Annotated in this window: 87 protein-coding genes, 1 tRNA gene and 1 pseudogene; 56 read left to right on the top strand and 33 right to left on the bottom strand. The window is 62.6% G+C overall.

The genetic code is table 11. The annotated features are described in order from the left end of the window. Positions 1-438, bottom strand: a pseudogene (locus tag ATC00_RS30720) (hypothetical protein); the annotation flags it as partial. Between the two features lie 306 nt (positions 439-744). Here ATC00_RS30720 and ATC00_RS03200 point away from each other — a divergent pair. Beyond that, entirely contained in the window at positions 745-1,311 is a 567-nt protein-coding gene (locus ATC00_RS03200) for a transglutaminase-like cysteine peptidase (RefSeq protein WP_037386679.1), read from the top strand. A 30-nt stretch (positions 1,312-1,341) separates the two neighbouring features. On the opposite strand, the gene ATC00_RS03195 is transcribed toward ATC00_RS03200, so the two are convergent. Beyond that, positions 1,342-3,285, bottom strand: coding sequence for a MacB family efflux pump subunit (locus ATC00_RS03195; protein WP_064251956.1), 1,944 nt, complete (start codon positions 3,283-3,285; stop codon positions 1,342-1,344). 9 nt (positions 3,286-3,294) lie between these two features. Then, the gene (gene macA / locus ATC00_RS03190; protein WP_064251955.1) at positions 3,295-4,548 is read right to left on the bottom strand and encodes a macrolide transporter subunit MacA; all 1,254 of its coding nucleotides are present in this window, start codon (positions 4,546-4,548) and stop codon (positions 3,295-3,297) included. Between the two features lie 246 nt (positions 4,549-4,794). Between macA and ATC00_RS03185 the strand changes: the two genes are divergently transcribed. Both ATC00_RS03185 and ilvC read left to right on the top strand, forming a co-directional pair. Further along, a complete protein-coding gene (locus tag ATC00_RS03185; RefSeq protein WP_037386671.1) occupies positions 4,795-5,442 on the top strand; it encodes a TetR/AcrR family transcriptional regulator C-terminal domain-containing protein in 648 nt (215 codons plus the stop codon). 59 nt (positions 5,443-5,501) lie between these two features. After that, positions 5,502-6,521: a ketol-acid reductoisomerase gene (gene ilvC / locus ATC00_RS03180; RefSeq protein WP_037386668.1), complete on the top strand. Its 1,020-nt coding sequence runs from the start codon at positions 5,502-5,504 to the stop codon at positions 6,519-6,521. 188 nt (positions 6,522-6,709) lie between these two features. Here ilvC and ATC00_RS03175 read toward each other — a convergent pair whose 3' ends face one another. The 3 genes from ATC00_RS03175 to ATC00_RS03165 form a co-directional block, all read right to left on the bottom strand. After that, a complete protein-coding gene (locus ATC00_RS03175) occupies positions 6,710-6,964 on the bottom strand; it encodes a hypothetical protein (RefSeq protein ID WP_064251954.1) in 255 nt (84 codons plus the stop codon). A gap of 80 nt (positions 6,965-7,044) precedes the next feature. After that, entirely contained in the window at positions 7,045-8,016 is a 972-nt protein-coding gene (locus tag ATC00_RS03170; protein ID WP_064251953.1) for an aldo/keto reductase, read from the bottom strand. A 69-nt stretch (positions 8,017-8,085) separates the two neighbouring features. Beyond that, positions 8,086-8,688, bottom strand: coding sequence for a class I SAM-dependent methyltransferase (locus ATC00_RS03165; RefSeq protein WP_064251952.1), 603 nt, complete (start codon positions 8,686-8,688; stop codon positions 8,086-8,088). A 237-nt stretch (positions 8,689-8,925) separates the two neighbouring features. On the opposite strand from ATC00_RS03165, the gene ATC00_RS03160 reads away from it, so the two are divergent. From ATC00_RS03160 to ATC00_RS03140, 5 genes are all read left to right on the top strand, one after another. Next, a complete protein-coding gene (locus tag ATC00_RS03160) occupies positions 8,926-9,849 on the top strand; it encodes an adenylate/guanylate cyclase domain-containing protein (RefSeq protein ID WP_064251951.1) in 924 nt (307 codons plus the stop codon). 149 nt (positions 9,850-9,998) lie between these two features. Next, complete coding sequence (locus ATC00_RS03155; protein WP_064251950.1) at positions 9,999-11,756, top strand: adenylate/guanylate cyclase domain-containing protein; 1,758 nt, start codon at positions 9,999-10,001, stop codon at positions 11,754-11,756. Positions 11,757-11,844: 88 nt separating this feature from the next. Continuing rightward, positions 11,845-13,035, top strand: a complete 1,191-nt coding sequence (locus ATC00_RS03150; protein WP_072642821.1) for an ABC transporter substrate-binding protein — start codon at positions 11,845-11,847, stop codon at positions 13,033-13,035. 125 nt (positions 13,036-13,160) lie between these two features. After that, positions 13,161-14,387, top strand: a complete 1,227-nt coding sequence (locus tag ATC00_RS03145) for an aminotransferase-like domain-containing protein (protein WP_064251948.1) — start codon at positions 13,161-13,163, stop codon at positions 14,385-14,387. Between the two features lie 435 nt (positions 14,388-14,822). Beyond that, entirely contained in the window at positions 14,823-16,790 is a 1,968-nt protein-coding gene (locus ATC00_RS03140; RefSeq protein ID WP_064251947.1) for an acyltransferase family protein, read from the top strand. A 69-nt stretch (positions 16,791-16,859) separates the two neighbouring features. On the opposite strand, the gene ATC00_RS03135 is transcribed toward ATC00_RS03140, so the two are convergent. The 3 genes from ATC00_RS03135 to ATC00_RS03125 all read right to left on the bottom strand — a co-directional run bounded on the left by ATC00_RS03135 (position 16,860) and on the right by ATC00_RS03125 (position 19,350). Next, the gene (locus tag ATC00_RS03135; RefSeq protein WP_037386653.1) at positions 16,860-17,909 is read right to left on the bottom strand and encodes an aldo/keto reductase; all 1,050 of its coding nucleotides are present in this window, start codon (positions 17,907-17,909) and stop codon (positions 16,860-16,862) included. Positions 17,910-17,989: 80 nt separating this feature from the next. Then, on the bottom strand, positions 17,990-18,664 hold the full coding sequence (locus tag ATC00_RS03130) for a glutathione S-transferase family protein (protein WP_064251964.1): 675 nt from the start codon (positions 18,662-18,664) through the stop codon (positions 17,990-17,992). A 104-nt stretch (positions 18,665-18,768) separates the two neighbouring features. Then, positions 18,769-19,350, bottom strand: coding sequence for a TetR/AcrR family transcriptional regulator (locus ATC00_RS03125; protein ID WP_064251946.1), 582 nt, complete (start codon positions 19,348-19,350; stop codon positions 18,769-18,771). A gap of 83 nt (positions 19,351-19,433) precedes the next feature. On the opposite strand from ATC00_RS03125, the gene ATC00_RS03120 reads away from it, so the two are divergent. Together ATC00_RS03120 and ATC00_RS03115 are read left to right on the top strand one after the other, a co-directional pair. Beyond that, positions 19,434-20,342 carry an SDR family oxidoreductase gene (locus tag ATC00_RS03120; protein WP_037386647.1) on the top strand — a complete coding sequence of 303 codons (909 nt, stop codon included), beginning with the start codon at positions 19,434-19,436 and terminating at the stop codon, positions 20,340-20,342. Between the two features lie 187 nt (positions 20,343-20,529). Beyond that, the gene (locus ATC00_RS03115; RefSeq protein WP_037386644.1) at positions 20,530-21,342 is read left to right on the top strand and encodes a class I SAM-dependent methyltransferase; all 813 of its coding nucleotides are present in this window, start codon (positions 20,530-20,532) and stop codon (positions 21,340-21,342) included. Positions 21,343-21,454: 112 nt separating this feature from the next. On the opposite strand, the gene ATC00_RS03110 is transcribed toward ATC00_RS03115, so the two are convergent. Further along, positions 21,455-24,691, bottom strand: coding sequence for an efflux RND transporter permease subunit (locus ATC00_RS03110; RefSeq protein WP_037386641.1), 3,237 nt, complete (start codon positions 24,689-24,691; stop codon positions 21,455-21,457). Between the two features lie 3 nt (positions 24,692-24,694). After that, the gene (locus ATC00_RS03105) at positions 24,695-25,807 is read right to left on the bottom strand and encodes an efflux RND transporter periplasmic adaptor subunit (RefSeq protein WP_064251945.1); all 1,113 of its coding nucleotides are present in this window, start codon (positions 25,805-25,807) and stop codon (positions 24,695-24,697) included. Positions 25,808-26,162: 355 nt separating this feature from the next. Here ATC00_RS03105 and ATC00_RS03100 point away from each other — a divergent pair, with 355 nt between their 5' ends. The 5 genes from ATC00_RS03100 (at position 26,163) to ATC00_RS03075 (ending at position 33,298) form a co-directional block, all read left to right on the top strand. After that, positions 26,163-27,143, top strand: coding sequence for an ABC transporter substrate-binding protein (locus ATC00_RS03100; protein ID WP_064251944.1), 981 nt, complete (start codon positions 26,163-26,165; stop codon positions 27,141-27,143). Between the two features lie 194 nt (positions 27,144-27,337). Continuing rightward, positions 27,338-29,173: an ABC transporter permease gene (locus ATC00_RS03095; protein ID WP_234782240.1), complete on the top strand. Its 1,836-nt coding sequence runs from the start codon at positions 27,338-27,340 to the stop codon at positions 29,171-29,173. Next, the gene (locus ATC00_RS03090) at positions 29,161-30,213 is read left to right on the top strand and encodes an ABC transporter ATP-binding protein (RefSeq protein WP_064251943.1); all 1,053 of its coding nucleotides are present in this window, start codon (positions 29,161-29,163) and stop codon (positions 30,211-30,213) included. The genes ATC00_RS03095 and ATC00_RS03090 overlap by 13 nt, the downstream gene beginning before the upstream one ends. A gap of 621 nt (positions 30,214-30,834) precedes the next feature. Further along, positions 30,835-31,443 carry a glutathione S-transferase family protein gene (locus tag ATC00_RS03080; protein WP_064251941.1) on the top strand — a complete coding sequence of 203 codons (609 nt, stop codon included), beginning with the start codon at positions 30,835-30,837 and terminating at the stop codon, positions 31,441-31,443. A 142-nt stretch (positions 31,444-31,585) separates the two neighbouring features. Next, positions 31,586-33,298: an HAD family hydrolase gene (locus tag ATC00_RS03075; protein WP_064251940.1), complete on the top strand. Its 1,713-nt coding sequence runs from the start codon at positions 31,586-31,588 to the stop codon at positions 33,296-33,298. Between the two features lie 59 nt (positions 33,299-33,357). On the opposite strand, the gene ATC00_RS03070 is transcribed toward ATC00_RS03075, so the two are convergent. Next, on the bottom strand, positions 33,358-33,552 hold the full coding sequence (locus ATC00_RS03070) for a hypothetical protein (protein WP_037386619.1): 195 nt from the start codon (positions 33,550-33,552) through the stop codon (positions 33,358-33,360). A 311-nt stretch (positions 33,553-33,863) separates the two neighbouring features. Here ATC00_RS03070 and ftsZ point away from each other — a divergent pair, with 311 nt between their 5' ends. Beyond that, positions 33,864-34,904 (top strand): cell division protein FtsZ, encoded by a 1,041-nt coding sequence (gene ftsZ / locus ATC00_RS03065; RefSeq protein ID WP_064251939.1) that lies wholly within the window; start codon positions 33,864-33,866, stop codon positions 34,902-34,904. A gap of 345 nt (positions 34,905-35,249) precedes the next feature. On the opposite strand, the gene ATC00_RS03060 is transcribed toward ftsZ, so the two are convergent. Further along, a complete protein-coding gene (locus ATC00_RS03060) occupies positions 35,250-37,022 on the bottom strand; it encodes a tetratricopeptide repeat protein (RefSeq protein WP_064251938.1) in 1,773 nt (590 codons plus the stop codon). 179 nt (positions 37,023-37,201) lie between these two features. After that, positions 37,202-38,542: a PQQ-dependent sugar dehydrogenase gene (locus ATC00_RS03055; protein ID WP_064251962.1), complete on the bottom strand. Its 1,341-nt coding sequence runs from the start codon at positions 38,540-38,542 to the stop codon at positions 37,202-37,204. Positions 38,543-38,798: 256 nt separating this feature from the next. Here ATC00_RS03055 and ATC00_RS03050 point away from each other — a divergent pair, with 256 nt between their 5' ends. The 3 genes from ATC00_RS03050 to ATC00_RS03040 are packed head-to-tail and all read left to right on the top strand — an operon-like array spanning position 38,799 to position 42,421. Further along, positions 38,799-39,941, top strand: coding sequence for a TRAP transporter substrate-binding protein (locus ATC00_RS03050; RefSeq protein ID WP_064251937.1), 1,143 nt, complete (start codon positions 38,799-38,801; stop codon positions 39,939-39,941). Positions 39,942-39,971: 30 nt separating this feature from the next. Next, positions 39,972-40,685 (top strand): TRAP transporter small permease subunit, encoded by a 714-nt coding sequence (locus ATC00_RS03045; protein WP_064251936.1) that lies wholly within the window; start codon positions 39,972-39,974, stop codon positions 40,683-40,685. Beyond that, on the top strand, positions 40,682-42,421 hold the full coding sequence (locus tag ATC00_RS03040) for a TRAP transporter large permease (RefSeq protein ID WP_064251935.1): 1,740 nt from the start codon (positions 40,682-40,684) through the stop codon (positions 42,419-42,421). Before ATC00_RS03045 ends, ATC00_RS03040 begins: the two co-directional genes overlap by 4 nt. A 497-nt stretch (positions 42,422-42,918) precedes the next feature. On the opposite strand, the gene ATC00_RS03035 is transcribed toward ATC00_RS03040, so the two are convergent. Further along, positions 42,919-44,271 carry a hypothetical protein gene (locus ATC00_RS03035; RefSeq protein ID WP_234782239.1) on the bottom strand — a complete coding sequence of 451 codons (1,353 nt, stop codon included), beginning with the start codon at positions 44,269-44,271 and terminating at the stop codon, positions 42,919-42,921. A 410-nt stretch (positions 44,272-44,681) separates the two neighbouring features. On the opposite strand from ATC00_RS03035, the gene ATC00_RS03030 reads away from it, so the two are divergent. Both ATC00_RS03030 and csgH read left to right on the top strand, forming a co-directional pair. Continuing rightward, entirely contained in the window at positions 44,682-45,047 is a 366-nt protein-coding gene (locus ATC00_RS03030; RefSeq protein WP_234782238.1) for a hypothetical protein, read from the top strand. A 73-nt stretch (positions 45,048-45,120) separates the two neighbouring features. After that, positions 45,121-45,423 (top strand): curli-like amyloid fiber formation chaperone CsgH, encoded by a 303-nt coding sequence (csgH, locus tag ATC00_RS03025; protein ID WP_037386603.1) that lies wholly within the window; start codon positions 45,121-45,123, stop codon positions 45,421-45,423. Positions 45,424-45,472: 49 nt separating this feature from the next. On the opposite strand, the gene ATC00_RS03020 is transcribed toward csgH, so the two are convergent. Together ATC00_RS03020 and ATC00_RS03015 are read right to left on the bottom strand one after the other, a co-directional pair. Continuing rightward, complete coding sequence (locus tag ATC00_RS03020) at positions 45,473-46,597, bottom strand: helix-turn-helix transcriptional regulator (RefSeq protein WP_064251934.1); 1,125 nt, start codon at positions 46,595-46,597, stop codon at positions 45,473-45,475. A 468-nt stretch (positions 46,598-47,065) separates the two neighbouring features. Then, positions 47,066-49,090 (bottom strand): BTAD domain-containing putative transcriptional regulator, encoded by a 2,025-nt coding sequence (locus ATC00_RS03015; protein WP_064251933.1) that lies wholly within the window; start codon positions 49,088-49,090, stop codon positions 47,066-47,068. A 518-nt stretch (positions 49,091-49,608) separates the two neighbouring features. On the opposite strand from ATC00_RS03015, the gene ATC00_RS03010 reads away from it, so the two are divergent. The 4 genes from ATC00_RS03010 to ATC00_RS02995 all read left to right on the top strand — a co-directional run bounded on the left by ATC00_RS03010 (position 49,609) and on the right by ATC00_RS02995 (position 55,920). Further along, on the top strand, positions 49,609-52,524 hold the full coding sequence (locus ATC00_RS03010) for a beta strand repeat-containing protein (RefSeq protein WP_064251932.1): 2,916 nt from the start codon (positions 49,609-49,611) through the stop codon (positions 52,522-52,524). Between the two features lie 928 nt (positions 52,525-53,452). After that, complete coding sequence (locus ATC00_RS03005; protein WP_064251931.1) at positions 53,453-53,896, top strand: NlpC/P60 family protein; 444 nt, start codon at positions 53,453-53,455, stop codon at positions 53,894-53,896. Positions 53,897-54,070: 174 nt separating this feature from the next. Then, on the top strand, positions 54,071-55,177 hold the full coding sequence (locus ATC00_RS03000) for an endonuclease/exonuclease/phosphatase family protein (protein WP_064251930.1): 1,107 nt from the start codon (positions 54,071-54,073) through the stop codon (positions 55,175-55,177). A 2-nt stretch (positions 55,178-55,179) separates the two neighbouring features. Next, positions 55,180-55,920 carry an NUDIX hydrolase gene (locus tag ATC00_RS02995; protein WP_064251929.1) on the top strand — a complete coding sequence of 247 codons (741 nt, stop codon included), beginning with the start codon at positions 55,180-55,182 and terminating at the stop codon, positions 55,918-55,920. Positions 55,921-55,982: 62 nt separating this feature from the next. Here ATC00_RS02995 and ATC00_RS02990 read toward each other — a convergent pair whose 3' ends face one another. Continuing rightward, positions 55,983-57,188 carry an MFS transporter gene (locus tag ATC00_RS02990; RefSeq protein ID WP_064251928.1) on the bottom strand — a complete coding sequence of 402 codons (1,206 nt, stop codon included), beginning with the start codon at positions 57,186-57,188 and terminating at the stop codon, positions 55,983-55,985. A 310-nt stretch (positions 57,189-57,498) separates the two neighbouring features. On the opposite strand from ATC00_RS02990, the gene ATC00_RS02985 reads away from it, so the two are divergent. Further along, entirely contained in the window at positions 57,499-58,416 is a 918-nt protein-coding gene (locus ATC00_RS02985) for a PhzF family phenazine biosynthesis protein (protein WP_064251927.1), read from the top strand. A 25-nt stretch (positions 58,417-58,441) separates the two neighbouring features. Here ATC00_RS02985 and fabI read toward each other — a convergent pair whose 3' ends face one another. The 4 genes from fabI to ATC00_RS02965 are packed head-to-tail and all read right to left on the bottom strand — an operon-like array spanning position 58,442 to position 63,610. Continuing rightward, positions 58,442-59,227, bottom strand: a complete 786-nt coding sequence (fabI, locus tag ATC00_RS02980; protein WP_064251926.1) for an enoyl-ACP reductase FabI — start codon at positions 59,225-59,227, stop codon at positions 58,442-58,444. 16 nt (positions 59,228-59,243) lie between these two features. Next, complete coding sequence (locus tag ATC00_RS02975) at positions 59,244-60,428, bottom strand: acetate/propionate family kinase (RefSeq protein WP_064251925.1); 1,185 nt, start codon at positions 60,426-60,428, stop codon at positions 59,244-59,246. 4 nt (positions 60,429-60,432) lie between these two features. Continuing rightward, complete coding sequence (locus ATC00_RS02970) at positions 60,433-61,389, bottom strand: phosphate acetyltransferase (RefSeq protein WP_064251924.1); 957 nt, start codon at positions 61,387-61,389, stop codon at positions 60,433-60,435. Positions 61,390-61,411: 22 nt separating this feature from the next. Further along, positions 61,412-63,610 (bottom strand): DUF3141 domain-containing protein, encoded by a 2,199-nt coding sequence (locus ATC00_RS02965; protein ID WP_064251923.1) that lies wholly within the window; start codon positions 63,608-63,610, stop codon positions 61,412-61,414. 498 nt (positions 63,611-64,108) lie between these two features. Between ATC00_RS02965 and ATC00_RS02960 the strand changes: the two genes are divergently transcribed. The 6 genes from ATC00_RS02960 to eutB all read left to right on the top strand — a co-directional run bounded on the left by ATC00_RS02960 (position 64,109) and on the right by eutB (position 76,071). Next, positions 64,109-64,780, top strand: coding sequence for a CBS domain-containing protein (locus ATC00_RS02960; RefSeq protein WP_064251960.1), 672 nt, complete (start codon positions 64,109-64,111; stop codon positions 64,778-64,780). Between the two features lie 68 nt (positions 64,781-64,848). Continuing rightward, positions 64,849-65,877, top strand: a complete 1,029-nt coding sequence (gene adhP / locus ATC00_RS02955; protein WP_064251959.1) for an alcohol dehydrogenase AdhP — start codon at positions 64,849-64,851, stop codon at positions 65,875-65,877. A 58-nt stretch (positions 65,878-65,935) separates the two neighbouring features. Beyond that, entirely contained in the window at positions 65,936-68,398 is a 2,463-nt protein-coding gene (locus ATC00_RS02950) for a phosphoketolase family protein (RefSeq protein ID WP_072642820.1), read from the top strand. A gap of 43 nt (positions 68,399-68,441) precedes the next feature. Next, positions 68,442-72,308, top strand: a complete 3,867-nt coding sequence (locus ATC00_RS02945) for a GH36-type glycosyl hydrolase domain-containing protein (protein WP_064251922.1) — start codon at positions 68,442-68,444, stop codon at positions 72,306-72,308. A 2-nt stretch (positions 72,309-72,310) separates the two neighbouring features. Then, a complete protein-coding gene (locus ATC00_RS02940) occupies positions 72,311-73,630 on the top strand; it encodes a glucoamylase family protein (protein WP_064251921.1) in 1,320 nt (439 codons plus the stop codon). Between the two features lie 89 nt (positions 73,631-73,719). Further along, positions 73,720-76,071, top strand: a complete 2,352-nt coding sequence (eutB, locus tag ATC00_RS02935; RefSeq protein ID WP_064251920.1) for an ethanolamine ammonia-lyase subunit EutB — start codon at positions 73,720-73,722, stop codon at positions 76,069-76,071. Between the two features lie 163 nt (positions 76,072-76,234). Here eutB and ATC00_RS02930 read toward each other — a convergent pair. Continuing rightward, positions 76,235-76,310: transfer RNA gene (locus tag ATC00_RS02930), tRNA-Lys, on the bottom strand. Positions 76,311-76,583: 273 nt separating this feature from the next. Here ATC00_RS02930 and ATC00_RS02925 point away from each other — a divergent pair. The 4 genes from ATC00_RS02925 to ATC00_RS02910 all read left to right on the top strand — a co-directional run bounded on the left by ATC00_RS02925 (position 76,584) and on the right by ATC00_RS02910 (position 80,602). After that, positions 76,584-77,354, top strand: a complete 771-nt coding sequence (locus ATC00_RS02925; protein WP_064251919.1) for a Stf0 family sulfotransferase — start codon at positions 76,584-76,586, stop codon at positions 77,352-77,354. A gap of 197 nt (positions 77,355-77,551) precedes the next feature. Then, a complete protein-coding gene (locus ATC00_RS02920) occupies positions 77,552-78,556 on the top strand; it encodes a glycosyltransferase family 2 protein (protein ID WP_064251918.1) in 1,005 nt (334 codons plus the stop codon). 165 nt (positions 78,557-78,721) lie between these two features. Next, a complete protein-coding gene (locus tag ATC00_RS02915; protein WP_064251917.1) occupies positions 78,722-79,708 on the top strand; it encodes a TIM44-like domain-containing protein in 987 nt (328 codons plus the stop codon). A 141-nt stretch (positions 79,709-79,849) separates the two neighbouring features. Further along, the gene (locus tag ATC00_RS02910; RefSeq protein ID WP_082911958.1) at positions 79,850-80,602 is read left to right on the top strand and encodes a pentapeptide repeat-containing protein; all 753 of its coding nucleotides are present in this window, start codon (positions 79,850-79,852) and stop codon (positions 80,600-80,602) included. A 66-nt stretch (positions 80,603-80,668) separates the two neighbouring features. Here ATC00_RS02910 and ATC00_RS02905 read toward each other — a convergent pair whose 3' ends face one another. The 4 genes from ATC00_RS02905 to ATC00_RS02890 form a co-directional block, all read right to left on the bottom strand. After that, the gene (locus ATC00_RS02905; RefSeq protein ID WP_037386699.1) at positions 80,669-81,163 is read right to left on the bottom strand and encodes a hypothetical protein; all 495 of its coding nucleotides are present in this window, start codon (positions 81,161-81,163) and stop codon (positions 80,669-80,671) included. Between the two features lie 48 nt (positions 81,164-81,211). Then, positions 81,212-81,475: a hypothetical protein gene (locus ATC00_RS02900; RefSeq protein ID WP_064251916.1), complete on the bottom strand. Its 264-nt coding sequence runs from the start codon at positions 81,473-81,475 to the stop codon at positions 81,212-81,214. After that, complete coding sequence (locus ATC00_RS02895; RefSeq protein WP_037386554.1) at positions 81,475-81,801, bottom strand: hypothetical protein; 327 nt, start codon at positions 81,799-81,801, stop codon at positions 81,475-81,477. Before ATC00_RS02895 ends, ATC00_RS02900 begins: the two co-directional genes overlap by 1 nt. 199 nt (positions 81,802-82,000) lie before the next feature. Further along, complete coding sequence (locus tag ATC00_RS02890; protein ID WP_037386697.1) at positions 82,001-82,678, bottom strand: LexA family transcriptional regulator; 678 nt, start codon at positions 82,676-82,678, stop codon at positions 82,001-82,003. Positions 82,679-83,082: 404 nt separating this feature from the next. On the opposite strand from ATC00_RS02890, the gene ATC00_RS02885 reads away from it, so the two are divergent. The 4 genes from ATC00_RS02885 (at position 83,083) to ATC00_RS02870 (ending at position 85,643) form a co-directional block, all read left to right on the top strand. After that, a complete protein-coding gene (locus ATC00_RS02885) occupies positions 83,083-83,583 on the top strand; it encodes a helix-turn-helix domain-containing protein (protein WP_037386551.1) in 501 nt (166 codons plus the stop codon). A gap of 131 nt (positions 83,584-83,714) precedes the next feature. Then, positions 83,715-84,335 carry a hypothetical protein gene (locus tag ATC00_RS02880; protein ID WP_037386548.1) on the top strand — a complete coding sequence of 207 codons (621 nt, stop codon included), beginning with the start codon at positions 83,715-83,717 and terminating at the stop codon, positions 84,333-84,335. A 181-nt stretch (positions 84,336-84,516) separates the two neighbouring features. Further along, entirely contained in the window at positions 84,517-85,011 is a 495-nt protein-coding gene (locus ATC00_RS02875; RefSeq protein ID WP_037386546.1) for a BA14K family protein, read from the top strand. A gap of 254 nt (positions 85,012-85,265) precedes the next feature. Beyond that, positions 85,266-85,643 (top strand): BA14K family protein, encoded by a 378-nt coding sequence (locus ATC00_RS02870; RefSeq protein ID WP_327289285.1) that lies wholly within the window; start codon positions 85,266-85,268, stop codon positions 85,641-85,643. 26 nt (positions 85,644-85,669) lie between these two features. On the opposite strand, the gene ATC00_RS02865 is transcribed toward ATC00_RS02870, so the two are convergent. Both ATC00_RS02865 and ATC00_RS02860 read right to left on the bottom strand, forming a co-directional pair. Then, the gene (locus tag ATC00_RS02865) at positions 85,670-85,849 is read right to left on the bottom strand and encodes a hypothetical protein (protein WP_037386694.1); all 180 of its coding nucleotides are present in this window, start codon (positions 85,847-85,849) and stop codon (positions 85,670-85,672) included. 199 nt (positions 85,850-86,048) lie between these two features. After that, positions 86,049-86,243 (bottom strand): hypothetical protein, encoded by a 195-nt coding sequence (locus tag ATC00_RS02860; protein ID WP_037386543.1) that lies wholly within the window; start codon positions 86,241-86,243, stop codon positions 86,049-86,051. A gap of 1,053 nt (positions 86,244-87,296) precedes the next feature. On the opposite strand from ATC00_RS02860, the gene ATC00_RS33325 reads away from it, so the two are divergent. Continuing rightward, positions 87,297-87,641, top strand: a complete 345-nt coding sequence (locus ATC00_RS33325; RefSeq protein ID WP_052035562.1) for a hypothetical protein — start codon at positions 87,297-87,299, stop codon at positions 87,639-87,641. 3 nt (positions 87,642-87,644) lie between these two features. Here the strand turns inward: ATC00_RS33325 and ATC00_RS31900 are convergent, their stop codons facing one another. Both ATC00_RS31900 and ATC00_RS33320 read right to left on the bottom strand, forming a co-directional pair. Beyond that, positions 87,645-87,887 carry a hypothetical protein gene (locus tag ATC00_RS31900; RefSeq protein ID WP_153045155.1) on the bottom strand — a complete coding sequence of 81 codons (243 nt, stop codon included), beginning with the start codon at positions 87,885-87,887 and terminating at the stop codon, positions 87,645-87,647. Positions 87,888-88,063: 176 nt separating this feature from the next. Further along, a complete protein-coding gene (locus tag ATC00_RS33320) occupies positions 88,064-88,504 on the bottom strand; it encodes a hypothetical protein (RefSeq protein ID WP_037386541.1) in 441 nt (146 codons plus the stop codon). 176 nt (positions 88,505-88,680) lie between these two features. Here ATC00_RS33320 and ATC00_RS02845 point away from each other — a divergent pair, with 176 nt between their 5' ends. Beyond that, positions 88,681-89,046, top strand: a complete 366-nt coding sequence (locus tag ATC00_RS02845) for a hypothetical protein (RefSeq protein ID WP_037386538.1) — start codon at positions 88,681-88,683, stop codon at positions 89,044-89,046. Between the two features lie 70 nt (positions 89,047-89,116). Here ATC00_RS02845 and ATC00_RS02840 read toward each other — a convergent pair whose 3' ends face one another. Beyond that, on the bottom strand, positions 89,117-89,518 hold the full coding sequence (locus tag ATC00_RS02840) for a hypothetical protein (RefSeq protein WP_037386536.1): 402 nt from the start codon (positions 89,516-89,518) through the stop codon (positions 89,117-89,119). A 345-nt stretch (positions 89,519-89,863) separates the two neighbouring features. On the opposite strand from ATC00_RS02840, the gene ATC00_RS02835 reads away from it, so the two are divergent. After that, positions 89,864-90,019 carry a DUF3309 family protein gene (locus ATC00_RS02835; protein ID WP_037386691.1) on the top strand — a complete coding sequence of 52 codons (156 nt, stop codon included), beginning with the start codon at positions 89,864-89,866 and terminating at the stop codon, positions 90,017-90,019. Between the two features lie 32 nt (positions 90,020-90,051). On the opposite strand, the gene ATC00_RS02830 is transcribed toward ATC00_RS02835, so the two are convergent. Continuing rightward, positions 90,052-90,393 carry a GFA family protein gene (locus ATC00_RS02830; RefSeq protein WP_064251914.1) on the bottom strand — a complete coding sequence of 114 codons (342 nt, stop codon included), beginning with the start codon at positions 90,391-90,393 and terminating at the stop codon, positions 90,052-90,054. 159 nt (positions 90,394-90,552) lie between these two features. Between ATC00_RS02830 and ATC00_RS02825 the strand changes: the two genes are divergently transcribed. The 13 genes from ATC00_RS02825 to ATC00_RS02770 all read left to right on the top strand — a co-directional run bounded on the left by ATC00_RS02825 (position 90,553) and on the right by ATC00_RS02770 (position 103,507). Then, complete coding sequence (locus tag ATC00_RS02825) at positions 90,553-91,983, top strand: terminase large subunit domain-containing protein (RefSeq protein WP_037386533.1); 1,431 nt, start codon at positions 90,553-90,555, stop codon at positions 91,981-91,983. After that, positions 91,983-94,037: a portal protein gene (locus ATC00_RS31895; RefSeq protein ID WP_064251913.1), complete on the top strand. Its 2,055-nt coding sequence runs from the start codon at positions 91,983-91,985 to the stop codon at positions 94,035-94,037. The genes ATC00_RS02825 and ATC00_RS31895 overlap by 1 nt, the downstream gene beginning before the upstream one ends. A 544-nt stretch (positions 94,038-94,581) precedes the next feature. Beyond that, complete coding sequence (locus tag ATC00_RS02815; RefSeq protein ID WP_037386528.1) at positions 94,582-94,818, top strand: hypothetical protein; 237 nt, start codon at positions 94,582-94,584, stop codon at positions 94,816-94,818. Positions 94,819-94,979: 161 nt separating this feature from the next. Beyond that, entirely contained in the window at positions 94,980-95,930 is a 951-nt protein-coding gene (locus ATC00_RS02810) for a hypothetical protein (RefSeq protein WP_064251957.1), read from the top strand. 160 nt (positions 95,931-96,090) lie between these two features. After that, positions 96,091-97,086: a DUF5309 domain-containing protein gene (locus ATC00_RS02805; RefSeq protein ID WP_037386524.1), complete on the top strand. Its 996-nt coding sequence runs from the start codon at positions 96,091-96,093 to the stop codon at positions 97,084-97,086. 66 nt (positions 97,087-97,152) lie between these two features. After that, positions 97,153-97,329, top strand: coding sequence for a hypothetical protein (locus tag ATC00_RS32855; protein WP_162843157.1), 177 nt, complete (start codon positions 97,153-97,155; stop codon positions 97,327-97,329). Continuing rightward, positions 97,326-97,649 carry a hypothetical protein gene (locus ATC00_RS02800; protein ID WP_037386522.1) on the top strand — a complete coding sequence of 108 codons (324 nt, stop codon included), beginning with the start codon at positions 97,326-97,328 and terminating at the stop codon, positions 97,647-97,649. The genes ATC00_RS32855 and ATC00_RS02800 overlap by 4 nt, the downstream gene beginning before the upstream one ends. Continuing rightward, a complete protein-coding gene (locus tag ATC00_RS02795) occupies positions 97,646-98,242 on the top strand; it encodes a phage adaptor protein (protein ID WP_064251912.1) in 597 nt (198 codons plus the stop codon). The genes ATC00_RS02800 and ATC00_RS02795 overlap by 4 nt, the downstream gene beginning before the upstream one ends. Next, a complete protein-coding gene (locus ATC00_RS02790) occupies positions 98,239-98,841 on the top strand; it encodes a hypothetical protein (protein ID WP_037386519.1) in 603 nt (200 codons plus the stop codon). Before ATC00_RS02795 ends, ATC00_RS02790 begins: the two co-directional genes overlap by 4 nt. Continuing rightward, positions 98,838-100,451: a hypothetical protein gene (locus ATC00_RS02785; RefSeq protein WP_412458379.1), complete on the top strand. Its 1,614-nt coding sequence runs from the start codon at positions 98,838-98,840 to the stop codon at positions 100,449-100,451. Before ATC00_RS02790 ends, ATC00_RS02785 begins: the two co-directional genes overlap by 4 nt. Next, the gene (locus ATC00_RS02780; RefSeq protein WP_064251911.1) at positions 100,448-100,894 is read left to right on the top strand and encodes a GNAT family N-acetyltransferase; all 447 of its coding nucleotides are present in this window, start codon (positions 100,448-100,450) and stop codon (positions 100,892-100,894) included. Before ATC00_RS02785 ends, ATC00_RS02780 begins: the two co-directional genes overlap by 4 nt. Before the next feature lie 7 nt (positions 100,895-100,901). After that, the gene (locus ATC00_RS02775; RefSeq protein WP_064251910.1) at positions 100,902-102,251 is read left to right on the top strand and encodes a tail fiber domain-containing protein; all 1,350 of its coding nucleotides are present in this window, start codon (positions 100,902-100,904) and stop codon (positions 102,249-102,251) included. A 140-nt stretch (positions 102,252-102,391) separates the two neighbouring features. Next, entirely contained in the window at positions 102,392-103,507 is a 1,116-nt protein-coding gene (locus ATC00_RS02770) for a hypothetical protein (RefSeq protein WP_412458378.1), read from the top strand. The last annotated feature ends 31 nt before the right edge of the window (positions 103,508-103,538 follow it).

Raw genomic sequence — 103,538 nt, 5'->3', positions numbered from 1 at the left:
GCCGGAGCCGCCGCCAGAGCCGCCTGAGCCACCGCTACCGCCGGAGCCGCTACCACCGCCGGAACCGCCGCTACCGCCGGAACCGCCGCTACCACCGGAGCCGCCGGAGCCACCGGAGCCGCCGCCACCACCGCCGGAGCCCCCACCGCCGCCGGAACTACCACCACCGGAGCCGCCGCTACCGCCGGAGCTGCCGCTGCCGCCGGAACCACCGCCAGAGCCGCCACCGCCGCCGGAGCCGCCCGAGCCTCCGCTGCCGCTGCCGCGGCTGGCGGTGTCGCTGCGATCATCTCGGCGCGTGTTCTTGCCAATGGTCGCGGTTGACAGAGGCGGGCACATTTTGATTTGCGCAGGAGTAAGAATTTTCAAGCGATTTATCGCAACGCAACACGCTGCAAAGTTGTCTTCTGTCAAAGGGCTGCATTGCGCAGTAGTCATACGTCGACGCTCTACTGCATTCGCATCCGTCGTAACGACGACGGATGCTATCGAGGCCGTAGAGAGAAGGAAGAATGTTTGGAAAATCGATCTATGAATTCTTTTCATTACTTAACCCCACGCAAAATATAACTACCGAAATAAATCCAATGATTTACTTAAAGATGTTTGGGGTCAATTTACGAATTATTAGTATGTCGCCATAACATCGCCCTATTCCGGGCTAATCAACCCCGGATTAACCCGTCCGATTTAATCTCTACGTCGGACGCGGGGGACGTTACGCCTGCCGTTGGAGAACACTTCATGAATCGCTTCATCGCGAAGACCACATTCCTTTTGCTTTTTTTTGCCCCGGCGATCGCTGATGCGGGGACGATCATGAAAACGGCCGGCAAGGCGTTTGCACCGCCGGCCTTCGCTTCGTTCTGCTCGCGCGAGCCGCAGTTGTGCAGGACCAATGGTGGGCAAAAGGCTGTTGTCCTTCGCTCAGACAAGGCCAGTGAACTTCAGCAGGTCAACAGCGCCGTCAACGCTCGTATCAAGGAGCGCAGCGACCGCGCGAATGTCGGCAGAGACGACGACTGGCGCGTGCCGACGACCTACGGAGACTGCGAGGATTTTGCGATTTTGAAGAAGCGCGAGCTCCTCAAGCGCGGCTGGCCGGCTTCCGCATTGTTGCTGACAGTCGCCCGTTATCACGGCGACGGTCATACGGTGCTGACTGTTCGCACCAGCGAAGGCGATCTCGTGCTCGATAATCTGACCAATTCGGTCAGGGACTGGTCACGCACGCCCTACGATTATTTCGCCCGCCAGTCGCAATCAAACGGTAGCCGCTGGGAGCGGATCGCCGGAGCACAGCAAATCTGACGGACACCGTCCGGTGCGGTGCCACGCTCTTCAATCGGCACTCAGCGCCACGGCTGGCTGCAGGCGTGAGGCATTGCGGGCCGGCAGGAAGCCGAAGAGCAGACCCGTCAAAAAGGCGCAGGCAAAGGCCAGCGCCACCGGACCCGCGGTGAAGCTCACGGGCATGCCGAAGGTGCGCGCAACGTAAGCGGTGCCGAGGCCCGCAACGATGCCGATCGCCCCGCCCATGGCGGAGACGACCAGCGCCTCGACAATGAATTGGACGAGTATGTCTCGCTGGCGGGCTCCGGTCGCCATGCGCACGCCGATTTCGCGGGTTCGCTCGCTGACGCTGACCAGCATGATGTTCATCACCCCGATGCCGCCGACGAGAAGCGAGATCGCTGCGACGGAGCCGAGGAAGAGCTTCATCGTGTTCGACGTCTCGGTGAAGGCCTCGCGCACCGAGGACATGTTGGTGATCTGCGTATCTTCCTTCTTGTGGCGCTCGTTCAGGAGTGCCTGGATCCGTTCCTGGGTCAGGTCGATGGCCTCGGCGTCCTTCACCTTGACGGTGATGGTGCGGATGTTGCGCTGGCCGAATATGCGCATGCTGCCGGTGGTGAGCGGCACGAGGACGACGTCGTCCTGATCGTTGCCGCCGGCGCTGGCGCCCATTTCGCTCATCACGCCGATCACCTGGAAGGGGATCTTGTTGACGAGCACATATTGGCCGATCGGATCGGAGCCGTCCGGGAAGAGCGTCTTGACCACCGTTTGGCCGAGGACCGTGACCGGTGCGTAGCCCTCCATGTCGTCGCGGTTGATGAACTCGCCGCGTCCGACGGGCCATGATTTCGCTGCGGTGAACTGCGGCACGGTTCCGTTGGCGGTCGTCTGATAGTCGATATTGCCGCGCCTGAGCGTCACGGTGCTCGTCATCTCCGGGACGGCGAAGGCGATGTTCGGCAGTTCGAGGATGGCGTCGGCGTCCGCCGGCACGAGCGTGACGTTGCTGCCGCCGGCGCTGCCGCGGAAATTGGCCATGCTCGGGCGCACCAGCAAGAGGTCGGAGCCCATGGAGGAAATGCGGCTCAGCACCGAATCCTGCGCGCCGGTGCCGATCGCCAGCATGGCGACGACGGAGCCGACCCCGATGACGATGCCGAGCAGCGTCAGGATCGTGCGGAAGAGGTTTGCCCGCAGCGCCCGCATCGCCATCTTGACCGCTTCCGAGACGTCGGCGAGTGCGGCAAGTCCCTCGCGGGTGCGCTGAGCAAGGCCGAAAGCCGCTTCCGGATTGCTCCGGCCCTTCTTGACGCGATCGGCGATGATGCGGCCGTCGCGGATCTCGATCAGCCGGTCGGCCTGTTCCGCCACCTCGCGCGAATGGGTGATGACGACGATCGTGTGGCCCTTGTCGTTCATCTCGCGCAGGAGCGCCATCACGTCCCGACCGCTCTGGCTGTCGAGCGCACCGGTGGGTTCGTCGGCGAGGATAACGCGGCCGCCGTTCATCAGCGCGCGGGCGATCGAGACGCGCTGCTGCTGCCCGCCGGAAAGTTGGCTTGGCCGGTGGTCGAGCCGCTCACCGAGATTGAGCGATCTCAACAGCGCCTCGGCACGCTCGCGCCGGCCATGGGCCGGCACACCGGCGTAGACGGCCGGCACCTCGACATTCTCCTGGGCGCTCGCGGTCGGGATCAGGTTGTAGGCCTGGAAGACGAAGCCGAAGGTGCGCCGGCGCAACGCTGCGAGCTCGTCGCCGTCGAAGCCGGAGACCCTTTCGCCTTCGATCAGGTATTCGCCCGCGGTCGGCTGGTCGAGGCATCCAAGAATATTCATCAAGGTCGATTTGCCGGAGCCGGACTGACCGATGATCGCGACGAACTCGCCCGCCTCGATATCGAGCGAGATATCATGCAGGACCTCGACGGCGAGGTCGCCGTTGAAATAGGTCTTGCTGACGTTCCGGAGCGAGATGAGGGGCTGCATAGGCCGTCTTCAGAACATCGGCGGCATGCGCGTGCCGCGCTGGCTGCTGCCGGACGAGCCTGAATCCGAGTCCACGACGACGCTCTCGCCCTCCTTCAGGCCGTTGACGATCTCGGCGTCAACGCGATTGCGAATACCGACTTCCACCGGGCGGGTTTCGGTGGTGCCCGACGCGGTAAGCACGGTGACTTCGGTCCTCGGTTTGCCCTCGCCGTCGCCGCGCGCCGTGCGGATGGCGGCGCTGGGCACGACAAGCACGTTTTTGGCGGCAGCCTCGACGAAGAAGACCTGGGCGCTCATCGACATCATCAGTTCGCCGGTCGGATTGGGAACGTCGAAGAGCGCGTAATAGAGGACGACGTTGTTTTCCGTGTCCGGCATCGGCTGGATCTGCCGCAGCTTGCCGGTGAAGCGCTTGCCCGGCTGGCCGAGCAGGGTGAAATAGGCGTCCATGCCGATTTTCAGCTTGCCGACGTCGGCTTCCGACACCTGGGCCTTGACAGTCATCGTCGAGAGATCGGCGATCGTGACGATCGTCGGTGTCGTCTGGTTGGCATTGAGGGTCTGGCCTTCCTTGGCCGGATTGGCGACGATCGTCCCGGCCATCGGCGCGTAGATCTTGGTGTAGCCGAGGTCGACCTTGTCGCCGGCGAGCGTTGCCTTCTGCTTGCGGATCTGCGCCTCGATCGCCTTTACGTCGGCTTGAGCGGCGGTGTGATCCGCGATTGCCTGGTCGAGCGTCGATTGGGAAACGCTCTTCGTCGCGACGAGACTGCGCTGCCGCTCGATATTCGCTTCCTTCAGCACGAGTTGGGCCTTCGTCGAGACGAGCTGAGCTTCCAGGTTGGCAAGCTCCGCCTGGTCGATCTCGATCCTGTTTTCGATCGAGGCGGGATCGATTTCGGCGACGAGTTGGTTGGCCTCGACCTTGTCGCCAATCTCGACATGCAGCGACTTCAGCTGGCCGGAGACCTGCGCACCGGCATCGACGGATTTGATCGCATCGAGCGTGCCCACGGCGGTGACGCTGTCCTCGATGTCACCGCGGGCCACGGCTTGGGCGATCATTGCGGTCTCGGGCTGGGCACCGTATTGGCTCCAGGCATAGTAGCCGGCGCCGAGCACGGCGATGAGAACCGGCACGGCGAACCCCAGGCGCCAGCGTCGCTTGCGGCGGACGGGTACGGCCGGGCTCGGCATCAAGGTGACGTTCGGCGCCGCAGCCGGCGCTTCCTGTCTGATCGTCTTCGCTGTCTTGCTCATCGGCACAATGGCTTTCCGCCGGCGGATTTTCTCCTTTCAAAATAAAGGCGAACGGGGCGAGGGAACAGCGTCGGGATCATTATATTTTCGTAATCATTTACCGCTGCCGGGGGAGGTCGATGCTGCAATCCGACAATGTTGATAGCAGGAGCCTGTTTCGCATCGGCAGAATTGAGCTTGACGGCCAGCGACCATCTCACTAAAACGGCGAACCGTACCGTACGGTACTGATGGAGCGGCAGCGAAGTGCAAGGCGTCGAAACGATCAAGCGGAGCAGTAGCGGAAGCGGCCTGACGGAGCGTCAGGGTGCCGTGCTCGAACAGGCGCTGCGTCTGCTTGTCGATGGCGGCGAGCGAGCGCTGACCACCGCCGGCGTTGCGCGCGCGGCGAACTGCTCCAAGGAGAGCCTCTACAAGTGGTTCGGGGACCGCGACGGGCTGCTTTCGGCGATGATCGCCTTCCAGGCAAGCAAAGTCAGGACGCTCGACGTTTCTGGCGGGGTGCTGGACGCGGCAAGCCTCAAGGCGCATCTTGTCGCCTTTGCGAAGGACCTGCTCGACGTGCTGGCAGGCGACGTTTCGCTGGCGCTCAACCGGCTGGCGATCGGCCAGGCAAGCCGCGAGGGCTCCAAGCTCGGCCGTCTGCTCGAGGAGCGCGGGCGCCGGCAGATCGGCCGCAGGGCCGGGGCACTGCTCGAGGCGGGCCGCAAGGCGGGGCTTCTCGCCTTCAGCGATGCGGAGGAGGCCTATGGCGCGCTCTACGGGCTGGTCGTCTCCGACTGGCATTTGCGCATGCTGCTCGGCGAGAATCCGAGCGGCCTGAAGAAGAATTTCGGCCTGAGGGCGGAGCGGGCGGTCGACGCCTTTCTAGCCCTCTACGGCAGAAAGGTGTAACGGCGGCCGAGTTGTGGACCGTCAAAGGGAAACGGACAAGCAAAGGGAAGGAAAGTTCAATGCGCGTCTATTACGATCGTGATGCCGATCTCAACCTCATCAAGTCGAAGAAGGTCGCCATCATCGGCTACGGCTCGCAGGGCCGCGCCCATGCGCTGAACCTCAAGGACTCCGGCGCACAGAACGTCGCCATCGCGCTGAAGGCCGGTTCGGCCACGGCGAAGAAGGCCGAAGCCGACGGCTTCAAGGTCATGACGGTTGCCGAGGCTGCCGCCTGGGCCGACCTGATGATGATGGCGACCCCGGACGAACTGCAGGCCGACATCTACAAGGCCGAAATCGCCGGCAACATTCGCGATGGTGCTGCGATCGCCTTCGCCCACGGTCTCAACGTTCACTTCGGCCTGATCGAGCCGAAGGCATCGGTCGACGTCGTCATGATCGCGCCGAAGGGCCCGGGCCATACGGTTCGCGGTGAATACCAGAAGGGCGGCGGCGTACCCTGCCTCGTTGCCGTTCACCAGAACGCTTCCGGCAACGCACTCGACCTCGCGCTCTCCTACGCCTGCGGCGTCGGCGGCGGCCGCTCGGGCATCATCGAAACCAACTTCAAGGAAGAGTGCGAAACCGACCTCTTCGGCGAACAGGTCGTTCTCTGCGGCGGTCTGGTCGAACTCATCCGCGCTGGTTTCGAGACGCTGGTCGAAGCCGGCTACGCACCGGAAATGGCCTATTTCGAGTGCCTGCATGAAGTGAAGCTGATCGTCGACCTGATCTATGAAGGCGGTATCGCCAACATGAACTACTCGATCTCCAACACGGCCGAGTGGGGCGAATACGTCACCGGTCCGCGCATCATCACGGAAGAGACCAAGGCCGAGATGAAGCGCGTCCTGAAGGACATCCAGACCGGCAAGTTCACCTCGGAATGGATGCAGGAATATCGTTCGGGCGCTGCCCGCTTCAAGGGCATCCGCCGCGTCAACGACGCTCACCAGATCGAGGAAGTCGGCGCCAAGCTGCGCGGCATGATGCCCTGGATCGGCAAGAACAAGCTGGTCGACAAGGCGAAGAACTAAAGCAGTCAGGTGGAATCACCTGACGTCGCACAAATGCGGCAAAAACAGATAGAGCGGCGGCGCGAGCGAATGTGAGCGCATCCCGCTCTAAGCCTTACCTCCCAAGGCTGCAGAAAGCCGGGGCCTCGTGCCTCGGCTTTTACATGTGCGGTGAAGGAAAGCGACCGATCGTACGGGCACGAGCGGCATTACATCGGATCTTTGCCCTTCATGGCGTTTGCCATATGGGTCTTGCACTTTTCCTGGTCGTTCGCCGCCAATGCTTCCTTGGCCATGATCAGCTCTTTCTGCGCCATCTCCTTACGTCCAGAGTCGGTGATCTGACCCACGTCCGTTTCGAGCTTCGTCATGCCCGCCTGATCGCAGACGAGATCGGCCTGGGCGAGAGCCGGGGACACGCAAGCCGCCGAGATCGCGGCTGCAACCAACAGTTTCTTGAACATATGTAACCTCCAATGCCATCGCTTCATGCGATACACGCGGGCCAAACCGCCGTCGGGCGGTTCCGTTCCCAAGGAGGCTGTCAGTCGCGGTAGAAATTGCGGGACCATCGGTGCGACCGCAGCTTCTCGCGCTGTGCTTGCGACAGGCCGCGTCCGTCGCCGATCACGCAGTTGCGCTCGACATTGCGGACCGAGCGCATGCCGGGAATGACTGTCGACACGGCGGGGTGGCTGAGGACGAAGCGGAGTGCTGTTTCTGCGAGCGCGTCGGGTGCGATCTCCAGGTCGTCGAAGATCTTCAGGACGCGTTCTTCGACTTCGCGCTTGCGGTCACCGCGAAAATAGTTCTGGCGAAAATCGCCTTCCGGGAAGACCGTATCGGCACGGATCTGGCCGGTCAGGCCGCCCTCGTCGAGCGCGACGCGGACAATAACGCCGACTTTGTGGCGCTCACAGGCTGGGAACAGCTGCTCTTCGGGCGCCTGCTCGAAGATGTTGTAGATCACCTGAACAGTGTCGACCACGCCGCTATCGATCAGCTTCAGGGCATTGTGCGGTTCGTAGTCGTTGATGGAGACGCCGAAGAAGCGGATCTTGCCGTCGCGCTTCAGCCGCTCGACCGCCGCCAGCCAGTCGCCGCGGCCGACCCACTCGTCCGACCAGACATGGAACTGCTGCACGTCTATCGTCTCGATGCCGAGATTGCGCAGGCTCGTCTCGGTCGAGGCGATGACGTGATCGGCCGGAAAGCCGTCCTCGACCGGCGTGCCCGGACGAGCCGGCCATATCCGGTTCTTCGGCGGGATCTTTGTCGCGACGTGGATCGTCTCCGTCCGTTCGCGCAGCAGCTTGCCGACCAGTCTTTCGCTATGGCCGTCGCCGTAGCCGAGCGCGGTGTCGATGAAGTTCAGACCGAGGTCGATTGCCCGGTTGAGGGCTCGCGCCGACTCCTCGTCCTTGGCGCCCTGCCAGCCGCTATTGCCGATGCCCCAGGCGCCGTAGCCGATTTCGGAGATGCGCAGGCCGGTGCGGCCAAGTGTTCGGTAGTGCATGGCGGTCTCGCTGGTGTTGGATCGAGATGAGGGAGGAACGCCCGTTACCTAGGCCTCGACCTTGCGAAGTCAAATCTCCGGCTTCTCGGCGGCCACATGCAGCCAGCGTGTCGGCTTGCCGTCATAGCCGCCGCCGTCGGCTTCGGTGATTTCGACCGCCCTCCAGCCCGTCTCCTCGAACTGCCGCAGAAGCCAGTCGTGCGAGGGATAGTTGTAGTAGCGGCCGAAGTCATCGCGACCCTCGCCACCGCCGGCCTTGAAGCTTGCATGCAGCACGCCACCGAACTTGAGAGCCCGGAGGAGGCGGGTGAGCACGTCCGGAAGGGCCGTACGCGGCACATGCAGCAGGCAGGCTTCTGCCCAGACGCCGTCGAAACGCTCCCGCCAGGAAAGCCCTTCGAAGCGGACCACGCCGACGGGCCGGCCGAGCAGGCGTTCGGCCTCGGCCGCCAGTTCCGGCGAGCCATCCGTCGGCGTGACGTCGAAGCCGCGGGCAACCATATAGGCGCTGTCCTGACCACCGCCGCAGCCGATCTCCAGCACGGCGGCGCCGGGCTTCAGTTGTGCGAGGAATTTGTCGAGCCGCGCCGTGGGTGTCCGGCGGGCGCGGCCTGCATAGGCGGCGGCGTTGTCGCGGTAAAACCGGGCATTGCCGTCATCGATCGTTGTCATGTCATACTCCTGTCGCCGGCCTCGACGTCCAGCATCCGCCATCGCGTGCCGGCGGCCAATGGCTACGGGGATGATGCCGGTGATAGCGCGTTTGCGCATCCGGTGTCTTGCGGGGTCGCCGGAACTGACTGCACTCTGTATGCTGGAGGCGAACTGGATTCGAGTGGCGAATCGTGCAACGGGTCTACAATCTACGGGTTGTGCCTTGGCGCTGTGACCGAGCGAGGATCAAGGGCCATGTCCGAAACGCGTCGCAAGCTGACAACCATCTTCTGTGCCGACGTCCAGGACTATTCGCGCCTGATGGGGGCCGATGAAGAGGGAACGCTTGCCACCCTCAAGCACTACCGCGATGCCATGGCGCGTCTCATCGCCTCGCATGACGGCCGGGTCGTCAACACCTGGGGCGACGGGCTGATTGCCGAGTTCCCGAGCGTGGTGGAGGCGGTGAGGGCGGCCGTCGATGTCCAGAACGAACTGGCCGGCCTGAACGCCGGGCTGCCAAACGCGGCGCGGATGTTCTTCCGCATCGGCATCAATCTCGGCGACGTGATTGCCGAAGGCAAGGACATCTACGGCGACGGCGTCAACATCGCCTCCCGGCTGCAGGCATCCGCACCCGCCGGTGGCGTGGTCATTTCCAACACGGTCTATGATCAGGTGCGCAACAAGGTGGCGGTCGGGTTCGACTTTCTCGGGCAGCTCGAGGTCAAGAACATCGAGGGCGGCGTGCCGAGCTATGCGGTTCGGATCGGCGCCGGGGAAGATCGGGCCGGGCCGACGGCCGACCCGGTCTTCGGGCGGCAGGCGCAGCCGCTGCAGCCGGCCGCCGCTGCACCCATCCGCCGACATTCTCGGGCCTATATGGTGCTCGCCGTGATTGCCGCCGGTGTCGTCGCCATAAACCTTCTTTCATGGCGAGGCGAATTCTGGGCGGTATGGCCGCTCTTCGGGATCGGGCTCGCCGCAGCATTGCTCTGGATCAGGACCTCACGGGTGGACCGCGGATTTGCCACGCTCGCCGTGGCCGGGCTCGCCATCGTCACGATCAACCTTCTTAGCTGGAGCGGAGAATTTTGGGCGCGCTGGCCGCTGCTCGGCCTGGCGATCGCCGCGGCCATTCGATGGGTCATGCGCGGACGAGGCAGCGTCGGTCGTTGACCGATGCCAGATCGCTTTTGCGAAGCGCCGATTGGGCCCGCCGGACACAACCTCACCTTGGTCCAGCTGGCATTTCGCGCTTCTCCGGATTTCGTATTTAAGCTACCCTTGAAACATCCTGGCCAAGTGCCGCAGGAGCGGCTCTTCTCGTGGAACGCAAGCTCGCAGTGATCCTTGCCGCTGACGTGGCCGGCTACAGCCGGCTCGTCGCTGCGAACGAGGAAGGCGTCCTCGAGCAGCTGCGGACTTATGGGTCCATCATCGCCGACCTTGTGGGCGAGCACGGCGGGCGCATATTCGCATCCGCCGGCGACAGCGTCGTGGCAGAGTTCCAGAGCGCCGTGCAAGGGGCGCGCGCCGCCGTTGCGATCCAGCGGATATTGAGGCGCCGCAATGCCGATCTTGCGCCGGATCGGCGAATGGAGTTCCGCATCGGCCTCCATCTCGGCGACGTCGTCGTGGAAGGCACCAATCTGCTCGGCGACGGCGTCAACGTTGCGGCGCGGCTGCAGGAGGTTGCACAGCCCGGCGGTATCTGCGTTTCGGGCGCATTGCGCGATCAGATCGAGGGCAAGCTCGACTCTCCAATGGTCCGGCTGGGCGACCGCAAGCTCAAGAACATCCCCCGGCCGGTGGCGGTCTTCGGACTCGATTGGCGTCCGGAGGACTCGGCCGAGGCGGCCGTACTGGGCGGCCCGCTTACGCTACCAGACAAGCCGTCGATTGCGGTACTTCCCTTCGTCAACATGTCGGGCGACCCGGAGCAGGAATATTTCGCCGACGGTCTGACAGAAGACATCATCACGGCGCTTTCACTTTATCGCTGGTTCTTCGTGGTCGCTCGAAACTCCTCGTTCGCCTATAAGGGGCGCGCCATCGACGCAAAGCAGATCGGTCGTGAGCTCGGCGTGCGCTACATTGTGGAGGGGAGCGTGCGCAAAGCGGGTACCCGCTTGCGCGTCTCCGGCCAACTTGTCGAGACGAACACCGGCGTGCACCTCTGGGCACAGCGCTATGACCGCGAGATCGCCGACATTTTTGCCATTCAGGACGAGCTCGCCCAGAGCATCGTCGGCGCCATCGAGCCCGAAATCCTAATTGGCGAAAGCCGCCGCGCGCTGTCGTGCGGAACGGACAATCTCGACGCCTACGAATGCCACATGCGCGGCACGTGGCTGCATAACGCGCAGGACACCGCCGAGCACTTCAAGGAAGCGATCGCCTGGCATCGTCGGGCGATTGCTCTCGATCCAGACTTCGGTCGAGCGCACATGATGCTTGCCCGCGCGCTATATGCACAATGTTTCCATGGTTTCAGCGCCGCCGTCGATCGCGATGGTGCCGAGCTCCGAGCCGCGGCCGAGCGCGCTGTCGCCCTGGATGATCGCGATCCCTATTCCCACTATGCAATGTGCCTTGCCCATTTTGTCGGGCAGCGGGCACACGCGGCGGTCGCCGAGGCGCAGCGCGCGGTCGACCTCAATCCGAATCTCGCGCTCGCTCATTTGGGCTTGGGATGGGCGCGGATCTACACTGGTCAATGCGCGGAAGCGCTCGATTCCCTTCACACGGCACTAAGGCTCAGCCCGCACGATCCGCTGACGTATCTGTTTCTCGATCGGCTCGCGCTCGCGCATTACCATCTCGCCAATTACGACGAGGCGTTGCGGTCTTCGGAACGAGGGGTTTCGCTCCGCCGGGGATACTTTAACCGGGTCGTGCTGCTGGCCATCCTAGGCCAGCTTGGCCGCAGCCAGGAAGCACGTGCCCTGATTCCGGACATCATGGCGAACGTGACGACCAACCTCGCACACTACTGGCGGATGCTGACTCCGTATGCAGAACCAGCCCAGTACGAGCACTTCCTCGATGGATTGCATAAGGCAGGGCTGGCCGTCGTTCGTTGAGCCAGCGGGCGGAGGAGCGGTTTTTCGCGGTCCGCGCAGGTTTGGTAAGACTGGGTGCAATGGTGCCCGAACCGTGGAGGGCGCGGCGATGAAATGGGAGTGGAGAGCGAGAAACCTGGTGGCGCCGGCTGCGGCGCTCGCGGTCCTGACATGCGCGGCAGTGGCTTCCGCCGGCTCGATGGACGAACTGGTTACCGCCGCCAGGGAGGAAGGACAGCTCAACGTCATTGCCTTGCCCCGCGACTGGTGCGGCTACGGCGGCATCATCGATGGTTTCAAGGCGAAATACGGTTTGGCGGTCAACGAACTGAAGCCTCAGGCGGGATCGGAAGAACAGATCGAGGCGATTAAGGCGGGGATCGGGGCCGGCCGAGAGAGACCGGATGTGATCGATGTCGGCATCTCCTTCGGCCCACCCGCAAAAAAAGACGGCTTGCTGCAGCCCTACAAGGTTTCCACCTGGGACACGATCCCGGACGCCGTCAAGGATGCGGACGGTCATTGGTATGGCGACTACTACGGGGTGCTCGTTTTCGAGATCAATGCGGACCGGGTCTCGACGATGCCCCGGGATTGGGCCGATCTCGCTTCGCCTGACTACAGGAACGCAGTCGCGCTTGCCGGCGACCTCGCTTCGAACCAGGCCATCCTCGGTGTTTACGCCGCGGGCCTCTCCATAACGGACCGAAACGTCGAAGAAGCTGCGAGGCTGGGGCTGAGGTTCTTCGCCGATCTCAACAGCAAAGGCAACTTCGTTCCGCTCGTCGGTAGCACCGACACACTCGTAGACGGCCGCACACCGATCCTCATCCGCTGGGAGTATCTCGCGCTCGGTGATCGCGACCGCCTCAAGGGGAAAACCAGGATCGAGGTCGTCAGACCCAAGACGGGCAACATTGCCGGTGTCTATGTCCAGGCGATCAGTGCCTTTGCTCCGCATCCGAACGCCGCCCGGCTGTGGATGGAGCACCTCTACTCTGACGAGGCGCAACTTGCCTGGCTGGCGGGCCATTGTGAGCCGATCCGCCGCGCGGACCTGATGCGCAAAGGTGCGATACCTGTCGATTGGCGCGAGAGGCTGCGGCAAATCGAGCGTGATCGCGGCGCCTCGGACCCGGCCTTTCCGAGCATCCAGGAACAGGAAAGGGCGCGAGACGTCATCATAAAAGGATGGGACGACATCGTCGGCGTGAAGATTGAGTGTGAGCCTCCGCAGCCTGATCCCGGCCCGATCGCCTTGAATACCAACCGAACCTGCCAGGCTCCCGTTCCGCAATAGTCGCCATGCCGCGGCGGCGATTTGCCCTCTTCCTCACGACGGCGGGGATCGCAATATAGGTCAGCAATATTGACATAAATCGCGCGCTGTGATCATCTCCGGCCTTCGCAAGACGGGAGGGTCGCATGCTCAATTGGGAAAGCATTTTCGCAACGCGCTCGAGCCGGATGAAGGCTTCGGAAATCCGCGAGCTTTTGAAGCTGCTCGACCGTCCGGACATCATCTCCTTCGCCGGCGGCATTCCCGATCCCGAGCTCTTTCCGCAAGCGGAGTTCGCCGAGGCCTATGCGGAGATCTTCGGCGGGCCGGCGGTCAGCGCCGCCCTGCAATATTCCGTCAGCGAGGGATACCGGCCGCTGCGCGAATGGCTTGCCAAGCAAATGACGGCGCTCGGCATTCCCGCGACCGTCGACAACATCTTCATCACCTCCGGCTCGCAGCAGGGGCTCGACTATCTCGGCAAACTGTTTCTCTCGCCCAAGGACACGGCGCTCGTCACCTGGCCGACCTATCTTGGTGCGCTGCAGGCCTTCAACGCCTATGAGCCGAACTACGATCAACTGAATCCCGGTGGGAACCGCACGCCGCAAGCCTATATACAGGCGGCCGCCGATGCCGGCGGCCGGGTGAAGTTCGCCTATCTCTCGGCCGATTTCGCCAATCCGACCGGCGAGACGGTGGACCGCGCCGGCCGTGAGCGGGTGCTGGACCTCGCCGAGGAACTCGATATCCCCGTTATCGAGGATGCTGCCTACCAGTCGCTGCGTTATGACGGCGAGGCGATCCCGCCGATCCTGGCGCTGGAGATCGCCCGCATTGGCGACATCAACAATGCCCGGACGATCTATTGCGGCAGCTTTTCGAAGACGCTGGCGCCGGGGCTTCGCGTCGGCTGGGTCTGCGCGGCAGAGCCGGTGATCCGCAAGCTGGTGCTCATGAAGCAGGCGGCCGACCTTCATTCCTCGACGATCAACCAGATGGCGATCTGCGCCGTCGCCGAACGCGGCTTCGACGAGCAGGTGGCGAAGGTCCACAAGGTCTACAAGCATCGCCGCAATGCGATGCTCGCGGCGCTCGAAAAATACATGCCGGCCGGCGTCACCTGGACGAAGCCGGAAGGCGGCATGTTCGTCTGGGTCACGCTGCCGAAGGGCACGGACGGCGCCGAACTCCTGGCGAAGTCGATCCAGAGCGCGAAAGTGGCCTTCGTTCCCGGCCGCGCCTTCTTCGCCGACGGCTCCGGTGAGAACACTCTGCGTCTGAGTTTCTCCTGCGCCAACGACAAGATGATCGACGAAGGCGTCCGCAGGCTGGGCGACCTGATTCGCGGCGGGATGGCGGAAGCCGCCTGATCGGGCAGTTTTCCACAAATGATGGGCGCTGTGACAGGGGGCGCCCATCCTTAGCTAAACATTCGATCGAGGTTTTCGGCTGAAGTCATTGCCTTCGCTTGGCATTTCCTGGGCCAGTAGCGGTTTTCCGACCCTCTGTGTCGAAGGGCAGTGTCGCCTTTTCGAGGGACCGTATCAGCCATTGCGCAAGCCCTCCGACGGGCGGCCCCCTTATTGAGGCCATATTCTGAACCAGTATCTCGCCCCGTTGCGCCGCGTTGCAGCACGATTGCTGCGGCGCATCAGGGAACTTTGCCTTCCGGTTTGCTGATGCCCTTCGGCCGGCCGGAACCGGAGCGAGATGCGCTCACATGCGTTGCGCCGCTCCATCTGTTTGTTGCCGCATTTGCCTGACGTCATCCGACTGCAAATGCTCTAGGACGGGGCGTTGTGCGTATGAGTACACCAGCGACTTCAGGAAGTTTTCGTCCGGATATCGAAGGCCTGCGCGCCTTGGCGGTTTCGGGTGTCATCGCCTTCCACTTCGGAATGACCGGCTTGCCGGGCGGATTCGTCGGCGTCGACATCTTCTTCGTCATTTCCGGCTTTCTCATCACCAGGCATCTGCAACAGGAGATTGCGAGAAGCGGCACTGTCGATCTCTGGCGCTTCTACGCCCGCCGCGCCCGCCGGCTGCTTCCCGCCTCGCTTTTCGTCATCCTGACGACGCTGCTGGTCGGCTATTTCATCCTCGCGCCGTCAGAGCAGCAGTTCTATTCCAAGGGATCGCTGTTTGCCTCCGCCTATATGATCAACCTCTGGCTGATCCGATGGACGGTCGACTACTTTGCCTCGGACGCCTCGAACAATCCCTTCATCCATTTCTGGTCGCTTTCGGTGGAGGAGCAGTTCTACCTCGTCTGGCCCGCGCTGCTTCTGATCCTCGCGCGGCTCAGGCCGGCGAAGGGCGGTCTTTTCATTCTCCTCGCCATGGTCGCCGCCATCTCCTTTGCGCTCTGCTGGCACATGACGGCCGTGTCGCAGCCCTGGGCCTTCTATTTCTCGCCCCTGCGCGCCTGGGAATTCGCCTGCGGCGGCCTTGCTTCGATGGCGCTGTCGCAGCAATGGGCGCGGCGCTTTCGCTTTTCGCCCGCCCTTGGCTGGCTCGGGCTCGTGCTGATCGGCACCGCCTATCTGACCGTGACGGAGGAGATACCCTTTCCCGGCTCGATCGCGCTCGTGCCGGTTCTCGGCACGGTGCTGGTGCTCCTCAGCGGTGCGCATGAGGGATCGGCAGGCCCGAAGTCCGTCCTCGCGCTCCGGCCGTTGCAGGAGATCGGGAAGCTCTCCTATTCGCTCTATCTCTGGCACTGGCCGGTCATCGTCTATGCGGGCATCATCGAACCGGAGCTCTCGCTCGTCGACCGGCTGCTGTGCCTGGTGGTCACGCTCGTTCTGTCGCTCTTCAGCTATCACTTCATCGAAAATCCGATCCGCCACAACGGCTGGCTGGCGGCGAGGACCGGACGCTCGCTGGGGCTCGCGGCGCTGCTTACCGGGGCCGGCACAACGCTCGCCTATGGCAGTGCCGCCCTGGCCGGCTACAGCTTCGATGGTGAGCAGCGGCTGATCCAGCAAAGCGCCGAACGCAAATCGGCGGCGCGCGAATTTGATTCCGCCTGCGTCCTCGAAAGGGAGGCGGTGCAGCCGAAGGCTTGCGCCTTCGGCGCCGCCAATCCGAAGAAGACCGTGGTCCTTCTCGGCGATTCCCATGCCGACCACTGGTCGACGCCGTTGAAGAAGATCGCCGAAAGGAATGGCTGGCGGCTCGTTACCTACCTGAAGTCATCCTGCCCGGCGGCAGACGTACCGACCTGGAACGGCGTGCTGATGCGGAACTATGACGAGTGCGATGCCTGGAAGCGCCGGGCGTTCGGCGAGATTGCGGCGCTGAAGCCGGATGTGGTGATCCTGTCGCAATATTCGTCGAGCTATGTGAAGAACGACATCAACTTCGTATCCAGCCACCAGATGGATGTGCGCGACTGGGAGAAAGGCATCAGGCGCTCGGTCGAGACACTGGAACGCGCCGGCAGCGACGTCGTGCTCCTGCGCGACGTGCCGGTGCACAAATCCTACCTCGACAAATGCGTGGCGCGCGCCCTGTGGCAGCAGAAGAGCACGGACATCTGCGATACGCCGCGCCGCGAAGCGGTGGAAGAAACCATCCCCGCCGCGGAAAGAAAGGCCGCCGCGGAGACGCATGCGACCTATGTCGACGTGGTCGATCTGTTCTGCAACAGGACAACATGCCCCGCGGTCGTCGACGGCAAGCTCACCTTCCGTGACCGCCACCATATCGCGACGCCGTATGCGGAATCGCTCGCGCCGCGCCTGGAGCGTGCGGTGTTCGGGAAATCCTGATGGAAGCCATGCGGCGGTGGGTGAGAGCGGTTAACCCGAGATGCTTGAAAGAAGATGCCCGATCTCCCCTCAAACATGCGGCCCAAGCAGCGACAGATCGGCGGCGCCGAGTCGGTCCTTGGCGGTCCAGAGCTGGTGCCAATAGGGATAGATGACTGGCGGCAGGCTAACGGCGTCGAGCAGTTCGCGTTCCTCATCGGTGAGCTTGAGGCTGGCGGCGGCGAGGTTGTCGCGGAACTGCGCCTCGGTGCGGCCGCCGATGATGACCGATGTGACCGCCTTGCGGCCGATCAGCCAGGCAAGCGCCACCTGCGCAGGAGAGACGTTGCGCTCGGCGGCGATCGCTACCAGCATGTCGACGATCTTCCAGAGCCGTTCCTCGTCGCGGATCGGCGGCTCGTTCCAGCCGGCGAACTGGCGGGTGCCTTCCGGTGACTGGCCGCGGCGGTGCTTGCCGGAAAGCAGGCCGCCGGCAAGCGGGCTCCAGACGAGGATGCCGAGGCCCTGGTCGATCGAGATCGGTACCAGCTCGTATTCGGCCTCGCGGGCCTCCAGCGTATAGTGGATCTGCTGGCTGACGAAGCGCTGGCGGTTTTCGAGCGCGCTGATGCCGAGCGCCTTCATGATGTGCCAGCCGGAATAGTTGGAGCAGCCGATGTAGCGCACCTTGCCCTGGCGCACGAGCGTGTCGAGCGCTTCCATCGTCTCCTCGAGCGGCGTCTGGCCGTCCCATTCGTGCACCTGGTAGAGGTCGATCACGTCGGTCTTCAGCCGCTTGAGGCTCGCCTCGCAGGCGCTGATCAGGTGCTGGCGCGACAGGCCGCCGTCGTTCGGGCCCGGGCCCATAGAGAAGCGCGCCTTGGTGGCGAGAAGCACGCCGTTCTTGCGCTTGCCGCCCAGCACCTCGCCGAGGATTTCCTCGCAGGCGCCGGTCGAGTAGATGTCGGCCGTGTCGATCAGGTTGACGCCGGCATCGAGGCAGAGGTCGACATAGCGACGGGCCTCTTCGACGCCGACACTGCCGACCTGGGCGAACTTGCCGCCGCCGCCGATGGTCATCGTTCCCATGGTGACGGTCGAGATCTTCAGACCGGAGCGGCCGAGCAGACGATATTCCATTGTCTCGCTCCTTTGCGTGGTTGTCGCCGGAGAGGGTAGCGGGCATGGACGCGAACGCAAGCGGCGTCCCGCCGAAAGGGTCAAAGAAAGCGTGCCGGCATCGCGTCCTTGTAGGGGAACATGTGGAAATAGGGTCTCGCCTCGGCGAGCGTGCGCTTAAAGGAGGGGCGCTCGAGCAGCCGCTCGAAATAGGCCGAAAGGTTCGGATGGGTGTCGCCGAAGGGCTGCACGATGCCGGCATAGAAGAGCGCGGGGGCGGCGGCGCAATCGGCGATGGTGAAGGCCTCCCCAATGGCGAAGCGCCGGTCCGTGAGCTGGCGCTCGGCCAAATCATAGGCGGTGGCGAGCGACGCGCGGGCATCGGCGACACCGCGGCGGTCGTTCTCGCCGGAAGCGCGCAGCGTGTCGGTGACGATCTTCTGCATCGGCACGTGGATGTAGAGATCGAAGAAGCGGTCCCACAGCCGTGCCTCGAGCGCCAGCGCATCGTCGCGCGGGATCAGGGGTTCTTGGCCGGGATAGTGGCGATCGAGATATTCGATGATGATCGACGTTTCCGGAACGATCCGGTCCGCGGCGCCATCGTGCAGCACCGGGATTTTGCCGACCGGCCAGACCTCCAGGTAGCGGGCATTCTCCTGCGGGTCCATAAGATCGACGATCCGCGCCTCGAAGGGCGTTCCGGTCTCATAGAGCGCGATCAGCACCTTGTGGCAGAAGGAGGCGAGCGGGTGGAGATAGAGGGTGAGAGCCATGGGCGTGCCTATAATGATTGGTTGCGTTTCGCAATCAGTATAGCGCGCCAGCGCGAAGAGAAAAGGGGAGTCTTCGCGATTCAGCCGCCGTGAAGTTCCCATCGTCAGCTCGAATGCGTTTCCCGCCCCGCCGCGAAAGCCGTGATGAAGCGCTCGAGACTTTGCTTGACGAAATCGGTGACCGGCATGCGCGGATCGAAGCTCCACCAGAGGAGCGCGCCCTGCCATTGGGCGGCCATCATCAGCCCGATGCCGGCGGAGGCGGCCGGCACGCGCGTGAAACGCTCCTCGAGCGCCGCGGAGAGCACGTCGCGCCAGGCGGCGCCGCGGGCGCGCAGGATCGGGTCGCGCAGGTCCTCGCGCAGGATCAGGAGATCGTCCGCGTAGCTTTCGATGCCGCCGTAATCGCCGGAGAGCCCGACGAGCAGCGCGACGGCGCCCGCCGGCGTCTTCGGCGTGGCGGCTGCCAGTTCCGCCGTTAATCGATCGAGCCGGTCCCAGGCCTGCAGCAAGGCCGCTTGGATGAGGCGGGACTTGGTCTCGAAACGCTGCACCAGAGTCGAGGGGGAAAGGCCGCAGGCGGCAGAAAGGGCCGCGAAGGTCAGGCCTTCCGGCCCCTTCTTGCGCATGAGGTTGAGGGCGGCCTCGAGCACCTCTTCATTTGGCAGAGTTTTGGGGCGCGGCATTTTTTGACCTTTATTTATAACCGAATAAGCGTTTATATATGCACCTGCCGGTCAAGGCCAGAAGATTTCTCAGGGAGGATGACATGACGCTTGAAGGCAAGGTGGCGCTCGTCGCGGGCGCAACGCGCGGCGCCGGTCGCGGCATTGCGGTGGAACTCGGCGCCGCGGGCGCGACGGTCTATGTCACGGGACGAACGACGCGAGCGCAGCCGTCGGAATATCAGCGGCCCGAGACGATCGAGGAAACGGCGGAGCTCGCAACCGCGGCGGGCGGCAAGGGGATCGCCGTCCAGGTGGACCACCTGCAGCCGGCGGCGGTGCAGGCGCTCGTCGATCGCATTCGGCGCGAGGAGGGAAGGCTCGACATTCTCGTCAACGATATCTGGGGCGGCGAGAAGCTCTTTGAATGGAACAAGCCGGTTTGGGACCACAATCTCGAAAACGGCTTGAAGATCCTGCGGCTGGCGATCGACACGCATCTGATCACCGCCCATTACGCGCTGCCGCTCCTGATCGAGCGGCCGGGCGGGCTGCTGGTCGAGGTGACCGACGGCACGGCGCAATACAATGCCGATCACTACCGGCTTTCGCCCTTCTACGACCTCGCCAAGATCTCGGCGAACCGCATGGCCTGGGCGCATGCCAAGGATCTCGAGCCCCACGGCGCCACGGCGGTCTCGATCACCCCCGGCTGGCTGCGCTCGGAAATGATGCTCGAGGCCTTCAAGGTGACGGAGGAGAACTGGCGCGACGCCACGGCCTATCAGCCGCATTTCGTCATTTCCGAGAGCCCGCGCTTCGTCGGCCGGGCTGTCGCGGCGCTTGCCGCCGATCCGGAGAAGTCCCGCTTCAACGGCCAGTCGCTGTCAAGCGGAGGGCTCGCCCAGGTCTACGGCTTTACCGACCTCGACGGCTCCCGGCCAGATTGCTGGCGCTACATGGACGAGGTGATGGAGGTCGGCAAGCCGGCCGATGCGACCAGCTATCGATGAGGTAGCTCACTCCTGACGCGGGGTGAGGCAATCTGTCGGGCGATCGCAAATGCTCGCAAGAGCCGGTAATCATGTTGCTATTCACCGTCTCGTTCGGACCGCTTCGGAAATGCGGCGCAAGGTTGTATCTTACTCCCGCGAAAGCGGCGTCATCGGAGGGCGCCGCTCACCGACGCGGGAGGGGACGATGGCGGAAGCGGACAAGGTCTTTGCGGGAGCGATACCCGAGGTCTACGAGCGGCTGATGGTGCCGCTGATCTTCGAGCCCTATGCGATAGACTTGGCCGAACGGGCAGCGCGGCTCAAGCCCCTTGATGTGCTTGAAATCGCCGCCGGTACCGGCATCGTCACCCGGATGCTGGCGTCGAAGCTCGATATCGAGGCGCAGTTCGTCGTGACCGATCTCAACCAGCCGATGCTGGATGTCGCCCATGCGAAGCTCGGCGACGACGAGCGGATCGTCTGGCAGCAGGCGGACGCCATGGAACTGCCCTTTGACGACGAGAGCTTCGATGTCGTCCTCTGCCAGTTCGGCGTAATGTTCTTCCCGGACCGGGTGAAAGCCTACGGAGAGGCGCGGCGCGTGCTGAAACCCGGCGGCCGCTTCCTCTTCAACGTTTGGGACAGGGTCGAGGCAAACGAGCTTGCGCATTCAGCCGTGGAGGCGCTCGCAGCGCAGTTCCAGGAGAACCCGCCAAGCTTCATGCGCCGCGTGCCGCACGGCTATGCGGATCCGGAAAACATCCGCGCCGATCTGGTGGCCGCGGGCTTCCATGAAATCACGCTCGAAACGCTCGAGAAGAGGAACGGCCCGATATCCGCCTCCGATGCCGCGACCGGCTTCTGCCAAGGTACTCCCGTCCGCAGCGAGATCGAGGAGCGCGACGCTTCGGCGCTGGCGGCGGTAACGGAGCGGGTGGCGGAGGCGCTAAGGAAGCGCTTCGGGAGCGGCATGATCGAGCGGCCGATCCAGGCCCATGTGGTCGGGGCGGTGCGCTGAAGAATGACGATACAGCGCCGTGCGTCCTTCAGGACGCACAAAGGACGCTGTAACTCTTTGAGACGACGCATCGTGCTTTCCGAAAATCGGGTCCGATTTTCGGGCCGATGCGTCAGGGCACGGGCGGCGCCTGGGCGGCGGTCGCGGCCGTCGCCGGCGCTCGCCGGTCTTGCTCCCGCTCCTCTTCCGGAACGTCTTCGGCCGGCGCGGCCTGACCGATATGCGCACCAGATAGGCCGGCGAGCTTGTGGCCGCGTTCGCGAAGCCACTGGAAGACGACATAGAGGGCGGGGATGACGAAGATGCCGATGAGGGAGGCCGCGAGCATGCCGCCGGCGACGCCGGTGCCGACGGCCCGGCGGCTGAGCATGCCGGCGCCTTCGGCGGTAACCAGCGGGATCAGCCCGACGATGAAGGCGAAGCTCGTCATCATCACCGCGCGGAAGCGGGCGCGGGCGCCCTGAACCGCCGCCTCGACGATGCCGGCGCCTTTCTCCCGCTGGAACTTGGCGAATTCGACGATCAGGATCGCATTCTTGGAGGCGAGCGCGATCAGGACGACAAGGCCGATCTGCGCATAGATGTCGAAGGAGAGGCCGGCGATCAGCACCGAGACCAGAGCGCCGGCAACGCCGATCGCAACCGAAAGCAGCACCGGCACCGGGATCGTCCAGCTTTCGTAAAGCGCCACCAGGAAGAGATAGGCGAAGAGCACCGCGAGCGCCAGGATCGCCGTCGTCTGGCCGGCGGCCTCCAGTTCCTGCAACGCCGTGCCGGTCCATTCGTAGCTATAGCCGGGCGGCAGCGTGGTGGCGGAAAGCGCCGCCATCGCCTGCAGCGCCTCGCCCGAGGAGACGCCGGGGGCGGGCTGGCCGTTCAAGGTGATCGAGCGGTTGTTGTTGTAGCGCACCATCGTCTGCGGGCCGACGATATAGTCGACGCGCGCCACCGAGGCGACCGGCACCATGCCGCCGGCGGCGTTGCGCACATGCAGGCGCTGGATGTCGTTGACGGAGTCGCGGTCCGCCTGTGCCGCCTGCAGGTTGACCTTCCAGCTGCGGCCGAACAGGTTGAAGTCGTTGACGTAATAGGAGCCGAGCGTGCCCTGCAGCGTAGCGAACAGATCGCTGATCGAGACGCCGAGCGCCTGCACCCGGTCGCGGTCGACATCGAGATAGAGCTGCGGCGAGCTTGCCGAATAGGTGGTGAAGGTGGGCCCGAGCTTCGGGTTCTGGTTGGCGGCGATGATCAACCCGCCAGCGGTGGCGGCAAGGTCGGCGGCCGAGCGGCCCTGCAGGTCGAGTAGCTGATATTCGAAGCCGGAGCCGGTGCCGAGCCCGAGGATCGGCGGCAGGTTGAAGGCGAAGACCTGCGCCTCGCGGATCGTCGTGCCCTTGGCCATGGCGGTGGCGACGGCGCTATCGACCGAGGCGGACTGCGCCTCGCGCTCGGCGAAGGGCTTCATGGTGACGACGGCGAAGGCGCTGTTCGACTTCGAAAGGCCGTCGAGGAAGCTGTAGCCGGTGACGCTGGTGACGTCCTGCACGCCCTCGATCCCACGGAGGAAGGTCTCGACCTGGCGAAGCGCCGCATCGGTACGGTTGTAGGAGGCGCCCTCCGGCAGGCGGACCTCGGTGAAGAACATGCCCTGGTCCTCGCTCGGCAGGAAGCCGGTCGGCACAACGCGGAACAGCCAGCCGCTGGCGCCGATCGCGACGGCGAGCAGGACGAGGCCGATGACGGCGCGCCGGGCGATCTTCTCGGCCACATAGACATAGCCGTCGCGGCCATTGTCGATGCGGCGCGACAGCCAGCCGAGAATGCCGCGCTTCTCGCCATGATGCGGCTTCAAGAGCACCGCGCAGAGCGCCGGACTGAGCGTCAGCGCATTGATGGCGGAGATCACCATCGACACGGAAACGGCGACCGCGAATTGCTGGAACAGTTGCCCGCTCAGGCCCGGGATGAAGGCGACCGGCACGAAGACCGAAAGCAGCACCAGGGTGATGGCGACGATCGCGCCGGTGATTTCGCCCATCGCAAGCCGCGCCGCTTCCGGCGCCTGCATGCCGGGGTTTTCCTCCATGACACGCTCGATGTTCTCGACGACGACGATCGCGTCGTCGACGACGATGCCGATCGCCAGCACCAGTGCCAGCAGCGACACGGTGTTGAGCGAGAAGCCCATGGCGAGGATGACCGCGAAGGTGCCGATCAGCGCCACCGGCACGGCGACGAGCGGGATCAGCGTCGCGCGCCAATTGCCGAGAAACAGGAAGACGACGATGATCACCAGCACGAAGGCTTCGATGAGCGTGTGCACCACGTTCTCGACGCTCGCCTCAACGAATTCGGACGTGTCATAGGAGATCTTGTAGGTGAGGCCTTCCGGGAAGGCCTGCGACAGGCGCTCCATCGCCGCGCGCACGCCCTCGGCAGCGGCCAGCGCATTGGCGCCCGGCGCCTGGTAAGTGCCGATCATCGCCACCGGTTTGCCGTTGAAGCGGGAGCTCGAATCCGCGCTCGCCGCGCCGAGCTCGACCCTGGCGACATCGCGGATGCGGACGAATGAGCCGTCCGCCTCGGCCCGCAGCACGACGTCCTCGAACTGCTTCGGATCGGTGAGCCGCCCCTGGGTCTGCAGGTTCAGCTGGAAGAGCGGATCGTTGGTCATCGGCTGGGCGCCGATGCGGCCGATGGCCGCCTGGATGTTCTGCGCCTTCAGCGCATTGATCACGTCGGTCGGCGTCATGCCGAGGCTGGTCAGCCGATCGATGTCGAGCACCACCCGCATCGAATAGTCCTGCGCACCGAACAGCGCGGCATCGCCGACGCCGGGCACGCGCTTGATCGTATCCATCACATTGATGGTGGCGTAGTTCGACAGGAACAGGTTGTCGAAGCTGTCGTTCTCGCCGTGGATGGCGATCACCTGCATCAGCGCCGAGGATTTCTTGCGCACGCTGACGCCGGTCTGCTTGACTTCCGACGGCAGCCTCGCCTCGGCGAGCGAGACGCGGTTCTGCACGTTGACCGTGGCGATGTTCGGATCGGTGCCGACGGCAAAGGTCACCGTCAGCGTGTAGGAGCCGTCGGCGCCGCTCGTCGATTTCATGTAGAGCATGTCGTCGACGCCGACGATCTGGCTTTCAATCGGCTGGGCGACGGTCGCCTCGACCACCTCGGCGCCGGCACCCGGGTAGCTTGCCGTGACGCTCACCTGCGGCGGCACGATGTCGGGAAACTGGGCGACGGGCAGCGCGGTGAGCGCGATCAGGCCGGCCAGCGTCAGAACGATGGAAATGACCGCGGCGAAGCGCGGGCGATCGATGAAGATTTGCGAGATCATGGCTCAGCCGCCCGCAGCCGGTGCGGCGTCGACGGTCATGCCGGGACGCACCTTGCCGACGCCGTCGGTGATGACCTGCTCGCCCTCTTTCAGCCCCTTGGCGATCACCGCCTGGCCGCGGGTGGAGCGCTGGACGTCGACGCGGCGAAGCTCGACCTTCGAGCCCGCCCCGACCACCATCACGAAGGCGCCCTGCTGGTCGCGCTGGATCGCCTGCTGCGGCACCGCCAGCACCTCCTGCTTGTCGGTCTGCTCGAGCGTGACCCGGACCAGCGTGCCGTCGAGCAGCAGATAGTCGGGGTTTTCGAACTCGGCCCGGACGGTGATCGTGTCGGTGCCTGCCGAGACGTCACTGGAGACGAAATTGATGGTGCCCTTGTTCGGATAGGTCGTGCCGTCCGGCAGCAGCAGCTCGACATTGGCGTCGCGGCCGATTTCGCCGCGCAGCGCCCGCTGGCGATATTCGAGGAAGAGCGCAGTCGAGACCGGGAACTCGACATAGATCGGATCGAGCCGGGTCAGCGTCACCAGAGCATCCGAATCCGGGCCGACCAGGGCGCCGACATCGACGCTCGAAAGACCGGCAACGCCCTCGAAGGGCGCGACGATCTTCGTATAGGAGAGATTGAGTTCGGCGTTCTGCTTGCTGCCCTGAAGCCGCAGGATATCGGCCTCGGCCTTCTTGACCTGCGCATTGGCGGTGTCGACAGTTGCCTGCGCCACCGTGTTGCTGGAGATCAGCCGCTGTGCGCGGTCGCGCTCGAGCACCGCCAGTTCGCGCGTCGCCTCGGCCGCGCCGATCGAGCCCTCGATCTCCTGCACCGCCGCCCTGTAGGCGCCATCCTCCACCTCGTAGAGCAGCGCGCCGGCCGGCACCTTGTCGCCCTCCTTGAAATTCACCTTCTCCAGGAAGCCCGAGACGCGGGCGCGCACGCCGACCTTCTGGATCGCCACCACCTTGCCGGTGAAGTCGGCGCTTTCGCGTAAGTCCATGATCGCCGCCGGCGCCACCACCACGGCCGGCGCCGGCGCCTGCTGGGCGCTGGCCGGCGCGATCGACAGCGCGGCAAGGAGGGTTGAGGAAAGGACGGCAGCCAGAGTTCTCGAACCACGCATGCAACGTTCCCCCGTTACAGCTTGAGACGGCTTTCACTCTCGGATGGGCTGGAATCAGAGCACTTTCACCCCGGCAAGTCACGCAACTTTAGATTGATACGGCAGGGCGGGTTGTCAAGGGGGCGTGAAATCGGAGTGCTGATGTAAGGGGCACTCGGCGATGACATCTCAATGCTGGCACACGGGTATTGGGAATAGTCGAAGAGATGACTGCTTCTTGCCCGAAGCGGACGAGTGCCGTTGGGCGCTTTTGGCGCAAAGCTGACCCACGCTCGCCCACTCCCCCTGTCACACCCCTGTAAAACACCCGCTCTATCCCTCGGCGCCATCTTTCTCCGACCGAGGGCAATTCCCCATGAACACGCTTCTCTCCGCCGTTGCCGCCACGCTGGTCGCGGGTCTTCTTTCCACCGCGGCTTATGCTGAAAACCTCATCCTCTACACCAGCCAGCCGAACGAGGATGCGCAGGCGACGGTGGATGCGTTCAAGGCGGCAAATCCCGGCGTCGAGGTCGAGTGGGTGCGCGAGGGGACGACGAAGATCATGGCCAAGCTGATGGCGGAGATCGAGGCGGGCAATCCGGTAGCGGACGTGCTGCTGATCGCCGATACGGTGACGATGCAGCGGCTGAAGGAGGGCGGGCATCTGCTGCCGCACAAGTCGCCGGAGGCGGCGGGCTACGATGCGGGCCTCTATGATGCGGACGGCGCCTATTATTCGACCAAGATGATCACCACCGGCATCGTCTACAACACCTCGGCCGGGATGAAGCCGGAAGGCTGGCAGGATCTGACCAAGCCTGAGGCCAAGGGCCTCGTCACCATGCCGAGCCCGCTCACCTCCGGCGCGGCGCTGATCCATGCCGAGACGCTCGCCGGCATTCCCGGCCTCGGCTGGGGCTATTACAAGGCGCTTGCCGGAAACGGCGCGACGGCGGCCGGCGGCAATGGCGGCGTGTTGAAGGCGGTGGCGACCGGCGAGAAGGCATATGGCATGCTCGTCGATTTCATGGCGATCCGTGAGAAGGCCAAGGGCGCGCCGGTGGAATTCGTCTTCCCGGCCGAGGGCGTTTCCGCCGTCACCGAGCCGGTCGGCATTTTGAAGACCGCCAGGAACGTCGATGCGGCGAAGAAATTCGTCGACTTCCTGCTTTCCGAGGAAGGCCAGAAGGTTGCGGCGAAGATGGACTATATCCCGGCCCGCAACGGCGTGGCGCTGCCGGAGGGCTATCCGGCCCGCGAGACGATCAAGGTGCTGCCGCTCGATGCCGCCGCGGCGGTCAAGAATTCCGAAGCGGACCTCAAAACCTTCTCCGGCATTTTCGGGACGAACTGACCGCCTGATGACGCGAGCGGACGAGACCGCCCGCAGCCGTGGCGCGCGCGCTTCGGCCGAAGCGCCGGATGCGGAAGGAAGCGCCGGGTCCAAACTGCTGGAGCCTCCGTCGCGTCTTCTGTCGAAGGCGCGGGCGCTTCGGCCGGCTGCGATTTCTTTTCGGCGGGGAGGCGGCGGAAAGCCGGCCTCCCCAGATGACGTCCGGAAAACTACCGGCCGCTCTGACGCGGACCTTGAGCGGCGTCGAACTGCCACCGGTGCCTCACGCAACGGAAGGCGGCATCCTCAAGGCGAGGCCGCCGCGCCACGGCCGGGAAGGGCGGCGGTTCGGCTTCCGCCCGCAAAAGCCGCGGGCGCCGTCCGGCGAGCCTGCCTGGCTGCTGCCTTTCGTGCTTGGTGCGGTGCTCTTGCTTTCCGTGCTGCCGCTCGCCCGCCTGGCCGGGGCGGGGGTGAGCGGGCTTGTCGACGGTGAGGCGGCGCGGCTGATCTTCGAGCCGGCGACCTTTGCGGCACTCCGCAATACGCTTGTCACCGCCACGGGTGGCATGGTCGTCTCGCTCTTCCTCGGTTCGCTTTTCGCCTTCGCCCTGGCGCTCACCGACATTCGCGGCAAGCTCATCTTGAGCTTCGCCTTCATGCTGCCGATGATGATCCCGCCGCAAGTGACGGCGCTTGCCTGGGTGGAAATGTCGGGGCCGGCGAGCCCGCTATTGAAGACCCTCGGGCTGGCGCCGCCGCTCGGCAGTCCGCAGCCGCTCTATTCGCTTTCCGGTATCGCGCTGCTCCTTGGCGTGCAGCACGCGCCGCTCGTCTTCCTGGCGCTGAAGGCCGGGCTGGCAGCGAGCCCGCGCGACGGCATTGAAGCGGCGCGGCTTTCGGGCGCCGGGCCGTTCCGCGTCTTTCGCGACATCGTGCTGCCGCTCAGCGCTCCGGGGCTGATCGCCGGCGGCGCGATCGCCTTCGTCTCCGGCATCGGCAATTTCGGCATTCCGGCGATCCTCGGCATTCCCGCCGGGATCGAGACCTTGCCGACGCTGATCTTCAGCCGGCTCGCGAGTTTCGGCGCCGCCACCTTCGGCGAGATCGCGCTGATCTCGACCTTGATCGCGGCGATCTCCGCCGCCGGGCTTCTCGTGCAGCAGCACGCGCTTGCCGGCCGCGACTATCGCCTGATCGGCCATTCCGGCGCGCGCGCCGCCTTTTCGCTCGGGCGCTGGCGCATCGCTCTCGAGGCGCTGCTCGTCAGCCTGCTGGCGCTGGTGCTGGTCGCGCCGCTGCTGGCGCTCGTCGCAAGCTCGCTGGTGCCCGCCTATGGCGTGCCGCTCACTTTCGACACCATGTCGCTCAGCGCCTATGCGGAAATTCTCTTCCGCCAGGCCATCACGCTGACGGCGCTGAAAAATTCGCTGTTCCTCGCTTCCGCCGCCGCCCTCGGGTTGCTCGTCGTCACCGTTCCGGCCGCCTATCTGCTGACGCGGCGGGAGGGGGCGCTTGCCAATCTCCTCGCCATCCTGATGGAGATTCCTTACGCGCTGCCCGGTATCGTGCTTGCCGTCGCCTTCATCCTTACTTTCGCCGCACCGCTGCCGGTTGTCGGCGTCTCGCTCTACGGCACGATCTGGATCATCCTCGCCGCCTATTTCTCCTCCTTCCTCGCCGTCAGCCTGAAGCCGGTCATGAGCGCGTTCACGCAGATGGACCCGGCGCTCGAGGAGGCGGCACGGCTTGCAGGCGCCGGCTTCTTCCGCCGCATGCGCGACGTGCTGCTGCCGCTAATCGCGCCGGCCGCCGGCGCCTCGGTGATCCTCGTCTTCCTGATCGCGGCGAACGAACTCACCGTTTCGGCGCTGCTCTGGTCGGCGGGCACGCAGACGCTCGGCGTGGCGATCTTCAATCTCGACGACAGCGGCTCCTCCGATCTCGCCTCGGCGCTCTCCGTGCTCGTCGTGCTGCTGGTAATCGCGCTGATGGCGGCGCTCGAGTTTTTCGCAAAATACCTCCCGGAGGGCGTGCTGCCGTGGCGCAACTGATCCTCAACCACCTCAGCAAGGATTTCGGAAGCGGCAAGTCTCCTGGGAATGGTAGGCCGGCGGTCGCGGACGTGTCGCTGACGCTGCGCCGGCAGGGTTTCCTGGCGCTCCTCGGTCCGTCGGGGTGCGGCAAGACGACGGTGCTGCGGATGATCGCCGGTTTCGAGCAGCCGAGCGACGGCTCGATCTCCTATGGCGAGCGGCGGCTTTCGGACGCCGGGGGCGCGCTGCCGCCGGAAAAGCGCAACATGGCGATGGTGTTCCAGTCCTATGCGCTCTGGCCGCATATGACGGTGGCGCAAAATGTCGGCTATCCCTTGAAGGTGCGCGGCATATCCGGGGCTCAATGGCAGAAGCGCGTCGGCGAGGCGCTGTCGCTGGTGAAACTCACCGAGCTTGCGGAACGGCGGCCGGCAGCACTTTCCGGCGGCCAGCGCCAGCGGGTGGCGCTCGCCCGCTGCCTCGTCACCCAACCGGATGTCGTGCTGCTCGACGAGCCGCTCGCCAATCTCGACCAGCATCTGAGGAAGGCGATGGAGGAGACCTTCCGCACCTTTCACGAGCGTTCCGGCGCCACCATGGTCTATGTCACCCACGACCAGGCGGAGGCGATGGCGCTCGCGACCGACGTCGCGGTGATGTCGGAAGGCCGGCTGCTGCAGGTGGCGCCGCCGGCGGAGATCTATGCCCGGCCGGAAGGCCGGGTGGTCGGCGGACTCATCGGCCGCGGTAGTATTTTGCGGCTGCCGCTGGCGGAAAATGGCGATAGGCAGCTCGGCTGGCCGGTGCTGCGGGCATCGCTCGGGTCGCGGGATGGCGTCCCAGTCGGGCCGCTTGCCGACGTGCTGGTGCGGCCGGAGCATGTCCACCGCGGCACAGACGGCGTGCTGATGCGCGTGCTTTCGTCCGTATTCGAAGGCGAACGCTTCGCCCTCGACCTCGCGCTTCCCGACGGCCAGCGGCTGAAGGCCTTCAGCAGCGTGGCGATTGCGGAGGGGCAGACGGCGCCCTTCGTGATCGCGGGCGGCTGGCGGCTTTGAGGTGGCTGGGATACCGCGGCAACCGGCGCATAGGCTGCCTCGAACACCCTCATCCCTGTGCTCGTCACAGGGATCCAGCCACGGCGTGTCGGCGCCGTGCATGACATCGCGATTGCCGCGAAACAAAGTGTCGCCGCTCTGTCCGGCTCCCACGCATGCAGTTTTCGTTTTGCGGACATGAGAAGCGTCTCTCGCGCCGCAGACGCGGCGCTGCTGGATTCCTGTGACGAGCACAGGAATGAGGGCGGGTGGTGGGGCGGCCTTGCGACGCGATGGCGCCCTTAAGCCTGGCTGGCGTGATGCGTTCCGCGAACCGCACGGCCTCCGTCCGCTCCTCGTCATCCTCGGGCTTGACCCGAGGATCCATCAGCAAGCGATATTTTCGACGCGTTCTGAACGGCTTGCGCTTGGATCCTCGGTCGAGCCCGAGGATGTCGAAGGGGTTGGGTGGGCCGAAACTTGACCGAGGATGACGGAGATCGCGTCCGACGTTGATGAAATCAGCCGACGATGATGGTGGGCTCCATTCCTCTGAAACCGGATAAAAAATGGAACTGGTTGCTTGATGCAATCAACATTGCCATACTACCTCCAGGACTGAACCATACAAGGGAGGCGACGATGAAACTCTATCAAGGCATAGGGCCGAACTCCTATCGGGTGCGTATCTTCCTCAAGGAGAAGGGCATCGAGGTGCCAATGGTGGAGATCGACTTTGCCAAGGGCGAGCACAGAGCGCCCGAATTCCTGAAACTCAATTCGCTCGGGCAGATTCCGGTGCTGGAGCTCGACGACGGCACGATCATCACCGAAAGCGTCGCGATCTGCCGCTATTTCGAGGAAGTCCACCCGGAGCCGCCGCTTTTCGGGTCCGATGCCGTCAGCCGCGCCAAGGTAGAAATGTGGAACCGGCGAGCGGAACTGGTGGTTTTCGCGACGATCGGAAATGTGCCGCTCCATTCCGATGCCTTGTTCAAGGATCGCCTTACGCAGTTTCCGGCCTTCGCGGAGACCGAGCGGCGGGCGGTGCCGAAGAAGTGGGCCTGGCTCGACCGCGAGCTTGCCGATGGCCGGCCATTCCTCGCCGGCGAGGTCTTCTCGGTCGCCGATATTACCGCCGGCGTCTGTGGCTGGCTTTCGGAGGTTTTCGGCATGGAGATACCCGCAGAGCTCAAGAACGTGCAGCGTTGGATTGAGCGGGTGAGGAGCCGCCCGAGCTGGAACGCTTGAGGCGGATTACGCTCCGCCGCGGGCAACGTCGCAGACCTCGTGCCGCGCGGCACGGGAACCAGCATGGGGCTCGCACGTTCCCCGTCACGACGGCAACGACGGCGGCCGTGAAAGACGGGCGGCAAGAGAGGCGGGCGAGCGCATGTATTTCATGGCCCTTGCGACGGACTATGATGGCACATTGGCCGAGGACGGCATGGTTCGGTCGGAAACCCTGGAGGCGCTGAAGCGGCTGAAGGAGACGGGCCGCAAGCTGCTGCTCGTCACCGGCCGCGAGTTGCCGGACCTGAAGCGCGTCTTTCCCAATATGGATCTATTCGACAAGGTGGTCGTCGAGAACGGCGCCTTGCTCTATACGCCCGAGACCGAAGAGGAAAAGCCGATCGCGCCAGCGCCGCCGCCGGAATTCGTCGAGCGGCTGCGGCAGAAGGGCGTCGACAATATCTCGGTTGGGCGCTCGATCGTCGCCACCTGGGAGCCGCACCAGACCGCCGCGCTCGAAGCGATCAATGAACTCGGCCTCGAGCTCGAGATCATCTTCAACAAGGGCGCGGTGATGATCCTTCCGACCGGCGTCAACAAGGCGACGGGCCTGAAGGCGGCGCTGAAGGAGATGCAGCTTTCGTTCCTGAATGTCGTGGCCGTCGGCGATGCGGAGAACGACCACGCGCTCTTGAGGATGTGCGGCTGCGGCGCGGCGGTTTCGAATGCTCTGCCGGCGCTGAAGGAGACTGCCGATCTTGCGCTCGAAGGCGCGCGGGGCGAGGGCGTCGAGGAACTGATCGCCGAGATCGTCGAGCGCGACTATTCGTTCTGCCCCAACCCGCGCCACCAAGTGCCGATCGGCGAGGATCACCGTGGACCGGTCGACATTGGGCCGCTCGACGTGCTTTTGATCGCCGGAAGCTCCGGCATCGGCAAGTCGACGCTGGCAACGGCGCTTTCCGAGGGTATGCGCGAGCGGCGCTTCCAGTTCTGCGTGTTCGATCCGGAAGGCGACTATGAGGACCTCGAAGGTGCCGTCAGCGTGGGCAACGGTTCGACCACGCCGACCGACAGCCAGGTGCTCGAAATCCTCGCCAATCCGGACGACAATGTGGTTGTGAGCGCGCTCGGCTTCGAGCTCAAGGAGCGGCCTTCCTTCTTCGCCAAGCTGATGCCGGGCCTGTCGACGCTGCGCGCCCGCACGGGCAGGCCCCACTGGCTGATCATCGACGAGGCCCACCACCTCATGCCGGCGGCTCGCGACAGTGCGTCGCTGGCGCTGTCGGACGACATTTCGGGAACGATCATGATTACCGTGCATCCGGATGCGGTCTCGCCAAGGGCGCTTTCGGCGGTGACGGCGGTGGTCGCCCTCGGCCCCAGCGCCCGCGAGGTGATCGAGACCTTCTGCAGGGCCGTCGGCGAGGCGCCGCCCGCCGGTCTCGATCAACTCCATCAAGAGGACGAGGTGCTATTCTGGCGGCGCGCGACGGGCGAACCGGTGCAACGCATCCGAGCCGAAAAACCGAAGCAGGTGCGCAAGCGGCACACGCGCAAATATGCCGAGGGGCATCTCGGCGAGGACGCGAGCTTCTATTTCCGCGGCGCTCAGAACAAGATGAACCTGCGCGCCCACAATCTGATCATCTTCCTGCAGATTGCCGAGGGGATCGACGACGAGACCTGGGAACATCATCTGAGGGCCGGCGACTACTCGAAATGGTTCGGCGAGCGCATCGGCGATGCCGAGCTAGCGCAGGAGGCTGCGGGGATCGAAGAGGATCGCTCCCTGTCTCCGGCCGAGAGCCGGAAGAAGCTCGCCGAGTCCGTGCGCCGGCGCTACACCGCACCGGCGTCCGAGAAGGATTGAGGCGGCGACGTTGAGCGGGATGCGGGCGGAAAACCGCGCACACTTTTCCTCATCCCGCTCTACCGCTTCGGCTTCTGCTTCGTCCCGGCGCTTTTGCCGTCGGAGCTCTTGGAACGCTCCTCGAAGCGATCGGCGCCCTTGGCGAGGTCGGATCCCTTTTGCGCTTCCACCTTCTTCTCTTCTTTCGCGGCGCTCTTGTGCAGGCCGCTTGCGGCTTTCTTGCCCTTCGCCGTCGGGGCTTGTTCGACACCCATTGCAGACACTCCCGCGCTGATCAGAACGTCATCCTGAACGTGCGAGAAAGTTTCCTGTTCCCTGAAGGCTCCATTCGGTAGGTTTGCAGCCGAGGCAAAGAATGTTGCAACTTATGCTGTCAATCCGCACAGCGATTCGCCTGAGATACACGTAGCTGTGGACTTGCCTTGATTTTGCCCCTCTTGCCTTCTCCCTGGCCTTTTTGAATTCCTAGAATGGAGACGCGTGATTCGCGCCGCACCGCATTCGATCGCGTTTCCCGGGGCACGGGCAGCTTTCGACGCCGGGGAACTGCCCAAGGAGAAGAGCCATGACAGAGTACAAGAAGCCGATCATCACCGAGATGCGCCCGAAAATCACTGTCATCGGCGTCGGTGGCGGCGGCGGCAACGCGATCAACAACATGATCACGGAAGACCTGCAGGGCGTCGACTTCATTGCCGCCAATACGGATGCGCAGGCGCTCGCCATGTCAAAGGCGGCGCGGCGGATCCAGCTCGGCGCGGCCATTACCGAAGGCCTTGGCGCCGGCTCGCTGCCGGATATCGGCAACGCGGCAGCGCAGGAATCGATCGATGAGATCATGGATCATCTCGGCGGCACGCATATGTGCTTCGTCACCGCCGGCATGGGCGGCGGCACCGGCACCGGTGCGGCGCCGGTGATCGCCGAAGCGGCGCGGCGCGCCGGCATCCTGACGGTCGCCGTCGTCACCAAGCCCTTCAGCTTCGAAGGCAAGCGGCGCATGCAGACCGCGGAATTCGGAATCGAGCGGCTGCGCGAGAGCGCCGACACGGTGATCGTCATCCCCAACCAGAACCTCTTCCGCATCGCCGATGCCAAGACCACCTTTGCCGACGCCTTCATGATCGCCGACCGGGTGCTCTATTCCGGCGTCAGCTGCATTACCGACCTCATCGTCAAGGAAGGCCTGATGAATCTCGACTTCGCCGACGTGAAGACGGTGATGAAGGGCATGGGCCGGGCGATGATGGGCACCGGCGAGGCGGCCGGCGAGGGCAGGGCGATGATGGCGGCGGAGGCGGCAATCGCCAACCCGCTGCTCGACGAGGTCTCGATGCGCGGCGCCAAGGGCGTGCTGGTGTCGATCTCCGGCGGCATGGACATGACGCTTTTCGAGGTGGACGAGGCGGCGACCCGCATCCGCGAGGAAGTCTACGACGAGGCCGACATCGTCGTCGGCGCGATCTTCGACCGCAGCCTCGACGGCACCTTCCGCGTCTCGGTCGTGGCGACCGGCCTCGACAGTGCCGCCCGCAGCACCGAGGCAGCGGCGCCCGAGGCGATGAACGGCCAGGCGGCGGCCGCGCCGATTCGCACGCTGCAGTAGTTGGATCGAACGGCGAAAATCGGAAGAACGGGTATGACACCCCCCTCTGCACTGCCGGGCACCTCCCCCACAAGGGGGGAGATCGGGAAGGATCGACGCTATTCGCCGATCTGCTAACGGTGCGCGAAAAGCGCTTGTGCTGCCATCTTTACTCCGCGCTTGGTGCTACCGGATTGTTGGGGCAAAAGGCCACCGTCTTGCTGATCTCCCCTCTTGTGGGGGAGATGCCCGGCAGGCAGAGGGGGGTGCTCCGATCATACGCTTCAACCCAGAGGGCGCGACGAGTCTCCTTCGCCCGTTTGGAGGTGGCCGGCAGGCGGATGAAGGAGCGTGCCCTGCGCAAGACTAAGCCGGCAAGCCTGCCCGCCGCAGATCTTCGACAAAACGGTCGATGAAATCCTCCGACATGGCCGGCATGCTGCCGAAATAGAATTCGGCCCGCGCTTTGTCGGCGGTCATGTCCGGTCGGCGGCAGAGGAGGGCGGCGACCGCTTCGCTCGCTTCTCCGCCCGGTCCTTCGGCGCCGAGGGCAGCCGCCAGCACCATGGCCGGCCAGAAGGTGACGTTTTCCTGGCGCAGCGAGGCGCGGGCGGCGGCCGCCGATTCCGCCAGCCGGCCCGCTTGGTAGTGGGCGATCGCCAGCATGTTGTGGAAGGTCCAGAGATGCGGATCGCGCGGGCTCAACCGGAAGGCCTCGCTGATCGCGGCGATGCCTTCCTCCGGACGATCGACATAGCAAAGCGCCTGGCCGAGGGCGAAGTGGCCCTGGGCGAAGCTCGCGTCGAGCCGAAGGGCGTTGCGCAGATGGTCGATGCCGCGCTCAGGCTGGCCGCCGAGCGCCAGCGCCCGGCCGAGCGCCAGGTGCGCGGCCGGCTCGCGGCTGTCGAGGGCGATCGCCCGCTCGGCAAGCCTGGTGGCATCGGCGATCCGCTCGGCCCGTTCTTCCAGCGGGCCGTACCAGCCGAGCTGGATATGGACATAGGCAAGCCGCGCATGGGCCTGGGCGAAACTGGGCTCGAGTTCGACGGCCCGTTCGAAGAGCTGCTTGGCCATCTTCAAATCGTCGAGGTTGAACTTGTAGAGGTGCCAGAGGCCCTTCAGATAGATGTTCCAGGCATCCATGTCAGCGGCGGTGTGACCGCGGAGTGCGGCGAATTCGATCATCCCGAGTTCCGGCTCGATGGTGCCGGTGATCTGGCCGGCGATCTCGTCCTGGAGCACGAAGATATCGTCGAGCGTACGGTCATAGCGCTCCGCCCAGAGCAGCATGCCGCTTTCCCCGCTCAGCAATTGCGCGGTTATGCGGATGCGGTCGCCGGAACGGCGAACGCTGCCCTCGATGACGTATTTGACGCTGAGGTCTTCGGCCACTTTCCTGACGTCGACGGACTTGCCCTTGTAGCTGAAGGATGAGTTGCGGGCGACGACCCTCAGCCAGCGGCAGCGGGCGAGCGTGGCGATCAGCTCTCCGGTGAAGCCATCGGAAAAATGCTCCTGCTCGCCGACACTGGAGAGATTGACGAACGGCAGGACGGCAATCGAGGGGCGCTGACGCCCCGGTATCGGCTGTTCATCCGGCGGCGGCGCGGCGGGGAACGGTTCGGGCGCTCCGCCCGGTTGCCACCGCCAGATGCGAATGGGCCCATGCGCGTCGCTGAGTTTCCGTTTGCCGAAATCGACGGCCGGGAAGTCAAGCTTCGATGCGACCTGATCATGAACCTGCCGCGAAACGCAGATCCCCCCGGGCGGAGCAATTTCCTGGAGGCGCGTTGCAACGGTGACGCCATCGCCGTGAATGTCGTCGTCCTCGACAATGACATCGCCAAGATGGATGCCGATACGCAGCTCCAGGCGCCGGCCGTCGACCTCTTCCTTGTGCTGCAGCATCATCTCCTGGATCGCCATTGCGCAGCCGACGGCATCGACAACGCTTGCGAACTCCGCCAGCAACCCGTCGCCCGTCTGCTTCACGATCCGGCCTCTATGAGCGGCGATTGTCGGAAAAATCAGCGAGCTGCGGCAGGTCTTCAGCGCCTGGAAGGTTCCGGCCTCGTCGAGCCCCATCAAACGGCTATAGCCGACGACGTCCGCATCCAGGATCGCTGCCAGCCGCCTCATGCGGCAACCTCCCGGACGTGCTGCGGTGATAGGCCTTGACCAATCCAACTCATGGCTACGATCGATCCAGATTGGGCGGCGGGATTGGCGCACTCACTGCTGCAGTTCTTATCCCGCTGACAAAGCCTAGCAATCGCAGGTGCGGCTGTGAAGTGATATCGCAACGCTGAGAGCAGGTGTCACTTCCCGCGGCGACTTACCCGCCAGATGACGTTGCCGACATCGTCGGCTACGAGCAGGGACCCCTTCTTGTCGATCACGACGCCGACCGGCCGACCCATGGCCTTGTTGTCGCGGCCGATGAAGCCGGTGAGCACGTCCCTCGGTGGACCGTTCGGCTTGCCGTTGCGGAAGGGGACGAAGACGACCTTGTAACCGCTGTAAACGCTTCGATTCCAGGAGCCGTGCTGGCCGACGAAAGCGCCGTTGCGGTAGCTCGGGCCTAGGGAGGCGCCCTTGGAGAATGTCAATCCCAGCGACGCCGTATGCGAGCCTAGCGCGTAATCGGGCTTGATCGCCCTGGCGACGAGGTCCGGGCGCTGCGGCTTGACCCTTTGATCCACGTTCCGGCCGAAATAGCTGTAGGGCCAGCCGTAAAAACCGCCGGCGCGGACGGAGGTCATATAGTCCGGGACGAGATCGTCACCAATTTCATCCCGCTCATTGACCGCCACCCAGAGCTCGCCGCTCTGAGGGTTCCAGGAGAGACCGTTCGGGTTGCGCAGCCCCGAGGCGAACACCCGGGTGCGGCGGCTCGTCCGGTCGACCTCGAGCACGGCGGCACGGTTCCTTTCCGCTGCCATGCCATTCTCCCCGACATTGCTGTTGGAGCCCACCGTAACGTAGAGCTTGCGGCCATCGGGGCTCGCAATGACGTCCTTCGTCCAATGGTGGTTCAGATCGCCCGCGGGCAGGTCGACGATCTTTTCCGGCCTCGCGGTGATCCGCGTCCTGCCGCTCCTGTAGGGGAAGGCGACCAGCGCATCGGTGTTGGCAACGTAAAGCCGCCCGTTCGACAGCGTCATGCCGAAGGGGGAGTTGAGTCCCTCGAGGAAGGGCCGGCGCAGATCGGCAACGCCGTCGCCGTCCGTATCGCGCAACAGCGTGATGCGATTGGCGCTCTTCGTCGCGGCACCGGCGCGCTTCATCGCTGCGCCCATGACCAGCTTGCGCAGGCTGAAGCCGCTGTTCTTCTTTTCCGGGGCATTGCTCTCAGCGACGAGGACATCACCATTCGGCAGCATATGCAGCCAGCGCGGATGGTCCAGGCCGGTCGCAAAGGCGTTCACCCTCAGCCCCTTCGCCGGCCGCGGCATCGTACCGTCTTGCCAGCCTTTCGCCTCGGCAATCCTGATCGTCGGGATCAGCGTCGGTCTCGGCTTCGGCAGCGTGGGGTTTGGCCCGTAGCCGCCGCTTCCGGCGATTGCGCCGGTTCGCTGCGCGGAGACGCTGGTGCAGCCCGCGATCAGGCTGCCCAGGAGGATCAGGATGAGTGAGTTGAGCGGGAGGCCGGTCTTCATCGCGATGTCCTCGGAACGCATGTGCCGCTTTGTCGTTAGACGCGCGGCCGCTTCGCAATATTCCTTGTCGGGCACCAAACAGCATTGTTCCCGACTTGTTCCTGCAATCTTTGCGTGGGGCCGCATTCGGGAGTATTCTCGAAACAGCTAGAAAATGACGGGGGCGCAACGCCTCGCAGTGGGCGTGCCGCCTCTTAGAACTTTGATTAGCCTGCGGAAACTCTGTTCCTAACTGCGCAGGCTCTGGGAGGAAGACATGAAGCAAGGAACCCGGACCCGGGGGAAAACGTCGCGCCGCCAATTCCTGAGCGGCGCTGCCATGGCCGGCGCAGCGGCAGTCGCGGCGCCCAGCGTCGTCAAGGCGCAAGGGCCGACCAACATGCGCTGGCAAAGCACTTGGCCGTCAAAGGATATATTTCACGAGTTCGCAATCGATTTCGCCAAGAAGGTCAATGACATGACGGGCGGCGATCTCAAGATCGAGGTTCTGCCGGCCGGTGCCGTCGTCCCGGCCTTCGGTCTGCTCGATGCGGTATCCCAAGGGACGCTCGACGGCGGCCATGGCGTCGTCGCCTATCATTACGGCAAGCAATCGGCGCTGGCCCTCTGGGGCTCCGGGCCGGGCTTTGCCATGGACGCCAACATGCTGCTCGCCTGGCACAAATACGGCGGCGGCAAGGACCTGCTCGCCAAGCTCTATGAATCGATTGGCGCCAATGTTGTTTCGTTCCTCTACGGACCGATGCCGACGCAGCCGCTCGGCTGGTTCAAGAAGCCGGTTGCCAAGGCCGAGGATATCCAGGGCCTTAAATTCCGCACGGTGGGCATTTCGATCGACGTTTTCACCGGGCTCGGCGCGGCGGTCAACGCCTTGCCCGGCGGCGAAATCGTCGCCGCGCTCGATCGCGGCCTGCTCGATGCGGCGGAGTTCAACAATGCCTCGTCCGACCGGGTGCTCGGTTTCCCGGACGTATCGAAGATCTGCATGCTGCAGAGCTATCACCAGAATGCCGAGCAATTCGAAGTCCTGTTCAACAAGGCCCGATACGATCAGTTGCCGGAACAGATGAAGGCGATCATCACCAATGCGGCGGAAGCCGCTTCGCAGGACATGCACTGGAAAGCGATCGACCGTTATTCGCGCGACTATGTGGCGATGCAGACCACCGATCAGGTCAAGTTCTACAAGACACCGGAGGCAATCCTGAAGCGACAGCTCGAAGTCTATGACGAGGTGGTGAAGAAGAAGTCGGCGGAAAACCCTCTGTTCAAGGAGGTCATCCAGTCCCAGATCGCCTTTGCCGAGCGCGCCACGCGATGGGAACAGGACACCGTCGTCGGCCGCCGACTGGCGTTCGACCATTATTTTGGAAAAGACGGAGTGGCGAAGTCGCTCTGACCTTTTCACCTTTCACGCGTCTCCGGGCTGATGCCGGTGACGCGTGATCGGAGCCTGGGGCAATTGGGGGGGCGCGTGGACGTTCAGCGTTTTCTGATCAGGATTGACGCGATCAGCGTGTGGGTCGGCAAGGCTGCCGCATGGCTGATCATCGGGCTGATGGCGCTCGTCTGCGTCGAGGTGTTCAAGCGTTACATCCTCAACGCGCCGACAGCCTGGATCTTCGACGCGAGTAACATGCTCTACGGCAGCCTGTTCATGCTGGCGGGTGCCTATGCTCTGGCGCAGAATGCCCATGTGCGCGGTGATTTCATCTACAGCTCACTGAAACCCCGCACGCAGGCTACGCTGGATCTCGCCCTCTATATCCTCTTCTTCCTGCCGGGTGTCGCGGCCCTCGTCTATGCCGGATACGACTATGCCGCCCTCTCCTGGAGGATCCGCGAACACTCGACCGTGACGGCGGAAGGGCCGCCGATCTACTATTTCAAGACCGTCATTCCGGTGGCCGGCGCCCTCGTGATGTTGCAGGGACTGGCCGAGATCGTGCGCTGCATCGCCTGTCTGAGGACCGGGGAGTGGCCGCGCCGAATGGAGGATGTCGAGGAGATGGACGTGGTCGCCGAGCAGCTTGCCCATAGCGAACATGTCGACCTCGAGGCGCGCGAGGCGGCGATCGAGCGGGCGCAGGACATCGACAGAGCGGCGCGGCAGCGCGGCCTCGGGGGGGAGGAGGAGCCGTGAGCGATCCGTTTCTCGGCTTGACCATGCTTATGCTCATCGTCGTCGTGATCCTGATGGGCTTTCCGACGGCGTTCACGCTGATGGGGCTCGGAATGGTCTTCGGCTTCTACGCCTTCTACAATCCCAGCGAACACTGGATCGACAACCGCGTCTTCGATCTCATGGTCCAGCGCACCTATGGCGCGATGACCAACGACGTGCTGATCTGCATCCCGCTCTTCGTGCTGATGGGCTACGTGATGGAGCGCGGCGCCCTCGTCGACAAGATGTTCTACAGCGTCCAGCTCTCCTTCCGGCGCGTGCCGGCGTCGCTTGCCGTGACGACGCTGATCATCTGCACGTTCTGGGGCATCGCCAGCGGCCTGGTCGGGGCGGTGGTGGTGCTGATGGGTGTGATTGCCATGAACCCGATGCTGCGCGCCGGCTACGACGTGAAACTCGCCTCCGGCGTCATCACTGCGGGCGGCACGCTCGGCATCCTGATCCCGCCATCGGTAATGATCATCGTCTATGCGGCGGTCGCAGGCCAATCCGTGGTCAAGCTTTATGCCGCGACGATGTTCCCGGGCTTCTTCCTGGCCCTTCTCTACCTGGCCTATGTTCTTGGCTGGGCGGCGCTCAACCCGAAGATCGCGCCGGCCCTGCCGGAGGAAGAGACGCGCGTTCCGGTACCGGCCTGGATGAGGCACCTCGAGGCGCTCTATTCGCGCAACATGCTCGTCGGGCTTTTTGCCGCCCTCATCTCGCCGCGGCGGGCACTGGCGATCGAGACGGAGGAAGGGCGATTTACCTATTGGAAGCTCGTCAAGAATGCCTTTGCAGCGCTCGTCCCCTTTTTATTGACGGCGGGCACGCTGGCGCTTGTTTGGTGGTATGTGGTCATTCATCCGCAGGCGGTCGAAACCGAAGCGCCGGAGGGGCTGGAGGAACTCGGAGCACCGGCGGCCGATGCCGGGCCGGCCGCAGCCGACGGACCGGCCACGAACTTCTACCTGTGGTTCGGCTTGGCGGCGGCCGTGGTGCTGATCCTCGTCGTCCGCTACTACCGCAAAATGACCGCGGAGCGGCTGCAGGTGGTGAAGCTCCTGGGCTCCTCGGTCATGCCGCTTGCCATCCTCACCATCGTCGTGCTTGCCGTCATCCTCTTCGGCATCACGACGGCTACGGAATCGGCAGCAGTCGGAGCCGCGGGGGCCTTCCTGCTCGCCTTGCAGGCGGGAACGCTCAACTGGAAGCGAACCAAGGAAGCGGTTTTCCTGACTGCGAAGACGACCGCGATGGTCTGCTGGCTCTTCGTCGGTTCGGCGCTGTTCTCCGCAGTCTTCGCGATCCTCGGCGGCCAGGCGCTGGTCGAGCAATGGGTGCTTGCACTCGATCTCACGCCGCTGCAATTCATGATCCTGTCGCAGGCGATTATCTTCATTCTGGGTTGGCCGCTCGAATGGACGGAGATCATCATCATCTTCGTGCCGATCTTCCTGCCAATGCTCAGGCATTTCGACATCGATCCGATCGTCTGGGGCGTTCTCGTCTTCGTCAATCTCCAGGCGGCCTTCCTATCGCCGCCGGTCGCCATGTCCGCCTATTACCTCAAAGGCGTCTCCCCGCCGCACGTCACGCTCAGGCAGATCTTCGCAGGCATGATGCCCTACATGCTGATCGTCATCCTCTGCATGATCATCATGTATGCCTGGCCCGGCATGACGCTGTGGTTGCCGAACTACGTCTATGGCTGAGGACATGCAGTAGTCAGACGCGCGGCGCTGTAGGCGCCGTTCACCGATACCTTGAAGAAGGGAAGGGCCCGCTGTCAGCAAGCGAGCCCTTCAAGAATGCGGTGAAATGTCCCACCTATGGCGCAGTTGTTTTGGCGGCACTATCGCGCCCGCCCTGAAATGCATTGGGCTATGCCGATCAGCACGTTTCCCCGAGAGCCGCCGCGAGCTCAACCGGTCCCTTCTCCAATCAGAGCTCACTTCCGCAGTGAGCTCTGATCTAAATTGATACTGAAATCAATTCGCTGATTTGCGGGCTCATATTCGCCAGATCAGGGGCTTCGGTCCAGTAACTTTTCAGGGCGAATTGTAACGATGCACGATCGATTCTTGCGCAACCTGGCGTTTTATTTCCAGGGCAGCAACTCCACCAAAAACCACCCGGATCTGGTTGTCGCGGCGCTCTGGTAGAACCAGAGAAGAGCCCGCCGATTTCGGCGGAATATTACGCTGTCCGGTCAGAACCGATGTTCCAGTCCGACGGCCAGATAGTAGCTCTGCGCGTCTTCCGTCGCGAGCTTGCCTGACCGATAGATCGGCACGTCCGCGAGGAAGCTGGTGCCGGCCTCGAATTTCAGGGAGAGGCTTTTGCTTGATGAAAAGATCATCGCAGCGCTGACGTCGGCCAGGAAGGTACCGCCGCGTCGCCCTTGCTCGCTTGCTGAAAGGGTGATGTCGGCTCCCGGCAAGATGGCTGTGGCTCGATTGTCGAGGCGAGCCCGGTAATGTGCGACGCCTCCGTTGACATTGATCCGAAGCAGGAGGTTTTCGGCCATGGGCGCTTCTGCGCTGAAACCCGTGAGGACGCCGTAATAGTCGGCGGAGAGGTTGACCTTCTCGCGATAGCCGACTGCCGGAATTGCGACGCCGGACTTGATACTCTCGGCGATGTCGACTTCTGTTCGAAAGGTAGTATCCCGCCTTGTGGACCGGTAGGTCGGTCCGAATCTCGGCGTTATCGTCCAGCCGTTTGCGAGTTCAAGGGCGGCTCCGAGCCATAGCGTCTGATCGAAATCGTGCGCCTGTTGCTCGATCGTCGATCTTACGACACTTCCGTCGAGGTCGCCGAGGGCTTGGAAGAACAGACCGCGATCATCCGCGAAGGCTGCGTAAGCGGCGGCCGACGGCGTATCGCCGCTGGTGACCAAGGCGAGGAACGCGGCGCCCGTTTGTGTGCCGCTGGTGGCGTATTGCGTGATGGCATTGCTACCGGCCGGCGAATGGGCGAAAGCCATGATTTGGGCGTCGTCGCCCGAACTATCGGTGAAATGGATCGTGCCGGCCGCAGTCGCGCCTACGAGATCGCGGCCCGTCGCCAGAGAGATGATCCCGCCGGCCGGTTCGCCAGCGGTGAGATCGAAGCCGTTTCCCGTCGGCTGCACGACCCTGCCGGACGAGCCGCTTGCACGAGAGAGCGCTGCATCCCATTCGAGGAAAAAGGGGCCCATCCCCGCATCCTGCAGCGGCAGCCGGAATGAGAGGTTCGTTCTGAGGCCGATGGTATCGGGGGGCTCGAGTTGCCCGGACGTGCCCGGAAAGATGACATTTGAGAATAGGTCCGGCGTGTCGACGTCTTCCCACCTGGCGCCAAAATCCCAGGAGAAAGTCGGGGCGTCTCCCGAGGTTAGCATCGCTGTTGTCGACTCGTCTGCCCGCACGTTGGTTGACTGCTGCCAACAGACGATGATGACCAAGACACCGGCGAAGCGGCCCGGCAATCGAGCAAGGAACCCGGTGATATTGCCGTGCGACTCCTCGTTCGAGGGATGCCGCTCCAGATCGTCGGCGTTCAGAACGTTTCCCCTTAGCAACTGATACTCGGTACTGCTCAGTCGTGCCGCTTGGATTTTCCGCGGTTGGCGGATCCATCTCGAGGCGAACAAGGCGTTCGTCGGCAGTATTTCAGCAATTGGTAAAGAAAGAGTGGCGTTGCTCGACGCAGCTCAGCCTGGGAAGACGCAGCCGAAGACGGACGGCTGCCCCGGTCAAGCCTAATCCAGATTGCAAATCTCAAATTCATTTAACGTTGGAGTTGATAAGTTGCTATGATCCGCATGGTATTGATTTACTAAAGAACTGCATAATTGAGCATCTTCTTCTGTTATGAAACTCGCAATGTTTGTCTAAAGTGTATCCTCCTTCTAGTCTTATGTTCATGGGTACTAAGAAGTCCAATTCTGCGACGGTTTCCTCACGCCATGATGGCGTCCAAGAGGGAGACATGGTCATGCTCAAGGCACTCGCAACATCCGCACTTCTCGCATTCTCGACCGTTTCCGCGGCTTATGCCGGCAACAACGTATCGGTTACGAGCCAATCCGGCTTCGGCAACATGTCGGCGACCGGCCAGTCGGGCTGGGGCAACTTCTCCGGCACCGGACAAGTGGGCAAGGGCAATCAGTCCGTGTCCGTCCAGAGCGGCAAGGGCAACATTTCCGGAACGGCGCAGTTCGGAAAAGACCACAAGGCGATCACCTTGCAGAAGGGCAAGTACAACGCCTCCGGCACGTTCCAGTTCGGCTGGGGCAACAAGTCGCTGACCCATCAAGACGGTGAGGGAAACCTCTCCATAACGGTGCAGGACTGATCGATTTTCGATCGACCGGCCGCCCATCGCGGCCGGTCCTCCATCGTGAAATCAACGCGTGGGAGACGAGGCCATGATCAGCCTGGATGCAGTTGCCTATGCCCCGATCGAATGTGTCATAGAACATTCCAGAACCAACTCTCTGACCTCCTTGGTTGCGACGCTGCACAGCGACTGGACGGAGAGGGGGACCTATCACTTCAAGGTGACGACCGGATCGTCCACGAATGTGCAAGCCGGCGCGTTCGCGAGCGAACAGGCGGGACGGCAGGAGCTTTCAACCATCCTGGTCAGTACCGCGCCTGATGTCTGGGCGGCCCGCTTGTCCGTCTATCGTGCCGACGGGACGCTGCTGTGCGAAAGTTCTGTTCCTTGACGCGGCGACGACGCGGCGCCGGTCGAGGATGTATTGACGCTTATCGGTGTTACTTCGTGAAAAAAGAGAGCACGGCGAGCGAACTTAAGAGCTGCGCCTGGCGGCGCACCCCGAGGCGCCCCATCGCCGACGCCAGTTGATTGTGGACGGTGTTCTTCGAAACGCCCCGGCGTTTGGCGATGTCGGAGGGAGCGTCGCCGTTGGCAAGGGAATGCACCAATGCAGCTTCTGTTGGCGTGAGCCCGAACACCGATTTGATATCGTCGGGCGTCAACAAGGTGTTCCGGCTCAATTCGCGGATCGTCAGAAGAAAGCTCGGCTCGTTGCTGGCAAAGACGTTGCCAAATCGATAGGTGTCGCTGCCAAACGACAAGAAGTCGACGCTGACAATCCAACTCACGCCGGTTCGTTTGCTCTTAGTCCAGCGGAGGTGATGATCGTGCTTGTTGACGCGCGCTCGCTCGATCAGATCTTCGATCTCAGACTGAAGCTCATCGTCCCGGAATTCGAGCACCTCATCCCTGAACTCGATGAAAGAGCCCGGGGCATCGACGAACCGACCGAAGCGGCGATTGGCAAATTTTACGCGAAGATCAGCGGTAACAATGGCTGACGACGTGGCGCAGCTTCTGAGGGCCCGTTCGGTACGGGTTGATTTCTCCCGTTCGTTGACCATCGCTTTCTGCAAGGCGAAGGCAGTCTGAAAATGCGGAAGAACTTTCATCAGCGCTTCGGCGGCAATTGCCAGGTGGTTATCGGCCGCGTGCGGGAAGAAACAGGCGACGACAATTCGCCGGCTTCCTTCTTTCGACACGAGCAGAATGAGAATTTTGCCATCCTCACCGAAGCAGCGGCGCAAGGCGGATGACCATGGGGCGCTGTTCGCCAGCGTCACGGGCAAGGTGGCGATTGCTCCCAAGCCCATCGCGAGCGTGGCTTCGTCCAGCGCCGAGAGCGTATCCGCGTCGAGCAGAGCCGATCTCTGCACGCCTTTGACGGCGAGGCTGATTTTCCTGTTGTCGAGCCCCTCGAAGCCGAGGATGGCGCCCGATTCTGCCCGTGCCAGTTTCGTGAGATCAGCGACAATTCGATCCCAGGCGGAAGGCAGTAACACCGTTTCGTAAATTGCTTGAATGAGGCTAAGTAGTAACTTGTCTTGGTACGCATCCGACATCGTCCAGTACTCCGGTTACAAAACGCCCCTTTCAATGTTGACATACGCAATAGAAATTTGGTTCTCAATTTGTTCGAGATAAATCAGTGATGCAGCAATCGGCCTTTAATAGAAAAATGTCTGCTTTCGCAGGGCGTTAAAGAAGACTTCTTGCAGAATATAGTATGCTAGCCCGAAGGCGTGAATCCGGGCTTGGTGCAGCAGATATTAGTCTTATCTCTTCGTTCAATCCGCGGGGATTTTCCCCCTCCCGGGACGATCTAGCTCGAAAGATACATGTATTTTAGCAATTCCTCCAGAATAATCTTGAAATTCCGGCGGAGGAGTTGCCTTGCACTGCATCAAATGGACTCCACGGCGCCGAGGATCCTGCCTGGACTGGCGAGCAATATCAGTCAATTACCGAATGCTGCAATGCAATGCGGTCGGATATGAGATTGGAGGACTTTTGTCGGCACGAAGGCCCGACTATTGGAGGCCTGCCCGTTGCAATGCTTCTATGATGCGCTGACGCGGCGCCGATGCCATTCGCCCGATCAGATTGTCGAGATTGGCGATTGACAGGTTCGGCATCAGCGCTTTTGCCTCGGCTACGGCTGCCCGTGCCTCGTCGGTCCGACCGCTCTCGACGAGTGCTGCGGCGAGCCCAAGGCGCGACCAGCTTTCGCGCGCCTGGCGACCGATCGCAGCTCGGGCTGCGGCCTCCGCACCAGTCATGTCGCCCATCAGAAAAAGACAGACCGAACGCACGGTCATGAACATGCTGAGAAGGGGATCGCGCGGACTGAAACGGATGGCGCGATCGATGTGGGGCAGGGCCTCGGCCGGCTGACCCGACCAGATATGCACCTGCGCCACCGCGTAATGGGCGTGGGCGTAGCTCGGGTTAAGCTCTGTCGCGATGCGAAGGTGGTCATGCGCAAGGCCGAGTTCGCCCCGGCAGGTGAGAAGCCTCCCCAGCATGACGTGCGGGTAGGGGTGGGCGCCATCGAGGGCTACGGCATGACGGGCATGCACGAGGCCAGACTCAAGTGTGGCGGGGATGTCGTCCGACATTTGCCAGACAACGCGAACCACCGCTGCCTGCGCCAAGCCGGCATGTCCGAGAGCAAAACGCGGATTGAGCTCTGTCGCGCGCCTGAAGTAGTGCTCCGCCGCCTCGATTTGGTCCATGGAGAAATTGTAGACATGCCAGAGGCCGCGGTGGAAAAATTCCCAAGCATCCATGGTCTCGGGCAGTTTGCGCAGAGCCCGCTCGCGCTCCGACGAACGCACTTCTGCGTCGACGGCGGTGATGATGAGGCCGACGATTTCATCCTGAACCGCGAATAGCTCTTCGAGCTTGCGTGCATAGCGTTCGGCCCAGACGGTGCGGTGGGTAGCGGTGTCGATGAGCTGGACGCCGAGGCTCAGATCATCTCCCCGACGCCTAAGATTTCCGGTAAGCACATAACGAACATCAAGAGCTTGGGCGGCGTGCTCCGCAAGCCGCGGGCCGGCGCCGAAGGCGAAGGTCGATTGGCGGGCAATGACGAGGAAATCCTTGTGACGCGAAAGCTCGTTGATCAAATCCTCGGCGAGCCCTTCCGCCAGGAACGACTGATCGGCATCCTCCGCCGGACGAAGAAATGGCAAGACGGCGATGGAAATGCGGAAATCGGTATCCGCACCGCGTGCTGCTTTCTGCTGGATGGGGGAGGGTGCGACCTCCAGGCGTCTGGCTTCCCGCGTGGGCGTTGCGTCCAACGATAGTTCATGGGCCAGAGCGACGGTCTGCGGCGAGGGCGCGGTTCCGAGCTCGTCGGCAAGCAGTTGGCGACAGGTCTGGAATTGCGCTGCGGCAAGCGAACGCTCCCCTTGGCGTGCGTAGAGGCGCATCAGCAATCGATGGCTCTTTTCTCGAAAGGGGTCGAGTGCGACCAGTTGCTGGGCGAGCGCCACGGCTGCCGCTTCGTCGCCGTGCTCGGCAAGCTGTTCAGCAGTCGTGGAAAGCAATGCTTCCGATAGATTGCGGCATCGCGTCCGCTCGAACTCGAGCCATTCCGTCAGCTCTTCCCCCGAGACCGTCAGGCCTTCCAAAAGCTCAGCGGCCAAGCGTCGCGCCGTCTCGGCTTCCGCGGTGGCCGAGGTTCGGCCCATGAGCGACTTGAGTTCATCGACGTCGGTGCATACGAAATTCGGGTCGAGCATGACCGCCTCGCGGTTCGCGATCAGAATGTGATCGCCCAGGACGGCGCGGATCGCCGCCAGCGCATTGCGCAGGCTTGCCCGCGCCTGCTCAGCGCCCCGGTCCTCCCAGAAAAGCGCGCACAGCTTGGAGCGAGCCTGATACTGGCCCGCCGACAAAGCCAGATAGGCGGCGAGAAGCCGAGTCTTGGCGGTCGGCAGGATCAGTGCCTCACCGGTGGGAGAGCGCACAGCGAATCCTCCCAGCAGATTGAACTCGATCTGCAACCCACGGAAATTCTCTGAAAACCGCGGTACCTCGTTCATTTCACGCTCTTTTCACGAATGGCTGTTGTTCAATTTTCAATTGGGATGCGCACCAGTGCGACAAGCGGCCTCGAAGCGCGCGACGCCCTCGGCGCCAAGCGGTGAAATATGCGTGCGGCAGCGCGGAGCAGGTTTCGGAAGGAACGTTGGGAACTGCCATTGTCGCGTCAGAGTAAAGTACAACGTGCATCACAAACGGGAAAGAAACTCAAGTCTTTCAGCATGATCCGCTCACTCTGTAGGCGATATTCTTACGATTGAAGTAAAGTCTTCGCCCATCTCCGGCTGTATCCATGGGAACACCGCGACGATTTTTTCTGAACAATATGACGGACATGGACGTAAGTCGTCCGGAATTGAGGGGCAAGGCTATGAACAAGAATCGTTAATGACAGTGCCGTCCTAACCTTTGGTCCGGCTTTCGGCCGGGCAACATTTCCAAAAATCAGAATCCGCTTCGACGCCGCTCCCTGCTGGCGAACGAAGCCTCTGTGCCAACAAATACTCAGGAGAAACGAATGAGAATGATACCGGGTAGCGACAATGCCGATACGCTGAATGGCGATTTCGGCGCAGACCAGATCCTCGGCATGGGCGGCAACGATACGCTCAGCGGCTCGTTCCAGGGTGACTTCATCATGGGCGACACCGGCCAGGACACGCTGAACGGCAACAGCGGCAATGATTTTCTCGACGGCGGCGACGAAAGCGATACCGTCAATGGCGGCTCCGGTCAGGACACGATCATGGCCGACGTGCCGCTTTCCGGCGCCGGCGACATCGCTGACGGCGGTTCGGGCACTGATCGTCTCATGGTCGATTATTCCGACCTTACCGCTGGCGTGAACATCGCGATCAAGGATTGGATCGCCCCGCAAACGCTGGTCGGCAATATCAAGACCACCAATGTCGAAGCCTTCAGCATCACCGGGACCGATTTCGCCGATACGATCACCGGCGGCAACTATAGCGACATGTTCACCGGCGGGGCCGGCGACGACAAGCTGACCGGCGGTCGCGGCGCAGACCTCCTGATGGGCGGGCTCGGCAAGGACACGCTGAAGGGTGGCTATGGGACGGATTTCATCAACGGCGACGACGATGACGATATTCTCACCGGGGACCAGGGAATGGACTTCCTTTCCGGCGACGCCGGCAATGACGATGTTCGCGGCGGCACCGGCGACGATTCCGTATCCGGCGGTATCGGCTTTGACAGTCTCTTCGGTGACGTCGGCAACGACTCGCTGGATGGCGGTGCCGGCGACGACAAGGTCGAGGGCGGGGCAGGAAACGACACGATCACCTACCGTTACGGGGAGGGCAAGGACACGATCACCGATGCCGGCGGCAATGACCGCCTGGTGCTGACGAACTTTACCGGCAATTTCGCCGCCAAGGCGGCGACGCTGGTCAACACGCTCGCCGGCGGCACCACGTTCATCGGCATGGAGAACTACACCATCACCGCGACTGGCACCGGCGCCAACACGATCACCACCAGCACCGGCACCGACATCATCGACAGCGCGGCGGGCGACGACATCGTCAATGCCGGTGCCGGTGACGATCATGTCAAGAGCGGTCTCGGCAAGGACAGCGTCGTTGCCGGCGACGGCAACGACCGGGTTGAACTGGGCGATGGCGGGGCGGACAAGGGCGACGGCGGTCTCGGGACCGACCACGTGACCGTCGACCGTCGCACGGCTACGGCGGATCTGAGCTTCTCTGCAACGGGTGCCGGCGCTACGCTGTCGGAGAGCACATCGCTCAAGAATTTCGAGCGCTACCAGGTGCTCTTCGGCTCCGGCAATGACGTCGTCAAGTCGGTTGGCACTGCCCAAAGCGTCAATTTCTCCGGCTATGCCGGCAACGACACGCTGATCGGCACCGCCGGCTCCGACGTGCTTGATGGCGGCACCGGAAACGACAATCTTTCTTCAGGTGCTGGCCATGACCGCCTCATCGACTTTGGCGGCACCAATGTCATCAAGGCCGGCGACGGCGACGACACGGTCAGCGTCGGCGACAGCGGCAGCGTGATTGGTCACAACACGGTCGATCTCGGCACCGGCAACGACTCGTTCGCGCGGAGCGCATCGACCGGCAAGCTGACGCTCGATGGCGGCACCGGTACGGATTTCGCGTCGATCGATTTCTCCAAGTACACCGCCGGGATCACCTTCAAGCTCGCCCCCTCGGTCACCGTCAGCAATGCGCCGGTGACGGTCAAGAACATCGAGCGTGTGAAACTCGTCGGCGGCAGCGGCAACGATATTTTCGTCGGCGGCGCATTGAATGACGCGCTGCACGGCGGCAGCGGCCACGATAGCCTGACCGGCGGTGCCGGCGACGACGTGCTCGCCGGCAATCTCGGCAACGATACGCTGAGGGGCGGTCTCGGCAATGACACGCTGTCAGGCGACGGCGTCGGTGTTTATGGCGGCCGCGACAATATCTCCGGCGAAGACGGCAACGATCGCGTCTATGCCGGGATCGGCGACACGGCTGATGGCGGCACCGGCACCGACACGCTCGACCTCGATGCGAGCAACCAGACGAAGGACATCGCCTTCAGCTTCGCGACCGGCAGCGCCACCGTCGATACGACCACCTCCTTCAAGGGCTTCGAGGTGCTGAACTATCTCGGCAGCGCCGGCAAGGACACGATCACCGGCGGCAAGCTTAGCGATCGGCTCGAGGGCAATGGCGGCAACGACACGCTGCGCGGCGGCGACGGCCATGACGTGCTCACCGACGGCGCCGGCAGCGACAGCTTGTTCGGCGACGCCGGCAATGACACGCTGACGCGCACCGTCTTCACCGGAACCGATGTCTTCGATGGCGGCATCGGCACCGACACGCTCTCGTTCAAGGACACCAGCGACATCTCGGTCGTGCTTGACCTTCAGAACCAGGCCTCGAACAGGGGCATGGCGCAGGGCCTGACGGTGAAGAATTTCGAGATCATCAATGGCAGCGCCAATGACGACGTCATCCGCGGCGACGCGGCGGCGAATACGTTGAACGGCGGCGGGGCCGACGACGTGCTCGACGGCCGATCCGGAGTCGACCGACTGAACGGCGGCGCCGGCGACGACTGGCTGACCGGCGGTGCCGGCAACGACCTGTTCGTCTTCGACCGCTCCGGCCGGGACGGTGAGGGCGACGTCATTACCGACTTCACCCGCGGACAGGACAAGCTGCTGCTCGACAAGAGCGACTACGGCATTGCCGCCGGCGACGCGACCGTCACGCTCGTCGTCGGTGCCGATCCGGTGGCGACCAGCACGAAGGGAACCTTCCTGTTCGAAAGCGACACCGGCCGGCTTTGGTTCGACGCCGACGGCAAGGGCACCGAGGCGGACCTCGAACTCGTCGCCATCCTGAAGGGCGTCACGACGCTCTCGACCAGCGATTTCGCGATGTTCTAAGCGGGTGCGCCTACCCGGTCTGATCGGCAAATGGGGCGGGATGGTCGCATCCCGCCCCATGATTCATCGTGCCTCAAGCGAAGGGCCTGTCCTCTATCGCGCATGGACCCCGGAAAAGTGCGGCGCTGGCACGCAGCCTATAGCAATAGCCGCGCTCGCACAGCGCCGCCACACGCGCGCCGCGGGTGGCGCGGCGCAATTGCACGTGCACAAAATCTCGGTACTTCTCGACGAAGACGCGCCATTTTTGGGCCGATCCAGCCCGACGGGCTAGAAATGCGCGCCTCTCGCATGTTGGGCGCGATCTCTGCCACAATTTCGCTGCACCTCATCGGCAAAGTTCTGCCCGCTGACCAACGGCTGGCAGGGGAATTTTATCTCTCGTTGATCGACCGCCATCAGGTTGGGGCACGGCCATTGCAGTTCGCAGGCCGGCTGCAACTTCAAGCTGGAACCCGTGCCCGGGCTTTCGGCGACAGAAGACGTGCAGCCTCAAAGCGCTAGAGAGTCTTTCGTACGTCGTAGCGAAGGCGTGGTGTAGTTTGCGTGGTTGCTAACTGCATGTCTTCTTAAATCGACCTCGATTTAAGAACAAAGACATGCAGCAATTCAAAGTGCTACAGCGACCTTTGCGCGTCTGATAGGACGCGCGGCGCTGTAGTGCGGTACCGCTCTCGGGCGGAGCCATGCAAAGTTTCGACCTCCCCGGGGTTAGCCTGGGGTTGTCGTGCGCCTCGATCAAGGACGCTCTAGCCCTTTGATACCGGAGTTTTCGTTCGCGCGCTCGGGAAGCTCTCCCGAGCGCGGACGGCTCTTTGCGCGCGCAAAATTTGCGTGTCGGAGGAGGGCGAACCCGGTGCGATGGTCGGAGACGCAGAGCGGCGCAAGCCGGCATGAGGCCGGTCCGCGCATAAAGGAGACCCGAATCATGAAGGTTGTGGCGTTTCTGACTGCGGCATTTGTCGCGCTTACCTCACCCGAGACCGCGTCCGCGGGCATGCTGGCCCAGGCGCAGCAATATGCGGGACTGCATGAGGTGAAGAACAACAAGCGGCTGCGCGCTGCCCTCGGCATCAATCCGGCACGCACGCCCTGGTGCGGACACTTCATGGGCATGATCGCCCGAAAAGCCGGTCGGCAACCGCCGCAGAGCTACAGTTTTGCGCGGTCCTGGCTGAGGTTCGGCGCACCGATCAGGCTTTCCTATGCCAGGCCGGGCGACGTCATCGTGGTCAGAACCGGCCGGAACTACCATGTCGGCATCCTGTCCACGCTGTCGAAATCGACCGCCCGGGTGATCGGCGGCAATCAATCGGGGAGGGTGCAACTGTCCTATTTCAGCCGCGGCCAGGTGGTCGCCGTCAGACGATAGGACGGACATAGGGCCGTCCCGCCGATATCGGACGCCAACGGGCGGGTTGCGCTCACACACGTTCGCGCCGCCGTTCTATCTGTTTGTTTTTGCCGCATTTGTGCGACGTCAGGTGTTTCCACCTGACTGCAAAATGCTCTAATCTCCGCGGCATTTCCAACTGCGGATGGCCCGATGTCGCTTCGCCTCGCCACGTTCAATATCGAGAACCTCCTGAGCCGGTTCGATTTTTCCGGCTTCCGCAACCAGCTCAAGCAGGACCGGGTGTTGAGGCTTTTCGATGTGCGCAGCGAGGCGGAGTATCAGCGGCTGGAGGAGGCGCGCACGATCGCCCACACAGACGACACGCGACAATTGTCGGCGCTTGCCATCGCCGACTGCGACGCCGACATTCTCTGCCTGCAGGAGGCGGATAACATGGCGGCCCTGCAGGCTTTCGAATATGGCTACCTCTTCCGCATGGTCGGCAACGGATACCGGCAGAAATATCTGATCGAAGGCAACGACTCGCGCGGCATCGACGTGGCGGTGCTGACGCGCGAGGAGACGCGCGACGGGCAGAAGATCGAATGCCTGGAGGTCAAGAGCCATGCGGCGCTGACCTATGAGGATCTCGGCCTCTTCAACGACGAACTGGCTCTGACCAACCGCCCGCGCGATCGCATCTTCAAGCGCGACTGCCTGGAAGTGGATCTGCGGGTCGGTGGCCGGCCGCTGACGCTCTACGTGGTGCATTTCAAGTCGATGGGACCGGCGCGCGATGGCCTCGACGGTCGGCGGGCCACCATGGCCATTCGAGTGGCAGAGGCGAGAGCGGTGCGCCATGTCATCGAAAGCCGCTTCGGCCGCGGCCATACGGCGGACAAGATGTTCGCCATTTGTGGGGACATGAATGATTATCAGGAGAAGGTGGTCATCCTCGGCGACCGGCGGAACGGCTACGAATTCGTGCCGCGCCAGGAAGAGGCGAGCGCGCTCGATATTCTCAGCCATGACGGATTCGTCGAGAATCCCGTGTCGAGACGACCGCTGCTCGACCGCTGGACTCTCTTCCACAGCCGCGGTCCGGAGGAACGGCACCTTTGCCAACTCGACTATATCTGGCTGTCGCCGGCGCTCGCGCGGCGCAATGCCGGCCGTATTCCGGAAATCGTCCGCGCCGGCCAGCCATTCCGAACGATCTTCCCCGCGGGGCAGGAGGTGGAGCGTTACCCGCGCACCGGCTGGGACAGGCCCAAGGCCTCGGATCATTGCCCGGTCGTCATGACGCTGGACATCTGACGATGACCCTCCTCGAGAGCAATCGGACCGCGTGGCCCACGGAAGGTAAGGTTTTCCCGGTGTCGGAGATCGACATAGAGGTTTCGGCCGAACCGCACCCGTTCCACCTTGCCGAGCGGGAGCGCGCGCGGGAGAGCTGGCAGCGCGAGATCGCCGCCAATCCGCACCTGTTCGACGGCAGGATGGTGCTGCAGCGGTCGATCCGCATCGCCGAAGGACGCATCGCCGCACGGGCGCATATCGTTCCCTACTCGACCTTTCTCTGGTGGCGAAAGACGCGGGGACCGGGGGCCTACCACATCTTCGGCATGCCGATGCTGCTTTCCTCGGACGGTGCCCTGATCGCCATCCGCATGGGCGCCCACACGGCCAATGCCGGCCGCGTCTACAGCCCCGGCGGCTCGCTGGAACCGGAAGACGTCGTCGACGGGCGTTGCGACGTCGCCGGCAACATTGCCCGCGAAGTGAAGGAGGAAACGGGCATTTCGCTCTCCGAGGCATCCGCCGAACCGGGCTGGCACGCCATCCACATGGCCGGCACGATCACCGTGTTTCGCGTTTTCCGGCTCCCCGCTACAGCGGACGAGGTCGTCGCGCGGGTAGCGGCGCATATCGCGAGCGATCCGCATCCAGAGGTCGACGAGGCGCTGGCGATCCGTGGGCCCGAACCGCATGCGCACAACTATCCGGAGTTTATCCCGCCGATCCTCGATTGGCTCTTTGCTCGGCGAGAAATTAAGTAGTCTTGGGAACTTGGTCGATGCGCACTCGACGTGGCTTCTCTATCGAAGCTGGATTGTCGCGCTCATGCTCTGTCACGCCGGCGGAGCCGGGATCTGACCGGAACCAGCCCCACAATCGTCAAGAAGGAGAAGGCAGCGGCGGCGACGAAGGTTGCCTGCGGCCCGGCGATGTCCCAGAGAGCGCCGGCGATGATGCTGGCAAGCAGCAGGGCGATGCCGGTCACCAAGTTGAACATGCCGAAGGCGGTGCCACGCAGTTCCGCCGGCGCCGCGTCGGCGATCAAGGTCGCCAGCAATCCTTGGGTGAGGCCCATATGCAGCCCCCAAAGCGCGACGCCAATGCCGAGCGTTACGATGCCCGTCGTGAAGGCGAGGACAAGGTCGGCCAAGACCAGGAGGACAAGGCCGAGCACGAGAAGTGGCAAGCGGTTCAAACGGTCGGAGAGCACGCCGGCAGGATAGGCCGAGAGCGCGTAGGCGAAGCTCATGATCACGAGGACGACCGGCGCCAGCGCCGGAGACAGGCCGATCGACTGGGCGCGCAGGATGAGAAAGGCCTCGCTGAAGCGGGCCAGCGTGAAGACCGCGGCGACGGCCACGACCCACCAATAGGCCGATCCGAGCCGACGGAGTTCATCACGACGCAGCGGCATCCGCACCCGGCGCAATTCCTTCGGTCGCTCTGGCTCCTTGACCCAAACGACAAGCACGCCAACGGAAAGAAAGGCGGGAATCACCGCGAACCAGAACACGGCCTGAAAGTGATCCGCTGTCAGCCACATCAGGCCGATGGCGAGGAGGGGGCCGGTGAATGCGCCAACCGTATCGAGCGACTGGCGCAGGCCGAAGCTGGCGCCGCGCAGGTGCGGTGGGGCGAGGTCGGCGACGAGCGCGTCGCGCGGAGCCCCGCGGATGCCTTTGCCGACGCGATCGATGAAACGCGCCCCCACCAGCCATTCCACGGAGGTGGCGAGCGGAAAGATCGGTTTGGTGAGCGCCGCCAGGCCATAGCCGAGAACGGCCAGGAACTTGCGCTTGCCCAGCCAATCGCTGAGTGCGCCTGAGAAAACCTTGGTGATCGAGGCCGTCGCCTCGGCTATGCCCTCGATAACTCCGACCACGAGCGTCGATGTGCCGAGCACGGTGACCATGTAGAGGGGCAACAGCGCGTGGATCATCTCCGAGGAGATGTCCATCAGCATCGAGACGAAGCCGAGGGCCCAGACGCCGGCCGGGATAGTTCTGCGTGACATCGCCTCGATTGCCATGTTCCTGCCACGTCCTTTCTGTCGCACTTTCTGTCGCAGTCGGCGCGCCGCTTCTCGCGCTCCCGTTCCCCGAGGGCTTGTAGCAACGTCTCATAGCGATTGTCGTTGAGGGCCGAAAGGTCGTCCCAGCGACGGAGGCTGTTATTCCAAGGTGCTCTCGCATTCGCAAAACTGCCGCATCTCGCTTCGGAACGTCATGGCTATCCAAGCAAGTTTTGCCTTGCCGCGCCGACGAGGGCGTTGCAAGCTTCCTGCCAGTCCGGATCTCGGACTAGGGGCATCGGGTAACGCGCCGGCGGCGGGGGGATGCATGGGACGACGCTACGCGATCTACGACGTCTTCACCGAGAAGCTTCTCGAGGGAAATCCGCTTGCTGTGGTGTTCGATGCCGAAGACCTGAGCGACTCGGCGATGCAGTCGATCGCCCAGGAATTCAATCTTTCGGAGACGGTGTTCATTCAGCGGCGGGGGAGCGCAACGCATGCGGTGCAGCTTCGGATTTACACGCCCTGGCACGAACTGCCCTTCGCCGGTCATCCGACGGTCGGCGCGGCCGTGGCAATAGCAGAGGCGCTCTACGGCGATACTGAGAAGCCGCTCGATCTCATGCAAGTCCTGGAACAGAAGGTCGGGCCGGTGCGGGCGGCGGTGCGGCTGCGGCCCGGAGCCGCGACCTTCGCCGAGTTCGACCTGCCGCGTAAGCCCAGCCGGCTGGACGCGCGCTTCGACAAGCAGGCGATTGCCGATGCGCTGAGCCTCAAGGCAACGCAGATCGGCTTCGAGAACCATGTCATTTCCTTCTGGAGTGCCGGCGTTCCCTTCGTCATGGTGCCGTTGCACGATATCGCTGCCGTTGCGGCGGTCGAGTTCGACCCGCAGCGCTGGGAGCGGCTTGCGCCGCTGGCGGAAGGCCGGCTCGCCGCCGCCTATCTTTACTGCCGCGGCGGCATCAACCACACGGCCCGCTTCCATGCCCGCATGTTTGCGCCGGAGATGGGAATCGCCGAAGACCCGGCAACCGGCGCGGCCGTGGCGGCACTTTCCGGCGCGATTCACCTCTTCGACGAACTCGTCGACGGGCATCACGCGATCCTGGTGGAGCAGGGGGTCGAAATGGCGCGCCCTTCATTCATCCACCTGCACCTCGACATTGCCGGCGGCAAGATTTCGACCGCCCGCATCGGCGGCCACGCGGTGAAGATGGCCGAAGGGGAATTGGCGGTTTAGGCGGGTTGGGGGTGTTGTTCCGTCTTCAGTCGATGATGTGGTAGCCGCCGTCAACGTAGAGCACCTGACCGGTGATGAGCCGCGCGGCCTCGTGCGCGAGAAATGCCGTCGCGACGCCGACGTCGTCGATGTCGACCAGCTCGCGCGTCGGCGACTTCACCTTCGTCTTCTCCAGAAGCGCATCGAACTCGGGAATGCCTGACGCGGCGCGGGTTGCAAGAGCGCCGGGAGAGATGGCGTGCACGCGGATGCCCTTCGGGCCGAGCTCTGCAGCGATATAGCGGACAGCGCTTTCGAGTGCGGCCTTGGCGACGCCCATGATGTTGTAGTTCTCCACCACCACCTGCGAGCCGTGATACGTCATCGTGAAGAGAGTCCCGCCGCGCTTCATCAGCGGTTCGGCCAAGTGCGCCATGCGGATGAAGGACCAGCAGGAGATTTCCATCGTCGTCAGGAAGCCCTCGCGGGAGACATCGGTCACCCGCCCGCCGAGCGCATCCTTCGGCGAAAAGGCGATCGAGTGGACGAGGAAGTCGAGCTCTCCCCAGGTCTCCGCGATGCGCTCGAAGACAGCCTCGATCTGGCCGGGCACGGCGACGTCCAGCGGCAGAAAGATCGCGGCCTCGAGCTCGCGCGCCAGCGGCTCCACATGGGGCCTGGCTTTGTCGTTGAGATAGGTGATCGCGACTTCCGCCCCGAAGGCCCGGAATGCACGCGCGCAGCCCCAGGCAATCGAGCGGTCGTTGGCGATGCCGACGACGAGACCCTTGCGGCCTTCGAGAAGCTTGGCCTTTACGGGGGGAATGGACATCGGCTTGCCTCCGGGATCAGGCGTTGGGGGCACTGATCAGCGCGAGCGTGTGGCGTGCGATCATCAGTTCCTCGTCGGTCGGAATGACATGAAGCGCGACGCGGCTCGCAGCGCTCGAGATCAGCGCAGCGCCCGCCTCGTTTGCCGCCGGGTCGAACTCGGCGCCGAGCCAGGCGAGACGCTCGGCGATCCGTGCGCGGATCGGCGCCGAGTTCTCGCCGACTCCGGCCGTGAAGACGAAGGCATCGACCCCGCCTAGCGCCGCGGCAAGCGCGCCGGCGCTGAGGCTGCAGCGGTGCACGAAATGAGCGACGGCGAAGGAAGCGCGCTCGTCGTCGCTCTCCAGAAGTTCGCGCATGTCATTCGAGATGCCGGAAAGACCCTTGAGGCCGGCATCGTGATAGAGAAGGTCCGATACGGCGTCGGCGCTCATGCCCTCTTGCGAGATGAGGTAGAGCACGACACCCGGGTCGAGCTGCCCCGGTCGTGTTCCCATGGGCAATCCGTCGAGCGCGGTGAAACCCATCGTACTCTCGACGCTGCGGCCGTCGCGTAGCGCGCACATCGACGCGCCGCTGCCGAGATGCGCGACGATGACCTTGCCGCGCGCAATTTCAGGCGCGATCTCGCTGAGCCGCTCGGCGACGTATTCGTAAGAAAGGCCATGGAAGCCGTAGCGCCGCACGCCTTGATCATAGAAGGATCGAGGCAGGGCATAGCAATCGGCATGCTTCGGGCGGCCGCGGTGGAAGGCCGTATCGAAACAGGCGACCTGCGGCACGTCCGGGTTAATCTCCATGGCAAGCCGAATGGGCGCGAGATTGTTGGGCTGGTGCAGTGGCGCCAGATCCTGATAGCTGGCAAGACGGTCGAGCACTGTCGCGTCGATGAGCACGGGCTGCGCGTAGTCGGGCCCGCCATGGACGACGCGATGGCCGATCGCGCATAGATCGAATCCCTCAAGCGTCAGCAGCCATTCGCGTGCGGACGCGATGGCGGCCGGAAGGTCGCGAACGGCCTCCGCGGCGTAGCTCTGATCAATCAGGATTGCCCCATCGGCGCCTTTGGCATAGAGGCGCGGTCGCGAGCCGATGCCGCCGATCTGGCCGCGCACCTGCCGCGTCAGGCTCGCCCCGGCGACGCTGAAGACCTGGAACTTCAGGCTCGATGAACCGGCATTGACGACGAGGATCGCGTCCATGGCGCTAGACCGCCGCCACTTGTGTCGCGCGCCGCCGGGCGGCGTAAAGCGCGGCGACGGCGCAGGACGCAAGGCGGGTTCTGATAGAATCCGCTCGCGACGTCAGCACGATCGGTACGCGCGCGCCGAGGACGATGCCGGCCGCATCCGCATGCGAAAGGAAGGTCAGGTTCTTTGCGAGCATGTTGCCGGCCTCCAGATCCGGCACGACGATGATCTGGGCGTGGCCGGCAACCGGCGACCGGATGCCCTTGATGCGCGCGGCCTCCGGATCGATTGCGTTGTCGAAGGCGAGCGGCCCGTCGAGCAGGCCGCCGGTGATCTGGCCGCGATCGGCCATCTTGCAGAGCGCCGCCGCTTCGATCGTCGATGGGATCTTGGCGGTGACCGTCTCGACCGCCGAAACGATCGCGACCCGCGGCTCGCCAAGGCCGATCGTCACCCAGAGATCGATCGCGTTCTGCACGATGTCGCGCTTGGCTTCGAGGTCCGGGAAGATATTGATCGCTGCGTCTGTGATGAACAACGTCTCCGGATGACCGGGGACGTCCATGACGAAGACGTGACTGATCCGCCGATCGGTTCTGAGGCCGGTGGCGGAGGCGGCGACCGCATGCATCAGCTCGTCGGTATGGAGGCTGCCCTTCATCAGAAGTTCGCCCTTGCCCTCGCGAACGAGCGCGACTGCCTTGGCCGCCGCGGCGTGACTGTGGGGTGCGTCGACGATCTCCCGGTCGGCGATGTCGAGCCGGTGCTCTGCCGCCACGGAGCGGATCTTTGCTTTCGGCCCCACGAGTATCGGCTTGATCAGCCCTATTTCCGCCGCTTCAAGCGCCCCGCGCAGCGAGGTTTCGTCACAGGGATGGACAATGAGCGTGACCGCGGGCGTTTCCGCCTGCGCGGCTGCGATTAGGCGATCATACTTGGACGGTTCGCCCGTCAGCGCGGTAACCTCGGACACTGCGAAACCTCCAAAAGGTCGATCAGGACGTCTTCCGTTCGCGTGCGCTCTTGCGCGTTGCGAATGGCACCGTTTCGCTGCCAAGGCCGAAGAGCGTCTCGACACGCTGCATGCGCTCGGCTGCCGCCCCGGCAATGGCCCCGGATGCCTCCAGGACCTCACGCAGGACCTTGAAGGCGGAGCGGCGTTCATCGAGGTCTTCCGGCAGCAGTCTTGGGATCGCTGCGAGTGCCGCTTCCTCGTCGATCAGCAAGATGAAGTATTGCTTGCGCAGCAGCGCCTTGAACTGCGGAAGCGTCAACTGGCTCGCCGTCGGGTGGGCGCGGCGCAACCGGCGGATTGCCTCGAAGCCGCGCTCGTCGGCGCCGCCGCGCGCTTTCCCGACGAACAGCAGGGCCCTGGCAAGGGCCTCGCGCAGCCCGCCCTCGGCGATCTCGGCTCTGAGCGAAGCGATCCGGGTTTTGACAAGTTCCTGGTGCAGATGGCTTTTCGCCGGTCGGCACGGGCGATCGGTCTTGCTGTCGATGCCGAGCGCGGTCTGCAGCACTGGCGCGCCGTAGACAGCGCGGAAGGTCTCCTCCGAGAGTTGCTCTACCGTCCGTCGCCAAGCCTCAAGTCCGTTGACGATCTGTTGCGACATGTTTTCCTGAAGAGCGAGGAACGGGTTCTCGGCGGCTACCGGCTTGCGGTCTAAGCGGACATGCTCCGCGGCAGCCTGGATCCAGGCCATGAAGGGATTGCTCGGCCCGAAAAGCTCGTATTGCAGGCGGAGCGGATGCACGCGGCGCATCGCTTCGGCAAAGGCCGGCGTGACCATGGCTCTGACGGCGGGCTGCAGGAAGGTTCGGTAGAGGGCGAGGTTGACCTCCGAGAACTTCGCCGCCGCGGCAAAGCGGTGTTCATCATCGATATCGTTTCCACCGAGGGCGCGGATATCGTCCAGCGTACGCGCTTCGCAACGCATCACCCACTCGCCGGCAACCAAGGCCCGGCCCTCCACGACCTCGCTTGCAGGCTCAAGCACCGCCTCGTAGAGGCCGGGCGGCAGCACGTCGATCAGATCGATGTTGGACGCGAACTCGTCGTGTTCTTTCCGGGCGATCCCGGCTGAGACGAAGATGCCGAGGTGGCCGATCTTGTCGTGCACGGCGTAGACGATCGTCTGGCCGTAGGCGCGGATCTCGTCGACGCTGTCGTAAAGATCGAGGATCCAATCGAGCGCCTGCTGTGGCGGCGTGATGTTGTCGCCCTTCGAGCAGAAGACGACGATCGGCGAGCGGATGTTGCGCAAGTCGATGGCGGTGCCGTCGGAGGTGCGGATTTCGCCCGCGGCGAGCTTGTTGCCGACGAAGAGTTCATCGACGATGAACTGCATCTCCTCGGCATTCAGCGTCACATGGCCACCCCACCAACGCTCGAAGCCGAGGTAGCGCTCGGGCTCCGTGTCTATTTTCGAGTAGAGATTGTACTGCTTGCTCCAGAGGGTATTGGCGGGATTCTGGTTCTCGAAATTCTGGACGAGCCAGGCGCCGTCGAACAGGCCGCCGCCGAGATCGCCGGTGAGCGCCGTCAGCCAACTGCCGCCGAGCAGACCACCCGAATAGCGCATCGGATACTGCCCCCTGACGCCGGCCCAATAGGAAAGCGGCGTACCCGCAATGATGATCGGACCGAACAGTTCCGGGCGCAGGGATGCGAGTATCATCACCGCCCAGCCGGCCTGGCAGTTGCCGATCACGCAAGGCTTGCCGTCGGCGTCCGGATGGCGGGCAATGACCGTCTCGAGGAAAACCGCTTCGGCGCGGGCGATGTCCTCGATCGTCTGGCCGGGGACCGGTTCGGGAAGGAAGCCGATGAAATAGCAGGGGTGGCCGGCCTTCATCGCCACGCCGATCTCGCTGTCGGCCTTGAACCCGCCGATGCCGGGCCCGTGGCCGGCGCGCGGGTCGACGACGACGAACGGTCGTTTCAGTGTGTCGACAACGATGCCTTCGGGCGGGACTATCCGGACGAGCGCGTAGTTGACCGGCCTTTCGAGCTTCCGTCCGTCGACGACAAGTTCCGGGTCGTAGTTCAGCACGTGCGGAGCGGTTTGCGCAGCGTGTTCCTCGTACTGTTCACCACGCTGGCGCATGACGTCGAGAAACAGGATGGAACGCTGCCAGGCATCGAACGAATAGGCGAATGCGTCTGCGAATGACGGGATGGGCGGCTGAGCCATTCGGTCTACTCCTCGGCTTGAACGGAGGGCGGTCCCAGTCTCTGAACGCACATACAGCAACACTGCCTTTCGGGCATTGATCTCTGTCAAATCCAGGTGAACCGAGCGCTTCCGTGGCCGCTGAGTGCGATGGGCCGCACTGCAGCATTACACTTTGGCATCCGCTGGGCGACGCTGCCGAGAGGCGGGTGGCGACATGTGTATATTGACGACATCGGCTCCGTGAAAACCGGCTCGAGTCGCCGAGCACGTAGGTCATATTGATTGCAGTCAATGCCGGCCGGTTCTTTTTGGCTTATCGTTTCGTTCGACCAAGTCGGCGAGAAGCATTTTTCCGCAGAGCCTTGCTTCATGCCGGCTTGTCGATGGGGAGGATTCGCCGTCGGGCGGCGACTCTTGATGAGCCACGCTTGATATCGGCGCTGGGCTGGCCGGAGGCAGATGTAACTTAAAGGGTTCGCTGATGAGAACAGGGGCCCTTACCGGAGTTTGATCGATATGCTTGTCAAGGATGTGATGACGACAAAGGTCGTCAAACTGTCGCCTGACAACAGCGTCAGACAGGCAGCCAAGCTGATGTTCGAGCATCACGTTAGCGGCATTCCCGTCGTTGACGACGAAGGGCACTTGCTCGGCGTCATCAGCGAAGGCGACCTGATCCGCCGGACGGAACTCTGCAGTGAAGCATCCGCCTTGATGGCCGACATAAGCCTTGCCCCCGAGGACAGAGCCAACGCCTTTGTGAGGCGGTGCTCGTGGAGAGTCGGCGACGTCATGACAGCCGATCCCGTTACCATCAACGAAGATGCGCCCCTTGCGCGTGTCGCAAGGCTCATGCAGGAACGCGCCATCAAGCGCATCCCCGTCATGCGGAATGGAGAACTGGTCGGCATCGTCAGCCGCGCCGACCTGTTGGAGGCGATTTTTGCGGCAAAGCAGGACGAAACAGCAGCCGGCGATGACGCCATTCGACGCAGCATCCTTGTTCGCCTCGGCGAGAACACCGGCCTGGAAGGATTGGATGTGACGGTCACGGTGACCGAGGGGATCGTGCACTTTTGGGGCGAGGTCGAGCCAGCCGCTTGCCGGAAGGCCGCACACGTCCTGGCGGAGAGCGTTCACGGCGTTCGGGGCGTGGTAGAGCATTTCCCGGATCCTTATACCCAATAGCTCGCCCGCCTGATCATACCGACCCCGAGAAGCGTCTCTGAAATCATACGAGATGAAGGGGAATGGACATGGCACAGATGATGAAGGCGGCTGTCGTTCGGCAGTTCCGCACCCCGCTCACCATCGAGGACATGGAGGTTCCAACTCCTCGTTCGGGGCAGATACTCGTGAAATATGAAGCGACCGGCGTGTGTCACACCGACCTGCACGCGGCGAACGGCGATTGGCCCGTCAAGCCGAGCCCGCCCTTCATTCCGGGACATGAGGGCGTCGGCTTCGTCTCCGCAGTGGGCGCGGGCGTCAAAAGAGTGAAGGAAGGCGACAGGGTTGGAGTGCCCTGGCTCCACAGTGCCTGCGGCTATTGTCCCTATTGCCGGACCGGATGGGAAACGTTGTGCGCGTCGCAGTCGAACACCGGATACTCGGTGAATGGCACTTTCGCGGAATTCGGGTTGGCGGATCCCGACTTCGTCGGCAACCTTCCGGCTGGATTGGAGTTCGGAGCCGCTGCCCCCGTTCTTTGTGCGGGGGTGACCGTTTACAAAGGGCTGAAGGAAACGGAAGTCCGTCCGGGTGAATGGGTGGCCATTTCGGGTGTCGGCGGTCTGGGCCACATGGCGGTGCAATATGCCAAGGCAATGGGCATGCACGTCGTCGCCGCCGACATATTCGAGGACAAGCTGGCACTGGCGAGGCAACTCGGCGCCGACATCACGGTCAACGGCAAGGCAGACGATGCCATTGAGCAAGTGGCAAAGGCCACGAACGGCGGCGTTCATGGAGCGCTGGTGACAGCGGTCTCTCCCGCCGCGATGGAACAGGCCTTCGGGTTCATGCGGTCGAAGGGCACGATGGTCCTTGTCGGCCTTCCCCCCGGAATGGTTTCCCTGCCCGTGTTCGAAACAGTCCTGAAGCGCATAACCGTGCGTGGATCGATCGTGGGCACCCGCCAGGACCTGGAAGAATCACTCATCTTCGCGGCCGAGGGCAAGGTGACGCCTCATTTCTCCTGGGAAAGCCTGGAGAGCATCAACGACATCTTCCATCGCATGGAGGCGGGCAAGATCGACGGCCGCATAGTCATGCGACTGCAGTAGCTTGCATCACGGCAAGCCGGAAAGAGTTCAGGAATGTCATTGTGATCGGGAGGTTCAGATGGCTTCGCTTGAAACGGCAGCGATGAACGAGACGACATCAGGCAAGTCACATGCAGCGACCTCGCTGTCGTCAGAGGAACTCCGCCTGATCGACGGCTACTGGCGGGCATCTAACTACCTTTCGGTCGGCCAGATCTACCTGCTCGACAATCCCCTGCTCAAAGAGCCGTTGAAACGGGAGCACATAAAGCCGCGTCTGCTCGGCCACTGGGGAACGTCGCCGGGCCTCAACATGCTCTACGTGCACCTCAACCGGATCATCAAGCGCGACGACCTCAACATGATCTACATCATCGGTCCGGGGCACGGCGGGCCATCGTTGGTGGCGCATGCCTATCTGGAGGGGACGTACAGCGAATTCTATCCGAACATTGGCCAGGACACCGAGGGAATGCAGCGGCTTTTTAAGCAGTTCAGCTTTCCCGGCGGCATTCCGAGCCATGTCGCTCCCGAAACTCCCGGTAGCATCCATGAGGGTGGCGAGCTCGGATATGCCCTTAGCCACGCCTATGGGGCGGCATTCGACAACCCCGATCTCATCGTTGCTTGCGTCGTTGGCGACGGCGAAGCCGAGACGGGGCCCCTCGCGACCGGTTGGCAAGGCAACAAGTTCCTGAATCCCGCCCGCGACGGCTGCGTCCTGCCGATCCTGCATCTCAATGGATACAAGATCGCCAATCCATGTTTCCTCGCCCGCATTCCCCACGAAGAGCTCAGGAAATTTTTCGAGGGAATGGGCTACAAACCCTATTTCGTGGAAGGGGACGAGCCGGGGAGCGTTCATCAGCAACTGGCCGGCGTACTCGACACGGCGGTCGCCGAAATTCGCGAGATCTGGGACAGTGCCCGCACCGGCGGCAATCTCAAACGCCCAGCCTGGCCGATGATTGTTTTCCGGACGCCCAAGGGCTGGACGTGTCCCCCAGAGATCGACGGCAAGAAATGCGAGGACTACTGGCGATCGCACCAGGTGCCGATGGGTGAAATGGACAAGCCCGAGCACATCCACATCCTCGAGCAATGGATGAAAAGCTACCGTCCGGAGGAGCTTTTCAACGACGAAGGCCGCCTAGTGCCGGAGTTGGCCGCACTGGCACCGACCGGCCGTCGCCGGATGAGCGACAACCCGCATGCCAATGGCGGGCTGCTGTTGCGCGACCTCAAGATGCCGGCCTTCAGGGACTATGCGGTGGAGGTACCGCGTCCCGGAGCGACGACGGTGGAGGCTGCCCGCCTCATGGGCAAGTTCCTGCGGGACGTGATGAAGCTCAATATGGACAGCCAGAACTTCCGCCTGTTCAGCCCCGACGAAAACAACTCCAACCGCTGGCAGGACGTGCTCGAGGTCACCGACCGCTGCTACATGGCCGAGATCCGTCCGGAGGACGACCATCTCTCGCCGGATGGCCGCGTCATGGAGGTTCTTAGCGAGCACCAGTGCCAGGGCTGGCTCGAGGGCTACCTGTTAACGGGCCGCCATGGGTTCTTCTCCTGCTATGAAGCCTTCATCCACATCATAGATTCGATGTTCAACCAGCACGCCAAGTGGCTGAAGGTGTGCAACGAGATACCTTGGCGCAGGCCGGTCGCATCGCTGAACTATTTCCTCAGTTCCCATGTCTGGCGGCAGGACCACAATGGATTCAGCCATCAGGACCCCGGCTTCATCGACCATGTCGTAAACAAGAAGGCGGACGTGATCCGCGTCTACCTGCCGGCGGACGCCAACACGCTCCTTTCGGTGACCGATCACTGCCTGCGCAGCCGCGACTACATCAACGTCGTCGTCGCTGGCAAACAGCCCGGGCCGCAATGGCTGACGATGGAGCAAGCCGTGCGCCATTGCAGCATGGGCCTCAGCATATGGGATTGGGCGAGCAACGACAGGGACGGCGAACCCGATGTGGTCATGGCCTGCTGCGGCGACGTTCCGACGCTCGAGACGTTGGCGGCGGTGCAGTTGCTGCGCGAGCACCTTCCGGAGGTGAAGGTCCGGGTCGTCAATGTCGTCAACCTGATGAAACTTCAGCCGGCAGAGGAGCATCCTCACGGGCTTTCGGACCGCGATTTCGATGGCTTCTTCACGAGGGACAAGCCGATCATCTTCGCCTTCCATGGCTATCCGTGGCTGATCCATCGCCTGACCTATCGCCGGACAAACCACGCCAACCTTCACGTGCGCGGTTACAAGGAAGAAGGCACGACGACGACTCCGTTCGACATGGTTGTCCTGAACGAGCTCGATCGTTTCCATCTCGTCAGCGACGTCATCGATCGGCTGCCGCAGCTCGGTGCACGGGCTGCCTACTTCAAGCAGGCCATTCAGGCAAAGCTGATAGAGCACCGGGAATACATCGAGAAACATGGCGACGACATGCCATCGATCAGCGGATGGACGTGGGGCGTCAAGAGCACGGAGCAGGTGCGGGGAGCGACATCCACGGAAGGCGACAATGCCTAGCTGCGACAGGAGCTCTGTCCGCATCGATTGAGGGATCGGTCTGATGGTCCGATCGATTGACAGGAAAGAAGACGTCGCTGCGGCGCATCCGGTGGGGTCGCGCCCCGACACGGCCTTGCTTTCGAACGGCCGATACAGCCTGCTCCTTACGGAGTCCGGTGCCGGATTCGCATCCTGGTGCGGCCTCGATGTCACCCGTTGGCGGGAGGATGCCACGCGAGATTGTTGGGGCCAGTTCTGCTACATCCGTGACCTTGAAGACGAGAAGGTGTGGACAATCGGCCGGCAGCCGATCTGTCGGGCGGATGCCATTTACGAGCGCAGCTTTCGCGGCGACCGCGCGGAGTTTCGCTGTTCGGCCGGGGACATCGACATTTGGTGGGAGGTCTGCGTCGCAACGGATTGCGATGCCGAGGTGCGTCTGCTCCGGCTGTTCAACAGGGGCACGACGGCGAAAGAACTTGACCTGACGAGCTATGCTGAAGTCTGCCTGAATGGCCGACGCGCCGACAGTGCGCATCCGGCCTTTGCCAAGCTCTTCGTCGAAACGTGGTTCGACGAAGAAACTTCCGCATTGTTCGCCCGGCGCCGGCCACGCAGCGCATCGGAGAAGCCGATCTGGGCGGTGCACGTTTCCGCAGCGAGCGCGGATGACCAGCCTGCGGTCGAGTACGAGACGGACCGCCGCAGGTTTCTTGGCCGCGGACGGACGCCATCGAACCCCAGCGCACTCGTACGTGGAAAGAGCCTGTCAGCCACGACGGGTCCCGTGCTCGACCCAATCTTCAGCCTGCGCAGGAGAGTTCTTCTGAAACCCTCTGAAACGCAGCGTATCGCCTTTGCGACGGGCGCGGCAGACAGTGAGGCGGCGGTTGTAGCCATCGCAAAGCGGTTTGCAGACGTCGATGCCGCTGGCCGGGCGCTGTCAGATGCGTTTGAAACCTATGCGACGGAACTCGCGTCCTCTAAGCTCTCCCCGGAAACGGTGGACGTCTGCAATCAACTCGCAGGAAGCCTGGCATTCTTTGATTCCGATCTTCGAGATAGCGACGCTCTAAGACAAGAGCCGCTGAGCACTGGGAACCTGTGGTCGGTGGGGATATCCGGCGATCTCCCTATAATGCTGCTGCGCATCGACCAGACGCACGCCACCTCCCTCGTCGAGCATGTTATCGACGCCCACGCCTTCATCACCAGCCGTGGGCTTCCCTTCGACCTTGCCCTGCTCGACGTGAGCGGCGCGATCGAGACAATGCAGTTGAGCGACAAGGCGAAGGGCCAAATGGAGGGGGCGCCTTGCGGCCCCGGAGGCGTTCACCTCCTGTCCCCGTCCGCTATTTCGAGTGCCTCAGCGGATGCCATCGCCGCTGCGGCGCGCGTCGTCCTTTGTTGCAGCCGAGGATCGCTTGCCGATCAGCTGAAGTCGACTGCTAAGCTCTCGCCTTTGAAGCACACCGAGATGAACTTCCGTGACGCTGCTGAGAAACAGAGCGGGGCCGCACGGACCGACCTGCTGTTTTGGAACGGGCGCGGCGGATTCACGCGGGATGGACGCGAGTATGTGGTCGCGACGGGTGGCGGGGCAGAGACGCCGACACCCTGGTGCAACGTCATAGCCAATCGCGAGTTCGGCTGTCTGACCAGCGAAAGCGGCCTTGGCTACAGCTGGGCGGGCAACAGCCAATTGAACAGGCTCACGCCCTGGTCGAACGATCCCGTTTCGGATTCCCCGAGTGAGATCATCTACTTGCGCGACGAGCGAACCGGAGAGGTCTGGGCGCCGACGCGGCTGCCTCTTGGGCAAGCGTCGACGAGCACCGTGAGGCACGGGCAGGGTTACAGTCGCTACGAGGGCGTTGGCAGGCTTCTGCACCATGAAATGACCGTGCATGTTCCGGTCTCGGAACCGATCAAGATCGTCCGCCTCGCCATCCGCAACGATGGAACGGAAACGCGCAATCTTGCTGTTACCTACTACGTCGAATGGGTTCTCGGTACGCTGCGTGAGAACGCCTCCGGGCGGGTGGCGTGTGAGTTCGACACCGACACCGGTGCCGTCATTGCGCGGAACCTCTGGGAGAGTGATTTCTCCGGAAAGCTGGCATTCGCTGCCTCGAGCGCGCCGTTGCGGTCGTTTACCTGCGACCGGCGTGAGTTTCTCGGCAGGAACGGTTCCGTTTTTCAGCCGGTGGGGCTGGCGGGTTCCAAACTCAGCGGCAGCGCTGGATCCCTGATCGACCCCTGCGCTGCGCTCGTGGTCGAGACCTCGGTTGCCCCCGCCGAAAGCGTCGAAATTGTTTTCGTGCTCGGGCAAGCAGACAGCCTCGACGAGGTCCGCCGCCTCGTCCGTGAATATGCCGCGCCAGAGAGTGCCCGAAACTCCCTGGCGACCGTCTCTCGCCAATGGGACCAGCTCTTGAGCTCGGTTACCGTTCGAACGCCCGCTACCGCCTTTGACCTCATGATGAACCGCTGGCTGCTATACCAGGTGCTGTGTTGCCGCGTCTGGGCGCGAACAGGCTTCTACCAGTCCGGCGGCGCATACGGCTTTCGTGACCAGTTGCAGGACGTGGCCGCTCTTGTGCATTGCGCGCCCGACGAGGCGCGCGCCCACATCCTTCGCGCCGCCGAGCGTCAGTTCACAGAGGGAGACGTGCAGCACTGGTGGCATCCTCCGTCGGGCGTGGGGGTGCGGACCCGCATGACCGATGACCTCTATTTCCTGCCCTACGTCGTCCAGCACTACGTGTCGGTTACAGGAGACTATGAGCTTCTGAGCGAGCCGGTTCCTTTCATCACGTCGCCGGTACTGGCCGACGATCAGGAGGAGAGTTTCGGCGCTCCTCAAGTCAGCGAGGAAAGTGGCACGCTTTACGACCACTGCTGCCGTGCACTGGATTGGGGTTTCCGGCTCGGCAGCCATGGACTTCCGCTCATGGGAACGGGCGACTGGAACGACGGCATGAACAAGGTGGGCGCCGGAGGGAAAGGCGAGAGCGTGTGGAACGGGTGGTTCTTCCTGACCGTGCTTAAAGCATTTGCCACCATCGCATCGGCAATGGGAGACGAAGGGCGAGCAGCGTGGTGCCGCGAGCGCGCCGAGGCGTTGCGCACCTCGTTGGAGGCCGAGGCCTGGGACGGATCTTGGTATCGCCGGGCATATTTCGACGATGGCACGCCCCTTGGCTCATGCCTGAATGACGAGTGCCAGATCGACGCCATCCCCCAAGCATGGGCGGTAATCTCCGGTGCCGCTGATCCCGAACGCGCCTCCCAAGCAATGCGGGCGGTTTGGAAGCAGCTTGTTCGTCCAGAAGACAAGCTGATCCAGCTTTTCGATCCTCCCTTCGACAAGGGGGCGCTGCAGCCGGGTTACATAAAGGGTTACGTGCCGGGAATCCGAGAGAATGGCGGCCAGTATACCCATGCGGCCGCCTGGGTCGTTTGGGCCACCGCATTGCTGGGGGATGGAGACCGCGCATTTGAGCTCTGGAGCATGCTCAACCCCATCAACCATGCCCTTTCTCCGGAAGACACCGAGCGTTACATGGTCGAACCCTATGTTGTCAGCGCAGACGTCTATGGGGCGTTTCCGCATACCGGCCGGGGGGGCTGGACGTGGTATACAGGATCGGCCGGCTGGCTGTATCGCGTTGGCCTGGAAGCTATTCTCGGCATTCGTCGAGAGGGAGATCATCTTTTCATCGAGCCGTGCATTCCGTCGCAGTGGCCCGGGTACGAGGTGGACTTTCGGTTGGGGGCCGCGACCTATCACATCGAGGTGACCCGGGATCCCGAAGCCGGCGGGGGGCGGCGCTCGCTGGCTGTGGACGGCGAGGACCTCGCTGGACGTAGCATTCCACTCGTCGACGACGGACGAAACCACGAAGTCCGCCTGGTGGTCGGCTAGCCATGTCGGAATCGCTGTCGACCGATCCCGATCTGAACCGAATGCCGACCGATCAGGATCTCGCTCGGCTGCAGTTCACGACGCTCCTCTACTATCTGCATTGCACCAATCCGGACAACGGCCTTGTTCGCGACAAGACGCAACCCGAAGCTCCGGCGAGCATTGCCGCGATCGGGATGGCCCTTGCCACAATCCCCGTGCTCGTGGAGCGGGGGATCATCATTCGCAAGTTCGCCGCGAAAATAGCGCGCCGACGGCTAAGGTGTCTTCTGGAATGCCCCCAGGGACCTGATCCCGACGCGTCCGGCTACAAAGGCTTCTTCTATCATTTCCTTGACATCGAGACCGGCAGACGCGTGTGGGAGTGTGAATTGTCTACGATCGATTCAGCGTTCCTTTTCGCCGGAGCGCTGACAGTCGCCGCCTATTTTGACGAGGGTTCGGAGGAAGAGACCGAAATCCGCCGCCTGGCAAACGCGCTCTACCAACGCGCCGACTGGAACTGGGCCTGCGATCACGGGCTCACGCTCACCCATGGCTGGAGGCCGGAAGGCGGGTTCATTCCCTATCGATGGCGCGGCTACGACGAGGGCTTGCTCCTCTACATCCTGGGCCTCGGTTCACCGACTCATCCGCTACCGACGGAATCCTATGCCGCCTACACCGAGAGCTACGAGTGGCGGAATCTCTATGGCCGTGAACTGCTCTATTCAGGGCCGCTGTTCACCCACCAGCTTTCGCATATGTGGATCGATTTTCGCGGTATCCGTGACGCATTCATGCGGGAGCACAACAGCGACTATTTCCAGAACAGCCGGCACGCGACTTTTGTCCAGCAGGAATACGCCATCCGCAATCCCTTGAACTTTGCCGGCTATGGCGAGCACTGCTGGGGGTTCACGGCCAGCGATGGGCCCGGTTGGACCAGGCGAAACATAGACGGTGTCGACAGGGAATTCTTCGACTACCTCGCCCGCGGCGCGCCATACGGGCCCGACGACGGAACCGTATGCCCGTGGGCAGTCGTTGCTTCGCTGCCATTTGCACCAGAAATCGTCGTCCCGACCGTCTGGAACTGTGCGCGGATGAATCTCGGCATGACGCGGCTCTACGGATTCAAACCATCCTTCAACCAGACCTATGCCGTGGAAGGCAGCGAAACCGGGTGGTGGGTGAGCCCCTATCACTTCGGCATCGACCAAGGTCCCGTCGTGCTGATGATCGAAAACTACAGAACCGGTTTGCTGTGGAACATCATGCGTCGCTGCGAGCCGTTGGTCGTGGGACTGAGGCGAGCCGGGTTCTCGGGCGGCTGGTTATGAGGCCGTTGAAACTCAATGTGTGTCCTATGGGCGGGTAGCGGCTTGGGCCATCGACTCACGCTGGTATCTTCGCCGGAAAGGAAATGGCCATGAACAAGGGCTGGTTCTCCAATCAGCATGACGGGATTTCCAGACGAGATCTGCTGGTGATGGCGGGAACTGCCGCCGCCACGCTCGCAAGCTCTAGCCATACGGCCCGGGCGGCGCCTGCCGGAGGCGCCTTTGCAATTGACGAGGTAAAACAGGGCGAGGACGTTTTTGCCTATGTCGACAGGATCAAAGGCGGGTTTGATCAGACGGCTTACCAGCAGGTGATCGGCGCCGCAAACGCGTTCAAGGAAGGAGATCAAGCGATTGGCGTGGGGGCCGAGAATGAGACGACGCGAAGCAACGCTCGCGCCCTTCTGGCAAACACGAAGATCGAAGACCTCCACCAGCGCCCGTTGTTTGAGGACGATCTGCAACAGTTGATCTGGCAGACCACGGACCAGACCCAGTATGAGAAGGTCAGGGCCTGGACCATGGGACAACTGAAGGAATTTCTTCTGACCGAACCAGAGGAAAACATCCAAGGCATCATGAATGGCCTGACCAGCGACACGATCGGCTTTATCCCGAAACTGATGAGCAACGAGGAGTTGGTCGCCCTCAGCCAGAAGATCTTCAACGTAATGCCTGGCACCAAGATGGGTGCCAAGGGGTACATGGGCGCCCGGATCCAGCCCAATTCTCCGACAGACCACCCCGACGACATCGTCTGGCAGGTTTTCGATGCCTTCTCCTATGCAACTGGCGACATCGTCATCGGCACCAATCCGGTGGACAGCACGGTCGCGAGCGTCGTCGCGGTCGAACGCGCGCTCAAGGATATCGTCGATACTTTCGGGCTTGGCGAAGTGATTCCCTGGTGCGTGCTCGCACACATCGATGTCCAGGCCGACGTCAGCGACAGTTTCCCGGGAACGGTTTCCACGATGTTCCAGAGCCTTGCTGGGACGGATGACTGCAACAAGATCTTCGACATCACCAATGAGAAAATCCTGAAGTACGCGCGCGCGAAGGAGGGGGAAAGATACGGCCTCTACTTCGAAACCGGGCAGGGCTCGGAATTCACCAACGGCGTGGCAAACGGCGTCGACATGATGGTGCTCGAGTCCAGAAAATACGGCTTCAGCAGAGCGGTCGGGATCGAACTCGCGAAGGTGCAGCCGAGCGGCGCATGGCTGCATGTCAACGATGTTGCGGGTTTCATTGGGCCGGAGGTATTCAAGAGCCGCGAACAGCTGGTGAGGTGCTGCCTCGAAGACATGGTCATGGGCAAGCTCCATGGGCTTACCATCGGTCTGGATATCTGCACGACCTTGCACATGACGGTCAGCCTTGAAGACCTGGACTGGTGCCAGGACCAGATCATGCCGGCCAATCCGGCTTACCTGATTGCTCTGCCCACCAAGAACGACCCGATGCTGAGCTATCTCTCCACCTCGTTCCAGGATCACGTGCGGATCAGGGAAAGATTTGGCTTCAAGGTCAACGATGCGATGTGGGACTTCTACAAACGGATCGGGATCGTTGGCGAAGACAACAGCTACACAGCGAATTATGGAGATCCCCTCTGGGTGTATTACCAGTATCGCCTCGCCAAAGGGGATGGCCGTTCCAAGGATGCTATTTACGTCGAGGGCGACCGGAAGATGCGGGAAGTTGAAGCAAGAGGTGTCGACCTGGCTACGGGGCACGGGGAGAAAATCTGGGACCTCAATCCAACGCTCGCGGCCAAGGTGAAGGCCCTCTACGACGACGCCAAGCAGTCTCTCTGGGCCGAGCTCACGCCGGAGTTTATCGCCGCCGTACCCGACGTCGTGCCCGTCCGCACCCTGTCCAAGGACCGCAACGACTACATTGCCCACCCGAACACAGGTGAAACGCTCAGTCCCGAAGCAGTCGCGGAGATCGAAAGAATAAGAGATGCGTGGGGAGACGGCATGCCCAAGGGCCAGATCGTCATCTCGGACGGTCTGAACGCCAAAGCCATCATGGACGAAGGACATCTCGCGCCTTACCTCGAGGAAATGCGCCGGTTGCTCGCCGAGGCGGGCGTCACGATGGGCGACAAGAACATCATGGTCACCAGCGGAAGGGTGCGGGCCGGCTACCGGATCGGTGAAGTGCTTTTCGAAAATGCGGATCCCAACAGCTTCAGGGGGATTCTTCACATCATCGGTGAGCGGCCCGGAACCATGCACCACGCCTACTCGGTCTACATCACCGTCGCCAAGGGCAAGCAATGGTCCGAGAAGAAGATCGACCATGACATGACGAAGCTGGTGAGCAATGTCGCAGACACGGCCTTGGCACCAAAGGAAGCCGCCAGGGAAACCTTGACCATTATCCGTGAGATCGTCGGCAAGGACGTGAATGGCAGCCGTCGTTATGGGTAGATCGCGCTGACGGCGCTGCGAAAGCCAGCTCGGCGGCAAGACGTTCGTCGATACGCATTTGCGGGCTACCAGAGGTGCAGATTTCGGCACTCGCGAAAATGCGAGCATTCGCCAGGAATATTCCGGCTATGATTTCTGTAAAGTGTTAGTTTTTTTAAGTTTTTGGTGGGTGATCACGGGCTCGAACCGTGGACCCGCTGATTAAGAGTCAGCTGCTCTACCAACTGAGCTAATCACCCGTCCAAGACCGCGTCGCAGCGATCTGGTGGGGCGTATAATGGCGTTGGCCCGGCTTGTCCAGCACCCTCTGCAAAATTTTGGCAAAAAATTCTTCGCCCTTCGGAACCAACGGCCCGCAAGCGCGCTCCGCGAATTTATCGGTGGTCGGCGTCAATGCTCCAGTTGCCGGTGCTCTCCCGCTGAAGCGGACGGTACGCTCCAAAAAACGCCGACATTTTTGACTAGAACACGCGCCGGCTGGGGAGGCTGCACGGCGAATCGAATGGAGAATTATGCGCGGCTATCTACTTTTGACCGAGGCGAGAAGCGGCTCCAACTGGCTCGGCTCACTCATCAATGGTTCGGGGAACATGGGGCGGTCGAGCGAATGGCTGTCGCCGAAAATCCATCGTCTTGATGCCGGTTCATTGTCGTGGGAGGCGTTCTTCGACGAAATTATCAGAAAGAGTTCCAGCGATAATGGAAATTTCGGGCTGAAGATCTTCCCCAATCATCTTTTCGTCACGCGTGAAAAATACGGCATGGACTTCATACAATATTGCCTTTCCGTGCATGACGTGGCGCTCATCTTCTTGCGGCGCAAGGATACGCTGCGCCAAGCAATCTCCTATGCCCGGGCAAGACAAACGCGCAGTTTCGCTGCTCACATCGAAAGCAAGGCCGAGCCCCAATACAATTTCGACGAAATCGCGAAATGCTTTTTCTACATACGCGACAGCAATAGCTTCTGGCAGAGCTATCTCGATCTCACCGGTGCGAAATTCACCGAGTTCGTCTATGAGGACCTTGTCGCAAGCCCAACGCCGTTTGTCACTTGCATTGCGGAGCATCTGGGGGTGCCCCCGCCGGGCAAGCTTCAGACATCGATGGCGGTTCAGCGTGACGACCTGACCGACAAATGGGTAGCCCGGTTCAACGAGGACCGCAGATCGGCACACTTGCTGGACGCCTATGATCGACGCGAACACATCCCCGGCAAGATCAAGAACTTCTACAAGCTGGCGACGCGGAGTCTCGAGCCGCGCCATCCTTTCGCGTTCTGACGCGACAGGTTCGCAATCGGGTGGCGGCGAGCGGGCAGGGTGCCGCTCACGCTCCTATTCCCCTGGAGTTGAATTCTCGAAGCGATGCCGATAAACGCTCGCATCGTGGCAGCCGACTGGAGTGCATGGTGGGCGATCTTCATTATCCTTTTCGTCTTTCCGGCACCGGGCGAAACCCAAGGAGCCTTCTGGACCGGTTGGTGACCCGTTATGAGACCTACAAGCTCATGGCCCGGGTGCGCAAAAGAAGACGCGCGATCGAGATCGTCTGCCTTCGGGAAGGTGGACATCGGCCCCTCGCCAAGAATGACATTCCGCTCGTTTTCAATACACACAATGACATAAAGCTGATGCCGTCCTTCCTGGCGCATTACAGGAAGCTTGGCGTTTCGCGTTTCATCTGTGTCGATGACGTTTCATCCGACGGGACACGCGAATACCTGCTTTCTCAAGCTGACGTCGATGTTTGGCGGTCACCCCTGCGTTACCGCGATGCTCGACGTGGCCGCGAGTGGCGCGAGGCCCTGTTCGATCGCTACGGCGGTGATCGTTGGTATCTCAATGTCGATTCCGATGAATTCCTGATCTATCAGGATTGTGAGCATCAACGTCTCGACAGTCTCATACAGGTTCTCGAACGGCGGGGCGAAAAGCGCCTCGCTGCTCCCATGATCGACATGTATCCGATCGAACCGCTCGGCTCGGCCACGCTTGGCACCGATGACCACCGCATGCCGTGGGAAATCGCCGATCATTTCGATGGCGCCGGATATGAAATCGGCTACACCAAGCGGGCGATAAGCATCACGGGCGGCCCGCGCAAACGCAAGTTCGCGCATATATTGGAGCTCATCAAATACCCGCTGATCTTCTGGGACAGGAATTGCAGCCTTAGCGTCAGCATCCACCAGCCGCTGCCGTGCGAGCGAAACTTCCTGGAGATTTCCGGGGTGCTGCTGCATTTCAAGTTCTTTTCCGACTACCGGGAGAAGATCGAGCAGGCGGTCAGCGACGGGCAATATTTCGATGGGGCCGCGATCTACCGCAAGATGCTGGATGACTTGGAGAAAACCGGCGAATTCGATTTTGCCGATGAGCAATCCGTGCGGTTCTCCGGGTCAAGGCAGCTCCTTGAACTCGGTTTCATCGCTGCTATCCCATTTGAGCAAGAGGCGGCGCAGGAAGCAGCGCGGCAGAGATGAGGTCGTCGTACGGCCCTGGCGCTTTCTTGCGATCTGCTGGCACATTAGCGTTGCGCCCGGCGCCCGCTATAATTCGTACGAAGCTCTTAAACTCCCGCACCGCAAGCTCTATATGCGCCTTGCGTGACCGCTTCGCGGTCGGGATTTGTAACGGGAAGCAGAAGAATGCAGCGTATTCTGTCTATAATGGCGGTTGCCCTTGTGGTCATGGTGACGGCGGTTGACTTCGCCGAGGCACGGCGGGCGGGCGGCGGCTTTGGCTCGCGCGGCAGCCGGACGTTCTCGACCGCGCCGGTGACGCGGACAGCGCCCACTCCGGCGGCGCCGATCGAGCGGACGATGACGCCGCGGCAGAATGCGCCGGCCGGGGCCAGTCCGACGACCCAGAACCGGGCGACAAACCGTCCCGGCTTCTTCAACAGCTTCGGAGGATCGATGCTCGGCGGTCTGCTCATGGGCGGATTGTTCGGCATGCTGCTCGGGCACGGGTTTGGCGGCGGCATCGGTTTCCTCGGATTGCTGCTGCAACTTGGCCTGATCGTCCTCGTCGTGTCCTTCGCGATGCGGCTCTTTGGCCGCGGGCAGAGCCCGGCCTATTCGGCGCCCTCCGCTTCAGCGTCCTCGGCATCTGCTGCGGGGCCCGGATCCTTCCGCATCCCGCGGATCGGGGAGGGGCTCGGCGCGAGCGCCGCCGCGGCCTCCGCAACGGCGTCTGCGGCCGCCACGAACGGGAAGACGGATGAGATCGGAATCGCCCAGAACGACCTCGACCGGTTCGAAGCCATGCTAAAGGAGTTGCAGGCGGCCTATGCGGCGGAAGACTACGCAGCCTTGCGCCGGCTAACGACGCCGGAAGCCATGTCCTATCTCGCCGAAGAGCTTAGCGAAAACGCGACGAAGGGGCTCAAGAACGACGTCCGCGACGTTCATCTTGTCCAGGGCGATGTCGCCGAGGCTTGGCGCGAAGGCAGCAGCGACTATGCGACCGTCGCCATGCGCTACGAGAGCATCGACGTGATGCGCGATCGCGCCACCGGCCGAGTCGTCGGTGGTGATGCCGAACGTCCGACCGAAGCCGTGGAACTGTGGACTTTCCTGCGCAAGCCGGGCGGCGACTGGCAGGTTTCCGCCATTCAGGCGGTCGAGGAATAGGTGAGGGGCGGGGAGGCGCCGGCGGTCTTATCGCAGTGTTCTTTCGCCAGATGGCGGCGTTCGGGATATCCAGAGCAGCGGCGGCTTTCGTCGCGGCGCGTTGAATAATAGAATAGGCATTCCTCTCAGGGAGCGTACTACATGGTCTTGTGGGTGGCGACATCGGCCGAGCATGCGGGGACTTCAGGCGAGGCCGTCAAACGGCGCGGCAAAATTGCATGCCTTGTCGCTGTCGCCGTATCGGGTTTCGCCAGCAGCGCGGCGGCTGCGGATTGTAAGAACTTGCCTGGGCCAGAAACGAATTGGCAGGAATGCAACAAGCGGCAACTGATGCTCGGCGGGAGCGATCTGAAAAGCAGCAACCTAGTCGATACGGATTTCGCCTCCACGGATCTGAGCGGCGCCGATCTTACGGCGGCGAATTTGGAGAAGGCCACATTGGTGCGCGCCTCGCTTGCCGGCGCCAAGGCGGATAAAGCCAATTTCTCCAGAGTCGAGGCCTATCGTGGCGACTTCTCCGGCATTTCTGCCGAGAGTGCGCTGTTCGTCAGTTCCGAGCTGCAGCGTGCCGATTTCACCGGCGCGAAGCTGAAGGGGGCCGACTTCGAAAAGGCCGAACTGGGCCGCGCAAACTTCGACAAGGCGGTTCTGACCGGCACGCGCTTCTCCGTGGCAAATCTATCCCGCGCCAATTTGAGTGGAGCTCTTTTCGAGGGGCCGCTCGATTTCGATCGTGCCTTCATGTTCCTGACGAGAATCGAAGGACTGGACCTTGCGGCCGCGAAGGGGCTTACCCAGGATCAGGTCGATCTCGCTTGCGGTGACGCTGCGACGAAGCTTCCCGCGGGTCTTAGGGCCTCCGCCAAATGGCCGTGCCCTCCCGATGACGACTGATGTTGTTTGGCTAATCGAGAGGCGAATTGCCATCTCGGGCGGCTGATAAGCGATCTGCGGAAGAATTCAGTTGATCCGTTTGCCGAAGGAACTCTCGGGAAACAGGCAAAACATCGGCTTCTGGCGAACCGCGATCGCCGATCTCGCGCGTGAAGCCAGCCATCGCCGCACGGCGTCCTCGGCAGTTTCGTCGCTCGCCACCTCGATCGATCGGCCCATAAGGTCAAGGCGGCGGCCGGAATAGCCGGCATCCGCGGGATGCCTGCCGAAACGCGACGGACCGAGGTCGCTGCACCAGCGTTTTCGGTGCGGAAATGGCTTTGCGGGACCGGCCTCGAAGAATGCCCAGACGTCGAAGTCCTTGATGCCGTTCGCGCCATCCAGGTAGTGGAGCGCGCTTCCCTGTGCGAGAGCCAGCAGGATCAGACGGTGGCGGTGGAGGCCGGCGACCGCTGCACGATCAAAAATAGCGCAAAGTTCGCGCATGGCGGCCGAGGCGAGCATGCTGAGATCTGCCGAGTTCAGCGGTTCGTAGGACCTTTCGCTGACGTCTCCGATCATGTCTGCTCCGGCCGGTTCCTTGGACATGGCGCAACTATATCTGAATTCCTATCCCACGAGTGCGTTGGGCACGAGCCTCAGGCCACCGTTGGCCGACGGACGGCTTCCTTTTAGACCCTCCTCGGATCTGTCGCCTGGAACGACCGCGGTCACTTCATATCCCAACGCCGTGGCGACCTTCTTCAGCATTTCGCGCGCCCGGAACTCGTGGCGGGCGGCAGATTCCTCTTCCGTGACAAAATAGGCGGCGCTCACGGCTTCGATGAGGTTCAAGGCAGCGAGATTGATGACGGCATATGTTTCGGCGTGCATTACAACGAGCCCCCGAATTGCTGGCGATGATTGTGTGTTCCGTGTGATTTCTGCGGTTGATCGTCTCGCCCAGCTGAAAACTGATGCTCGAGATTTCTTTCGAAGTAAGCCTCGTCGGCGATCTCTGCCGCAGGGGCGGCCTCGCGCTGAAAAACGTGGCCGTCGGCGCCAAGGTGCCAGGTCAGCGAGGCGAGGCTTGAATAGGTGGAGGAGAGAAATGTCTTTAACGCCCTCTGATTTTCCGCGTCGTTCGAGCGCAGCAGATCGGCGGAGAAGAGTTCTTCCACATGGTCGTGGAGATTGGATCTTATTACGGGTATGGACATCCGGCGCTCCTGTTGTCTCAGCCGGCAGGACCCCTCCGGAGCTGAGATGTCTGTTTTCGAAGACAGCATTCCGCACAACACGACTGATGTCAACATTATGCATGTTGTTTTTGTGTTGCAGCGCGGGGAGCCTGGGCAGGATTGGATGTCCGCTTCTTGCGATATGCTGGCGTTCAGTGACGCAGGCAGGCAACGATCTTCAGGCGTTTCCGGCGAGGGCGATGTAGTGGACAGAGTGCACTGTGTGAGCCTCAAAGTGCAGTTCTTTTTGCGGGTTGAACTGCTCGAGCACCAGTTCGGAACTGTTGTGCCGGAGGAATTTCTTCACATAGGCGAGCAGGGCGCCGCCCTCTTCCAAGCGGATCTGGGCGATCACGTAGTCGCCTTTCCTGACGCGGCGTTCGGGGTCGACGAAGCAAACTTCGCCGTCTTCATAGCGGGGAGACATGGAATCGCCGGATACCGAGACCGCATAGGCTCCTGAGATATCCGAAAGAATAGGTGGCGCCATGACCTCGTACAACACGGTGCCGTTCATCAGAAACTCACCATCAACTCCGCCGACGGCCTGCCCGAAGACGGGGATCTTCTTGCCTCGTCCGACCAGCTTGGCGCCAACTTTAGCGTTCGGTGGGTCGATCACTCGCGTCGAGAGGATCGAGGTCGGGTCGCTGGCATTGCCACCCATGAGCCAAACGGGATCGACGTTGAACTTGCGCGCGTAGATCTTGGCCTCGGCAAACTCAAATTCGTTCTGGCCGTTCTCATGGGCGCGATAGGTCGAGGCGACGATGCCAAGGGCGTTCGCCGCATCGGAGGCAAAGCGGTAGCCCGCCTTGATGCGCGCCTGCCGCAGTCGTTCGGCTTTTTCAGTCATGACATGGGACATAGCAACATGCATAACACAAATCATGTTGACATTGCAACATGTACAATGTCATTGATAGTCGAGCCAAAAGAAGGGAGCCGAGCGCCTATGAACAACCCATATCCGATCTCTAAAGGGGAGGACGCGATTGCCCAGCGTGCCATCGAGCATCGTGGGTATCCGATCCGGAGCGACCGACCTTCGGGCCCGGCATTTGCTTGCCGCGGGTGGTTTTCGATGCGGACCTTCTTTTTGAGTGGTCGAACGGGTAGCGCCGCGAGGCGCTCGGGACGCTAAACCGCGTTGCATTCGCACGACTTCACGCGGCGCGCTTTAGGCTTTGTTTTTGTGCATGTCGTCATCCGAAGACCGCTGCACACCTTTGCGCGACATTGTATTAGAGGAGGAAACGCATGACGAACTCGCAACTCGCAAGACAACACCGGCATTATCTCGCGGTGCGCGAGCGACTGGCCGGCTCTACCGCAGCGCCAAGCCGATCGGCGGCAATAGCCGAACTCGAAATGCAGGTGGTCGAACTCGCCACCGAAGGTGCTGCAAAAACACGGCGGATCGCTGCGCTCGAGGAGGATTTGGCCGATGCGGAAGCGCGACTGCTCGCGCAGGCTCAAATGCTGCTTTCCGGCAGGCTTGCGGATGACAGCGACGGCGAAGCGAATGACGAGCAATCCTCGATCGAAGAGATCGTTGCCGCCGTCCTTGCGGATTTCCCAGGGGTGACATGGGCGGACATTATCAGCGTGCGGCGCGATCGCCGGCTGGTGAAGCCCCGGCACGCCTGCATGCGGGCGGTATATGAGAAGCGCAAGGATTTGTCGCTGCCGCGGATCGGCCGCATCTTTCATCGCGACCACACGACGGTGCTCGCGGCGGTGAAAGGCGCGGCTCCCTAATCCGCCTCCCCTGGCAGAATCTCGATCTACGACTCGTGACCGAGGCTGACACGCTGCCGTTCCGCGCGAGGCCGTCCTCAAGGATGGAAATCGACTGCCATTTTTCTCGTTCGATATCGAAAGGATAAAACATGATGAGCAAGGCTCAGAAGCTCCGTGCCAAGCGGAAAGCGCAACTTGGACGTCCGCGCAAAGCAAACGCCGAGCGCTTCGCCTGCGGCAAGATTAAGCCCGATTGGTCCAAGCGGGAGAGCGAGAAAGAGGCGATGGCGGTGGCGCTTGCGGCGCGCAAGCGCATGCACGGGCTCGAAACGAGCAGCAGCTTTGCCGGCTACACGCTGGGACGCCTGTTCCTCGACGGGCGGATCACCGAGGCGCAACGGGAGGCGGGAGATGACTATGCGAAGGGGATGGCGCGATACTATCACCTGACCGGTATCCCCTTTCCAAGCGTCCGCGCCCAAGCGATCGATCGGGTGCAGGGACATGCCCCCGAAACGAGCGAGGAGCGCCATCGTCAGATCAAGCGGGCGACAGAAAGAATGATGCGACTCGAAGGCGTGTTGCTCGGATGCGACGAGGGACGACAGGTCAAGACGACCGTCTTCAATGTCTGCGTGATGGACTATGAAGGCTTGCGGATGATGCCGGAGGCACAATTGCTGTGGCTGAAGCGCGGCTTGAACGCTCTTGTCTTCGATAAGGGCTTGCATGACTACGGCGAGAGAGAGTGTTCATTTAACAATTTATAGGAAAATTATCCTATAAGGATTGGGCATTCGGCTGGCCGAAGGGTGAGTTGCACCAGTAGAGCAAGCGAGCTTGGCCTAAAGCGATCAACACTTCGTGATCGGTCTCTAAGTGCTGGCACAAAAACAGAATTCGGCCATTCTCTTTTTTGAAGGGATTAATATCCTACGAAAGGTGTAGGCAATGAAAAGGCTAGCAATCATTGCCCTGTCGCTGGCGACGGCGATGAGCAGCGTTCCGCCGCCCGCAGAGGCGTTTCCGACAATGCCCACAATAAGAGCGGAGACCGCCGATGTTCAGCGGGTGCAGTTTTCCTATGAACGGGGTGAACAATTCAAAGGCCGCGGATGCCGTTACCCGTGTGTTCGCGGGCGCGATTATCGGCGCGGCTACTACGGCAACCGCTATTATCGGAATGGATATCGTCGCAATCACTATCGCCACTATGATGACGACGATGACGATCTAGGGGCACTGTTCGGCGGTCTGGCGGCCGGGGCGATCATCGGCGGCCTGATAGCGCAGCCGCGATATTATGCGCCTGCGCCTCGGTACTATGCCGGCGGCAGCGCTCATACGCGTTGGTGCTATGCACGCTATCGATCCTATCGGGCATACGACAATACGTTTCAGCCTTACTATGGCCCGCGCCGGCTGTGCGTTTCGCCCTATCTGTAAGCTGACGTAGCCGCTGCAGCCACGACCCGGGATGTCGGCCCGCCTCGGAAGGGGCGGGCAGGGTGCCGCTTTTCGTCGGTGAATGCGGGATAAGAGAGGGTTTCAGGAAGGGGTTTCAGGAATTGAAGGGAAGTGCGGTCGGCAATCTGCTAAGATGCCGGCGATCGACACTTCGTCGTGCGCGGATCCTCAAGAGGACGTAACGCACTGCAGGAGAAAGACAGCGAGAAGTGCAGACATCATCGGTGACGGCTTTGGCACTAGCGACCGCGCTGGCGGGGACACTCCCGGCAGAGGCGCAAACCTGCATCGGGTCGGCTTGCGGGGGCCTCACCAAGCATGAGCTCTTCGTCGAGCGGCAATACAGGGACTTCGTCCTGCCGCGCTATCCGAGCTACGGTTCGCGCTATCAAGGACTCAGGCCCGACATCAGCGTCGGGCCGGGAGCGACGGTCGGCGGGCCTCTGCCCGGGACCGCCGGGACGCGGATGCGCCCCCGCCGCGAAATCCGCCTCGACCTGAACGCCCATCTGCGCTGGTGCCTCAAGCGCTATGCCTCATACCGTTTCGACGACAACAGCTATCAGCCGTTCCGTGGCCGCCGTCGCCAGTGCAACTCGCCCTACGACTGACATGCGAGACCCTCCGAAAGGACGCGTCAACCCCGCCTCTCAAGAAGTTTCATGGCGGCCTGCGCCGCCGCCTGCGCCTGAAGCTCGCTGCCAAATTGGCCCTGGGCAGGGTAGGTCACCCCCCGATAGGTGAGCACAAAGGCCCAGCGGCCGTTCATGCGCTTTTCGACCCGGATCGTCGCTGCGGGCTTCTTGTCAGAATTCAAGGCGGACTCCGTCGCTTCCATCGGATGCTTCGTTCAATCGGGAGCGATTGAACGAAGTATCCCACGCTTCAAATTGCTACAGCGGCCTTCGCGTCCGAAAGGGCGCGGCGCTTTTGGTACCGGCAGGCTCGGCGCGAGTACCTTGCGCATCCTTACCGGAAAGGCAAGGGCGCTTTAGGACGGGGGAGCCGCGGAGTCGCTACTCTACCGCTGTGGCAGGGCCGAAGCGCTCCATGACGAAAGAGGTCTCGAGGGTGGGCGCCTGCAGACGGCTGGTTTTTTCAAGCTTCAGGGTGACTTCTTGGACTGGCGGCGTGCGCTGCCAGGCAGTCGAGAGAAACAATGCAGCGCCGGCGACAAACCCGATGGCGACATAAATCCAATGGTTGCGCATGTGGACAACTCCTTCTCCCGCGAAGGCAATGCGTTGAGGGCCTTTCTGGTTCCCGGCGCGACCGAGACGCGGGTAAAATGTTTCGGTTCTGAAATAGCTGCGGTTCGCACCGCATCTTGGCAGTCAGCTTAAATAGGCGCTGTCAGCTTCCACGCGGCGTGCTGACAGCATTGAAATGATAGTATGGCTCGCCCGGAGCGGGCATCGGCCCAGCGTCCGCAAATCGGTGCGAAGCCGGGTATTCGTTAGCGTCATGCGGTTTGAAGCATTCCTCAAAAGACCTAGGCCCGGCCCTTTTGCATCAACCTTTGGAGAATTGAAACAGAGCCCAATGTATTATGCAAGCAGTTTGTAATATACAGCTGTATAACAGCATTGGCGGAGGATAATCGGCGCCGCATCACCCTGGAGAAGGCAGGACAAGCGCAGGCCGCGCTTCATGGTTTGGCTCTGCAGGCTGATTGCACAATTCTGTGGCTAACCGGAAAATTGCCCGGAAAGCCGGAGCTAGAGGCTTGCGCGTTTCGGGTTCTCGGAGTATTCCATAAATCAACGATAGGAATTTTATCCTTAGTCGCCAGCAGTTGACAATCGGCAGTTCGCCCCGGCGATGGCTGGCAGTGCACACCCTGGGCAGTTTCTTCAACCACAGCTTACGGCGGTCAGCGCGTCTATAGACGCCGCGGCGCCGTATGCGGCCGGCGATGCGCCTCCGCGTCGACTCCGAATCCGCCTGGCGGTTCGGAAGTACTACGACGCGTGGCTCGTTTGGTCCCGCTCTTCCAGAGCGGGACACGAGCTATGGCAGCATCGCCGGCCGGACAGACTGCGTGTTTTTTGGCAGCGCACCGACAATCTAGCAAGGAGAAGACAATGAGTGACTGGAATGGACACGTGGGGAAGGGTGTGCCGTCCGAGAAGATCGAGCCGGAGACTGACCGCTGCAAACCCCGCCTATATCAGCCCTGAAGATGCGAGGGCTTATGCGGAAAGTCTCCTTCAGGCAGCCTTGTATGGCCCGAAGCCTATTTGCCGGAGGGACCAAGAAAGCCCTTGGGAAGGCTCTCCAAGGACCCACGCGATGAGGATGCCTATGCGCCGGGAGCGAGAGTGGGCCTGAGCGGGCTGCAGAAGAATCTCGAGGATGTGAAAAACGAGCTGAAAATCCTCGCACCGAAAGTTACCAATGACGACGGATTTTCTGCGCTAAACAGTATAATTTCTTCAATTCAGGCGACTCAAGACCACGTTAGTGAGCGCGAGCGGAAGAGCTTTTACGAGGACCCTTACAAGAAAGAACCTCAGTTTAAAGATGAAGACAATGGCCCTTGGAATAATCCGAAGCGCGCGCACAACGTTTCATTCCGCGAGGCTCTTTCCAGCTGGATTGAACGATAGGCCTCATCGCAAATCTTCCAATGCGATGTAAATGGTACCGAACTCGACATGGCCCTTGTCGGCCAACTCGGCCGGTAGCCGGTAGTAGAGGACCTCTTTATGAGGATTTCCGGTACTGACGAATGCTTCTTCCATGCCGTCGGCGAAGACGCAGCAACGGGCCGGATCTCCTGGTTCGGCACTGACGCTGAGGCGGTAGCTGTCTCCCGTCAGGAAAAATTTCAGTTGAACCTTGTGCTCGCCCACTTGGAGGGTGCAAAGGTCGTCGCTGCCGCACTTTTGTCAAATCTCTGAATCCAGGCTTTGACGAGGTAGCGGGGATCGCCGGTTTGGCCAGTCGCGAACGCGGAGGCGGTCGAAAGGGCGTTGAGCAAGAGAAAGACAAGAGCGCGCAGCATGTGATTGATTTCCTCCCAAAACGCTTACAGCGACGGCTTCCTGTATACGGGGCTTGGTTTGTATAGGTCTTCAACCACGATGACTAACTTACCAAATGGCGTTACGCCTTTGCAGTTCCATATCTCGGGTCTGTAGAAAAGGGGGGCAACGCGGGGGTACCCTCTCTCGAGACGCAGGTCGGAGAAGCCATTGCGGAACACGCAGCAGGGCCTATCCTTCGGGGGATCGGAGCGAAAGCTGAGCGAATAGCTGGGATCCGACAGGTCACGCAACTCGATCATGTGCTCGGCGATTGGAACGTAACAGCGATATCTGGCATCGCACCAACTGGTCGTATGCACGAAGCTTCTATTTGCTTTTTGCAGCCAAGCTTTCACGAAATAGCGTGGTTTGCCGGATTGACCCGCGAAGGCGCAGGCGGTCGAGGCGGCGATGAGGATAGCGGCTGCAAAGATTTGACGCATGTTTGCCGGTCGACGTCCAAAGGGTTCGATTAAAGAGAAGCGTGCGAGCCACTTGCCATTCAATTTGAGTCGGGATTCTGGCGCAATTATGGGTAGCGGTCTGCTGAATTACACGCACCGGCGACGTCGGCGTTTTTTCACTGCGGAGAGGATGTCAAAGACAAACGGAGGCCGCGATGGTGGGTCATGAAGCGCAGGCGGCTACAGACACTGCTGACGATTTCGCGGGCGCGGAGGGACTTGCTCCGAAACAGCCTTCTGGCGGACGCGGTCGGCTTGGCGGTACGTTCCTGGATGCAGTACAGGCGGACTTCGCAGCGCACGGCGCCGGTGTTATCGCTCGCATTCGGGAGGAGAAGCCGGAGACTTACTTGAAGCTTGTTGCTACGATCACGCCCAAGGATCTGAGCGCAACCACGAATGCCATGGACGAGCTTTCGAACGAGCAGCTTATCGAGCGAATTCGCGCGCTGGATACGGTCATACGGCCGCTGCTCGCAAAGAAGGCGCGCGCCCGGCGAAAGCCGACCTCCAAGCCCTGATCGCCACTGCCTGAGAGGCAGCGACTAGGCGCCGCTGGGTGCGGCGCCATTATCCGTCGTGGAGCACTGATCAGCGTGCTGGAGATGCTGCAGCCGCGACAGGCTCGTTGCTCGAAAAGATGATCACGGCGAACAGGAGCACCCCGGCGAAGGCGATGAGCGACGAGACGGCGACGATCGGCTCCATCGCGCTATTGCCGGAGAGCAACAGATAGAGCGACGGGATCAAGACGGCCACGCCGAAGGTGTAGACGGCGTATTGGATCGTCGCCAGACGTCTTGCCGCCTTCTGCGGATTGAGGGCGTGATAGCCGCCGAAAATCGCCATCGTTACCCAGCCAAGCAAGTTGGCATGCGCGTGTGCGCCAGTGGCGGCGTGATTGCCCGAGATCGACATATGGAGCCCGATCGAGATGCCCAAGATCAAGAAGACAATGGCGGTCCTGAAATAAAGATTTGCAATAGGTGGCATTTGGATTCCTCCCCCGTGTTGTCAAGAGAATATTAGCATCATCTCAAAATGCTGAGAATGAGCCGATAGGAGCGCCTTTTCAGCCTCTCGGCTGTTCCCGACGGTACAATTCGGCCGATGTGACGCAGATGGACCCGTTTGATGCTGACCGACTGTGCCGCTCTTTCATCAAGGTGCGGGCTTTCCGGGACGGAACTAACAGAGACCCTTCGGCATTCGGTAAGTGTGAAACACTGGTTGCAGCGCGCCGTCCTCTTTCCGGACGCGATAAAATCGCTGCAGTAACTTGGAATGCTGCGTGAAATTGTCGCCAAAGCGGCCAATCGTGCAGCGGAGGATCGCGAGATGCTTGGAACTGTCCTTCTTATTATTCTGATCCTGCTCCTGATCGGCGCCATTCCTGCCTGGCCCTATTCGGCCAATTGGGGCTATGGCCCTTCCGGGCTGCTCGGAGTGGTGGTCGTCATACTCCTGATCCTGTTGCTGATGGGCAGGATATGATGTGCGGCGGGTCCGATCGGGCCCGCCGGCTTTCACCAGGCCGCGCCGTCGATAAGGCGGTGCGGGATATCTTCCCAGACCGAGCGATCGAACATCCGCAGGTTCACGCCCACCTTCGTCGCGTTGCGACCGATCGGCGACCAGTGGGTGATGCAGCCGCAGATGCTGCAATGGAACATGGTAAGCGTCTTGTCGCCCTGAACATAGCCGACGAGGCGCTTCTCCTCATCGCTGACCGTAACGTCGCTCGGGGCGTAGTAGCCCCAGAGCCCGCCAAGCCTGCTGCAGAGCGAGCAATTGCAATCACCGAGCGTTTCAGGGCGGACCGGCACGGTGATGCGAACCGACCTGCAATGGCAATGGCCTTCGATCATTTTCGAGTCTCCCCATCGGCGCCCCGTGAGCGGGCAGTCGTCGACTGAGGCATTATCGACCTTATCCGACCGCAGTCCAGCGGCGACACCTCGGCCGACATTCCTCTGCTGACGAACGACGCGCGCGCGGACCTCTATCCAGACAGGGCATCGCCACGGATGACACCCTCCAGCACATCCGCCGTGGGCGCGCCCGAGATTTCGGCGATGTTGAAAGAGCAGGCCATGCTGATGGCGGAGCTCGACCGGCGTCGAAGGACAGACATTCTGGCGCGGTACCGTCCCTACGCCAAGCAGCGGGACTTTCATTCGGCGGGAGCCAGCTATCGCGAGCGGCTGTTCATGGCGGGCAACCAGCTCGGCAAGACGCTGGCGGGAGCGGCCGAAGCGGCGATGCACCTGACCGGGCGTTACCCGGAGTGGTGGCAGGGGAGGCGCTTCGAAAAGCCGATCGTCATGCTCGCCGGTTCGGAATCCTACGAGCTGACGCGCGACGGAGTACAGCGGCTGCTCGTCGGGCCGCCGTTGACCGAGGAGGACTGGGGCACCGGCTTCATTCCGAAGGCGGCGATCCATGCGACAACCCGGCGCTCCGGCGCGTCCGGGGCACTCGACAGCGTGACGGTCAGGCATGTCTCAGGCGGCGTCTCGACGCTGCTTTTCAAGGCCTATGAGCAGGGGCGCGGCAAGTGGCAGGCGAACACGGTGGACTATGTCTGGTTCGACGAGGAGCCGCCGGAGGACGTCTATTTCGAGGGCATCACCCGCACCAATGCGACGCGCGGCTCGGTTGCCGTAACCTTCACGCCGCTCAAGGGCCTGAGCGGCGTCGTGGCGCGATACCTCATGGAAAAGTCGCCGGATCGCCAAGTGATCACCATGACGATCGATGAGGCCGAGCACTATACGGCCGAAGAACGCCAGAGGATCATCGACAGCTATCCCGCCCATGAGCGCGAAGCGCGCACCAAGGGGGTACCGGCTCTCGGCTCCGGCCGCATCTTTCCCGTGACGGAGGAGGCGATCAGCGTCGAGCCCTTCGATGTGCCGAAACATTGGGTGCAGATCGGCGGCATCGACTTCGGCTGGGACCATCCCTTTGCGGCCGCCGGCTGCGCCTGGGACCGCGACGCCGACGTGTTCTTCGTGACGAAGCTTTATCGAGAGCGGGAGGCGACGCCGATCATCCATGCGGCGGCGCTGAAGCCCTGGGGAGCCTGGCTGCCTTTCGCCTGGCCGCATGACGGGCTGCAGCACGACAAGGGCAGCGGCGAGCAGCTTGCCGCCCAATATCGCGCGCAGGGACTGGCGCTGCTTTCCGAGCGGGCGACCTTCGACGACGGCACCAACGGTGTCGAGGCCGGGCTTTCCGACATGCTGCAAAGGATGCAGACCGGGCGATGGAAGGTGTTCTCCACCTGTACGGAATGGTTCGAGGAATTCCGCCTCTACCACCGCAAGAACGGCAGGATCGTCAAGGAGCGCGACGACCTGATCTCCGCCTCGCGCTACGCGCTGATGATGAAGCGCTATGCGAGAGCGAACAACGGCAACGCAAACTGGAATTTCACCGCCCGAAAGGTTCTCTGATGGCCGCGATGACCGATGAACGCCTGTGCGCCCTTGTGAGCGAGCTCGTCAAGGACTGCGAAAACTATCGCGACGAGCTTGCGATCGATCGCATCAAGGCGATGGAATATTACGACGGCACGATGAAGGACGTGCCGGCCGACGCCAACCGCTCCAAAGTCGTCTCGCGCGACGTGCGCGCGGCGATCAAGAAGGTGCTCCCCTCGCTGATCCGCACCATCCTCGGCAACGACAAGGTGGTGGAATACGCCCCCGTCAACGAGGACGACGAGGCGGCGGCAGAACAGGCGACCGACTACATCAACTATGTCGTCTTTCCCGAAAGCAATGGCTACGACGCCGTACAGGACGCGGCGCATGACGCGCTGAAGCTCCGGAACGGCGTGATCCGCTGGTGGTACGAGAAGGAGACCACGGTTCAGGTCTCGACCCATACGGGGCTCGACGAGGCGGCGCTGATCCAGCTTGTTGGCGACGACGCAGTGGAGGTGCTCGAGCAGTCGCAGACGCTGGAGCAGATCGAAACGCTGCAGGGCGTGGTCGAACAGCCGCTTTATACCGTGAAGATCAAGCGGCAGATCGAGCGCGGGATGCCGCGCCTCGCTGCGGTGCCCCTGGAAGAGTTCCTGATCCATCCGGATGCGATCTCGATCGAGGACAGCCCGATCACCGGCATTGCCACGCGCATGCGCCGCACGGACCTGATTGCGATGGGACACGACCGGGATCTCATCGAGAGCCTGCCGGCTTCGACCGGCGACGGCGGCCGCGACCTCGAGGAATTCACCCGCCGGCGCCAGGCCTTCGAGGCTAAGGACGCGGTGCCGAAGGCGCTCGAGGAGGTGGACTATTACGAGCTCTACGTGAAGGTGGATGCCGACGATGACGGGGTCGCGGAGCTTCGCCGCATCGTCCTTGCCGGCGGCACGGGCGAGGGGAACCTCATCTCCAATGACGAGTGGGACGAGGTGCCCTTCGCCGATCTGATCGTCGAGCGCCGGCCGCACCAGCGCGAGGGAAGCTCGGTGACCGACGATCTGGCGGAAATCCAGCGCGTGAAGACCGTGCTGATGCGCCAGACGCTCGACAATCTCTACTGGCAGAACAACCAGCAGCCGATCGTCCAGGAGGGCGCGATCGCCAATCCGGAAAGCGTGCTCAACCCGAAATTCGGCCAGCCGATCCGCGTCAGCCAGGGCATCGATGCGCGCGCCGCAGTCGGCTACACCATGGTGCCCTTCGTTGCGAAGGAATCCTTCGCCATGCTCTCCTATCTCGACCAGGAGGCGACCGACCGCACCGGCATTTCGGACGCTTCGAGCGGACTTGCGCCGGACGCGCTCACGAACATGACGGCGCGGGCGACGGCGCTGATCGAGCAGGCGGGGATCGGCCAGACGGAACTGATGGTGCGCACCTTCGCGCACGGGCTGAGGCGCGTCTTCAAGGGATTGCTTCGGCTCGTCATCAAGCACCAGGATCGGCCGCGCATGGTGAGGCTGCGCGGCCAATGGGTGAGCTTCGACCCGCGCCACTGGAATGCCGGGATGGACGCGACGGTGAATACCGGGCTCGGCGCCGGCACCCGCGAGCGCGACATGATGATGGTGCAGATGGTCCAGCAGTTGCAGGAAAAGCTGCTGATGACGCTCGGGCCAGACAACCCCTATGTCTCGCCGGACAACCTTTATAACGGCATCGCCAAATCGGTGGAGGCCGCGGGGCTGAAATCGCCCGACCTCTATTTTTCGAAGCCCTCGCCGGAGGAGATCCAGCGGCGGATGCAGGCGAGCGCCAACCAGCCGAACCCGGAAATGCAGAAGCTTGAAATGCGGCAGCAGGCAGACGCCGAGAAGGCGCGGCTTTCAGCCGAAAACAACTCGCGGAAGCTGGAGATCGAGCGCGAGCTGAAGCTTGCCGAACTCCGCCAGAACGGCGCCCTGAAGCGCTACCAGATCGACGCCGAGCTGAACCTAAAGCGCCAGCAGAGCCTGGCGGAGGCAGTGAGCGGCGAGCCGGTAACGTCGGTCCATATCGGAGGACGAACAGGATGAAAGTTGGGGGGTTGAAACCCGCTACGCCTCAGAATATGCCTACTGCATGAAAAACGTTCGCTACCTTTGCTTGTTCTTTGCAACGCTCCCTTTCATTCTTGCATCTTGCAGCGAATCGACTGTGACCGCGGTGCCCGCACGTGCATCGGTCAAGGCCCAAGCGCTGGCAACCAAAACGGCGGGCAAGCCGAGTCCCCGACAATGCTCGACACCGGCCCAAGTCTGCCCCTATGGCACCGGTTCCGCCGGTGAGCCATGCTCCTGTTGGGCAACCGACGGCACGCCGGATGTAGGCGTTACGACGCTAGGAACGCAGCTTTCCCCCGAGGGTGACCAATAGCGGTCCGGAGACGGCTGGTCGTCTTCGGGGCGGACGCACTCATCTTCGACAAATCGACGACGCTTCTATCCGGCTCGCATCCCCGCGCAGCCGAGGGTGACTGCACGACCCCTCCCGAGCCGTCGGCAAAAACTCAAGACAAGAAGCAATCCTGCCGTGTGCCCTGCTCGGTTGGTCGGTCGGCTCGCAAGAAAGGGCACTGAGATGAAGCCAGAGGAAAAACAGGCGGCGGCGCGGGCGCTTCTCGACAATCCACTGTTCGAGCGATTGATGCATGAGTTGGAGGCGGCGGCCATCAACGGCTGTATCAACGCGAAACTCACGGATCACGAGGCGCGGGCCGCCTTCGCGGCCGAAGCGCGGGCGGTTCGCAACTTTTGCGCAAAGCTGAAGTTCCTGACGGAGCAAGCCAAGACCGAAGGCACGAGCGCGCCGGTGTGAAGCGAGCGTACATTGAGGACGGCAGGCCTGCCGCCCTCAAGCGCCTTATTGCCAAACTGATTCATAAAATCGGTGCAGCATTCTGAAACTTCTCGAATTTCTCGGTGTGGGAAGGCGAGAAGCAGCACCTCCGCGCCAAAATTCTCTCAAGAGGTCTTTCCATGATGAATGATAGTGGCAACCCGCCTTTCGGCGGGAGCAAATCCGTTGTCGGCTCGCGTGAGCCCGCAAGCTTCGACAAGCTCGACTTCCGGGAGCCGCACGAGGCCAAACTGCCAGATGAGGACGAAGAAGGCCGGGACCGCGACACCATAGACGACGTTCACGAGCCGGATGATCCTGCCGGGGAAGGCGATGAGCCAATCCTTGCTGACGAGGAGGATGCAACCGATGAAGCCGAGAACATTGTCTCGCTCGAGGGCGGGGAAGAAGTTCCGCTCGAGGAACTGAAGCTCGGCTACATGCGGAACCGCGACTATCGGCACAAGACTCAGGGTTTCGCCAACCGCGAGCGGATGCTCGAAAGCATGAGCAGCGGGGTCGCGGCTACGGCCAACACGCTTGCGAAACTGATCGCAGCCCAGATCCCCCAGGAGCCGCCGGAGGAGTTGAGATTCCACGATCCGGAGGCCTATCACCGACAGTGGGCGCTACACCAGGCAGGGGTGGAGCAGCTTGCGCGGGTAATGGCGCTTGGCGAAGGACCGGCGGCCGTTGCGGCGGAGCTTCAGGCCGCAGCGAGTGAAGATAGGCTGGAGGCAGAGAACGCCAAGCTCCTCGAGGCCTTTCCGCAGACCGGACAGGCTGAAGGGCGGCAAGCCTTCTTCGCAGACGCTTTCGAGGCGGCGAGGGAGCTCGGCTTTTCCGACGAGGAGGTTCGCGAGGTCGTCGACCACCGGCTCTTCAAGCTCGCGCATTATGCCAGGCTCGGGCTTCTTGCTGAACGAGCGAGGGCAAAGGCCTTGCAGAAGGTGGCCGTGGCACCGGCCACGGCGCCGCGGATGAAGGCGAGGAACCAAGCACAGCGCCAGCAGCGTGAAAGTCGCGAGGCAATGCAGCGGCTCGCGAGAAGCGGGTCGATCCGCGACGCGATGGCGGTCGATTTCGAATAGCGACAGGAAGATCTGGGCGGACAGCGCCCCTTGCGTGACGGAGGGTAGCGGGTGCGAGAACGGCTACCCTCGGCAAAGGCAAGCCATCAAAAATCATCGGCTTCCGCGCCTCGTCGGCCGAGCGGCCGGTGCCTCTCATCATCATAGAAGGATCAGGAAAATGGCAGTTCTAACCAATACATTCCAGACGACGCAGGCCGTCGGCAATCGCGAGGAGCTTTCCGATGTGGTGTCGCGCATCACGCCGGAAGACACGCCGATCTATTCGCTGATCGAAAAGGGCAAATGCACCACCTATCACCCGGAATGGGAAACGGACGAGCTGGCGGCACCCGGCGCCAACATCCGCGAGGAAGGCGAGGAATACGCCTTCGGCGCAATCACCCCGCCGACAAGGCTCGGCAACTATACCCAGATCATGCGCAAGGACTGGATCATCTCCGCGACGCAGGAGGTGACGGCGGAGGCCGGCAACGTGCAGAAGCGCAAGTACCAGAAGCTGAAGAAGGGTTTCGAAATTCGGAAGGACGTGGAGTTTGCGATCGTGGACACGAACGCAACGGTGGCCGGCAGTACGCGTGAATTCGGATCGCTCAGCACCTGGATCGTCAGCAACGCTTCCAGGGGCGCCGGCGGCGCCAATGGCGGCTTCAACGTCGGTACCGGTCTGACCGTGGCGCCGACCGACGGCACGCAGCGTCCCTTCACCAAGGCGATCCTCGATTCCGTGATGCAGCAGGGCTACCAGAACGGTGCCAACTTCCGTCACCTCTCTGTCTCTCCCTATGTCAAATCCGTCTTCGTCACCTTCATGTCCGACAGCAACGTCGCCCCTTTCCGCTATGCCGTGTCGCAGGGCGGCGAGCGCAACACCATCGTCGCGACGGCGGACTATTACGAAGGCCCGTTCGGCACGGTGATGATCCACCCGAACCGGGTCCAGGCGGTGAACGGCGGGGTCGCCCGCAACGCCTTCTTCATCGACACCGGCATGCTCTCCTTCCTGTGGCTGCGCCAGATCCAGGAGGACCGCGACGTTGCCAAAACCGGCGATGCCGACAAGGGCGTCATCATCGGCGAGGGCACGCTGAAGGTACACAACGAGAGGGGCCTTGGCGTTGCCGCCGACCTCTTCGGACTGAGCTCCGCCAGCTAGCCCGGGTTCCAAGTTTCGGCTCAAGCGCACCGACTGCGCGTCGGTCCCTGTTTTCGGGAGAGATGAATGGCAGACACAAAGACCACCACGGTACCCGTTAAACTTCTCTATGATATCTGGGCGATTGACGAGGAACGGATTCCAGCCGGCACCGTACTCGATTTGCCGGTCAAGGCGGCCAAGATCTTGATTGCACAGGGCAAAGCCGAACGCAACGATCCTCTTCCAGGTGACGAAGGATGATTGTGCGCGACGGCGACTGGAAGCTCTACGACTATGATTTTCAGACCGGCCGCTCCGTCTGGGTGATGGAGGACGGCAACAGGACCCATTGGCGGACGGACTATCCGGTCGAAAACCTCGTCCGCCAGAACGCCTTCACCCGCCATGCAACTGCCGGCAACGCCTTCGGCGACTGGACCAAGGTCGCCTCGGTCCCGCTCAACCTGGCGCATTCCAAAAGCCTGATCAGGGCGCATTCCGAAGGCGACGACCGCTATGTGAAGCGGTGGCTGAACGACGGCGACAACCGCGCCTGGCGCAGCTTCGAGGGACATCTATGACCCTATTCGATTATGCGTCGCTCCTCGCCGATGCAGGCGACTGCTCCGGCCGGGACGACGTCGCGCATCTTTTTCCACGCTTTCTCGCGCTTGCCGAACTCAAGCTCAACCGCGTGATGCGCGTTGCCGACATGGAGGAGACGGTGGCGGTGCCGCTGACGGAAGGCGAAGGCAGCTTGCCGGCGGATTTCCTGGAGGCGCGGCAGGTGCTTGCCGCCAGCGGCCGGGCGCTTCGGGCGCTGCCGCTGCAGGAACTCAGCAATCACGTGACCTCCGAAGGTGCTCCGATCGGCTACGCGATCGTCGGCAGCGCCATCCAGGTGCGGCCGAAGCGCGGCGAGAACATCCACCTGACCTATTACGCGAAAATCCCGCCGCTGACGGCCGGAGCGCCAGGCAACTGGCTGATCGAAAGGGCGCCCGACGTCTATCTCTACGCGCTCGTCGAGGAGATAGCCATCTGGGAGCGGGACGCAGCCAAGGCGGGTGCGGCCGAGGCGCTGAAGCGACAGGCGATAGCCGGGCTCGGGCTTGCCGACGAGCGGCTGCGCTTCGGTAATGCTGCAATCGTCATTGGGGGGCTGACGCCATGACGCTTGTGACCGTGATCAACGAGGTCGCGGACATCGTTTCGCTCGACCGCTTCGACAGCGTTTACGGCACGAACGATCCGAATGCGCAGACGATGGTGGCGCTGGCCGAGGAGGCGGGCGCGGAGATTGCGCGGCGCGCCGACTGGAAGAGGATGCTGACGACGCATGCCGTCTCCGCTTCGCCGGAGCTCCTGCCTTCCGACTATCAGCGGCTGGCGCCCGGCGGGGCGGTGCGGGCGGCTGACGGCCACTTCTTCCGACCTATCGCCAACGGCGCGCAATGGGCGGTGATCGTCGGCATCGCCTCGGCAGAGCCCTACTGCCACCTCCGCGGCAGGGAGATGCTTTTTTCGCCGGCCGCTTTCGCCGCCGGTGCGACGATCGAATACGTCTCGAAAAATTGGGTGCTCGGCGATCCTTACGAGGAGCGCGACGCGTTCCGCGCCGACGACGACACGACGCTCTTTCCCGAGCGGCTGCTGAAGAAGGGCCTGATCTGGCGCTGGAAGCGGCAAAAGGGTCTGCCGTACGAAGACAATCTCGCCGAATTCGAGGCGGATCTCCTGCAGGAGATCAATGCGGACAGGGGGGTCTCATGATGACACTTCGCCCTGGCCGCCTCCCGCAGACCAACCGCGGGCAGGCGAGCATCGGCCGGCCGCAGACCTCGCGATCGGTCACCTTCCCGGCTCCGAAGGAGGGGCTGGTGACGACCGCCGACATGGCCTCGCAAACACCCGGCTCGGCGACCGTGCTAACGAACTTCCTGCCAACGCTTGCCGGCTGCAGAATCCGCGGCGGCTCACGAAAAGTCGGGCTTGCTGCGGATGGCGGCGGCATCCGCAGCGCCTTCAAATACAAGTTCGGCAGCAACGAAAAGCTGTTCATGGCGACGGCAGGCGCGATCTACAACATGACCGCGCCGGCGGCCCCACCGGCGACGGCGGCGGCAGCAGTCAGCGGGCTCAACGGCGGCGAATGGTGCGCGTTCCAACACACCACCGCCGGCGGTTCCTTTCTCGTCTGCCTGAACGGCGCCGACACGCGACGCATCTTTGACGGTAGCGCATGGACGATGACGCCGACGATCACCTTTTCCGACAGCACGACCATGGCGCAGCTCAACTACGGCTGGCTGTTCAAGAACCGCGAATTTTTCCTGAAGAATGCGACACTCGATGCCTATTATCTGCCCGTGAACGCCCTGGGCGGCGCGGCCGCGGTGTTCCCGCTCGGCGGGGTGATGAAGAAAGGCGGGTCGCTCATCACCGGCTTTTCCTGGTCGCTCGAAAGCGGCGACGGTCTCTCCGATCTCTGCGTCTTCGTTTCGACGGAGGGGGAGATCGCCGTCTATGCCGGCACCGATCCTTCGAGTGCCAGCGATTTCGCGTTGAAGGGTGTCTATCAGATCGGCAAGCCGCTCGGGAAGAATGCCTGGATCCGCGTCGGCGGCGACGTGCTGGTCGCGACCTCGGATGGGCTGACGCCGATCTCGCAGGTGTTTCAGCGAGACCGGCAGGCACTGACCCAGGTCTCGGTCTCGCGACCGATCGAGGACGACTGGCGGCAGGCGGCAAACGCCACCGGCTCCGGCTGGACACTGAAACCATGGGCCGAACAGAACCTGGTCTTCGTCGCCTTTCCCGACAACAGCGTCGTCAGCGACAAGACCTTTGTCCTGAATGTGCTCAGCGGGCGCTGGGCGACGATCAGCAACTGGCGGGCCAACTGCTTCGAGACGCTGCAGGGCGGGCTCTTCTTCGGCTCGCGCGAGGGCTATTGCTGGCAGGGCGACACCGGCGGCACCGACGACGGGCTGACCTTCGCGGCCACCTATCTCTCGCAGTTCGCGCCGGTCGGACAGTTCGGTCAGCGGACGGCGGCGACGATGGCGCATATGTATTTCCGCGCCAAGACGAAGCCAAAGGTGCAGCTCTTCGCCCGCGCCGACTTCGACCGGAGGGTGCCGCCCTTCGCCCGGGTGACGGAGGGGGATGCGGGTTCGCCGGAATGGGATGTCGGCCTCTGGGATGTGGCGCGCTGGGACGGCGTGTCGGAGGCGCTGCGCTACGATTTTCGCCAGAATGTGCGGGCGAGCGGCGACATGCTGGCCGTCGGTTGCGTGATCACCTCAGGCGGCGCGGTGACACTCGACATCGAAGTGGACCTCGCGACGCTGCAAGTGGCAGCGGGGGAGGCGAGCGCTTGAACATCATCTGGGGCGGGGCGGGCGACCCTGCAACGAATCAGGCGATCGCCGCTTTTGTTGCCGACCAGATCGACGGCTGCGAGAGGGGCTTTTCCGACTTTACGACGCTCGGCGTGACCGAGGAGGGCAGGCTCGTCGCCGGCGTCGTCTATCACAACTATTCGCCCGAAGCGGGCGTTATCGAGCTTTCGGCCGCGGCCATCAGCAAACGCTGGCTGACGCGGCCGGTGCTGAATGCCATGTTCGGCTATCCATTCGACGAGATCGGCTGCCAGATGGCGGTGCTGCGCGTCTCGGAGGAGAACCGCGGCATGGTCTCGATCGCCAACCGCTTCGGGTTCACGAGCTACCGCATCCCCCGCCTTCGCGGACGTGAGGAGGCGGAAATCATCTTCACTCTGACAGACAACGACTGGCGGGCACATCCCGTCAATCGAAGGTAGGTGTGCTATCGGAAAATCAAAAGCTCCCACTCCTCCGGATCCGAAGGTGACGGCGGCGGCACAGACCGCCACCAATATCGGCACTGCCGTTGCCAACGGATATATGGGCAATGTCAACCAGGTGACGCCGGACGGCAGCCTCAGCTACAGCTACACAACGCAGAAATGGACCGATCCGCTGAGCGGCAACGTCTATGATCTGCCCGTGGCAACGGCGACGCAGAAGCTTTCGGAGATGCAGCAGAAGATCAAGGATCAGAACGATGTGGCGAGCCTCAACTTAGCGACGCTCGCCACATCGCAATCGAGCCGGTTGAACGATCTGCTCGGCAAGCCGATGGACATATCGAAAGCTCCGGCCGCCGGTGACCCTTCGAAACTGAGCTTGCCGCAATACCAGCAGTTTGCTGCTGGGCCCAAGCTCCAGACCTCCATCGGCAATTCCGGCGACATCACGCGCAACTACGAGACGGATTTCGATACTTCGAAATACGAGAACGCGCTGATGGCCCGGCTCAATCCACAGCTCGAGCGCGACCGCGCGGCGCTGGAGACGCGGCTTGCCAATCAGGGCCTGCAGCCGGGGTCGAAGGCCTATGACCGGGCGATCGACGAGGCGAACCGGACGTCGAACGACGCCCGCATCGCCGCCGTGCTCAACGCCGGCCAGGAGCAGACGCGGCTCGCCAACCTCGCCAGCCAAAAGGCAAGCTTCGAGAACGCAGCCCAGGCGCAGGCCTACGGACAGGCATTGCAGAATGCCGATTTCGGCAACAACGCAAACCAGCAGATGTACCAGAACGGCCAATCGGCTACGGCGGCCAACAATGCGCTCCAGGATCAGAACTTCAATGCCCAGCAGGCGCAGATCACTGCCCAGAACACCGCGCGCGCGAACTATCTCAACGAGCAATATGCGCAGCGCAACCAGCCGATCAACGAGATCTCGGCGCTGCTTTCAGGCGCACAGGTGACGAGCCCGAACTTCGTGCCGACGCAGGGGCAGTCGATCCAGCCGGTCGACTATGCCGGGCTGGTGCAGCAGAACTACCAGAACCAGGTGGCTGCCTATAACGCCCGGCAGCAGGCGGGCGGCAACTTGCTCGACTCCCTGCTGGGCTTTCTTCCGAAGTCCGACCGCCGCGCCAAGAAGAACATCGAGAAGGTCGGCAGGCTCAAGGGCCACAACCTCTATGAGTTCCACTACAAGGGCGAACCCGCCTCCGGGCCGAAGCATACCGGCGTGATGGCGCAGGAGGTGGAAAAGACCCGCCCCGACGCGGTGAGCCGCGGCCCGGACGGCATGCGCCGGGTGGATTACGGCCGGCTTTTCGCGGCGGGGAAGAGGGCGGGGTAAAACGGACCCGCGGCAAGACGCGCATCCGGCCCGACGCGAAATTTCAACTCTCCGTAGTTCAAAGCGCGGAGATGGCCAGCGGCCAGTGCGCCAGATCAAAGTTCCAATCGTTCGCGGCCTCCCGTCGGGAGGCCTTCTTCATGGAGGCTATCTTGCCAAGAACAGGCGGAGTCTATTCCCCACCGGCCGGCACCAAGGGGGTGCCGAACACCACGATCCAGAGTGTGCCCTATAATGCGCTGATCGACGATCTGACGGCCGACGCCAATGCCGCGCGGCCGATCACCGCCGGCGGCACGGGCGCCACAAGCGCCAGCGCCGCCCGTGCAGCTCTCGGCGCGCAGGCTGCGAGCGCAGCGCTCGCCTCGATTGCCGGGCTTGTAACGGGCGCGGACAAAATGATCTACACCACCGCGGCGGAGGCCTATGCGACGACCGCTTTGACGCCGTTTGCGCGCACACTTCTGGACGATGCGACTGCCGGAGCCGCCCTTACGACGTTGGGCGTATCAGCTTTTGCGCAGACCGTGCTCGACGATGCGGACGCTGCCGCGGCGCGGGCAACGCTCGGTGCCAATAACGCATCGAATCTCACGGCGGGCACGGTACCCTCAGCTCGACTCGATGGCGCCTATGTCGACTTCATACAGATTGCCGTAACCACGGATGGCGAAGCGGTCAAACTCGTGGGCTCGGCGACGGGCGACCCGTATGTCGGATTCTGGAAGGCGACCGCGCGCCAGGGCTATTTTCAGCATCGCGACGGCACGGCGAATGGCGACGGTCTTCGCGTTGCGAACGACGTGACCGGCGATTATCTGTACCTTTCGAATGTGAACAGCACCGATGCGCTGAAATTCTACGACAGCTCCGTTGCAGCGCATAACACGGTCTGGCATTCCGGCAACCTCGCTGCTGGCGATGTCAACGCGCTTTATGGCTACACGCCTGCAAGCAACGCGATACAGATGATCGCCGGCAGCGGCCTGACCGGCGGCGGCGCGATTTCCGCAAGCCGCACGCTGACGCTCGGGACGCCGTCGGACATTACAAATTCGACGACGAACTCCGTTAGCGGCACGAGCCATACACATGCGCTGGGGTTCGTCGCGGCGGAGGTTTCCACGGCGACCAGCAGCAGTACGACGAGTTTTCCGTTGGGGCACGTGATCTGTTGCTATTCGGCCGCGGTGATAGCGAGACGTGCCGTATCCATCCGAGCAGTGCCGCGGGATTTTGGGTGCCGCGCGTGGTAACGTCGGTTCATGGAGATCGATGAGGACAAGA

Origin of the sequence: Sinorhizobium americanum (assembly GCF_001651855.1) — a bacterium.
Lineage (GTDB): Bacteria > Pseudomonadota > Alphaproteobacteria > Rhizobiales > Rhizobiaceae > Sinorhizobium > Sinorhizobium americanum.
The sequence above is the reverse complement of the archived record's forward strand: the minus strand, read 5'-3'. Positions and strand labels throughout refer to the sequence as shown.

Bases quoted from the DNA above. Each gene is read 5' to 3' on its own strand.
- ATC00_RS03200 (WP_037386679.1), top strand. From the start codon at position 745: ATGAATCGCTTCATCGCGAAGACCACATTCCTTTTGCTTTTTTTTGCC.
- ATC00_RS03195 (WP_064251956.1), bottom strand. From the start codon at position 3,285: ATGCAGCCCCTCATCTCGCTCCGGAACGTCAGCAAGACCTATTTCAAC.
- macA (WP_064251955.1), bottom strand. From the start codon at position 4,548: ATGAGCAAGACAGCGAAGACGATCAGACAGGAAGCGCCGGCTGCGGCG.
- ilvC (WP_037386668.1), top strand. From the start codon at position 5,502: ATGCGCGTCTATTACGATCGTGATGCCGATCTCAACCTCATCAAGTCG.
- ATC00_RS03175 (WP_064251954.1), bottom strand. From the start codon at position 6,964: ATGTTCAAGAAACTGTTGGTTGCAGCCGCGATCTCGGCGGCTTGCGTG.
- ATC00_RS03170 (WP_064251953.1), bottom strand. From the start codon at position 8,016: ATGCACTACCGAACACTTGGCCGCACCGGCCTGCGCATCTCCGAAATC.
- ATC00_RS03165 (WP_064251952.1), bottom strand. From the start codon at position 8,688: ATGACAACGATCGATGACGGCAATGCCCGGTTTTACCGCGACAACGCC.
- ATC00_RS03160 (WP_064251951.1), top strand. From the start codon at position 8,926: ATGTCCGAAACGCGTCGCAAGCTGACAACCATCTTCTGTGCCGACGTC.
- ATC00_RS03150 (WP_072642821.1), top strand. From the start codon at position 11,845: ATGAAATGGGAGTGGAGAGCGAGAAACCTGGTGGCGCCGGCTGCGGCG.
- ATC00_RS03145 (WP_064251948.1), top strand. From the start codon at position 13,161: ATGCTCAATTGGGAAAGCATTTTCGCAACGCGCTCGAGCCGGATGAAG.
- ATC00_RS03140 (WP_064251947.1), top strand. From the start codon at position 14,823: ATGAGTACACCAGCGACTTCAGGAAGTTTTCGTCCGGATATCGAAGGC.
- ATC00_RS03135 (WP_037386653.1), bottom strand. From the start codon at position 17,909: ATGGAATATCGTCTGCTCGGCCGCTCCGGTCTGAAGATCTCGACCGTC.
- ATC00_RS03130 (WP_064251964.1), bottom strand. From the start codon at position 18,664: ATGGCTCTCACCCTCTATCTCCACCCGCTCGCCTCCTTCTGCCACAAG.
- ATC00_RS03125 (WP_064251946.1), bottom strand. From the start codon at position 19,350: ATGCCGCGCCCCAAAACTCTGCCAAATGAAGAGGTGCTCGAGGCCGCC.
- ATC00_RS03120 (WP_037386647.1), top strand. From the start codon at position 19,434: ATGACGCTTGAAGGCAAGGTGGCGCTCGTCGCGGGCGCAACGCGCGGC.
- ATC00_RS03115 (WP_037386644.1), top strand. From the start codon at position 20,530: ATGGCGGAAGCGGACAAGGTCTTTGCGGGAGCGATACCCGAGGTCTAC.
- ATC00_RS03110 (WP_037386641.1), bottom strand. From the start codon at position 24,691: ATGATCTCGCAAATCTTCATCGATCGCCCGCGCTTCGCCGCGGTCATT.
- ATC00_RS03105 (WP_064251945.1), bottom strand. From the start codon at position 25,807: ATGCGTGGTTCGAGAACTCTGGCTGCCGTCCTTTCCTCAACCCTCCTT.
- ATC00_RS03100 (WP_064251944.1), top strand. From the start codon at position 26,163: ATGAACACGCTTCTCTCCGCCGTTGCCGCCACGCTGGTCGCGGGTCTT.
- ATC00_RS03095 (WP_234782240.1), top strand. From the start codon at position 27,338: ATGACGTCCGGAAAACTACCGGCCGCTCTGACGCGGACCTTGAGCGGC.
- ATC00_RS03080 (WP_064251941.1), top strand. From the start codon at position 30,835: ATGAAACTCTATCAAGGCATAGGGCCGAACTCCTATCGGGTGCGTATC.
- ATC00_RS03075 (WP_064251940.1), top strand. From the start codon at position 31,586: ATGTATTTCATGGCCCTTGCGACGGACTATGATGGCACATTGGCCGAG.
- ATC00_RS03070 (WP_037386619.1), bottom strand. From the start codon at position 33,552: ATGGGTGTCGAACAAGCCCCGACGGCGAAGGGCAAGAAAGCCGCAAGC.
- ftsZ (WP_064251939.1), top strand. From the start codon at position 33,864: ATGACAGAGTACAAGAAGCCGATCATCACCGAGATGCGCCCGAAAATC.
- ATC00_RS03060 (WP_064251938.1), bottom strand. From the start codon at position 37,022: ATGAGGCGGCTGGCAGCGATCCTGGATGCGGACGTCGTCGGCTATAGC.
- ATC00_RS03055 (WP_064251962.1), bottom strand. From the start codon at position 38,542: ATGAAGACCGGCCTCCCGCTCAACTCACTCATCCTGATCCTCCTGGGC.
- ATC00_RS03050 (WP_064251937.1), top strand. From the start codon at position 38,799: ATGAAGCAAGGAACCCGGACCCGGGGGAAAACGTCGCGCCGCCAATTC.
- ATC00_RS03045 (WP_064251936.1), top strand. From the start codon at position 39,972: ATGCCGGTGACGCGTGATCGGAGCCTGGGGCAATTGGGGGGGCGCGTG.
- ATC00_RS03030 (WP_234782238.1), top strand. From the start codon at position 44,682: ATGGTCATGCTCAAGGCACTCGCAACATCCGCACTTCTCGCATTCTCG.
- csgH (WP_037386603.1), top strand. From the start codon at position 45,121: ATGATCAGCCTGGATGCAGTTGCCTATGCCCCGATCGAATGTGTCATA.
- ATC00_RS03020 (WP_064251934.1), bottom strand. From the start codon at position 46,597: ATGTCGGATGCGTACCAAGACAAGTTACTACTTAGCCTCATTCAAGCA.
- ATC00_RS03015 (WP_064251933.1), bottom strand. From the start codon at position 49,090: ATGAACGAGGTACCGCGGTTTTCAGAGAATTTCCGTGGGTTGCAGATC.
- ATC00_RS03010 (WP_064251932.1), top strand. From the start codon at position 49,609: ATGAGAATGATACCGGGTAGCGACAATGCCGATACGCTGAATGGCGAT.
- ATC00_RS03005 (WP_064251931.1), top strand. From the start codon at position 53,453: ATGAAGGTTGTGGCGTTTCTGACTGCGGCATTTGTCGCGCTTACCTCA.
- ATC00_RS03000 (WP_064251930.1), top strand. From the start codon at position 54,071: ATGTCGCTTCGCCTCGCCACGTTCAATATCGAGAACCTCCTGAGCCGG.
- ATC00_RS02995 (WP_064251929.1), top strand. From the start codon at position 55,180: ATGACCCTCCTCGAGAGCAATCGGACCGCGTGGCCCACGGAAGGTAAG.
- ATC00_RS02990 (WP_064251928.1), bottom strand. From the start codon at position 57,188: ATGGCAATCGAGGCGATGTCACGCAGAACTATCCCGGCCGGCGTCTGG.
- ATC00_RS02985 (WP_064251927.1), top strand. From the start codon at position 57,499: ATGGGACGACGCTACGCGATCTACGACGTCTTCACCGAGAAGCTTCTC.
- fabI (WP_064251926.1), bottom strand. From the start codon at position 59,227: ATGTCCATTCCCCCCGTAAAGGCCAAGCTTCTCGAAGGCCGCAAGGGT.
- ATC00_RS02975 (WP_064251925.1), bottom strand. From the start codon at position 60,428: ATGGACGCGATCCTCGTCGTCAATGCCGGTTCATCGAGCCTGAAGTTC.
- ATC00_RS02965 (WP_064251923.1), bottom strand. From the start codon at position 63,610: ATGGCTCAGCCGCCCATCCCGTCATTCGCAGACGCATTCGCCTATTCG.
- ATC00_RS02960 (WP_064251960.1), top strand. From the start codon at position 64,109: ATGCTTGTCAAGGATGTGATGACGACAAAGGTCGTCAAACTGTCGCCT.
- adhP (WP_064251959.1), top strand. From the start codon at position 64,849: ATGGCACAGATGATGAAGGCGGCTGTCGTTCGGCAGTTCCGCACCCCG.
- ATC00_RS02950 (WP_072642820.1), top strand. From the start codon at position 65,936: ATGGCTTCGCTTGAAACGGCAGCGATGAACGAGACGACATCAGGCAAG.
- ATC00_RS02945 (WP_064251922.1), top strand. From the start codon at position 68,442: ATGGTCCGATCGATTGACAGGAAAGAAGACGTCGCTGCGGCGCATCCG.
- ATC00_RS02940 (WP_064251921.1), top strand. From the start codon at position 72,311: ATGTCGGAATCGCTGTCGACCGATCCCGATCTGAACCGAATGCCGACC.
- eutB (WP_064251920.1), top strand. From the start codon at position 73,720: ATGAACAAGGGCTGGTTCTCCAATCAGCATGACGGGATTTCCAGACGA.
- ATC00_RS02925 (WP_064251919.1), top strand. From the start codon at position 76,584: ATGCGCGGCTATCTACTTTTGACCGAGGCGAGAAGCGGCTCCAACTGG.
- ATC00_RS02915 (WP_064251917.1), top strand. From the start codon at position 78,722: ATGCAGCGTATTCTGTCTATAATGGCGGTTGCCCTTGTGGTCATGGTG.
- ATC00_RS02910 (WP_082911958.1), top strand. From the start codon at position 79,850: ATGGTCTTGTGGGTGGCGACATCGGCCGAGCATGCGGGGACTTCAGGC.
- ATC00_RS02905 (WP_037386699.1), bottom strand. From the start codon at position 81,163: ATGATCGGAGACGTCAGCGAAAGGTCCTACGAACCGCTGAACTCGGCA.
- ATC00_RS02900 (WP_064251916.1), bottom strand. From the start codon at position 81,475: ATGCACGCCGAAACATATGCCGTCATCAATCTCGCTGCCTTGAACCTC.
- ATC00_RS02895 (WP_037386554.1), bottom strand. From the start codon at position 81,801: ATGTCCATACCCGTAATAAGATCCAATCTCCACGACCATGTGGAAGAA.
- ATC00_RS02890 (WP_037386697.1), bottom strand. From the start codon at position 82,678: ATGACTGAAAAAGCCGAACGACTGCGGCAGGCGCGCATCAAGGCGGGC.
- ATC00_RS02885 (WP_037386551.1), top strand. From the start codon at position 83,083: ATGACGAACTCGCAACTCGCAAGACAACACCGGCATTATCTCGCGGTG.
- ATC00_RS02880 (WP_037386548.1), top strand. From the start codon at position 83,715: ATGATGAGCAAGGCTCAGAAGCTCCGTGCCAAGCGGAAAGCGCAACTT.
- ATC00_RS02875 (WP_037386546.1), top strand. From the start codon at position 84,517: ATGAAAAGGCTAGCAATCATTGCCCTGTCGCTGGCGACGGCGATGAGC.
- ATC00_RS02860 (WP_037386543.1), bottom strand. From the start codon at position 86,243: ATGCGCAACCATTGGATTTATGTCGCCATCGGGTTTGTCGCCGGCGCT.
- ATC00_RS33320 (WP_037386541.1), bottom strand. From the start codon at position 88,504: ATGCGTCAAATCTTTGCAGCCGCTATCCTCATCGCCGCCTCGACCGCC.
- ATC00_RS02845 (WP_037386538.1), top strand. From the start codon at position 88,681: ATGGTGGGTCATGAAGCGCAGGCGGCTACAGACACTGCTGACGATTTC.
- ATC00_RS02840 (WP_037386536.1), bottom strand. From the start codon at position 89,518: ATGCCACCTATTGCAAATCTTTATTTCAGGACCGCCATTGTCTTCTTG.
- ATC00_RS02835 (WP_037386691.1), top strand. From the start codon at position 89,864: ATGCTTGGAACTGTCCTTCTTATTATTCTGATCCTGCTCCTGATCGGC.
- ATC00_RS02830 (WP_064251914.1), bottom strand. From the start codon at position 90,393: ATGATCGAAGGCCATTGCCATTGCAGGTCGGTTCGCATCACCGTGCCG.
- ATC00_RS02825 (WP_037386533.1), top strand. From the start codon at position 90,553: ATGACACCCTCCAGCACATCCGCCGTGGGCGCGCCCGAGATTTCGGCG.
- ATC00_RS31895 (WP_064251913.1), top strand. From the start codon at position 91,983: ATGGCCGCGATGACCGATGAACGCCTGTGCGCCCTTGTGAGCGAGCTC.
- ATC00_RS02815 (WP_037386528.1), top strand. From the start codon at position 94,582: ATGAAGCCAGAGGAAAAACAGGCGGCGGCGCGGGCGCTTCTCGACAAT.
- ATC00_RS02810 (WP_064251957.1), top strand. From the start codon at position 94,980: ATGATGAATGATAGTGGCAACCCGCCTTTCGGCGGGAGCAAATCCGTT.
- ATC00_RS02805 (WP_037386524.1), top strand. From the start codon at position 96,091: ATGGCAGTTCTAACCAATACATTCCAGACGACGCAGGCCGTCGGCAAT.
- ATC00_RS32855 (WP_162843157.1), top strand. From the start codon at position 97,153: ATGGCAGACACAAAGACCACCACGGTACCCGTTAAACTTCTCTATGAT.
- ATC00_RS02800 (WP_037386522.1), top strand. From the start codon at position 97,326: ATGATTGTGCGCGACGGCGACTGGAAGCTCTACGACTATGATTTTCAG.
- ATC00_RS02795 (WP_064251912.1), top strand. From the start codon at position 97,646: ATGACCCTATTCGATTATGCGTCGCTCCTCGCCGATGCAGGCGACTGC.
- ATC00_RS02790 (WP_037386519.1), top strand. From the start codon at position 98,239: ATGACGCTTGTGACCGTGATCAACGAGGTCGCGGACATCGTTTCGCTC.
- ATC00_RS02785 (WP_412458379.1), top strand. From the start codon at position 98,838: ATGATGACACTTCGCCCTGGCCGCCTCCCGCAGACCAACCGCGGGCAG.
- ATC00_RS02770 (WP_412458378.1), top strand. From the start codon at position 102,392: ATGGAGGCTATCTTGCCAAGAACAGGCGGAGTCTATTCCCCACCGGCC.